The sequence below is a fragment of the Brachybacterium tyrofermentans genome (assembly GCF_039526165.1).
Lineage (GTDB): Bacteria > Actinomycetota > Actinomycetes > Actinomycetales > Dermabacteraceae > Brachybacterium > Brachybacterium tyrofermentans.
In genome coordinates this window covers 57,672-145,762 of the sequence record NZ_BAAAIR010000003.1, presented here as the reverse complement: position 1 = coordinate 145,762, position 88,091 = coordinate 57,672, and the positions used below count along the sequence as shown (strand labels likewise).

Genomic DNA, 88,091 nt, shown 5'->3' with positions numbered 1-88,091 from the left:
CCGTTCTACGTCAACGACGCGACGCTCCCCATCACCACGAACCGGGAAGAGCCACATAAAGCCATTCACAGATGCCGGGACGGCCTTCAGAAGGAATGAGACCGGTGTGTGCAAGAACTCGGTGCGGGAATGACACCCGTGCGAGGTCCGGCGGCCGCGTAGTGCTCGAGGGGATATGGGAGTCTTGGCTCATGGATACCGAGGCGATGGCGGCTCGCAAGAAAGTGCTCCGCACCACAGTGCGGGCACGGCGCACACGAATCTACGGCGGCTCCGAGGGCGCTCAGCGGCGCGCGCAGGAGTCGCACCAGCTCCTCGCCCACGCGGCGCCCCTGATCGAGCGGGTGCGCGCCGCGCTGGAGAGCGGCGCCGGGGCGGACCGGTCCGGTGACCCTTCCAGCACTCTGCTCGTGGCCGCCTATCACCCCACGCCCAGCGAGGCCGATGTGATGCCCCTGGCCCGACGGCTCGCCGATCTCGGCGCCCAGCTGATCTTCCCCGTCGCCGCGGGCCACGAGCTCGACTGGGTGTCTTGGGATGGGACGTCCCCTTTCGTCGACTCCCCCGGCCGCGGCTTCGGCAAGGAGCCCACCGGCCAGCACCATGGACCCGATGCTCTCGCGCACGCGCATCTGGTGCTCGCACCGGCGGTAGCGGTGGATCGTGCGGGGACCCGGATCGGCCACGGCGCCGGCTACTACGATCGCGCTCTGTCCAGGATCTCCTCCCGGACCGAGGTCGTCGCGGTCGTGCATCCCGACGAGGTGCTCGACGCCGGCACGCTCCCCCGGGGCGAGCACGACGTCCCGATCCCGGCCGCGCTCACCGCCGCAGGCCTCGTCTGCCTGGTCACGATCGATGGTCCCGGAGCCCCGGGATCGATCCAGGGGTCGTAGACTCCTCACGGTCGCGTCGTCCGCGGCCCTGTTGAGAGAACATTCCGGAGGACTCCGCGTGCCCACCTATGTCTACGCCTGCAAGAGCTGCGGTCATCGGTTCGAGCAGTACCAGAGCTTCAGCGAGGATTCGCTGGTGACCTGCCCCGAGTGCACGCAGGACGCCCTGCGCAAGGTCTTCGACTCGGTCGGCATCGTCTTCAAGGGCCCTGGCTTCTACTCCACGGACTCCGCATCGTCCTCCGCCGCCTCCGTGGCCTCGGGTTCGAGCAGCTCCTCGAGCGAGTCGAGCTCCTCCAGCGAGTCGAGCTCCTCGACGTCCGCTGCGAGCTCCACCTCGGGCAGCTCCTCCAGCAGCGGCTCCTCGACCTCTGCGCCCGCAGCGGCGGCCTCCGCCTCCTGACACCGAGCTGACGACGGCCCGACACCGGCCCGACACCGACACCGACACCGACACGTCGAGGCCAGTTCTTCGGGAATCATCCGGCGTGACCGAGGCCTGGGACCGCCCGGATCCTGGCGAGGCGTGCCCTCGGAATCTGACGGCTCGATCCCGGGGAGCGCAGCGGTCCGTGACCTCTCCTCCCCAGAGTCAGCTCGTCCACCGCGAGCCCGCCCGGTGAGATCCTGCCGGCGCGCCGACCTAGCGTCGTCCGCATGCTCACCTGGATCCGCGCCCAGCTCCCGCCCCTGCGACGCTCGGTGCGTCGCCGCCGCCGAACTCTTGCCGTGCTCGTCGCCGCACTCCTGATCGCTGCCCTCGCCCCTGCCCTGCTCCCCCCGTCCGTCCGCGGGAGCACCGTCGTCGTCACCGCTGTCGACCTCCCCGCCGGCACGGAGCTGTCCGAGCACCAGCTGCGCGAGGTGCGGATCGCGGCGGATCTGGTGCCGACCGGGGCGCCGACCTCCCCGGAGGACGTGGTGGGCCGGGAGACCGCGCTGCCCCTGCCTGCCGGTGCACCAGTGCTTCCCGGGGCGCTCACGGGCGGGGGCCCGACGGAGCTGCCCGACGGGTTCGTCCTGATGGCCGTCCCGGTCCCCGCGGTCCTCATCCCCCGGCTGGAACCAGGTGCCGAGATCGAGATCCTCAGCTCGGGCCCGGGGACCGCGTCACCCGAGCGCATCGCGGCGCGGGTGGTCGAGCTCCCGTCCGCGCAGCCCGCCGGCTCCTCGATCGTGCCCCCGGGAGGAAGCGTCTCGACGGACGTCCTGGTCGCTGTGGAGCGGACACGGTCAGGAGACCTCGCCCACTCCCTCCACGAAGGATGGATGAGCATCTCCCTGATCGGTTAGAGTCCCGATGGACCATGTCGACGGTCCGTCTCCCTCCCCTCCTCAGTAAGGATGTCCCATGAAGGGCTTCAAGGACTTCGTCATGCAGGGCAACGTCATCGACCTCGCGGTCGGTGTCGTGATCGGCTCCGCGTTCACCGCGCTCATCGGCGCGTTCGTGGAAAACCTGATCCAGCCGATCATCAACGTCTTCGGCGGCGGCAACGTCAACGGCCTCGCCTTCAAGATCACCAACGACGCGACCCTGGTCGACATCGGCGCGATCCTCTCCGCGATCATCGCGTTCCTGATCACCGCGGCCGTCGTCTACTTCGTCTTCGTGCTGCCGATCTCGCACGCCCGCAAGATCGACCGTCGTCGTCGTGGGCTCCCCGAGGAGGAGGAGACCGCGATCTCCGAGGACATCGCCCTCCTCACCGAGATCCGCGACGCCCTGGTCGTGCAGCGCGGCGGCACCACCCCGCCCCAGGCCTGAACGATATGACCGGTGCTCACGCACCGCACCACCTCGACGCGGGGCGGGACCGAGAGGTCCCGCCCCGCGTCGGTCGTGTCGAGCCCGATCCTCCGCTCGTCGCCGAGGGCACGACGGATGACCCGACGCTGGAGACGATCATCGACACCGTGATCGACTGGTTCGGACACCACGGCCGCGATCTCCCCTGGCGCCACGACGGCACCACCCCCTGGGCCGTGCTCGTCTCCGAGGTGATGCTGCAGCAGACCCCGGTGGTCCGCGTCCTGCCGCGCTGGACCGACTGGATGCAGCGCTGGCCGACTCCCGCAGATCTCGCGGACGCGCCGACCGCAGAGGTCCTGCGCGCGTGGGACCGCCTCGGCTACCCCCGTCGGGCGCTGCGACTGCAGGAGTGCGCGCAGATGATCGTGCGTGAGCACGGTGGCGTGGTGCCTCGCGGGATCGAGGCGCTGCGGGCGCTGCCCGGCATCGGCGAATACACGGCTGCGGCGGTGACCGCCTTCGCCCACCGTGAGCGCGCAGTCGTCGTGGACACCAACATCCGGCGGGTGCTCGCACGCAGCGTGCAGGGACTCGCCCTCCCCGCCCCGTCCTACTCCGCCGCCGAACGCGCGCTGGCCACCAGGAGCCTTCCCCCGCAGCCTCCTCGATCCGTCGCCTGGAACCAGGCCGTGATGGAGCTCGGGGCGCTCGTGTGCACGGCACGGTCTCCGCGGTGCGCGCAGTGCCCGCTGGCCGAGGCCGGGTGCGCATGGGTGGCCGCGGGCAGCCCGGCGGCGCCCGAGGGGTCCCGTCGTCGCCAGGCCTTCGAGGGCACCGATCGACAGCTTCGGGGACAGATCATGGCTGTGCTGCGACGCGACGGGGAGGCGACGCACGCGGCGCTGCTCACCCTGGACGCCGCAGATCCTGAGCGGGTCGCCCGATGCGAGGCCTCGCTCGTGGCCGACGGGCTGGCCGTGCGCTCGGCAGGACGGCTCAGGCTCCCCTGAGGCGCCCGGGTGCTCGCCGGCCAGTAGTCCAGATGCTCGTGTCGGTCAGTCGCCCGCGAGCAATGCCTTGATCATGCGGGTGTTGCCGAGGGTGTTGGGCTTGACCCGTGCCAGGTCGAGGAACTCCGCGATGCCCTCGTCAGGTGATCGCAGAAGCTGGTTGTAGATCTCCGGGTCCACGACGTCGGCCATGACCTCGAACCCGTGCCGCGTGAAGAACTCGACCTCGAAGGTGAGGCAGAAGACCCGGCTCAGGCCCAGCTGCAGAGCGCGGTCGAGCAGCGCATCCAGCAGGCGGTGACCCAGCCCCGTGCCCCGTTGAGCATCGCTCACCGCGAGCGTCCGGACCTCGGCGAGGTCCTCCCACATCACGTGGAGGGCACCGCAGCCCACGACCGTGCCCTCATCATCGACGGCGACCAGGAACTCCTGGACGGCCTCGTAGTAGGAGACCAGGTCCTTCCCGAGCAGGATCCCCGTGTGGGTCATCGGCTCGACCAGCCGATTGATCCCGCGGACGTCAGCAGGCAGCGCCGGGCGGATGGTGAGGGTCATGCGGGACTGTCCTGACTCTGTGCGGGAATGCTTTCGGACTCGGTGAGGAGCAGGTCCTCCGCGGTGGAGCTCGGCTCCTCAGCTGCGCCTGCCTGCTCGGAGTGGCCAGGATCCGCGGGGTGGCCAGGAGACGCCGCACGGTCAGCATCAGCCGTGTGCGCGCTACCAGCCGCTTCCTCGGCGCCAGCAGTGCCGTCCGTGTCGGCAGTGTGGTCGGCGTCAGCAGTGCCATCCGTGCCAGCAGCGTGGTCGGCGCCAGCAATGTGGTCGGATGCAGCGGCGTCGCCGGCCCCTGCCGCGTCACCGGCGTTCCTGTCCGCCCGCCGGTCCAGCGCCTTGTGCACGGCGTTGATCACGCGCTCCACGACGAGGGCGAGCACCACGGCTGCCACCAGCGCTGCGGTGATCGCCAGCAGATGGTGCTCACCGAACCAGGCGCCCGCCACCGCACCGATGGCGCAGGAGTAGACCGCCCACACGAAGGTGGACAGCAACGACCGGGGCCAGAACTCCTTGTGCGGGTAGCGGACCGCTCCGGCGACCAGGTTCACCGCGGTGCGGCCGAAGGGGATGTAGCGAGCGGTCATGAGGAAGACGAGAGCTCGTCGTTCCAGGCCCGTCTCGGCGGCGACGACGGCCCGTCGTCCCTTGCCCTCCCGCAGGAATTTGAACCGCTGCCACCCGATCTTCCGACCCAGGAAGTAGCCGAGGTTGTCCCCCGTCCAGGCCCCCATCCAGGCCGCGAGGCCGATCAGGATGATGTAGGGGCGGCCGGAGGACGACCAGAGCGAGGAGAGCGAGACGATCGTCGACTCGCTGGGGATCGTCGGGAAGAAGCCGTCGAACGCCGCGAAGCCGTAGACGAGGAGGTAGATCCACCAGGCGTCGGCGACGACCATGATCCAGTCCTCGACCTGGCCGGTCAGGGACAGCATCCAGTCGACGAATCCGCCCATGCGATCTGCCCCTCCGGTTGCTCGGTCCTGGTGACGGCCTCAGCACCGTCTCGGTCGCGCCGCCCTGCGACGGGCTCCGCCGCGGGCGGAGCCCGTCGAGCGGTACATGCTGCGGCGGGCGCCTGCGCCCCCGCCGCGACCTGGAGAGGCCGGCCCCGTCCGAGAGGACCGGGCCGGCCTCGCACCGGTCAGGAGGCGCTGGCCTCCGCGTTGTCCGTGTCCGAGTTCGCCGTCCCGTCAGGACGGGACACCTCCTCGGCACGGGCCTTGGTCACCGACGCCACGTCGACCAGCTCGGTGATCGACTCGAGAACACCGTTCTCGTCACGACGGTTGAAGGTCAGCTCGCCGAGGAGACCCTCGCCCTCCGCGTCGACGACGATCGTGTCGCCCACGTGGACCTGGCCGAAGAGGATCTTCTCCGAGAGGACGTCCTCGATGTCGCGCTGGATCGTGCGGCGCAGGGGCCGCGCTCCGAGGACCGGATCGTAGCCCTTCTCGGCGAGCAGCTTCTTGGCCCCGTCGGTGAGCTCGATGGTCATGTCCTTCTCCGCCAGTCGCACGGCGAGCTTCGCGACCATCAGGTCGACGATCTGCACGATCTCGTCCTGCGACAGCTGCGGGAACACGACCACGTCATCGACGCGGTTGAGGAACTCGGGCTTGAAGTGCTGCTTGAGCTCCTCGTGGACCTTGGACTTCATACGCTCGTAATCGGTGTTCAGATCGCCGCCCGCGGTGAAGCCCATGGAGACGCCCTTGGCGATGTCCCGGGTACCGAGGTTGGTGGTCATGATGATCACGGTGTTCTTGAAGTCGACCACGCGACCCTGGGAATCCGTGAGCCGGCCGTCCTCGAGGATCTGCAGCAGCGAGTTGAAGATGTCCACATGGGCCTTCTCCACCTCGTCGAACAGCACCACGGAGAAGGGCTTGCGACGCACCTTCTCGGTGAGCTGGCCGCCCTCGTCGTAGCCGACGTACCCGGGAGGCGAGCCGAACAGGCGCGAGGCCGTGTGCTTCTCGCCGAACTCCGACATGTCGAGCTGGATGAGCGACTCGTCGTCACCGAACAGGAACTCCGCGAGCGCCTTCGCGAGCTCGGTCTTCCCGACGCCGGTGGAGCCGGCGAAGATGAACGAGCCACCGGGACGCTTGGGGTCCTTGAGCCCGGCACGGGTGCGGCGGATCGCCTGGGACAGCGCCCGGATCGCCTCGTGCTGACCGATGACGCGCTTGTGCAGCTCGTCCTCCATGTTGAGCAGACGCGAGGATTCCTCCTCGGTGAGCTTCACGATCGGGATGCCGGTCGAGGCGGCGAGCACCTCGGCGATGACCTCCTCGGAGACCGTGGTCACCGCGTCGGTCTCACCGTGGCGCCAGGCCTTCTCCTTCTCCTCGCGCTGCGTCTTGAGCTGCTGCTCCTCATCACGCAGGGAGGCGGCGAGCTCGAAGTCCTGCCCGTCGATCGCCTCCTCCTTCTTCGTGCGCGCGGTCTCGATGCGGGCGTCGAACTCCTTGAGCTCGGGCGGCGCGGTGAGACGACGGATGCGCAGGCGTGCACCGGCCTCGTCGATCAGGTCGATCGCCTTGTCCGGCAGGAAGCGGTCGTTGACGTAGCGATCGGCGAGGTTCGCGGCAGCCACGAGCGCGGCATCGGTGATGGTCACCCGGTGATGCGCCTCGTACTTGTCGCGCAGACCCTTGAGGATCTCGACGGTCAGCGCGACCGAGGGCTGATCCACCTGGATCGGCTGGAAGCGGCGCTCGAGGGCCGCGTCCTTCTCGATGTGCTTGCGGTACTCCTCGAGGGTGGTCGCCCCGATGGTCTGCAGCTCGCCGCGGGCGAGCATCGGCTTGAGGATGCTGGCGGCATCGATCGCGCCCTCCGCGGCACCGGCACCCACGAGGGTGTGGATCTCGTCGATGAACAGGATGATGTCGCCGCGGGTGCGGATCTCCTTGAGCACCTTCTTCAGGCGCTCCTCGAAATCACCGCGGTAGCGGGAACCCGCGACCAGCGACCCGAGGTCGAGCGTGTAGAGCTGCTTGTCCTTGAGCGTCTCGGGGACGTCCCCGGCGGTGATCGCCTGGGCCAGGCCCTCGACGACCGCCGTCTTGCCGACGCCCGGCTCGCCGATCAGCACAGGGTTGTTCTTGGTGCGGCGCGAGAGCACCTGCATCACTCGCTCGGCTTCCTTGTCCCGCCCGATGACCGGGTCGAGCTTGCCCTCGCGGGCAGCCTGGGTGAGGTTGCGGCCGAACTGGTCCAGCACGAGCGAACCGGCAGGCTGACCCTCGGACGGGCCGCCGGCCGTGGCCGGCTCCTTGCCCTGGTAGCCCGAGAGACGCTCGATGACCTCCTGGCGCACAGCCGACGGCTCGGCCTTGAGGCGGGAGAGGACCTTGACGGCCGTGCCCTCGCCCTCGCGCAGCAGGCCCAGCAGGATGTGCTCGGTGCCGATGTAGTTGTGACCCAGCTGCAGCGCCTCGCGCAGGCTCAGCTCGAGCACCTTCTTCGCGCGGGGCGTGAAGGGGATGTGGCCGCTCGGGGTCTGGTTGCCCTCGCCGATGATGTCGCGAACCTGCTCGCGCACCGCATCGAGGGTGACGCCGAGGGCTTCGAGCGCCTTGGCGCCCACTCCTTCGGCCTCGTGGATCAGCCCGAGCAGGATGTGCTCGGTGCCGATGTAGTTGTGATTGAGCAGCCGTGCCTCGTCCTGCGCCAGGACGACGACGCGGCGGGCGCGATCGGTGAAGCGTTCGAACATGGTCCTCCCCCGTCCGGTGGTGGTGATGGATCGAGACTACGCGGGTTCTGCGCGGAAGCCCCGCCTGTTCGCCGCTGGCGTGATGCACGGCCGACCCCGTGCCGGCACGGTCCGTCCCCGCTCCTGTGATCGTGCCCTTTTCGCCTCCCGCCGCCCTGCCAGCCGCGCCCAGCCCCGAGCACGGGCCCGGGGAGGGGCGACTGCGCGGTACCTGCCCCGCGCGGCACCGCGGTCGACTAGCATCGATCACGTCGTGACCGGCACGTACGCCGGTCCAGCGAGGAGTAGGACGCGATGCCAGCACCGCATGCCGTGACGGACCGGGCCATCGATGCGATCAAGCAGATGATCATCGACGGCGAACTCGGCCCCGCGGACCGTCTGCCCCCGGAGAAGGAGCTCGCCGATCGCATCGGCGTGAGCCGCAACTCCCTGCGCGAGGCCGTCAAGGCGCTCTCGGTGATCCGCGTGCTCGACGTGCGCCAGGGGGACGGCACCTACGTCACCTCGCTCGCACCGAGCGTGCTCGTGGAGTCCCTGGGGTTCATCCTCGACCTGCACCAGGGGTCCGGGGAGGGACAGATCCTCGAGGTGCGTCGGCTGCTCGAGCCGACGGCCGTCGAGCAGGCCTGCCCGCATCTGAGCGAGCACGACTTCGAGCGCCTCGAGCAGCTCATGGTCGACCTGTCCGACCACTCCTCGGTCGAGGAGCTGGTGCAGGCGGACATCGACTTCCATCAGCTCATCACCAGTCGCTGCCCCAACGCCTATCTCACCTCGATGCTCGAGGGCCTCGCGAGCGCGACCGCCCGGGCCCGGGTCTGGAGAGGGCTCACGGAGGATGCCGCCGTGGAGTCCACGCTCGCCGAGCACCGCCGCATCCTCGACGCCCTGAAGGCCGGGCGCGGAGACCTCGCGCGGGTGCATGCCGCCGCACACATCGGCGGCGTCGAGAGCTGGATCCAGAAGGGCGCCACGGTCGCCTGACCGACGTCGCGCCCGCCGCGGTGCCGCGCCCGCCGCAGCACCGGAGCCGCCGCGAGCGCCAGCACGTTCGCCAGCACCGTCGTCCGGGTGCAGATGCAGGCCTGGGGCCGGGTGAGGAACCGGGTCTGGGTCAGGGGCTGAGACTGGGCCAGGGCCGGTCGTCGGCCGCTCGCCGGTAGACGCGCTCCGCTGTGCCGTGCAGGACCAGCTCGCGGTCCGCATCCGGCAGCTCCGCCAGCAGCGCCAGCAGATCGCCCGTGCCGGATCCGAGATCGAAGGGCACGGGGGCGATCGGCCAGTCGCTGCCGAACATCAGCCGCTCCGGCCCGAAGAGGTCCAGAGCCAGGTCGACAGCGGCGCGGAGATCCTCGACAGCGGCGTATCCCTGACCGCTCGTGGACAGGCCCGAGAGCTTCGCGACCGTCGTCGCGCGCCCGGCGAAGCCCCGGAGGGCCTGCTCCCAGCGTGCCATCTCCGGCGCGTCCCCGAGCGGCGGCTTGCCGAGGTGATCGAGCACCACCACCAGGTCGTCTACCTCGCCGGCGAGGCGCTTCGCCTGGTCGAGATGCCGGGGGAAGGCGTCCGGGACATCCAGCGGCAGCCCGCGGCCGGCCAGGAGCGCCAGACTCTCCCGCACCTCGGGCCGGTCGAGGAACCCGGGATCGGGGTCGTCGTGGACCAGATGGCGCACCCCGACCACACGGCGCATCGCCGCGGCGTCGTCCAGCAGCGCCGCCGTACGCACGGGATCGGCGAGCGGCAGCCAGGCGACGACGTCGACCTGGTCCACGCTCCCCGGCAGCGACTCGATGCGCTCTGCGGAGACCTGCATCGCCCGGGTGTCCTCGAGCGTGTCGTCGGCCTGCACCAGCACGACGCGGGTGGTGCCGAGCGCCGCATGCTGCGGGGCGACCTCGTCCCACCTGGCGTCGCGGCGCAGCGCCTCCGGCGCCCCCTCGAGCCATCCGTACCCGCCGCCGGAGCGGTCCCACAGGTGCAGATGGGTGTCGGTCAGGTGGGTGACGGGCAGGAGGGAGTCTGCGGTACCGCGATCCGTGAGGCGGCGGTCGGGGCTGCTGGCATCGCCACGGCTCTCGCCGGCCTCGCGGGCCCCCGTCGCCTCACGCACCGATCTGCTCCCACAGCTCCTCGGGGATGACCTGGTCGATGCGCTCGATGTTCTGGCGCACCTGGTCCGCCGTGCGCATGCCCAGCACGACCGAGGAGATCGCGGGGTGCCGCAGCGGGTAGCGGATCGCCAGGTCCGGCAGCTCGACCCCATGCTCCTGGGCGAGCCCGGCCAGTTCACGTGCTCGCTGCAGGAGGTCCTCGGGGGCGTCGCCGTACTCGTACTTCGCCGTATCGGGCACCACGGGGCGCGAGAGGATCCCGGAGTTGAACACCGAGACCGCCACGACCTCGACACCGTGCTCGAGGCATGCGGGCAGCAGCTCGGCGGCGGCCGGCTGCTCGAGCAGCGTGTAGCGGCCAGACATCATGACCACATCGATCAGGCCGGTGCGCACCGCGCGCGTGAGCACGTCGGCATCCTTGGAGCCGACGCCGATGCGGCTGATGAGCCCCTCGTCGCGCATCGCGACGAGGGCGGCGAGCGCCTCGTCCATCGAGTGCTCCTGGGGGGCCTCCTCGGGGTCGTGGAGGTAGAGGATGTCCACCCGGTCCAGGCCAAGACGTTCGAGCGATTCGGCATGGCTGCGGCGGATGCCCTCCTCGGTCATGTCCCACTCGCGCACGACGTCGTTCGGCACGGCGAACTCGTTGTCCATGTCGTCACCGTCACCGGGCCCGGGGACCAGCAGGCGGCCCACCTTCGTCGAGACCAGGTACTCCTCGCGGGGGTACGGCGCGAGCAGGGCCCCGAGGCGCCGTTCGCTGGTGCCGACCCCGTAGTGGGGCGCCGTGTCGTACATGCGGATGCCGCCCTCCCAGGCAGCCTCGACGGCGCCGCGGGCCTCCTCCTGCGTGGTGACGCGGAAGATGTTCCCGAGCTGGGCGGCACCGAAGCCGAGCTCCGGCAGGCGGGCTGGTCCGGGACGTCGGTGGCGGGCGGACTCGACGGGATCGGGAGTTGCGGACTCCATGGGTTTCACTCCTCGAAGGTGGGGATCGGCGGGCTGCTCTGCGTGCCGGGGGCCCGATCGAACCACAGTTCGATCACCGGCAGCAGGACGTCCGGCCGACGGATGGGCAGGGTCATCGTCAGCACGTCCGGTCCCAGACCTGCCGGGGTCATGTTCATGGCCTGCTGGTCGGGGTCGATCGTGCTCAGGGCGACCTCGGACCCATCATGCAGGAACCGTGCGAAACGCACCTCTCCCGACAGGCCGGGCAGGTGGAGGTGCTGCATCGGCCAGGTCGTCAGGTGCACGTACAGCCGGTCCCCGCGCTGTGTGAGCACGGTTCCCTGCGGCGCGACCAGGCCATCGGCAGGGCCCGCGCCATGGACCGACGCGGCATGCAGGTCCATCCACTCCCCGATCCGGCGCAGGATCTCCCGGTCGGCCGACGAGACGGCGCCCCGACCATCGGGCCCGACGTTCAGCAGCAGGTTCCCGGCCTTGGCCACGGAGTCCACGAGCATCCGCACCAGCAGGTCCGGGCTCTTGTGGTCGTGGTTGTCGCGGTCGTATCCCCAGGATCCGTTGGTGGTCTGGCAGGCCTCCCAGCGCACGGGGTCGCCGTTCGCCGTGGTCATCGGGGCGGCCGGCTGGTACTGCTCGGGCGTGACGAGGTCGCCGGGGATGCCGAGCCGGTCGTTGACCACGCAGGTGGGCTGCAGCTCGCGCACCATCGCCAGCAGATTCTCGGCATCCCAGTCCTCGGGCCCCTTGCCGTCGCGCTCAAGGTTCGTGAAGTCGAAGAACAGGTAGTCGATCCGCCCGTAGTTCGTGAGCAGCTCGCGCACCTGGGCATGGAGGTACCCGCGATAGCGGCCCATGTCCCGAACGGAGTTCAGCGCCTCGACGTCCTCCCGGTCGCGCAGCGGATGGCTGACATCGATCGTGAAATCGGGATGCGCCCAATCGAGCAGCGAGTGGTAGAACCCGACGTGGAGGCCTTCGGCGCGCAGCGCGTCGACGAACTCGCGCACCAGATCGCGGCCGCAGACGTCCGGCGCCGAGTAGTCCGTGTGCACCGTCTCGAACAGGCAGAAGCCCTCGTGGTGCTTGGTGGTGAGCACGGCGTAGCGCATGCCGGCCTCACGGGCCCGGCGGGCGATGTCCGGGGCGTCGAACCGATCGGGATCGAAGAACTCCGCATAGCGGCTGTAGTCCTCGAGGGTGCGGTGCTCGCGTGTCATCGACCATTCGTGCCGCGCCGGGATCGCGTAGAGACCGAAATGGACGAAGAGCCCGAACCGAGCGTCGTCGAACCAGGCGTGGGGGTCATGCGGGGACGGAAGCGGCGGTGACGGATCAGGCGACGACGACATGAGCCGGATCCTTCCAGACCGCGCCCTCCGGGAACAGGTGATCACGGATGGACGCCGCGTGCATGCTGGCGCTGGAGCCCGCCTCCGTCGGTGCCTGGTAGGCACCGTCACGGATGACGACGGGGGCCTCGAAGTGCTCGTGCAGGTGATGCACGTACTCGATGAACCGGTCCGATCGCGGTCCAGCCACCGCTGCGGTGTCGAAGAAGGCGTAGTGCTGGACCAGCTCGCACAGCCCGACACCGCCGGCGTGCGGGCACACGGGGATGTCGAACTTCGCGGCGAGGAGGAGGATCGCGATGTTCTCGTTGACCCCTCCCACCCGTGCGGCGTCGAGCTGGAGCACATCGATCGAACCGGCCTGCAGCAGCTGCTTGGCGATGATCCGGTTCTGCATCTGCTCCCCCGTGGCGACCCGCAACGGGGCGACGGCGGCGCGGATGGAGGCGTGGGCGAGCACGTCGTCGGGGCTGGTGGGCTCCTCGATCCAGGCGGGATCGTAGGGCGCGAGCTGTTCGAGCCAGGTGATGGCGTCGGCCACGTCCCAGCGCTGGTTGGCATCCATCGCGATGGGGTAGCCCTCCCCCATCGTCTCCCGGGCGATCCGCATGCGGCGGGCGTCGTCCTCGACATCGGCCCCGACCTTGAGCTTGACCATTGCGAAGCCCTCGTCGCGGGCCTCGCGCAGCAGCCGGACGAGCTTCTCGTCGCTGTAGCCGAGCCATCCGGGCGTGGTGGTGTAGGCCGGGACGCCCCGTGCCTGGAGCTGGGCGATTCGATCAGCCTTCCCCGGCTCGGCGCGACGCAGGATCTCGAGGGCCTCGGCGCGGGTCAGGGCATCGGTGAGGTACCGGAAGTCGACGAGGTCGACGATCTGCTCGGGGCTCAGCTCTGCCAGCAGCAGCCACAGCGGCCTGCCCTCCCGGCGGGCTCTCAGGTCCCATGCCGCGTTGACCAGAGCGCCGATAGCCATGTGCATGACGCCCTTCTCCGGGCCCAGCCAGCGCAGCTGCGAGTCACCGACCAGGTCCCGGGAGAAGTCACCGAGATGGGCGAGCAGCTCGTCGACGTCGCGCCCCACGACATGTCCGGCGAGCGCCTCGATGGCCGCGCACTGCACGTCGTTGCCACGGCCGATGGTGAAGACCAGGCCGTAGCCGACGTCGCCGTCGCTCGTGCGCAGCTCGGCATAGGCGGCCGAGTAGTCGGGATCCGGGTTCATGGCGTCGGAGCCATCGAGCTCCCGCGAGGTGGGGAAACGGACATCGCTCACGCGCAGGTCGCTAATGGTGGACACAGAGGCTCCTCGAGATCGGGTCGGCGATGTGTCGGCGGGTGCACCGAACAGCAGCACCACGGCGACCGAATCATCCGATGATTAGCTCCAGGTTACGGATCAATATCGGCGCACGCAAGACGGATGGAGCCTATTCTCCTCCGTACTAGTGCCTGATCGGCCGCTTCGACACCCTGCTCGCCCACGAACATCCGAGGGCTTCTTGACAGACCTCCGATCTGTCATGAAGATAAACCCCATCTCCTCGACGACGAGGTCATGGAAGGACCCTGATGGTCATCACCGCACCCGAGACGCACGCACCCCGTGCTGCCGCCGACATGCCACCCCGGCGGATCAAGGATCCACGGTCGGATCGTGTCCTCAACGTCATCCTGCTGGTTCTGCTCAGCCTGTTCACCCTGACGATCGTGTACCCGTTCGTTTATATCGTCAGCGCCTCGCTGTCCGATCCCCAGGCGGTCTCCTCGGGCGAGATGTGGCTGTGGCCGATCGGATTCAGCACCGACGCCTACCAGGCCGTGCTCGACTACCCGGACATCACCCGAGGGTTCCTGAACTCCCTGCTCTATTCGGGGTCCTCGATGCTCATCGGGACCGCCGTCACCATCTCCGGCGGATACGCGCTCTCGCGTGCCGACCTGTGGGGGCGCAACCCGATCACCTTCGTCTTCATCCTGACGATGATGTTCTCCGGCGGCATGATCCCCAGCTACCTCGTGGTGCGGGATCTCGGGATGCTCAACACCGTGTGGGCGATGATCCTGCCCGGCGCCGTGAGCGTCTGGCAGCTCATCGTGACACGCACGTTCTTCCAGACGACGATCCCGAACGAGCTGCTGGAGTGCTCCCGGATCGACGGAGCGAGCGACATGCGCTTCTTCGCGCAGATCGCACTGCCCCTGTCCAAGCCGATCATCGCCGTCAATCTCCTGCTCTACGGCGTCGCGACCTGGAATTCCTATTTCAACGCCCTGATCTACCTCACGGACGACTCGTTGTACCCGCTGCAGCTGGTCATGCGGAACGTTCTGCTGGGCAATTCCTTCGACCCGTCCCGTGTCCCCGGCATCAGCGCCGAGCAGGTCCTCGAGATGCAGCAGCTGGCCGCACAGCTGAAGTACGCCCTGATCATCATCGCCTCCATCCCCCCGCTCATCGCCTACCCGTTCGTGCAGAAGCACTTCGTCAAGGGCATGATGATCGGCTCCCTGAAGGGCTGACCGCACCATGACCGACACCGAACAGGGAAACTTCGTCGACCAGCTGCGGTTCGACGATGAGCCCGGCGCCTCGAAGAAGACCCTCGTCCTCCCCGGCCAGCGCAAGGTTCCGCTCTCCCGGCGCCTCCGCAGCAACTGGCAGCTGTACCTGCTGCTCCTGCCCGCCCTGATCTGGGTGGCGATCTTCGCCTACTGGCCCATGTATGGGATCCAGATCGCGTTCCGCAACTACACGCCCGTCGGCGGTCTCACCGGTTCCGAGTGGGTTGGTCTCGACCACATCGAACGCTTCGTCACCAGCTACAACTTCAGCAAGCTCCTGGGCAACACCCTCATCCTCGCCTTCTACGAGCTGCTGGCCGGCATCCCGATCCCCATCATGCTGGCCCTCGCGCTGAACGCCGTCCGTCAGAAGTACTTCTCGCGCGTGGTGCAGCTGATCACCTACGCGCCGAACTTCATCTCCGTGGTCGTCGTCGTCGGAATCCTCGTCATGCTCCTGGACCCGCAGTCGGGCATCCTTCCCCATGCGCTCTCGCTCGTGGGGATCGACGCCCCGGCCTTCCTGACCGACCCCAGCTGGTTCCGGCACACGTACGTGTGGTCCGGCGTCTGGCAGACAGCGGGCTTCAGCGCCATCATCTACCTCGCCGCACTGTCCTCGGTGCCTCCCGAGCTGCACGAGGCGGCGAAGGTCGACGGAGCCTCCCATCTGCGCAGGATCTGGCACATCGATCTCCCGGCGATCCTGCCCATCGCCGTGGTGCTCATGATCCTCTCGGTGGGCAGCATCATGAGCGTCGGTTTCGAGAAGGTGCTGCTCATGCAGAACCAGCTCAACCTCACGACCTCCCAGGTGATCGACACCTATGTCTACGAGGTCGGTCTGAACAGCCCGATCCCCCAGTACAGCTATGCCACGGCGATCGGCCTGTTCCGCAGTGTGATCGGCCTGATCCTGCTGGTCGCCGTGAACTACCTGTCCCGCCGCATCACACGCACCGGCCTGTTCTGATCTCCCGCTGACGAGCGTCCGATCCCCGATACGACGACACGCCCCGCACCTGCTGCCGAGCTCCGGCTCGGAGGCACTTCCCGTCCCCGCCGGGGACACGCTCGAGGAGGAGCACACGATGAAGGACAGCACCACGAAGACAGTGAACCGACGAGGTTTCCTCGGTCGTGCAGGAGCCATCGGCGCCACGGCAGTGGCCCTCCCGACCGCGCTGGCCGCCTGCGGCGACAAGAGCGGCGCCGCCGATGAGGAGATCGTCGGCGGGGCGGACTACGAACAGGGCAGCGCCGAGCTCGCGGTCCAGCTCGGCGACGAGGTCGAGGGCATCAACTACCCGCCCGACTATCAGGGGCCCAGAGCTCGGGTGCTCGAGCCCTTCGGCGACGGCGAGACCGAGTGCACGATGCTGGGCCGCACCATCCCGGACCTCGACTACGCCACGAACTATTACGCGCAGCACCTCGAGGAGACCACCGGGGTCAAGGTCGCCTACGAACCCGTGCCGCTCGGCGAGGACGGCGTGACCAAGGTGAACGCGATGCTCTCCGGGGGCGACCTGCCCCATGCGCTGATGACCGGGATGGGCCTGTTCTCCGCCTCCCAGGTCGCCGCCTACGGACAGCAGGGCATGTTCCTGCCCGTGGACAAGCTCATCGACGAGAACGCTCCCCACATCCGCGAGATGTTCGAGACGTTCCCGCAGATGCGCAGCCAGTTCACGGCTCCCGATGGCCGTATGTACGCGGTACCCACCATGAACGACTGCTACCACTGCAAGTCCGCCAATGTGCGGACCTGGTACAACACGACGTGGTTGGAGGGCGTGGGAGCCTCGGTGCCGGAGACTCTCGAGGAGTACGACGCCCTGATGACGGAGTGGGACTCCTACTCGGGGAAGCCGGAGAACTCCGTGCTCACCGTCACGGACGCCGACACGATGATGAACCTGTTCAACTTCTTCCTCGGCTCCTTCACGGAGGTCAGTTCCACGAACCTGCTGATGAGGAACGGCAAGGTCACCTGGTCCCCCACCGAGGACGCGTACCGGGACGGGATGATCTGGATCCAGGAGCAGTTCGCCAAGGGGCACTTCGCACCGGGGACCCTCTCCCTCACCCCGGAGAAGCTCAAGCAGCTCGGCGACGGCTCCGAAGGTCCGCGGTTCGGGGTGGTCTCCGGCGGATCCCAGGGATCGTGGACGGCCGCAGCCGATATGACCGATCCCGAGTCCGTGGCCCGCATCATGCAGCCCCTGCCGCCGATGGCCGGCCCCGGTGGCGTGCGCACCTGCGATTGGGATTGGTACCAGATCGGTTCGCCAAACTTCGTCATCACGACCTCCTGCCCCGACCCCGTCCAGATGATCCGCTGGGCGGACTATCAGTACGAGCTCGGTCTGACGGTCTCGATGGGCCGCGGTGAGCAGGGCGTCGGGTGGGATTACTCGGACAAGGGCTCCACCGGCATCGATGGCGAGCAGGCCGTGTACGAGGTCATCCCGGAGGGGGCCAATCTGACCAATCAGACGTGGTGGGAGTGGGGCCCCTCCTACAAGTCGATGTCGCAGCGGCACGGAGAAGCCGTGGAGGACGGCTCCTCCTCGATCGAGCCGTCGCTGTTCGACGCCGGAAAGGCGTACGAGCCGTATCGCATCAGCCAAGACCTCAAGGTGCCGATGCTGGCCTTCGACATGGAGCAGTCCGCCCAGGTCGGTGAGCTCGATACGAACCTTCAGCAGCATCTCAAGCAGAGCTTCGCCCAGATCGCCACCAGGAAGGCGGACTTCACCAAGGACGCCGACTGGACGGCCTACGTCGACCAGTTCTCGACGATCGGTGTCGACCAGCTGCTCAGCACCTACCAGGAGGCCCATGACGCGCAGTCCTGAGCGGACGCGCTCACGCACTGCGCGGTCTTCGACAGACCGGAGACGGGCGGTCCGGCTGCAGAACATCCGCAGCCGGGACGCCCGTCGTCTTCCGTACGGGGTGCACGATCGAAGCGTGTTCACCGCGCGCAGAGGGCGTCCACTGCTCGAATCGGGAGCCGGACGTCCCGATCGGCAGCGATCACCGGTTCGAGGACATCACGCGTCCGGTCGCTCCGTCGTCGCGCGATAGGCGATGGCAGAATCGGGCACGGGCGCGCCGGTCGCGTCGTGGACGGACGCCGCCTCGAGCACCGCGCCCTCCCCGCTGAGCTCGACCACGAGCACCGAGGCCCGCACGGTCTTCTCGAGCCGGTGGATGCGACGCACGCCGATGGTGCCCCCGGAGGCGAGCACGGTCCCGTCCTCCAGGAGGATCCGGTGGCCGGAGACCCGCTGCCCCTCCTCGAGACGCTCGACGAGCTCGACATGGTCGAAGTCCGTCTCCACCCCCAGATCGATGTGCACGGCGGAGCCGTCGGCCGTGAGCGTCCCGGGATGCGGGGAGCCGAAGCGCTGCTCGAGCGCCGCCGCGAACTCGCGCACCCGCGCGGCGTCGGCCGGATCGATGCGGCCGCGGCGGTCCGGCGGGATGTTCAGGAGCAGGTTGGCGCCCAGCCCGATCGAGCGGTCGTGGATCGCCAGCAGATGGGACAGCGACTTGGGCTCCTCCCCCGGCTGCCAGAACCATCCCTTGCGCAGGGAGACATCGCATTCCGGCGGCAGGTAGACCGCCTCGCCGGTCTCCACGACGTCGTCGTCATAGTTGTTGAGATCCGTCGAGGTCGTCACGTACTCGACAGGGTCCGCGGCCAGGCCGTCCTCGTTGCCCACCCAGCGGATGGTCGCCGGGCCCATGTTGAAGATCATCGCCTGCGGCTGCAGCTCGGCGGCGAGCGCGCCGATGGCATCCCAGTCGTACTCGCGACCGGCGGAACCCGCTCCGTCGAACCACAGCTCGGACAGCTGCCCGTAGTTCGTGCACAGCTCCCGCAGCTGGGCGAGGTAGAACTCGTCGTAGGCGGCGGCGTCCTCGTACTGCGGGGCGTTGCGGTCCCAGGGCGAGGCATACAGGCCGAGCTTCACCCCGTAGCGGGCGCAGGCGTCGGCGACCTCGCGCACCACGTCCCCTCGGCCGTCCTTCCAGGGCGAGGACGCCACGGAGTAGTCGGTGGTGGCGGTGGGCCACAGGCAGAAGCCGTCGTGATGCTTAGCGGTGACCACCACGTACTTCGCGCCCAGCTCGTGCGCGGTCCGCACCCATTCATCGGCATCCAGCTCGCTCGGATCGAAGCTCTCCGGCGTCAGAGTGCCGTCGCTCCATTCCTTCCCCGCGAAGGTGTTGACCCCGACGTGGAAGAACACTCCCAGCCCGTCGCGCTGCCAGGTCAGCTGGGCGGGAGTCGGGGTGAGCGGTGCCCGGGCGGCCCGGGGAGCGGGCGGGAACATGGTCGGCGCGTCATCGCGCGGAGTGGATGCCATGGGACCAGTCAACCAAAGATCGGTCCTTTACGGGAAGACCGCTCCAAAACGGCTCGGATTTCGGTGCCCCGACTCCGGGAATCTCCCTTTATCCACTCTCAGACATCGGGTCTCTCCGGCGCGAGACGGTGGAACAGCTCACAGCTGCGCCCGCTACCCTCTCCTCCATGAGTCGATCCGGAGCGCCCGCGGGCCCGACGCATGTCCCTGCCTGGGTCATGCACATGAACGAGATGATCGAGCACGTCTACCTGGTGCTGCGGATCAACATCGTCTGGACCCTGCTCAGCCTGCTGGGCCTGATCGTGGCGGGCGTCGCGCCGGCCGGCGCCGCTGCGGGCGACGCTTTCATCGCCTCGCGGCACGGAGCCCCGGTGAAGGTGCTGCCTCTGATGTGGGAGAGCTACCGCCGCCAGTTCGTCAGCGCCAACCTCCGGATGCTGCCCCTCATGGTGGTCCAGCTCGGCTCGGCGTCGATGATCTGGATCGTGCTCGGCGGAGGCACCGCGAACTCGACGATGGCCGTCGTCCTGTCCGGGATCGCCGTCGTGAGCGCCGCCTGGTCCACCGTCAGCGTCGCCCTGCTGATGACGGTCCCGCGAGTCCGTCGTCAGGACCTCCTGGTGGCATGGCGGCTGGCGATCCTCCTCCCCGGGGCCCTGCCCCTGCGCTTCATCGGCCTGATCCTCCTGCTCGCCGTGTGGATCGTCGTGTGCACCGTCCTCTGGCCGGTCGCCCTCCTGGTGGGCATGGCCACCGGGATCGATATCGCCACGACCCTGCTGAGCCGACGGGTGGAGCTGCTGCTCGAGGACCTCGAGGCCTCCCGCACCGTCACCGTCTGACGCCTGTCGGAGTCGGCCGACGGGCGGCGGTGCGCCCGCCCACCCGGTCGACAAGGGATACGCTGGACGCCACGGCCGCCCCATCGCGCGCGAGAGATCACGCAGCGCTCCCCGGGTGCGCCTCCCGAGCTAGCTGGAACGGAGAACCATGGCAGACCTTGACGTCACCCGTGCGGATGCGGTGCTGATCGGCGGGGGGATCGCGAGCGCCACCCTCGCCGCGATGCTCACCGAGCTCGAGCCCGACTGGAACATCGAGGTGCTCGAGAAGCTCGACGGTCTCGGCCAGGAATCCAGCGACGGCTGGAACAACGCCGGCACCGGGCACAGCGCCCTCTGCGAGCTCAACTACACCCCGCAGGACGTCGACGGCTCGGTCAGCCCGGCCAAGGCGATCTCCATCAACGAGCAGTTCCAGGTCTCGCGCCAGTTCTGGGCGCACCTGGTGGAGACCGGCCGGATCGGCGATCCCTCGACCTTCATCCATGCCGTGCCGCACATGAGCTTCGTGCACGGGATGGAGAACGTGGACTACCTCCGTCGGCGCCACGAGGCGCTCTCGACGCACCCGCTGTTCGACCGCATGGACTTCACCACGGAGCACCGCCGGCTCTCCGAGTGGGCACCGCTGGTCACCGAGGGCCGCCCGGTCACCGAGACGGTCGCCGCCACCTACTCCCCCGACGGCACCGACGTCGACTTCGGGACCCTGACCACCCAGCTGCTGGACTACGCCGGAAGCCACGGCACCACCGTCTCCACCGGCTCCGAGGTCATCGACCTGCGCCGGATGGGCACGGACTGGGGCGTCATGGTCCGCTCCACGGCCGACGATTCGATCCGCGTCGTCCGCGCCCCGATGGTGTTCGTCGGAGCGGGCGGCGCCGCGCTCCCCCTGCTCCAGAAGTCCGGCATCGACGAGATCCGCGGCTTTGGCGGCTTCCCGATCTCCGGGCAGTGGCTGCGCTGCACCGACCCCTCCGTGATCGCACGGCACGACGCGAAGGTGTACGGCAAGGCCGCCGTCGGGGCGCCGCCGATGAGCGTCCCCCACCTCGACACCCGGTACGTGGACGGCCAGCGCTCGCTCATGTTCGGCCCCTACGCGGGCTGGTCGCCGAAGTTCCTCAAGTCCGGCAGCTACATGGACCTGTTCGAGTCCATCAAGCCGTCCAACATCACCCAGATGATGGCGGTCGCCCCGCCGAACCTCGACCTCATGGTCTACCTGGGCTCCCAGCTCGCCGCGACCCGCCATCAGCGGTTCGACGCCCTGCTGGAGTACATGCCCGACGCCCGCGAGGCCGACTGGGAGGAGGTCACCGCCGGGCAGCGCGTCCAGGTGATCGCTCCTGACGCCTCCAAGCACGGAGTCCTCCAGTTCGGCACTCAGCTGATCAGCGCCGCCGACGGCTCGATCGGCGGCATGCTGGGCGCCTCGCCCGGTGCGTCGACCGCCACGAGCATCATGCTGAACCTGCTCGGGAAGATGTTCCCGGAGCGGATCGAGCAGTGGCGCCCGACCATCACGAAGATGGTTCCCAGCTGGGGCACCCATCTGGCCGAGGATGCCGACGCCGCGCATCGTTCGCTGCAGGCCACGGCCGCATCACTGGGGCTCGAGCACCCCTGAGCCCACCGTCGGCGCCTCCCCGGGGCGCCGACGGGCCCTCGTCGCGGACGGACCGCGGCACGTCACCGTCGACCACCCACCCGGCAGGACCAGGAAGAAGGAACCCGGATGCGAATCTCCTTGATGACCACGTGCCTGGTGGACGTGATGGCACCGGACGTCGCCCGGGCCACCGTCACCCTGCTCGAGCGGCTCGGGCACCAGGTCGTCTTCGACAAGCGGCAGACCTGCTGCGGGCAGATGCACACCAACACCGGGTACTACTCCGAGGCCGCCCCGGTGGTGCGCAGCTTCGTGGACACCTTCGAGCCGTCCCTGGACAGCATCGATGCGATCGTCATGCCCTCGGGGTCCTGCGCCGGCTGCGTGCGCGAGCAGCACCAGCTCGTGGCACAGCACGAGGAGGACGCCGTGCTGGAGGAACGGGTGGCCGCCGTCTCGGCGAAGACCTACGAGCTCTCCGAGCTGCTCGTGGACGTGCTCAAGGTGACCGACGTCGGCGCCTACTTCCCGCACAGCGTCACCTACCACCCCACCTGCCATTCGATGCGCGTGCTCAAGGTCGGGGCGCGCCCGCTGAAGCTGCTCCGGGCGGTCGAGGGCATCGACATCCGCAACCTCCCCGAGTCCGACTCCTGCTGCGGCTTCGGCGGCACCTTCTCGGTGAAGAACGACGCGACCTCCGATGCGATGGTCACCGACAAAGCGGCCAACGTGGTCTCCACCAGCGCCGAGTTCGTGGTCGCCGGTGACGCCTCGTGCCTGATGAACATCGGCGGCAAGCTGCGCCGCACGAACAGCAACGCCACAGGACCGCAGGCCGTGCACCTCGTCCAGATCCTCGCCTCCACCCAGGAGGATCCCTTCATCCCATCCGAGACCATCCTGGGAAGGGCCTCATGAGCACCGTCGACCTCGGCATCCCGACGATCCGCCCCCAGTACGCCTCGCCGTCCTCGAACCTGCGCGGCACGCAGTCCTTCCCGGAGGCCGCGCGCGGTGAACTCGATGACGAGACGCTGCGCGGGAACCTCAGCCACGCCACCTCCACCATCCAGTCCAAGCGGGCGTCGGCGGTGCGCGAGGTGCGTGACTGGCAGAAGCTCCGCAACGCCGGCAGCGCCCTGAAGTGGCAGGTCACCGATCATCTCCCGGAGCTGCTGGAGCAGCTCGAGGAGTCCGTGACCGCTGCCGGCGGCGTGGTGCACTGGGCCCGTGACGGCGACGAGGCCGGAGAGATCGTGACCCGTCTCGCCCTCGAGCGCGGCGCCGAGGAGATCCTCAAGGTGAAGTCGATGGCGACCCAGGAGATCGCCCTGGACGAGACCCTCGAGCACGCCGGGATCCGCACCATCGAGTCGGACCTCGCCGAGCTCATCGTGCAGCTCGCCGGCGACACCCCCTCCCACATCCTCGTCCCCGCGATCCACCGCAACCGCGCCGAGATCCGCGAGATCTTCCTGCGGGCGATGCCGGACCTGGATCCGTCGATCACCGACGAGCCCGCGGAGCTGGCGGACGCGGCGCGTCGCTTCCTGCGCGAGAAGTTCCTGGACATGCCGGGATCGGTCGCGATCTCCGGGGCGAACTTCGCCGTCGCGGACACCGGAACCCTCGTGATCGTCGAGTCCGAGGGCAACGGCCGCATGTGCCTCACCCTGCCCAGGACCCTCATCTCCGTGGTCGGGATCGAGAAGATCATCCCGTCGTTCCAGGACCTCGAAGTGTTCCTGCAGCTGCTGCCGCGCTCCTCCACCGGGGAGCGGATGAACCCCTACACGACGCTGTTCACGGGAGTCACCCCGGGCGACGGCCCCGAGGAGTTCCATCTGGTGCTGCTGGACAACGGCCGCAGCGCCGTGCTCGAGGACCCGGAGGGCCGCAGCGCCCTGCACTGCATCCGCTGCTCGGCCTGCCTGAACGTGTGCCCGGTCTACACCCGGACCGGCGGCCATGCCTACGGCTCCACCTACCCCGGTCCGATCGGGGCGATCCTCTCGCCGCAGATGACGGGCATGCACGGGCCGGACGACCCCAACACCTCGCTCCCCTACGCCTCGAGCCTCTGCGGTGCCTGCTACGACGTGTGCCCCGTGAAGATCGACATCCCCAAGATCCTCGTGCACCTGCGCGCGGAGGAGGTTGACCAGCGCCGGGAGACCAAGGGCGAGTTCCGCGGCACCTGGGACGTGGCGATGAAGGGTGCCAGCACCCTGATGAGCTCCCCCGGCGCCTATGACAAGGCGGTGCGCGCCGCCGGCCCGCTCTCGAAGGTGCTGCGCGGCAAGAACATCGGGAAGGTTCCCGGGGCTGTCCCGCTGGTCCCGGGATGGACCGACCACCGGGACCTGCCCAAGCCCGGTCAGTCCTTCCGCAGCTGGTGGGACGCCCGCGAGAAGGACGACGACGCCCCCACCCGCGGCGAGGAGCAGGCATGAGCGACTGGACGGACCAGCGACCGGTCCACACTCCCGGGATGAGCGCCAAAGAGGAGATCCTCGCCCGCGTGCGCACCGCCCTCGCGGCCCCGCGCCGTGACGCCGTCACCGAGGCCGAGGACGTTCCCCGCGACTATCAGCGCGCCGACGCCAAGCAGGAGGTCTCCACCGACCGGGGCAAGGTGCGCGACGTGCTGGTGCAGCGCCTCGAGGACTACACCGCCGTCGTGCATCGCACCACGGCCGACGGGATCCCGGCGGCGATCGCCACCGCCCTCGGCTCCGCACGCCGCGTCATCGTGCCGCCGGGGCTGCCGGAGACCTGGACCGGGTCCGTGGACGCGACGGTGATCCAGGACGACGGCACCGCCTCCCCCCGGGACCTCGACGCGATCGACGCCGTCCTCACCGGCTGCCACACCGCGATCGCCCTCACCGGCACCATCGCGCTGCGCGCCGACGACCGCGGGGGACGACGGGCCATCACCCTGGTCCCCGATCACCACATCGTGGTCGTCGAGGACGAGCAGGTGGTGCTCGGGGTCCCCAAGGGCATCGAGCGCATGGGCACCGACCCCGGAGCACCCTGGACGATGATCTCCGGACCCAGCGCCACCAGCGACATCGAGCTCAGCCGCGTCGAGGGTGTCCACGGGCCACGTCGGCTCGACATCGTCCTCGTCGAGCCCGAGCCCGAGCCCGAGCCGGGGTCAGATTCCGGGCCCAAGCATCCGGCCGCGCCGGAGAGCAGAGAACGGCGCACCCAGCGCACCCCTTCCGATCAGGACCACCAGGAGAAGACCGCATGAGCGACCGCCTGCCCGCTGCAGACACCCAGACCTCCCCCACCGGCGACGTCAGCAGGGACCGCGGTGAGCTGTTCGTGCTGATCGCCGGCGACTACCGGGCCGAGATCTCGGCGCTCGGCGCCGTCGTCGAGGCCCTCACCGTCGGGGGCCGCGACCTGCTGGTGAGCAACCCCGAGCAGGGCCCCATACAGTTCTTCCGCGGAGCGGTCGTGGCACCCTGGCCCAACCGGATCGGCGACGGCGCCTACACCTGGGACGGCCAGCAGATCCAGACCGCGCTCACGGAGCCCGAGCGCGGCAATGCTCTCCACGGTCTGATCTCGTTCCAGGCCTTCACCCCGGTCGACGTCGCCGAGGACGCGATCACGCTGCGCACCGAGCTGTTCCCCTCCCCCGGGTATCCCTTCCACCTGGTGCTCACGGTCCACCACGCCGTGGACGCCGACGCCGGCCTGACCACGACCGTCTCGGCCCGGAACATCGGCCATCAGGATGCTCCGTACGGCGTCTGCCCCCACCCCTATCTGGTGGCCGGGACGGAACCCCTCGATGAGTGGACGCTGCAGGTCGAGGCGGGCACGGTGCTCACCGTCACCGAGGATCGCCTGCTCCCCACCGGCACCGAGCGCATCGCCCCCGGGAGCGACTTCGACTTCAGCCGTCCGCGCACGATCGGTCCGCTGTTCATCGATCACGCCTTCACGGATCTCGGGCGCGATGAGGACGGCATCACCACCGTGACCGTGACGGCCCCCGGAGGGACCGGCGTCGCGCTCACCGCGGGGACCGAGTGCGGCTGGCTGCAGGTGCACACCGGTGATCGTCCGGAGCCGGAGAACAATCGGCTCGGCCTCGCCGTGGAGCCGATGACCTGCCCGCCCGACGCCTTCCGCAGCGGCACCGACGTGGTGCGCCTGGCCCCGGGCGAGGACTTCTCCGCGAGCTGGTCGATCCGCGGCTGGTGAGCTGAGCCCGGCTCTGGCCAGGCCCAGTCCGAACCGACCCAGCTCTGTCCGGCCGATCCTTCCCGGCCTCGGCATGGCGAGAGCCCGTCACCTCGAAAGGTGACGGGCTCTCGTCATGCCGGGATGCACTCCCCGGGAGGCTGCTGCGCGATCAGTTCGCGTGGGCATCCTCGTACGCCGTGCGGATGGTGCCGGAGATCCGGCCACGGTCGGGAACCTCGTAGCCTGCCTCCCGCGCCCACTCGCGGATGCGTGCGGAATCGTTCGAGCCGCCGGAGCGACCGGACGCGGTCCCGCGGCTGCGACGACCGCCGACACGACGGGCCTTGCTGACCCAGGTGCCCAGCTCCTCGCGGAACTTCCGGGCGTTGTCCTCGGACAGATCGATCTCGTAGGCGACGCCGTCGGCGGCGAAGCTCACGGTCTCGGCGGCCTGACCGCCGTCGAGATCATCGACGAGCTCCACGTAAGTCTTCCGTGCCATAGGGGTACTCCCTCGCTGGTCTGCGTGTTTCTGAATCCACGAACTCTGGATGAGTTCGCGAGCGCCACCTAGTATCCATTGCGAAGGAGAGATTATCAATCTGTATCGCAGAATCACTTCCGCACGGTGATCCTATTCATCCGTCGGATGGAGTTCCCGAAAATCCTTCTCCGCCTGTCGCTGAGCTTCCCGCTCCTGCCGATCCGACCGCAGAATTGCCCGCATCACGAACCAGAACAGGAGTCCGACGCCCAGAGACGGCAGGAGAGATCCAGCTTCGAAGAAGAATCCGCTGTCCATCTCAGGCCTCCGGCTTCACGAGCGGGAACAGGATCGTCTCGCGGATTCCGAGGCCCGTCAGCGCCATGAGCAGGCGATCGACGCCCATTCCCATGCCGCCCGTCGGCGGGAGCGCGTACTCCATCGCCTCGAGGAAGTCCTCGTCCAGACGCATCGCCTCGTCGTCGCCCTGGGCGGCCAGACCCGCCTGCTGGGCGAAACGCTCACGCTGGATGACAGGATCCACGAGCTCGGAGTAGCCGGTGCCCAGCTCGAAACCGCGCACGTACAGATCCCACTTCTCGACGACACCGGGCGTCGTGCGGTGGGCACGGACCAGGGGGCTGGTCTCGACCGGGAAATCGCGCACGAAGGTGGGCTCGTACAGGTGGTCGCCCACGCGGTTCTCGAAGAGCTCCTCGACGAGCTTGCCGTGCCCGAACTTCGGATGATCGAGATCGAGGTCCAGGGACCGTGCTATCTCGCGCAGGCGCTCCGGCGTCGTCTCCGGGGTGATCTCCTCGCCGAGGGATTCGGAGAGCGATCCGTAGACCGTGATCTTCGCCCATTCCCCGCTGAAGTCGTATTCGGATCCATCCAGGAGCGTGACGACCTGCGAGCCGGTGGCGCGCTCGGCGGCTTCCTGAACAAGAGTCTGGGTGAGATCGCCGATGGAGTCGTAATCGCCGTATGCCTCATACGCCTCGAGCATCGCGAACTCGGGCGAATGCGTCGAATCCGCGCCTTCATTGCGGAAGTTGCGGTTGACCTCGAAGACCCGTTCCAGGCCGCCCACCGCCGCACGCTTCAGGTACAGCTCCGGGGCGATCCGCAGGAACAGATCGAGATCGAAGGCATTCATGTGGGTGACGAACGGGCGCGCCGCGGCGCCGGAGGGGATCACCTGGAGCATCGGGGTCTCGACCTCGACGAACTCCCGGGAGTGGAAGGACTCGCGCAGGGAGCGCATCACCTGGGCGCGCTGGCGCACGGTGTCCCGGGCCTGCTGGCGCACGATCAGGTCGACATAGCGGTGACGGACCCGCGACTCCTCGGAGAGGTCCGCGTGGAGCACGGGGAGGGGGCGCACCGCCTTCGCCGCCATCTGCCAGGTATCGGCGAACACGCTGAGCTCGCCACGACGGGAAGCTCCCACGCGACCGTGGAAGAACACGTGGTCGCCGAGGTCGACGTCCGCCTTGAGGTCGGCGAGGCGCTGCTCCCCGATCTCCGCGAGCGAGGCCATGATCTGCAGCCGCTGACCGGCGCCGTCCTGGATGGTCACGAAGGCGAGCTTGCCGGTGTTGCGCTGGAACACGACGCGACCGGCGACGCCCACGACGTCCTCGGTCTCCTGGCCCGCCTCCAGGTGCCCGTAGGCCTCCCTCACGGCGGCGACGGTGGTGGTGACGGGGACCGAGACCGGGTAGGCCTCCTCGCCCCGTTCGAGCAGGCGCTCCCGCTTTGACTTGCGGACCGCTACCTGGTCGGAGGTGTCCGTGGGGTCGAGGGCAGGTGCGTTCTCAGTCATGATCCGCATTCTCTCATCACTCCCCGTGGAAACGCTGGTCTCCTCAGGGAGCTGTCACCACCACCACAGCGGCATCCAGCAGACGGGTGCCCTCCACGCGCCCTGCGAGGGTCACGAGCACCTCACCGCGATGGTCGGCGTCGATCTCCTCGAGAGTGCTGGGATCCAGCGCGAGGGCATAGGCCCACTCGATCTCGGCACGATCGACGGCGGCCGCGAGAGCCTCTCGCAGGGCGGCGTTCGAGGGCGCGGCGTCCTGCGCCGAGGCCAGGGTGCGGGACAGGGCCAGCGCCTGCTCCCGCCCCTGATCGGTGAGGTAGACGTTGCGGCTGGACCGCGCAAGGCCGCTGTGCTCGCGCTGGATCTCGATCGGCTCGATCCGCACCGGGAGGTCGAGGTCGGCGACCAGCTGCTGGATGATCGCGACCTGCTGCGCGTCCTTGCGCCCGAAGACGGCCAGATCCGGCCGCGTGAGCTGCAGGAGCTTCGTGACCACGGTGACGACCCCGTCGAAGTGCCCCGGCCGGGCCGCGCCCTCGAGGATCGTGCCGGCGCGTCCGGCGGTCACCGAGACGGTGGGCGGCAGCACCGGGTACATCTCCTGGACCGACGGGGCGAAGACGAGGTCGACGAGCCCGTCGACGAGGGCGAGGTCCTGCTCGAGGACCCGCGGGTAGGCGTCGAAGTCCTCCCCGGGGCCGAACTGGAGCGGGTTGACGAAATCGGTGAGGATCACGTGATCGGCGATCTCCCGGGCACGGTCCACCAGCGCGAGGTGGCCCTCGTGCAGGGCGCCCATGGTGAACACGGCCGCGACGGTGCCGTCCAGCCTCGCGCGCGCCTCGCGCAGCTGCGCCTTGGTGGTGAGCAGTGCGGTGTCGCGATCCGGCGTCCGGCCGTCGGCCGATGCGAGGTGCTGACCGGCCCCCGGGGCAGGGTTCTGTCCGGCCTCCGGTGCGAGGTCCGGTCCGGCGGCCGACGCGGAATGCTCTCCGGCGCCCGGCGCGGCCTGTGGTGCGGTGCTCATGCGTCCTCCCTGGGCGGGTTCTCCTGGAGCAGCGCTCGGATCTGCTCCCGGCTGCCCTCCGGGATCTTCGCACGTGACAGGGCCGCGAGCGCGAGGGCGCGATAGGTGTCACCGGTATCACCGCGCACGCCGCGCTCCCCCGTCGCGTCGAGATCGTCGAGCGCCTCGAGATGCGCACCCACGGTCCCGGCGTCGCCCCGCATCACCGGTCCGGTGAGCGCCTTCGCCCCATGGCGCAGGGATTCCTCGAGCGCCGCCTCCAGCAGGGGCCGCAGATACGCGCCGGGATCCTCGACGCCGATCCGGCCGAGCGCCTCACGGGCCTGGTCCACGAGGACCACGAGATGGTTCGCCGCATGGGCGAGGGAGGCGTGGTACAGCGGCCGGTCCCCCTCCGCCAGCACCTCGACCTCCCCGCCGAGCTCGACGACGAGGGCCGCGGCGACCGGGAGGAAGGTCGCCGCGGAGGTGATCGCCATCGGGCAGCCGACGAGCCGGGCCAGATCTGTCCGGGTGCCGGTGAAGGTCATGGCGGGATGAATGGCGAGGGTCGCGCATCCAGCCTCGGCCAGGGGCGCCAGCACGTCGGTCCCGTAGCGGCCGGAAGTGTGCACGACCAGCTGCCCGCCCGGCGAGAGACCGGTGGCGGCGATCCCGGCGACGAGCGGTACGAGCTGGTCATCGGGCACGGCCAGCAGGAGCATCTCGCTGCGTTCGACGATCGCGGGCACGTCCAGCAGCGGGGCGCCGGGCAGCAGCTCCTCGGCCCGTTCGCGGGAGGCGTCCGAGACCGCGTAGACCCCGGTGATCGCGTGGCCCTCGGCGCGCAGGGCTGCGCCGAGCACGGCCCCGACGCGACCGGAGCCGATGATTCCGATGCCGAGCCGTGGTGCGTTCATCGATCCTCCAGGAGTTCATCAGGGGCGGGCGCTGCCGACTGGGTCGGTGCTGGCGACTGGGTGGGCGTCGCCGACAGCCGACCCAGAGCGGGCTGTGGCCACTGGTCACGATCGCGGTAGCGCCGCAGCGTCCGGGCATCGAGCGCCAGGGCACCGTGCAGAGCACGAGCGTCCTCGCGGGCGAGGCCGCTCAGGTCCAGGGAGGTGTCCCCCGCGATCCCCACCGACAGGTCGAGCACCCCGAGCCGTCGGGCGAGCGGGCCGTCCTGGAGGGTGAGCTCCTGGATGCGTTCACGCGGGATGATCTGCACGGTCCGCGCCAGCACCCCGCTGCGGTGGATCACGGCCCCGGGCAGCAGCACGGTGACCTCGGTGCGTCGAGCGATCCAGTACGGGCGGGCCGGCGTGCGCAGACCCTCGATATCTCGCGCCCTCGCCGTCATCAGGTGCTCGAGGGTTCCGAGGTCGTCGTCGGTCCCGAGCGGGGCGGCGAGGTGGCTGAGCGTGGCGCCCAGCTCCTCCGAGGTGCCGACGGGCAGGACGTGCTCGGCCCCGTTCTCGTCGGAGTCGTCGATCCCGGCCACGGTCACGGACACGGCGGTCCAGCCGGGGGTGCGCCACAGCAGCGGCCGGCGCAGCTGGAAGCGCTGCACGCGCCCCGAGGCGATGTTGTCGGTCCGCGTGTTGGCCAGGCCGCGACGCATCCGCAGCCCGCGGTCGGTGTCGCGGGAGACGAAGCCCCAGCCGGACTCGATCCGGCCGAAGATGTACTTCGGGATCGTGATCGCAGTGGGCGCCAGGGCGATGATCACGGCGAAGGACAGGCCGTCCTGCCAGATCGCGAGGCCGATCGCGACGAGGACGCCCACGATGCTCATCACGGTCCCGATGAGGAACCCGAGGTCCCGAAGGAGCGAGCGCAGGAGTCGCCCGGTGGGGATCTTCGCGATGAGCTCGCCGTCGGTGACGCCGTCGTAGAGGACGTTCTGGAACGTGCCCGTGCGGTCATGCCCGATGCCCTCGGACCCAGCTTCCTGCGATCCTGCGCCCTGGGGCCCGGTGCCCTGGGATCCGTTGCGCTCGATCCGCGAACCCTCGAACTGCGCACCGTCGATCCCCGCACCCTCGATCCAGGCTCCCTCGGTTCCGGCATCGTCCGCGGTGTCCCGGTCCGTCTTCTCGGAGCGGGACTCCGCGGCCCTGGCGGCGACCCCGAGGATCTGGCGGCGCAGCTGCTCGGCGTCCACGGACTTCACGTACTCGATGTCGAGGTACGACTCCCCGCCGCCCGCGACCTCGACCCGGACCTTCGCCAGTCCCAGCACGCGAGCCAGCAACGGCCGCTCGACGGAGACCGACTCGATGCGCGCCCGCGGTGCATATTCGCGGGACTTGCTGATCACGCCGGTGTGCAGGGAGACGCCCTCGTCGTCGACCGCGTAGGTCGTGAACCACCAGCTGATCGAGGAGAGCGCGATGGCGATCACCACGGCGGCCAGGATGACGCCGGCGCCGATGAGCGCCTTGGTGACCGAGAAGTCGTTGACGAGCCGTGCGATGTTCTGGGCGGAGACCACCGCGATGATGCCGACGACGATCTTCCAGCCGCTCACCAGCGGGGTGATCGGGTGGGTGCGGCGACGCGCGGCCGTGTCGGTGCCGGGCTCCACCGCGGTGCTGTCTGCGGCGCTGCCTTCCGCCGTGCTGTCCGCGGCGCCGTCTGCAGTGCTGCCCACGGCGGTGCCGCCGTGCCCGGTCTCGTTCTCGGCGTCGTCGGGCCCCGCGGAGGGGTGCTCGGACCCTGCGGTGGGGTGCTCGGTCGCACTCACAGCGCGGCCATGATCTCGAGGCCGCGCTCGGTCAGCATCGCCCGCAGGCGCTCGGCCTCCTGCTTGGGCAGACCGGGCAGCACGACGGTGGACCCGCCCGCGGCCGTGCTCACGGTGAGCTTCGCGAGGCCGTAGCGACGGTCCACCGGGCCCTCGTCGATCTTCACGGACTGCACGCGGCCGTACGGGATCGTGTGCACGGAGCGGAACATGATGCCGCTGGCGATCGTGAGATCCTCCTGCGCGTCGAGGTAGCCGATCGCGCGCACCCGTCGCGGAGTGAGCAGGAGGCTCTGCAGCAGGATGATCAGCGGCAGCACGCCGATCGGGGCGAGCCACCACAGGTCGGTCAGCACCGCCGCCACGATCGCGCCCGCGATCAGGAGCACCCAGATCACATATCCCACGATGCTCGCGACGTAGCGGGCGGGCACCAGCCGGGGCGAGACGGGGCGCAGCGCGCCGGTGCCGAGGAGACCGTCCGGGGTGTCGGGAAGCGTCGGCGCCGTGGGGACGACATGCATCGACGCCGTGGGGCGCTCAGTGGGGTCGGGAGCGGAAGTCATGGTCACCATCGTGTCACCTCGTGCGCGCCGCGCCATCCGACCTCCGGGGGAGGTTTCCGCTCCCGACAGTGTCCTGCCCCGCCGATCGTCGGGGTCCGGGGCCGACGTTCAGCCGATCCAGCAGGTTCAGCCGGGCTCAGCGCCCGAGCCCGGCGCTCTCTCCGGTGCTCTCGCCGCTGCCCTCGCCGTCGTCCGGAGGCAGCTGTCCCCAGCGCTCGACGACCACGCCGAGGATCCCGAGCGCGATCCCGACCACGGCGGCGGCGACGGTGGGGAGCACGGCTCCGAGCGGGTCCCCGTTCCCGGTGACGACCAGGAACAGGGCCTGCCCGGTGAAGATGCCGCCCACCACCGTGCCGGTGTAGGCACAGGCACGCGCCAGCAGCACGGTGCGGAAGGCCGTGGGGAGATCGATCTGATGGCGACGCGGGGCGAGGCTCGGATGCACCCGGCGCTCCTCGCTCTCGGCCATGTAGCGGCGCAGCGGGATCCCATAGGCCAGCAGCACCCCGCCGAGAGCGAGCATCACCACGGTGGTCAGCCAGCCCGCGATCGGCAGGGAATGGCCCCGCGCGGCGAGGGTTTCGAGCATCTGGGCACCGAACCCTGCACCGACCACGAGGATCAGCAGCAGGATCGGCAGATTGAGTGGCTTCATGGGCGACCGAACCCGGGGATCGTCGGGCCGGGCCGCAGGCCGTCGCGATCCTCGGCGTGCGCGAGGAGCTCGGCGATCGGACCGAGGCCCGGCATCTCGGCATCGGGCCGGGCGGCGTGCCACGGAGCGAGCACGAAGGCCCGTTCGTGGGCACGGGGATGCGGGAGCGTGAGCTCCTCGTCTGCGCTCACGCTCTCGCCATAGGTGATGACGTCGACGTCGAGCGTGCGGGGCCCCCACCGGACCAGGCGCTCACGATGCGCATCGCGCTCAGCGCGGTGCGCCGCCTCGAGCAGATCGAACGGCCCCAGGACGGTGCTCACGCCGATGGCGGAGTTCAGGAAGGCGCCCTGCCCGTCGGGCCCGCCGACAGGGGCGGTCTCCAGCACGGGGCCCGTCCAGCCGATCTCGATCCCGTCGGTCCGCCCGAGCAGGTCCAGGGCGCGGGCCAGATGCGATTCCCGGTCGCCGAGGTTCGTGCCCAGGGCGAGGACGGCCTCGACAGGGGCCGCGTCGCGGGTGATGGTGATCGCGACGTCGCCCACCGGCAGACCGACGGGGGCCGAGGGCTTGTGCACCCGCACCTCCACACGGCGCACGAGCGGGTGCCCGGTGTCGGTGAGGATCCGCTGCGCGATGCGCTCCGCGAGGGTCTCGACGAGGTCGTGGGAGCCGCTGCCGATCTCCTCGTGCACCGCGGCGGCCACCTCCGCGTAGTTCACGGTGCGCGAGAGCGCGTCGCGGCGGCCGGCCGGAGCGGTCGACAGATGGAGCGCGACGTCGACCACGAACTGCTGGCCGAGATCCTTCTCCTGGCTGAGCACGCCGTGCCGGCCCCAGGCCCGGATCCCGGTCACCTCGATGCGGTCGAGCTGATCGAGCGCGCGACCGGGGTGCGAGCTGCCCGGGAGGGACGGTTCAGGACCTGCGGTGGTGGTCATCGGCGGGCGCTCCTGCGCAGTCGGTCGCCGACGCGCACGGCGGCGAGGGTGGAGGGGACCTCGTGGACCCGGACCGCCCAGGCGCCATGCTCGGCGCTGTAGGCGCTGATCGCGGCCGTCGCGGCGTCGCGGTCCACGCCCAGCGAGCTCACGAAGCGCTTGCGGGAGGCCCCGATGAGGATCGGCAGCCCGTGGGAGGCCATCCCGTCCCAGTCGGCGAGGACGTCCCAGTTCTGGTCCCCGGTCTTGGAGAACCCGAGACCGGGATCCGCCACCAGGAAGCGGTCCTCGACGCCGGCTTCGCGCAGCGCGGTCAGCCGGTCCTCGAGCTCGATGGCGCTGTCTCGCGCCGCGTCCTCGTACACGGCCAGCTCGTTCATGACGTCGCTGTGGCCGCGCCAGTGCATCGCGATGAAGACCGGGGGCGTGCCGCGACCTGTGCGCAGCCGCGCCGCCTCGCTCCCCATGTCGACATCGGCCCGGCCGGCGGAGACGTCGTTGACGATGAGGGCTCCCGCCTCGACGCTGGCGGCGGCGACCGAGGACCGCATGGTGTCCACGCTGATCACGACGTTCTCCGCGGCCAGGGCGCGGACCACGGGGATCACCCGGCGCAGCTCCTCGTCCTCGTCGACCCTGGGCGCCCCCGGCCGGGTGGACTCGCCGCCGACGTCCACGATCGCGGCGCCCTGGGAGACCAGCAGCCTCCCGTGCGCGATCGCAGCGGCCAGGGTGAAGTGCTCCCCGCCGTCGGAGAAGGAATCAGGAGTGACGTTCAGGACGCCCATGACCAGGGTGTCCTCCCCGGCGAGACGCTCCGGGAGTCCCTCCGGGCGCTGGCGTGCCGCGGGGCTCATGGGGTCACGCCCGGTTGATGAGGCTCATGGCCTCGGCCCGGGTGCTGGAACTGTCGCGCAGCATGCCGCGCACCGCGCTCGTGACCGTGCGGGCGCCCTCGGCGCGCACGCCCCGCATCGACATGCACATGTGCTCCGCCTCGATCACCACGATCGCACCGGCCGCGCCCAGCTCGCTCATGAGGGCGTCGGCGATCTGGAAGGTGAGCCGTTCCTGCACCTGCGGCCGGCGGGCGTAGACGTTCACGAGCCGGGCGAGCTTGCTGAGCCCCGTCACCACGCCGCCGTCGGGGATGTACCCCACGTGCGCGGTGCCCACGAACGGCAGCAGATGGTGCTCGCACATCGAGTGGAAGCCGATGTCCCGCACCAGCACGAGCTCCTGGTGGTCGATGTCGAAAGTGGTCGACAGCGGCTCCCGGGCGTCCTGGTCGAGCCCTTCGAAGACCTCCGCATACATCCGCGCCACCCGGGCCGGGGTGTCCTGCAGGCCGTCCCGGTCCGGATCCTCGCCGATCCCGGCGAGGATCTCCCGGACCGCCGCCTCGACGCGGGGGTGATCGATGGTCATCTCAACGAGCCGTCCCGTCGCCCTCGGGGGCATCGTCGCGGCGGGAGGGCCCGTAGCCGGAGTTCCCGTCCTGGTCCCCGCTCGGACCGTAGCCGCCGGAGCCGTAGCCGCCGGATCCGCCGGGGCCGTAGCCACCGGGACCGGAGCCTCCGGGACCATAGCCTCCGCCGCCGCCGGGGAGGTCGCCATGCGGCGCACCCGGGATCGAGGGGCCGTCGTCACCGGGGTGCGGCAGCTCGGGGGCACCGGGGCTGAGGGGCTCGCCCGCGTCGTGGGACTCCGCCCCCGTCGCCGTGGTGCCGCTGCCCGCCTGCGGGGCCGCGAGCGCCGGGCGCTCCTGGCTGGACTGCCACACCTCGCGCAGCGGTCGCTTCGTGACGTCCGTGAAGATCGCGGCGAGCTCGTGCTCGTTCAGGGTCTCCTTCTCGAGGAGCTCCTCCACCAGGCGGTCGAGCACGTGGCGGTTCTCCACGATCACGGACCAGGCCTCGTCCAGGGCGGTGTCCAGCAGGCGGCGCACCTCCTGGTCGATGATGCTCGCAGTCTCGGCGCTGAAGCGGGGCGCCTGGCCCTGCTGCATGCCCACGAAGACCTCGTCCTGCTCGCCGGAGAGCGCGACCTGGCCGACGCTGTCGCTCATGCCGAGCTGCATGACCATCGCGCGGGCGATCTTGGTGGCGTTCTGCAGGTCCGAGCTGGGACCGGTGGTGACGTCGTGGAAGATGCTCTCCTCCACGGCGTAGCCGCCCATCGCGTAGGCCAGGCGGTCCAGCAGCTCGTTGCGCGACTGGTAGTTGCGGTCCTGGGTGGGGACCACCATCGTGTAGCCGCCGGCCCGGCCGCGCGGCAGGATCGTCACCTTGGTGACCGGCGCGGAGTTGTTCATCGCCGCAGCGACCAGGGCGTGACCGCCCTCGTGGTACGCGGTCATCTGGCGCTCACGCTCGGTCATCACCTTGGAGTAGCGCTGCGGCCCCATGGACACGCGGTCGATGGCCTCGTCCAGAGCGCGGTCGTCGATGATCTGGTTGCCGCTGCGGGCGGTCAGCAGCGCCGCCTCGTTGAGCACGTTGGCGAGGTCCGCACCGGACATCCCGATGGTGCGCTTGGCGACGGCCTCGAGGTCGACGTCGTGCGCGAGCGGCTTGCCCTTGGCGTGCACACCGAGGATGTGCAGGCGGCCCTTGAGGTCCGGGGCCTCCACACCGATCTGCCGGTCGAAACGGCCCGGGCGCAGCAGCGCGGGGTCGAGGATGTCGACGCGGTTGGTCGCGGCGATGAGGATGACGTTCTGGTTCTCGTCGAACCCATCCATCTCCACCAGCATCTGGTTCAGGGTCTGCTCGCGCTCGTCGTGCCCGCCGCCCATGCCGGCGCCGCGGTGACGGCCCACGGCGTCGATCTCGTCGATGAAGATGATCGCCGGGGCGTTCTCCTTCGCGGTGGAGAAGAGATCGCGCACGCGGCTCGCGCCGACGCCCACGAACATCTCCACGAAGTCGGAGCCGGAGATCGAGTAGAAGGGCACGTTCGCCTCACCGGCGACCGCCTTGGCCAGCAGGGTCTTACCCGTCCCGGGAGGCCCGTAGAGCAGCACGCCCTTGGGGATCTTCGCGCCCACCGCCTGGTACCGGCCCGGGTCCACGAGGAACTGCTTGATCTCGTCGAGCTCCTCGACGGCCTCCTCCGCGCCGGCGACGTCGGCGAAGGTGACCTGCGGGGCCTCCTTGTTGAAGAGCTTGGCCTTGGACTTGCCGAACTGCATGGCCTTGCCGCCGCCGCCCTGGGCGTTCATGATCAGGAACCAGAACAGGCCGATGAAGATCAGCAGGGGCAGGAACGAGAGCAGCAGCGTCGACCACCACGGGCTCGTGGCGATCTCGTCGGTGTAGCCCTTCTTCGGGTCGGCCTTCTGCACCGCCTCGACGACGTCGTCGCCGCGGGCGTCGACGTAGGAGAACTGGACCTGCTTGCCCTTGTCCTCCTCGCCGTCGACGAAGTTCTTCGTCAGCACCAGGTCCACCCGCTGCTGGTTGCCGTCGATGATCTTGGCCTGGTCGACGGTGCCGCCCTCGAGCAGCTCGAGACCCTGCTGGGTGTCGACCTGCTGATAGCCGTCGCGACCGAACAGGGAGAACAGGGCCATCCCCAGCAGCAGCGCCACCAGGATCCAGATCGCGACCCCGGTGAAGGGCCGACGCTTCTTGGACCTGCCGCCCTTCGCAGACTTCGCAGACTTCGCGGACTTGTCGGCCGCGGCGGCCTTGTTCTTGGTCTTGTTCTCGTTCTTGGAGGAGTCGTCCGCCATGTCAGTCCTCGTAGACCGAGCGCTTGAGCACGCCCACGTAGGGGAGGTTCCGGTAGGCCTCCGCGTAGTCGAGCCCGTAACCGATCACGAACTCGTTGGGGATGTCGAAGCCGACATACTTGACGTCGATCTCGACGCGGGCCGCCTCCGGCTTGCGCAGCAGGGCGGCGACCTCGACGCTCTTGGGGCCGCGCGAGCGCAGGTTCGACAGCAGCCACTTCAGGGTCAGGCCCGAGTCGATGATGTCCTCGACGATGAGCACATTGCGCCCGTCGATGTCCGCGGAGAGATCCTTGAGGATCCGCACGACGCCGGAGGACTTGGTGCCGGATCCATAGGAGGAGACCGCCATCCAGTCCATCTCGACGTCCAGGTCGATCGTGCGGGCGAGGTCGGCCATCACCATCACCGCGCCTTTGAGGACGCCCACCAGGATCGGGGGCTCGTCCGCGTAGTCAGCGGCGATCCGGCGTCCGAGCTCGGACACCTTCTCGCGGATCTGCTGTTCGTCCAGCAGGACCCGTTCGACATCGGGGTGGTGGTGCGTCTGAGGCACGCGGATCTCCTCCAGGGAACGTGGTGGGGTGCGTCCGCCGCGACTCACGGATCCATACGGCGCCACACCAACAGGCCGTCGCGGCGAGCGACCTCGATCCTACCCGGTACGGGTACCGAAGCCTGACCATGCCATGAGACCACCAGCGCATCGATCATGAGCACCTGGCGCCGCAGCAAGGACTTCGCGCCCGACGGGGCCCCGGCCGGCTCGGCGATCCGGCGCGCCCGACGGGAGACGTCCCGGAGGATCCGGGTACGCAGGGGCCCGGGGGCAGCGGTCAGCGCGTGCACGTCCAGCAGCAGCAGGTCCCGCTCCTCGCGCAGCTCGCCCCCGTCCCGGACCAGGGCATCCAGGAGAGCCGACGCCTCGGCATCGAGGTGGTCCGCATCCGGTCGCACCAGGTCCGCGGTACGGGCGAGGTTCTCGTCGATCTGCTCCCCGAGCACCTCCCGCAGCAGCGGCAGCGCCCGGTGCCGCACCCGGGCGCGCAGCATCGACTCATCGGCGTTCATCGGGTCCTCCCACCACTCCAGGTCGTGGAGGCGGCAGATCTCCTCGGTGTCGGCCCGGCGCAGCGCCGTGGTCTCGTCGCGGCCGCTGCCCAGGAAGGGCCGCAGCAGCGCGCCGCGGGAGCGCGGGATCCCCGCGAGGGCACGGGGGCCGGCGCCCCGTGCGAGCCCCATCAGCACCTGTTCGGCCTGGTCATCCAGCGTGTGAGCCATCAGCAGGGCCAAGCCGCCGCGATCCTCGAGGAGGGCGTCGAGCGCACTGTGCCGTGCCTCCCTGGCGGCCTTCTCGAGGCCTCCGCCCGCTGCGGGATCGACGTGGACCCGCAGCACGTGCGCGGCGACACCGAGCCGCTCGGCCTGGGCCTTCGCCCGCTCCGCGACCGAGGCCGAGGCCTCCTGCAGTCCGTGGTCGACGATCGCCGCCTCGGTCTCCAGGCCCATCCGTGACCCGACCCAGGCCGCCGTCGCCAGCAGCGCGAGCGAGTCCGCTCCCCCACTGAGCCCGACGAGGATCCGCGGGGACAGCTGACCGGCCGCGGTGTCGTCGGCCAGCTGCTCGAGCCGGCTCGCGAGCGCCACCTTGACGGAGGTCCGTGCGCGCGCCACGACGGGGGCGGGCCCGGCCATCAGAGGACCACGTCCATCAGACGACCGCTTCCCTCACAGGACCATTTCCCTCTGGAGACCTCCCGCATCAGGCGACCTTCACCATCTCGGCTGCGACGGCATCCACGGCCTCGCGGGCCGCGACGGCGTCCGCCCCGTCGAAGCCGTGCACCACGATCGAGTAGCCCGCCGTCCGACCGTCCGGCAGCACGACGACCCCGGCCAGGGTGGCGGCGCCTCCGAGATAGCCGGTCTTGCCCCGCACGAGACCGCGGGCGAGGTCCGTGTCATCGGCCGCGAAGCGCTCGGTGAGGGTCCCCGAGAGCCCGGCGATCGGGATGTCGAAGAGGATCTGCTGCAGTGCGGACTCCTCCCCGGAGGCGACGTGCGCGAGCACCGCGGAGAACAGGGCCGGCGGCACCTTGTCCTGCCGCGAGAGGCCGGAGCCGTCGTGGATCTCGAGCGCGGCGAGATCCTCCTCGCTCACGCCGATCTCCGCGGCGAGATCCCGGATCTCCGCCTCGACCGCGGCCGCAGCTCCCTGCGGGGTCGTCTCCTCGCCCCGCGCGTCGGCGACGAGATGCGCGAGCAGCTCCGCGGTCGTGTTGTCGGAGATCTGCAGGGTGTGGCGCACGATCTCCGAGAGGGGCGCCGAGTGCACCTCGACGCTCGGGGCCTCGTCCGCCGCCTGGGCGGTGGTGAGCTTCCCGGCGACCGGGAGCCCCTCCTCCTCGAGCAGCTCGGCGAAGCGGCGGGCCGCGTCACCGGCGGGATCCATGGATTTGGGTCCGTACTGCTGCCCGTCGAGCCACCCCTCGTCCAGGGCGAGCGTGGCCGTCGGCGTCACCCATCCGCCGGCGGCCCCGTTGTTCCCCCAGGCGGGATTGGCGCCGCCTGCGAGGTAGGAGTCGTCCAGGGCGAGGGAGACCTCGGTGCTGCCCTGCTCCGTCGCGAGCGCGACGGTCTTGACCGCGAGATCACGCAGGTCCTCCTCGCTGAGAGTCATGTCACCGCCTCCCTGGAGCGTGACGAGACCGTCCTCGACGGTGGCGCGGGTGGTGAGCACCTCGTCCCCGGTATAGAGGCGCAGCACGGCGGCGGCGGTCAGGAGCTTGATGGTCGAGGCCGGGGTCCGCGCGACATCGGCATCCCGAGCGGCGAGCACCTCCCCGGTATCGGCGTCGACCACGCTGAAGGCGAGCCCTCCGGCGACGACGGGATCCTCCGCATGCGATGCCATGCGTCTCTCCAGGTCAGCAGCCTTTTCGAGGTCCGGCTCAGGGGCGACCTCCGGGCCCGGCGCGGCGGCCGGGATCCGCTCCCAGTCCTCGGCCTGCGCCTGCGGCCCGGCCTGCGGACCCTCCTGCGCGCCACGCACCGTGAGCACGCCCGGGAAGGCGTCGGTGAGATCCCCGATCAGGTAGAAGCTCCCGGGGACGACAGCGCACAGCACGATCGCCGTCGTGCGCCATATGCGCTCGGATACTGTTCCCACCATGACCCCACGATATGGTGTCCGGGTCAGAACCAGTGCCCACAGGGCCGGAGCAACGGAGCGGCTGTCGTGGAATTCGACGTAACCATCGAGATCCCTCGCGGGAACCGGAACAAGTACGAGGTGGACCACCACAACGGGCGTATCCGCCTGGACCGGATGCTGTTCACCGCCACTCGCTATCCCGATGACTACGGGTTCATCGAGGGCACTCTCGGAGAGGACGACGATCCCCTGGATTGTCTGGTCCTGCTCGAGGAGCCCACCTTCCCGGGCTGCCTGATCCGCTGTCGCGCGCTCGGCATGTTCCGCATGCGCGACGAGGCCGGCGGCGACGACAAGATCGTGGCGGTGCCTGTCGGTGACCGCCGTCAGGTCCGTCGTCAGGAGCTCACCGATGTCTCGGAGTTCCATCGGCTGGAGATCCAGCACTTCTTCGAGGTCTACAAGGATCTCGAGCCGGGGAAGAGCGTCGAGGGCGCTCACTGGGAGGGCCGCAGCGACGCGGAGGCGGAGATCCGCCGTTCCTACCAGCGTGCCGTCGGCACCGAGCACGAGAACGATTTCACGCAGGACGTGTGATCACCGGGCGGTCGCCCCGGTGTGACCGTCCTGTCCACGGACAGCAGGAGAGGGCCGGCCCCGCGGGGTCGGCCCTCTCTTGCTGGTCCTGCGGCCTGCTGCCCAGTGGCGCTCTCCCTCGAGGCGCTTTGCCCCGGTGCCCCCGGTGTCCCGGTGCCCTCAGGCTGCGAGCCTCAGCGGTCCAGGCGATCCGCCCGCGGGCCGGAGTCCGCGAGCTCGCCCTCGAGGGTCGGGGCCTGCGAGAAGATCTCCAGCATCGCGTCGACGACGGACTTCGAGACGGATCGCGCCCCGAAGCCACCGATGACGGCCCCCACGCCGAAGGGCAGGAGCCGACCCAGCCACAGCTTGCTGGAGCGCGCCACGACCCGCCGGCGCACGTACCGGGAGATCTGCTTGCTCACCAGACCGGGGAGGAAGCCGCCGCCGCCCCCGCCGAGCACGGCGTTCCACTGCAGTCCCTGCTTGCCCATCGCCTTGGCGATTATCTCGGTTCCCCGCTCACCGCTGAGCACGCCCATCAGCACCAGCCGGCGCGTGTGCTTGTCCGACATGTCCACGTCGTGGATCTCCGCGGCCGCGAGGGTCAGGAAGGCGCAGGCCTCGGCGAAGGAGACGCCCTCGCCGACGGTCAGCCCGAGAGCTGCCGCCGTACCCAGTCCGGGCAATGCGGCGACGCCGCCGATCCCCGCCCCGGTCAGGGTCATCAGGCCCGCGAAGCGCCCGGTGGCCCGCTCCAGGAGCTGTCGCGGCGTGTCCTCGGGGTGCTTCGCACGCAGCCGCCGCACATAGCTGTGCGCCAGGGGCGTCTGCACCTTCAGCGCGGCGTCGATCACCGAGAGCCAGCGCTCGTCGAGCTCCTCGCGGAGCTCACCGCTGTCATCCTGATCGATCTCCGGCGTGTTCTGGTCGCTCTTGCTCACCATCGGCTCCGTTCGTCTCGTGTCGTGAACAGGGCCAAGCTACCGCCCTCGGCTGGCAGGATGCCGACGACGGGCGGTGCGATCGACCGACGACAGGCAGTGCGATCAGCCGACGACGACCTGGCCCGCGGCGAGCTGGGTGATCTCGCCACGCAGGTCGAGCAGGCGCACAGCCTCGCTGAGGTCCTCGTAGTGCGGCGTGTAGCCCGCATCGATGAAGGAGCGCGGCACCATCAGGTCGTGGCACAGGGTGCCTGCCAGATGGTCGGTCTCGTGCTGCAGGATGCGGGCGGGCCAGCCCTGGTGCTCCTCGTCGATCTCCCGCAGCTCACCACCGGGGAGCAGCTCGACGGCCCGCACCCGCACCCGCCGGGACCGGGGCACGATCGACTGCCAGCCGTCCACGGACAGGCATCCCTCCCAGGCATAGACGCGCTGCTCCCCCAGCAGCTCGACCTGCGGGTCCAGCAGGGCGCGCAGCGCGACGGGTGAGCGCTCCAGGGGATCCTCCTCGCCCTCCTCCTCCCTCTCGGACCGGTCCTCGATGACGTAGAGGGCGAGGGGCAGCCCCACCTGAGGTGCGGCCAGGCCCACGCCCGGCGCCTCGCGCATCGTGATCGTCATGGCGTCCACCAGCTCCAGCAGGAGGTCGGTGGCCAGGCGACCGTTTGCGGTCAGCGCAGGGCGTCGCAGCGCCGGATGGCCGGCTTGCACGATCCGCAGCGGATCGGTCTCCTTCTCGCGACGGTCGAGGATCTTCCGGGTCAGCTCAGTGGTATCCACCCGCCCAGTATCCCGCAGCTCCCGCCCGTCACCGTCGAGCTGCCCGGCCGGCGCTCGACCCTCCGCCCCTACCTATGCTCCGACCTGCACTCCGACCTGCAGCGCAGGCCTCGCCGAGAACGGGCGCCCGGCCGATGGCGACACCCCTGGACAGGGTTTTCCGAAACGATGAGACGTGGGATACACTCACCGAGCCGGTGCAAGGACGCACCTCCCCGCGAGGGGCGATCGAGACCGGTGACCATCACTTCACAACGGACCGTCCGGCACGTACCTGCCGGTGAAGGAGTACCACCATGGCAACAGTGACTTTCGACAACGCATCGCGCGTCTACCCGGGCCAAGAGGCCCCGGCCGTCAACAACCTGAACATCGAGATCGCCGACGGCGAGTTCCTCGTCCTCGTCGGCCCGTCGGGTTGCGGCAAGTCGACCTCGCTGCGCATGCTCGCCGGCCTCGAGGAGATCGACGCCGGCCGCATCCTCATCGGCGATCGTGACGTCACCGACGTCCCGCCGAAGGACCGCGACATCGCGATGGTGTTCCAGAACTACGCTCTGTACCCGCACATGACGGTGGCCGACAACATGGGCTTCGCCCTGAAGATCGCCGGCAACCCGAAGGCAGAGATCCGCAAGCGCGTCGAGGACGCCGCCGAGATCCTGGACCTCACCGAGTACCTCGACCGCAAGCCCAAGGCGCTCTCCGGTGGCCAGCGCCAGCGTGTCGCCATGGGTCGTGCGATCGTCCGCTCCCCCCAGGTGTTCCTCATGGATGAGCCGCTGTCGAACCTCGACGCGAAGCTCCGTGTGTCCACCCGTACGCAGATCGCCTCGCTGCAGCGTCGCCTCGGCGTCACCACGGTCTACGTGACCCACGACCAGACTGAGGCCATGACGATGGGCGACCGCGTGGCGGTCCTCGATCGCGGCGTGCTCCAGCAGATCGACTCCCCGCGTCGCATGTACGACCACCCGAACAACGTGTTCGTGGCAGGCTTCATCGGCTCCCCCGCCATGAACCTCTTCGACTCGAAGCTCACCGATCAGGGCGTCGAGTTCGGCGGCGCTGTGATCCCGGTCGACCGGGCCACCCTCTCCGCGACCGACGAGACCTCCGTCACCGTCGGCGTGCGCCCCGAGGATCTCGAGCTCGTCGGGGACGACCAGGGCATCGCCGTCGAGGTCGACCTCGTCGAGGAGCTCGGCGCGGACGCCTTCATCTACGGTCGCCGTGCAGGCAGCGAGGAGACGGCCAAGCCGTTCATCGCGCGTGTCGATGCCCGGAACCCCCCGCTGAAGGGCGACACCGTCTACTTCCGTCCGAGCGAGGGTCACATCCACCTCTTCGACGCGAAGAACGGTCAGCGCCTGGGCGACTGATCTCCCCGCAGCGCACTCGACACGGGCGTCCGGCTTCTGCCGGGCGCCCGTCGTCGTCCCCACGATTCCGGGAAGACGGCGTGAGGTTTCCGTAGTCCAGCGGTGAAAAAAGCGCGATGAGTGGGCACTGCGGCCCGGAACGGGAGACAATGGCGCCATGGCACCCCTGGAGATCACTGCGTCCCGGGCCGATCCCGAACTGCTGGACCTCCCCTGGGACCAGCCGCTGGAGGACTGGCCCGAGGAGATCCTCGCCGCCCTCCCCCGCGGCATCTCTCGTCACGTCGTGCGGTTCGTGCGGGTCTCCGGGCGCGTCCTCGCCCTCAAGGAGATCAACCACAACCTCGCCAAGCGCGAGTACGAGATGCTCCGGCTGCTGGGGCGCATCGGGGTGCCCTCCGTGGTGCCCTTCGCCGTGATCTCCGGGCGCACGACTCCCACCGGGGAGCCGCTGGACGCCATGCTCGTCACCCGGCACCTGCAGTTCTCGCTCCCCTATCGCGCCGTGTTCAGCCAGGTCTCGCGCGAGGACACCGCCCAGCGCCTGCTCGACGCGCTGGCCGTGCTGCTCGTGCATCTGCACATCGAAGGTTTCTACTGGGGGGACGTCTCCCTCTCCAACACCCTGTTCCGTCGCGACGCCGGCGCCTTCGCCGCCTACATCGTCGACGTCGAGACCGGCGCCCTGCACGAGCAGCTCACCGACGGTCAGCGGGCCTACGACCTGGACCTCGCGCGGACCAACATCATCGGCGAGCTGATGGACCTGCAGGCCGGCGACATGTTCGACCCCGAGGCCGATCCGGTCGAGGTGGGCGACGACCTGGTGCGCCGCTACGAGGAGCTGTGGGCGGCTCTCACCGAGCGCGAGCGGTTCTCGGCCGACGAGCGCTGGAGAGTCTCCGCACGGATCGAGAAGCTCAACCGCCTGGGCTTCGACGTGGGCGAGCTCGAGATCACCACCGACCTCGACGGCACCACCCTGTCGATCCTTCCCAAGGTCGTCGACGCCGGTCACCACGCCCGTCGGCTCATGCGCCTCACCGGCATCGACGCGCAGGAGAACCAGGCGCGCCGGCTCCTGAACGAGCTGGACCAGTACGGCGCGGCCACCGAGCAGCAGGCGGAAGAGGAGGAGTTCGTCGCGCACGAGTGGCTGCAGACGCAGTACGAACCCGTGGTCCGTGCGATTCCCCGCTCGATGCGCTCCAAGCTCGAGCCCCCGGAGTTCTTCCACGAGGTGCTCGAGCACAAGTGGTTCCTGTCCGAGAAGGCCGGGACCGACGTGAGCCTCGACGAGACCGTGCGGCACTACATCCTCAACGTGCTGATCCACCGGCCCGACGAGAAGTCGCTCATGACCACCGAGACCTCGGCGCTGCCGATCTTCGGCTCCTGACCAGTCCCTCCTGCGACGTGTCCGCGCCCTCCCCCACCCCCGCGCCCGTCCCTGCGCCCGCCTCTGAGCTCTCGAACCTCTCGTTCCGTGACCAGCTGAGGGTCGACCGCCTCCCGCTGCGCCTGCTGCAGATGATGGTGGGGCTGTCAGGTTTCGGGTTCTCCCTGGCGATGCTGCTGCGCTCCGGACTCGGCGGCGCCCCCTGGGACGTGCTCCACGCGGCGCTCGCCGACCGCGCGGGCCTGAGCGTGGGCACCCTCAGCATCGCCGTCAGCTTCGTCGTCCTGCTGCTGTGGATCCCGTTGCGGGAGCAGGTCGGGATCGGCACGATCGCCAATGCCGTCTGGGTCGGGGTGAGCATCGACCTCGGGATGCTCGTGCTGCCGGCCGCGCCCAACCTGACCGCAGGGATCCTGCTGGCGGTCACGGGCGTGGTGATCAACGGCGTCAGCGCCGCCGTGTACATCGGGGCGCAGCTCGGGCCCGGGGCGCGCGACGGCCTGATGACGGGGCTCTCGCGGCGACTGGGCCGGCCCGTCGGCCCGGTGCGGATCGTGCTCGAGATCCTCGTGCTCGGCACCGGATGGCTGCTCGGAGGGCCGGTGGGGGCGGGGACCTTCCTGTACGCCGTCGGGCTCGGTCCGGTGATCCAGCTGGCTCTGCCGTACGTGATCATGCCGGTGCGCGGCCTGCGCGGGTCCGAGCGCTCCGAGCGCGGGACGGCGCAGGGACGCACCGACCCGGATGTGCCCGCGGGCCCCGCCTGAGGAGCCACCCGTGGCCTGAGCGCACGACAGCACGATGACACGACAGCAGGGGCCGTCCCGGAGCGATCCGGGATGGGCCCTGCTGTCGTGGACTGCCTCGAAACGTCCGACGTGAGGGGTCAGGCTCGGCCGTGCGCCGCCCGCACCCCGGAGATCTCGTACAGGGCGATGGCCGCGGCCACCGAGGCGTTCAGCGACTCCGCGCGACCCGGCATCGGGATCGACACCACCTGGTCGCTGATCTCCCGGGCGAGACGCGAGAGGCCCTTGCCCTCGGCGCCGACCACCAGCACGGTGGGCTGGGTGCTGAGTTCGAGCCCGCGCGAGGTGACGTCGCCGTCCGCGTCGAGACCGAGCACGAACACGCCCTGCTCCTTGAGGGAGGTGAGCGTGCGGTTGAGGTTGGTGACCTGGGCGACCCGCACCCGACCGGCGGCGCCGGCGGCGACCTTCCAGACGCTCGCGGTCATCGAGGCGCTGCGTCGCTCGGGCAGGATCACGCCATGGGCGCCGAAGGCATCCGCGCAGCGCAGGACGGCCCCGAGGTTGCGAGGATCGGTGATGCCGTCCAGTGCGACCAGCAGCGGCGTCTCGAAGGCCTCTGCGGCGATCCCGAGGAGGTCGTCGACCTCGGCGTACTCGTACGCGGGCATGGTCAGGGCGACGCCCTGATGCACCGAGTGGTCCGTCATCCGGTCCAGGTCGGTGCGGGATGCCTCGGCGATCGGCAGCCCCTGCGCCGTGGCCAGGCGCATGATCTCGCGCACGCGCTCGTCGGAATCCATCCGCACCATCACCGTGAGCTGGGTCGCGGGGACCTTCTCCTCGAGCGCCTCCAGCACGGCGTTGCGCCCTGCCACCAGGTCGCTGCCCGGCGCCTTCCGGCCGCCCTTCGTGCTGAGCCCGCTGCGCCGTGCCTGGCCGCCGGATCCTGTGCCGCTTCCCGACGAGGCCGAGTACTTCTTGTGGTACGGCCTGTCCTCGGCGCGGGGCGTCGGCCCCTTGCCCTCGAGCGCTCGACGGCGCACGCCGCCGGATCCGACGGTCGCGCCCTTCTTGCCCTTGCGCATCGCGCCGCGACGCGAGCTGTTGCCTGCCATGGGTGTTCTCCTCAGTCCGTGGTCTCGAGAGTCCAGCGTGCGCCGCCCTGGCCGTCCTCGACGCGGATGCCTGCGGCGCTCAGTGCGTCCCGCAGGGCATCTGCCCGGGCCCAGTCCTTGTCGGCGCGGGCCGCTGCGCGAGCGGCCAGCTGGGTGGTGATCAGCGCATCCAGCGCGGCATGCTCCGCACCGTCGCCGCCGGTGGTGCTCGCCCAGTGCTCGGCGAGCGGGTCCAGGCCCAGCACGTCGAGCATGGCGCGCAGGCGGCCCAGCCCGGGGGCGACCTCCGCCGCTGCCGTGCCCGCGGCGAGCAGCGAGTTCAACGCCGCCTGCTCGTGGTGGACGACCGCGAGCGCCTCGGGCACCGCGAGGTCGTCGTCCATCGCCGCGACGAATGCCTCCGGAAGGGCGACGGCGGCGAGATCCGCATCGGGGCCGGCCAGCGGATCCTCGCCGAGCAGCTCCGCGGCGCGGCGGGCCGTGGCCGAGAAACGCTCCCAGACCACCTCGGCCTCGCGCATGGCCGTTCCGTTGTACTCGACCGATGCCCGGTAGTGGCCGCTCACCATGGCGTAGCGGACGGCGGCTGCGGGGTGGTCCGTCAACGCCTGAGCGGCGGTGACGAAGTTGTCCAGGCTCTTGCCCATCTTGAGCCCGTCCACGGTGAGGACTCCGGAGTGCATCCACTGCCGCGCGAAGCCGAAACCTGCGGCGTGGGACTGGGCCTGCTCGTTCTCGTGGTGCGGGAAGCGCAGGTCGAGGCCTCCGGCGTGGATGTCGAAGGTCTCCCCCAGGTACTTGCGGCTCATCGCCGAGCACTCGAGGTGCCAGCCCGGCCGGCCCCTCCCGAACGGCGTCTCCCAGGAGGCGGTGCCCGGCTCGGTGGCCTTCGCGGCCTTCCACAGGGCGAAGTCTCGAGGGTGCCGCTTGCCCGGCTCCATCTCCTCGCCGGCGTCCTGCATGTCCTCGATGCTCTGCCGGGTCAGCGAGCCGTAGGTGGGGTGGGAGGCGACGTCGAAGTACACCGAGCCCTCGCCGTCGGCGTAGGCGTGGCCGCGTTCGATGAGGAGATCCATGAGCTCGATCATCTCCGGCACATGCCCGGTGGCGCGCGGCTCGTAGGTGGGCCTGCGGTTCCCCAGTCGGTCCAGCACGTCCTGGAACTCACGCTCGAAGCGCAGCGACCAGGCCCACCAGTCGACATCCGCCTCGGCGGACTTCGCGAGGATCTTGTCCTCGATGTCGGTGACGTTGCGGATGTGGGTGACGTCGTACCCGCTGCGTTCCAGCCAGCGCACCAGCACATCGAAGGCGAGGAAGGTGCGCAGGTGCCCGAGGTGGGGCGCGCCCTGCGTCGTCGGACCGCAGACATACAACGACACCGCCCCCTCGCGCACCGGGGTGAACGGCGCAGTCAGGCGGGTGGCGGTGTCATGCAGGTGGAGAGTCACGCAGACCAGGGTACTGCCCAGGTCGCGGCTCCATGGCCTCCGGAGCCCCGGAGGATCGCAGGGATCACCCTGCGATNCGGAGCCCCGGAGGATCGCAGGGATCACCCTGCGATCCTCCGGCGGCGGGCTCACGCGAGACCTGGGAGGGGGTCCGGCTGTCCGCAGGATCCCCGGCGGATCACTCCGTGCGGGAGCTGACCTGCTTGCCGTAGAGCTCCTCGAAGGTGTCGTCGTAGGAGACGGCGTTGCTGCGGCGCTTGCCCTGGACGGCGTCAACGGCGGACTGGGCCGTCTCGATCGTGGTCTCCGGTGCCTTGATCTTCTTGAAGACCAGGAAGGCGACCAGACCGGCGATCGCCGAGATCAGGACGAACACGCCGGCGACGATGAGGAAGGAGGCCCAGTAGGGCAGCCCGAGGGCCTGGAGGCCGGTCGCCGCGGCGAACAGCAGCATCACCCAGGCCGAGAGGAGCAGGAACAGCAGCACCGCGGCGCAGGCGGCGATGATGCCCGCCTTGATCGCGATCCCGGTGATCTCCTTCTTGGCGATGTCGATCTCGTGATGGACAACGCCGAGGAGCTCGTCCCGGATGGACTGGACGAGTTCACCGATGGACCGCTGGGTGGGCGGTGTGCTCGGATCGTTCGTGGTGTTGATCATGGTCAGAGCCTAACGCAGGGTGTCGGGGATTCGTGTCCTCGGGGCGCGGAGCGCGCTCGGGACGGAGAGGGGGATCGTGCGGTCGCCGTCAGTCGACCGAGATCCGCTTGCGCTTCGTGGACTCGGGTCGGGGGCCGGCCGAGCTCGATCGTCGCACCACGATCGACGGGGCGACGGCGACGTCGCGCGCGGGTGTCTCCAGACCGGAGACCCGCTCGACCAGGAACTGCGCGGCAAGCGCACCGAGCCGGGAGGAGTTGGGGTCCACGCTCGTCAGTTGGGAGACGCCGGAGGAGGCCAGGGACGTGTTGCCGTAGCCGGCGACGGCGAGCTCCTCGGGCACCGAGATGCCGGCCTCGCGGGCCGCCGAGAGCAGCCCGACGGCCGTGACGTCGTTCGCGCAGGTGACCGCGGTGGGAACCTTGCTCCCTCGCAGCAGCATCGAGCCGGCCGTCTGCCCGACCTGCTCGGTGAAGTCGCCGGGCTCGATGCGGGCGCTCTCGCCGAGGCCGTGACGCTCCATCGCGGCGCGGAAGGCCTCGGAGCGCTCGCGGGCGACCTCCGCCCCGACTCCGCCGATATGGGCGATCTCGCGATGCCCCAGGCCGACCAGGTGGTCGACCAGCAGGCCCTGTCCGACCTCATCGTCGATGCGCACGGTGTCGAACCTGCCGATGAAGCTCTTCGAGCACCCGATGCCCACGAAGGGACGGCCCGCGGTCGCCTCGAGCACGGTGTCCATGTCGGCGAGGTCCGAGATCATCAGGAAGCCGTCGACGCCCAGGTCGACGAGGGACTCGATCGCGTCCGTATCCGCCGCCACCGGGTACTCGGGGATCCGGCGCCGGGTGGGGACCACCACGGCCGAGCGCCCGGTCGCCGCCAGCTCGATCCGGATCGCGCGCACCAGGTCCGAGATCCAGGTGTTGCGCATCGTGTTCACGAGGACGGCGACGACCCCGCGGTGGTCCGCCTCGTCGCTGAGCTCCTCGAGCGGGAAGTGGAGGCGCTCTGCGGTCTCCCGCACCTTGCTGGCCATCAGGGGCTTGATCTCCTCGGCGCCGCGCAGGGCCCGCAGCGCGACCGCACTGGAGATGCCGAGGGAGTCCGCGACATCTCGCAGGGTGCCGCGCTCCTGTCCTGACCGGGCCAGCTCGGCGGCGGTCTCGTCGACACCCTCGACGACCTGACCGCTGCGACCCCCCTCTCCGGGCGGAGTACCGGTGTCGGATCCGGGATCGATGGTCTCGTCGGACGAAGCGCTCGCATCACTGCTCATGGACCCATTGAACCGCATTTCCACCCTGGTCCGGGCACGACCTGGCCGGTGCGCACCTCACACCGTCCGCGGATCGGCCGACTCGGCTCCCGTTCAGCGGTTGCCCCCACCCAGGTCGTTCGGGGGTTATCCCCCACCCAGGACGTCGGAGGGCCCTCTAGGCCGCACCCGCCATCGCGAATACTGTCAGGACCATGGAAGACACCACTGCGCCCCCACCGGTGGCTCCGCGATCCCGGCTGCATGCCGCGGCGCTCGCCTCCGTGCTCCTGGGAGGCCTCCTGTTCCTCTCCTGGTTCTGGATCAGCCTGGTGCTGCTGTTCTCAGGTCTCAGCGCCCTGCCCGCCCTCGGGTCCGGGCTGCTGCTGATCATCCCCTGGCTCCTGATCATGCAGGGTGCGGTCCGGATCGAGCGGCGTCGCACCATCGCCGTGCACGGGATCTCCGTGATCCTGCCGTCCCGGCGTCGCTCGCGGCGCCCCGGCGTCGGAGGGTGGCTCCACGATCGGTGGCTCGAGCTCGGATCCGGTGCCTTCTGGCGCGGCGTGCTGCACCACCACGTCGCGATGTTCGTGGCGGGCCTGTTCTTCCTCCTCTTCGTGGCCCTGCTGTGGCTGGGATGGAGCGCCGGTGATATCGCGCTGCGCCACGGCCCGCTGCAGGTCGGAGCGATCGACCTCTCCCGCTGGATGCTGGGCGTCATCGCCGTGAGCCTCGTGCTGCTCTCCGTGCTCGCCCTGGTGCTCGGGGCGCTCGCGGATCGCGGACTGGCCCGGGTCCTCATCTCCGGCTCCGAGGATGATCTGCGCGAACAGGTCGCCGAGCTCGCCGAGCGTCGCCAGGGCGCGGTCGATGCAGCCGCCCAGGAGCGGCTGCGCATCGAGCGGGATCTCCACGACGGTGTGCAGCCACGTCTCGTCAGCCTCGCCATGACCCTCGGGATGGCGAAGCTGGCGATCCGCACGGATCCCGACCGCGCCGCCGACCTCGTGGGCCAGGCGCACGCCGAGTCGAAGGCTGTCATGACGGACCTGCGGCAGCTCGCCCGCGGCATCCACCCGGCCGTGCTGACCGACCGCGGGCTGGATGCGGCGCTCTCCGCCCTCGCCGCCCGCTCCCGGATCCCGGTGGAGCTGGAGGTCGAGCTCGCCGGAGCCGGGGCTCCCCGGCTGGACCGCGAGAGGGAGGCCGTCGCCTACTTCGTCGTCTCCGAGGCGCTCACCAACGTGGCCAAGCACTCCGGGGCATCCCGGGTCGGTGTCCGGGTCGTCCAGACCTCCACCTCGCTGCACGTGCGGATCGAGGATGACGGCCGGGGCGGGGCGACGGTGCGCCGCGACGGGTTCTCCACCGGTCTCGCCGGGCTCACCGACCGGGTCCGGGCGACGGGCGGGCGGCTCGAGGTGACCAGCCCTGCAGAGGGTGGCACCGTCCTGGACGCCAGGCTCCCCCTGCACTCCAGCGCTGTCAGCGACCTCCGCGAGGCGCGCATCAGCCGCACCACCGACATCGCCAGCACTGCCTCTCCGCCCTCAACGGCATCCCCCGCCGGACCCGAAACCCAGGAGGCCCTCCGATGAGGATCGTGATCGCCGACGACGCCGTGCTGCTGAGGGCGGGCGTGGAACGCCTGCTCACCGACGCCGGACACGAGGTGGTCGCCGCCGTCGGCGACGCCACCACCCTGCTCAGCGCGGTCTCCCATCACCAGCCCGATCTCGCGGTGATCGACGTGCGCATGCCGCCGACGTTCACCGACGAGGGGGTCCGGGCGGCGATGCTCATCCGCCAGCAGGACCCCGCCGTGGCCCTGCTGGTGCTCTCGCAGTACGTCGAGGAGCGCTACGCCTCGGACCTGATCGCCGACTCCCCGCACGGGCTGGGCTATGTGCTCAAGGACCGGGTCGCCGATGTCGACGACTTCCTCTCCGTGGTCACCGACGTCGGGAACGGGGGCACCTGGCTGGACCCCGAGGTGGTCCAGCAGATCTTCATCCGCTCCCGTCGCCGTCGCACCTTGGAGGGTCTGACGCCACGGGAGCGCGAGGTGCTCTCGCTGATGGCCCAGGGCCGGGCCAACCAGGCGATCGCCGACGCCCTGTTCGTCTCCGCCGGCAGCGTGGAGAAGCACATCTCCTCGCTGCTCACCAAGCTCGACCTTCCCCCCGTGGACGGGGAGAACCGACGCGTGATGGCCGTGCTGCGCTACCTGGAATCCGAGGACCATTCATGACCACCCTGCAGTCCGCATCCCGACCTCCGCATGGGCCCGGCGCTGCTCCTCGGCCCGATCCCGCACCAGGGCCCGGCTCTGCCGCTGGACCCGACTCCGCTCGCGGATCCGTGCTCGAGCCGGGTCGACGGCTGTCCCCGTCCCCGCAGGGCGACAGGTCCTGGCGTCTGCTGATCACGCTCCTCGGGGCGATCGTGCTGCTCCTGCTCCTGCTGGGGCTCACCGCGGTCTCGGTGTCGAGCTGGCTCACCACCCGCAGCTTCTCCGAGATTCCGGCGACGACCGGCCTCGGGACCCCCAGCGCGCTCGAGCTCACCAATGATCTCGGCGACGTGCACGTCCTGCGATCCGCGGACGTCGACGAGGTCACCCTGGCCTTCGTCGAGGAGGGCTCGACGACGCTGCCGGCGGACGGCGCGACGGCGCAGGCCTCCATCGACCGCACGGGCGGGGCCGATGCCCCGAGCATCGCCGTGCGCCAGCCCGGAGGGCCGGCCGTGATTCCCTGGGAGAACGACACGCGCGACCTTCTCCTGCTCGTCCCGAACGACCTCGACCTGTCTCTCGATCTCACGTCCACCGTGGGCGATGTCGACGCCACGGGGTCGTTCTCCTCCCTCGCGGTGGCCTCTGAGGTGGGCGACGTGCGCCTCGCCTCCGTGGCCGCCCCGGGCGGGCTGACCGTGACGAGCGACGTGGGCGATGTCGAGGTGGAGCTCGAGGGCCCCACCCCGGACGCGGTCGAGGTGACCACCTCAGTGGGCAACGCCGACCTGCTGCTGCCGGTGGATGCGAGCGGCGACGTGGCCGTGAGCTCCGAGCTGGGTGACGTCTACCTCACCGCACCGGGGACCACCCAGTGGTCCGTCACGGCGAGCACCGAGCTCGGCGAACGGAGTGTGGATCCGAGCTTCACCGCACGGACCGGGGACGAGGTGGGCACCCTCACGGTGACCTCCGAGCTCGGGAACGTGACCGTCTCCCGCTGACGTGACCAGCTCCCGCTGACTCCGTCCCGTCCTGTCCCGGACACCACGATCACGGGCGGGCGCCCCGGTCATGGACCGGGGCGCCCGCCCGTGATCGAGCTCCTGAGGCGAAGAGGTGGCTCAGGCCTTGCCGCCCAGCCCCTTCTGGATGAGGTCCATGACCGACGCATCGGCGAGGGTCTGGGTGTCGCCGACCTGACGGTTCTCGGCGACATCCCGCAGCAGGCGGCGCATGATCTTGCCGGAACGGGTCTTCGGCAGCTCGGAGACCAGGAGCACCTTCTTGGGCTTGGCGATCGGACCGATCTCCTTGCCCACGTGGGCACGGAGCATCTCGGGCACCTTGTCCTCGCCGCCGGCGGCGGAGATGACCTCATCGTTGCCCGAGCGCAGGATCACGAAGGCGACCGGTGCCTGCCCGGTGGTCTCGTCGTTCGCGCCGACCACGGCGGCCTCTGCCACCCACTCGTGGCTGACCAGGGCGGACTCGATCTCCATGGTCGACAGGCGATGGCCGGAGACGTTCATGACGTCGTCCACGCGACCCAGCAGCCAGATGTCTCCGTCCTCGTCGCGCTTGGCGCCGTCGCCGGCGAAGTAGGTCCCCTCGAAGCGCGACCAGTAGGTCTCCTTGAAGCGCTCCGGATCACCCCAGATACCGCGCAGCATGCCCGGCCACGGCTCGTTGAGCACGAGATAGCCGCCATCACCGTTCGCGACCGACTTCCCCGATTCGTCGACGACGTCGGCGCTGATGCCGGGCAGCGCGACCTGCGCCGAGCCCGGCTTGGTCGAGGTGATGCCCGGCAGCGGGGAGATCATGATGCCGCCGGTCTCCGTCTGCCACCAGGTGTCGACGATCGGGCAGCTGTCCCCGCCGATCACGCGGCGATACCACATCCATGCCTCGGGGTTGATCGCCTCTCCGACGCTGCCGAGCAGGCGCAGCGAGGACAGGTCGAACTTCGCCGGGATCTCCTCGCCCCACTTCATCGCGGTACGGATCGCCGTGGGCGAGGAGTAGAACTGCGTGACCTTGTACTTCTCGATGATCTCCCACCACCGGCCCTGGTGGGGGCTGTCCGGGGTGCCCTCGTAGATCACCTGGGTGGTGCGGTTGGCCATAGGCCCGTAGACCACGTAGGTATGGCCGGTGACCCAGCCAACGTCCGCCGTGCACCAGTAGACGTCCGAGGACGGCTTGAGGTCGAAGACGGCACGGTGGGTGTAGGCGGCCTGCGTGAGGTACCCGCCGGTCGTGTGGATGATGCCCTTGGGCTTCCCGGTGGTGCCGGAGGTATAGAGGATGAACAGCGGGTGCTCGGCCTCGACCCAGACGGGCTCGTGCTGGGCGGAGGCGCTCTCGCGGGCTTCGTGCCACCAGACGTCGCGACCCTCGGTCCACTCGACGTCGCCACCGGTGCGACGGACCACGAGGACCTTCTCGACGCTGTCGCCGCCTCCGGCGAGCGCCTCGTCGACCGCGGGCTTCAGCGGCAGCTGCTTCCCGCGGCGGTTCTGGCCGTCGGCGGTGATGACGACCCGTGCCTCGGCATCCTCGATGCGTGAGCGCAGCGCGTCGGCGCTGAAGCCTCCGAAGACGAGGGAGTGGGGGGCACCGATGCGGGCGCAGGCCAGCATCGCGAAGGTCGCCTCGGGGATCATCGGCAGATAGATGGCGACGCGGTCGCCGGTCTTCACCCCGAGGTCCGTCAGGACGTTCGCCATCTTGCTGATCTCGTCCTTGACCTCGGCGTAGGTGAAGGTCGCATCGGAGCCGTCCTCGTACTCGGCGTACAGGGCGACCTGCTCGCCGTGGCCGGACTCCACATGGCGGTCCACGCAGTTGTAGGCCGCGTTCAGGGTGCCATCGGCGAACCACTTCGCGAACGGCGGATCGGTCCAGTCGAGGGTCTCGGTGAAGGGGGTCTTCCAGCTGAGCAGGCTCGCCCGCGCCCTCCAGAAGGCCAGCCGGTCCCGCTCGGCCTCCTCGTAGAGAGAAGGGCGACCGACCGCGTTCTGGACGAACTCGGAGGAGGGGGAGAACGTACGGGTCTCCTGGGAGAGGTTCTCGATCCCGGTGGCGGCGTCGTCAGTCATGAGTACTCCTGGTTCACGGGCCCCGGGGCCGCCGGGGCGTATCGGACGCGCCAACCGTATCGCAGGAGACCCACGTCACGGGCACCGTCCACCGCGTGGACGTCTGACGTCTGATGCCTGGCGTCCACCACCAGACGCCAGACACCAACCGTCAGACTCCGGACGCCCAGGGCGCCCCGGACGCCCGGAGTCACACCGCGGGATGGATCTCCAGGTGCTGCCCGTCCGGATCGGTGACGTGCACGCTGCGCACCGCCCCACCTTCGACCACTCGCGCGGGATATCCGCTCTTCGTGAGCCGGGCGGCGAGCTCCCCGAGATCCTCGGTGGTCGTGAAGCCGAGGTGGACGAGCGGGATCCGCAGATCTGGATGGGCCGAGTCCCTTCCGGGCCTGGAGGCCGACTCCCCCTCGGCCGGGGCGTGCAGGCCGATCCCGCCGGAACCCGGGTTCACGAGGGCCCGGTAGGACGGACTGCCCGCGTCGGCCGGGACGAAGCCGAGGGCACCGAAGAACTCGACATCACGATCCCGCTGGGCCCCTTCGGCACTGGCTCGGACGGCGACCACCGACAGGCGGGCGCCCGCTCCAGCGCCGTCATGGGCGACGTAGCCGTAGTGGTCCTCCTGATCCTCGTTCAGGCCGATCGCCTCGCCATGGGGCCCGGTGATGTTCCCCTGGCGCCCATAGGCCTCGTCCCAGACCGTCACCTCGAGCCCCGCCTCGCGCAGCTGCTCGGCTGCGGCGTCGGCGGAGCGCACGACCATGCTGAGCTGAGTCTCCCTGGCCGGGGAGAGCGTCGCCGAGGTCGACGCAGCATGGACCATGGCGTGACCGCCGCCGCCGGCGACGAGCTCGGCGTACTGATCGCTCGGCGAGGTCAGCAGCGGGGCCATCCCCAGCGTGCACAGGAAGTCGATGAGCGCACGAGGGTCGGCCGTGAACCGCAGCGGGAAGACGGTGAAGGCGGCTAAGGCGCCAGGGTCCGTGGTGATCCGGTGCACAGGAACGGGATGCTCGGTCATATCGATCTCCTCAGGCGTCGTCGCGCGGGGTGGTGGAGGGGGTGAGGTACTGCGTCAGCGCGGTCTCGACGAGGGCGCTGAGGCTGGTGGACTCATCGATCGCGCGGTGCTTGACCGCGACCACGAGGTCCTTGGGCAGGTACACGTTGAACTGCACTTTGGGCGAACCGGCGGGAACCTTCGAACCTTCTGTCATTCTCACATGCTAGCAATCTAGTTATCCAAGTCAAGGGTCGGCAGACCTCTGGATCACAGGCCAACAGCGCCCGGGTCATGGGCTGGCAGACCCCTTGGCCATAAGCCGGGCAGATGGGCGGCGATGCAGGCACTCGGACTACCGTGGGATCCCATGGCCCCCGATACCGTTGCCGCCCAGCCATCGCTACTGGAGCCGACCCGTCTGGGCGGGCTCGATCTCCGCAATCGGATCTGGCTGGCCCCCATGTGCCAGTACATGGTCAAGTCCGAGGACGGCGTGCCCACGGACTGGCATCTGATGCATCTCGGGGCGCGCGCCGCCGGCGGATTCGGACTCCTCATCACCGAGGCGACGGCCGTCTCCCCCGACGGCCGCATCAGTCCCCAGGACACCGGGCTGTGGAACGACGAGCAGGCCGAGGCCTGGTCCCGCATCACCGGCTTCTGCCGGCAGCAGGGGGCGAAGATCGCGGTCCAGCTCGGGCACGCCGGGCGCAAGGCCTCGACCTGGCCGGCGCTCCCCCAGTTCGCGGGCCGGCGCGGCACCATCCCCGAGTTCGCCTCCGGGTGGCGCGCCGTCAGCCCCACTCCTGACCCCTTCCCCGGCCTCGACGCCCCGGAGGCCCTCACCCGCGAGCAGATCGGCGGGGTGGTCGAGGACTTCGTCGCCGCCACCCATCGGGCCGAGCAGGCCGGATTCGACGCCGTCGAGCTCCACTTCGCCCACGGGTACCTGGTCCATGAGTTCCTCTCCCCGCTCGTGAACACCCGGGACGACGGGTACGGGGGCGACGGCCCCGGCCGGAGACGTCTCGCCCTCGAGATCGCGGCCGCGGTGCGCGAGCAGTGGCCTGCCGAGAAGCCGCTGATCGTCCGGATCAGTGCGACCGACTGGATCGACGGCGGCTGGGGCATCGAGCAGTCCATCGACCTCGCCCGCAGCCTCGAGATGGTCGGCGTGGACGCCCTGCACGTCTCCACCGGGGGCGCCGTGATCGCCGATATCGCCGTCGGCCCTGAGTACCAGGTCGGCTTCGCCCGCACCCTGCGCGAGGCCGTCTCCATGCCGGTCGCGGCCGTCGGGCTCCTCACCGACCCTGCCGCCGCCCAGGACGTCCTGGACCGCGGCGACGCGGATTTCGTGGCGATCGGGCGGGCCGCCCTGCGAGAAGCCGGGTGGCCGCAACGCGCCGCCCATGAGCTCGGCGTCCGGGACGGAACCCTCTATCCCGGCGCCTATCGCCGCGGATCCTGGTGAGCTCGGCGAGCGGATTCGTGGTGGGATCCGAGGTGATGGTCGCAGTGGGAATCATGAAGGAGGAGGTGGCTCGGTGAAGATGCTCCCGGTCTCGGCGACCCTGCGTGCACGGGTCGCCCTGGCGCCGCGCTCGGTGGTGCTCATCGACAAGTTCGGCGAGCTCACGGCGCAGGAGCTGCTCGCGCAGGCGCAGCTGCATCGGCATCGTCCTGGCTCGGCGCTGCCGGGACGCGGCCATTCGCCGTGGAACCTGCTGCCGGCCCACGCTCCTCTGCGACAGATCATGGTCACCGTGCTCGCCAGCGATGCCCCGCTCGAGCTGCGGTCGAGCGGGACCCCCGAGCGCCTCTCTCCACGGCGCCGAGGCCCGCTCTCTCCGTCGCAGTTCCTCACCCTGCTGGATCTCGGCCGACGGATCGGCCTGCGGCCGGGTCGCCGGGTGGCCAGCGCCGCTCCCGGGGTGCACGGCCATGGACTGCTGGTGGCCCTCGGGGCTCTCGCCCTCGGCTGCCCTCTGCTGGACCTGTCCCATCGTCCCGCCGCCGAGCGGGTGGATCTGCTGCACCAGCACCCCGTGGATCTGCTCGCCGGCGCCCCCGTGCATCTTGTCGACCTCATGCTCGCCGACCGCGAGCTCGGCGGGAACCGGCCGGTCCGCATCGAGCGCGTGATCTCCGGATCCGATGTCCTCTCCCCGCAGCTGCGGGCCGATCTCGCCCGTCACTTCGGCGCCCGGGTGCACGACATCTACGGCACGGCGGAGACGGGCCCGCTCGCCGTCGACGGCCGCCCGCTGCGCGGCATCCGTCTGCGCGAGCGCGACGGGGAGCTGCTGGCCCGCACACCGTTCACCGCGGGACGCACATACCTCACCGATCGGGGCGGCATCGACGCCGACGGCACCGTCCGGGTCACGGGCCGCGCCGAAGGCGTTCTGACCCAGGGCGGCATGGTGCACGACCCGATCGCGGTGGTGCGCCTGCTGCGCACCCACCCCGGAGTCACCGCGGTCCAGCTGCGAGTCGTGCACGATGCGGAGCTCGGACCGCGCACCGTCGCCGAGGTGACGCTCGCAGCGGGGATGGCTGCGGATGCTGCGCCGCTCCCGGAGGAGCTGCGTGCTCTCGTCCGTGACCATCTCGGCGCGGCGTCGGTGCCGCGCGAGGTGCGGTTCAGCAGTCCGGGACGCTGACAGGCACCGCGGTGACCGCGAGGCCGCCCATCGCGGTCTCCTTGTAGCGCTCGTTCATATCCTTGCCGGTCTGGCGCATGGTCTCGATGACCGTGTCCAGGGAGACGAAGTGCTCCCCGGTGCCGCGCAGTGCGAACCGCGCCGCGGTGATCGCCTTGACCGCGGCCATGGCATTGCGCTCGATGCAGGGGACCTGCACCAGCCCGCCCACGGGATCGCAGGTCAGGCCGAGGTTGTGCTCCATCGCGATCTCGGCGGCGTTCTCGACCTGGGCGGGCTTTCCACCCATCGCCTCGCACAGGGCCGCGGCGGCCATCGAGCAGGCCGAGCCGACCTCGCCCTGACAGCCGACCTCCGCGCCGGAGATCGAGGCGTGCTCCTTGTACAGCGAGCCGATCGCTCCGGCGCTGAGCAGGAAGCGCACGGCGATCTCGTCGGGGTCCACCCCCTCGATGTAGGTGGTCGCGAAGAACAGCACCGCCGGGATGATGCCCGCGGCGCCGTTGGTGGGCGCGGTGACGACGCGGCCGCCGGCGGCGTTCTCCTCGTTCACCGCGAGGGCGGCGAGGGACACCCACTCGAAGGCGTTCATCGGCAGGCGCACGGGGTCCTCGGCGCTGAGCGAGTCGAACCAGGAGGCGGCGCGGCGCTTGACCTCGAGGCCGCCGGGGAGGGTTCCGCTGGTGGCGGTGCCCCGCCGGATGCAGTCGTCCATGGACTGCCAGATGGTGAGCAGACCCGCTCGGATCTCCTCATCGCTGCGCCACTGGCGCTCACGCTGGAGCATCGCCTCGGAGACCGAGATGCCCTGCTCCTCGCACGCCCGGAGCAGCTCGTCACCGGTGGTGAAGATGGCGCTGCCCTCGCCCTCGGCGGCGACCTCGGCGATCGAGCGGTCCATATCGGCCTCGTCGACCACGAAGCCGCCTCCGACGGAGAACATCGGCCGACGCACGAGCTCCTCGCCCTCGCCGTCGAGGGCCGAGAACGTCATCCCGTTGGAGTGCTGGGGAAGGAAGGTCAGCGGGTGGAGCACGATGGCGGAGGGTCGCAGATCCACCGCGAGCCGTCCGCCCAGGAGCAGACCGCCCTCGGCCTCGATCTGGGCGACCCGCTCCCGCCCGACGATCGGATCGACGCTCTCGGGATCAGAGCCCTCCAGGCCCATGACCACGGCGTCCAGGGTGCCGTGCCCCGTGGCGGTGGCGGCGAGCGACCCGTACAGGTGCACCTCCACCTGGGCGACCCGCGGTCCGATCTGTTCGTCCTCGAGCACCTCGCGGGCGAACTGGGCCGCCGCGCGCATCGGACCGACCGTGTGCGAGCTCGAGGGTCCGATACCGATCTTGAACAGGTCGAACGTGCTGATGCTCACCGTCCGCCTCCTCGACGCGGGCTGCGGGACGGGGCACCGGAGCTGCCTCGCGCGCCACCCTTCCCGGGGCCGCCCTTGCCGCCCTTGCCACCCTTGCCACCCGCAGCGCCACCGGCGCCGCCCTTGCCCCCGCGGCCACCTGCCTGGCCACCGCGTTCACCGGCGCCGTCCCGTCCCGCGCCACCACGGCCCCGGCCACGGTCCTGCGCGTCCCGCCCGGCGGCCTCGGCAGTGCGCTGGCCGCGACGGCCGCCGACCGTGCGTCCCCCTCCGGAGCGCGGCCCGCCCTGGCGGGGCTCCTCCGCTCCGGCGTCCCCACGGACACCCCGGGTCCTGGAGCCGGCGCCACCGGCGCTGCCACCACGTCCGACAGCCGTGCGCCCTCCGGCGGCGCGGCCACCGGCGGCGCGGCCTCCGCGACCACCACGACCGCCGCCACGCGGGCTCTCGGTCTCGGGCTCCTCCTCCCAGGAGGCGCGACGCTCCTCGTTCGCCCGTCGCTCCTCGGCACGACGGGCATCTGCTCCGCCGGTGCGCTGGATGTCGAGCTTGCGTGGCGCACCCTTGTACTTCACCTGCGCCGGATCCTCCGCCGGGGTCCCGGCCGGTGCCTGCCCGCCGAGCTGCTCGAGCGCGGGCTCCTCAGCACTGGCGACGTCCGCCCACGTGGCCTCCACACTGGCTCCCGCGACGATGCTGCGGGTCTTGGCGACCTGGTGCGGCAGGGCGAGGGTGACGACGACACCGGTGGCCCCGGCGCGGGCGGTGCGGCCCGAGCGGTGCACGTACTCCTTGAGGTCGTCGGACGGGTCGACGTGCACGACCATCGTCACATCGTCGATGTGGAGGCCTCGTGCGGCGACGTCGGTCGCCACGAGCACGGGGTAGGCGCCCTCGCGGAAGCCTGCCAGCACGTTGATGCGCAGGCCCTGCTGCTTGTTGCCGTGCAGAGCGGCAGCCCGCACACCGACCTCGAGCAGCTCCTGGGCGACGCGCTCGGCGCCGAGCTGGGTGCGGGTGAACATCAGGGTGCGGCCCTCGCGGGCGCCGAGCTGCGCGGTCACGGACCGCTTGGCCGACGGCTCGATCGCGAGCACGTGGTGATCCATCGTGGTCACGGCGGCGGTCACCGGGGTCGTCTCGTGGCTCACCGGGTCCACCAGGAAGCTGTCGACGATCTCCTCGACCTGGCCATCGAGCGTGGCGGAGAACAGCATCTTCTGGGTGCCCATCGGGATGGCGGCGAGGATGTCGCGCACATCGGGCAGGAAGCCGAGGTCGGCCATGTGGTCCGCCTCGTCGACGACCGTGCTCTCGACGAGGTCGAGCTGGAGGGCACCGCGCTCGGCGAGATCGATCAGGCGCCCCGGGGTCGCGACGACGATCCCGACGCCGCGGTTGATGGCGTCGGCCTGCTTCTCGATGTTCATCCCGCCGGCGACGAGCTGCGCCTTCATGCCGACTGCGCGGGCGAAGGGGTGGATCGTGTCGACGACCTGGACGGCGAGCTCGCGCGTGGGGACCAGCACGACGCCCAGGGGGCGCTTGCGGTGCATCTTGCGGCCCCGGAAGCGAGAGGCCATCGCCAGGGTGAAGGCGAGGGTCTTGCCCGAGCCGGTCTCTGCGCGTGCCAGGACGTCGCGTCCTGCCAGGGCATCCGGCAGGATCGCTGACTGGATCTCGAAGGCCCGCTCGAGTCCCTGATCGGCGAGGACGCCGATCAGTTCATCGGGCAGAGCCATGTCCTCGAAACGTTCCCCGCTGTGGGCGGAACGACGACGGGCCTTGGGCATGGTGATCCTCCTGACGATACGAACACCGCCATCATCCCGCATGTGCCGACCGTGGGAGACTGGAAGGACGATGTTGCGCACACTCATGACTTCGAAGATCCACCGAGCCACCGTCACGCAGGCAGACCTGCACTACGTGGGCTCGGTGACGATCGACCCCGTTCTCACCGAGGCGGCCGGCCTGGTCGAGAACGAGCAGGTCACGATCGTGGACATCACCAATGGTCACCGCCTCACCACCTACGTGATCGAGGGTGAGCGCGGCAGCGGCGTGATCGGCATCAACGGCGCCGCCGCCCACCTCGTGGCCCCCGGTGACCTCGTGATCCTCATGGCGTACGGCCAGCTCGACGAGACCGAGATCTCCTCCCACCGGCCCCGGGTGGTCCATGTGGACGAGAGCAACCGCATCGTCGCGATCGGCGACGACGGCGCGCAGCCCGTCCCGGGGATGCCGGACCAGCTCTGCGGCCGCGAGTCGCACGGCATGCGCTGAGCCGGCCCCACGGCAGCCCGCCCGGGCGCTTCGCCCCGGCCCCCCGCCCGGGCACCTCGCCATCGCCCGTCCGCCCGGCCCGCGGCAACCGGTGGACACGGGAAGCCCCTTTCCCGCTCGACGTCTAGGATCTCCCCCGTGAACACCGCCCAGCCCCCTCCCCTGCTGTGACCGGGGTCCTGGCCGGGTTCTTCATCGTCTGGTCCCTCATCGCCGTGGGCTGGGTGGCGGGCCGCACGGGCGTCCTCGGGCCCCACGGCCGCTATGTGCTGAACCGGGCGACCTTCTTCATCGCCTCCCCCGCCCTGGTCCTCGTGGGCCTGCTGAGCTCGGACCTTCGCGAGATCTTCTCCGTGCCGATGGCCGTGGCAGGCATCTCCGGGCTGGCCACCGGCGGTCTGCTGATCCTCGGCGTACGGCTGTTCACGAAGCGCCGGGGCACCGAGCTGGTCGTCGCGGCGATCAGCGGCTCCGTGGTCAACGGCGCGAACATGGGCTTCCCCATCGCCGCCTACGTGCTCGGAGACATCTCCCACGCCCTGCCCGTGATCCTCTTCCAGCAGGCGGTCTACAACCCGCTGTACCTGTTCGTGCTCCACCAGATCACGGAGAAGGAATCGCTCGGCCCCAAGGGCGTGGCCCGCAGCATCGGCGCGAACCCCACGATCATCGCCGCCGCGGTGGGCATGGTGCTCGCGGTGCTCGGCGTGAAGATCCCGGGCGTCGTGCTCGAACCGATCCAGTCCCTCGCGGACATGGCCATCCCCGCGATGCTGCTCGCCTACGGGCTGTCCCTGCACGGCTCCCGGCCCCTCGCGAAGGACGACGGCTATCGCGGTCTGATCGCCGTCTCCTCGAGCGCGAAGCTGCTCGTGATGCCCCTCATCGCCCTCGGCATCGGCCTGCTGTTCGGGCTGTCCGGGCACTCTCTCTACGAGGTCGTGGTGATGGCCGCGCTGCCGACGGCGCAGAACGTCTATGTCGCCGCCGCTCGCTACCGGGCCGCGGAGAACCTCGCACGGGACACCGTGCTGATCACGACGATCGGAACGGTCGTGGTGCTGCTCCTGATCTCCGGCCTGCTCGGCGTCTGACCGCCGAAGGGCACTCAGAACGGGGACGGGCCCGGGGTGCCGGGCGCGAGCTCCTGGTCGAGGAACAGGCTCGCCGCACCGATCGCCCCGCCGTCGTCGCCGAGCCGCGAGTTCTCCAGCACGGCGCGATCCTCGATCAACCAGTCCGCCAGGGCTTCCCGCACCCGCGCCGTGCCCACGGAGCTCAGAGCGGGCCAGGTCGGTCCGCCGATGATGATCCGGCGCGGGTCATGGATGCCCGCCAGGAGACGCACCGCGGCCCCCAGGGCGATGCCGTGATCGGCGATGACGCCTCGCGCCGCGTCCGAACCGTCCTCCGCCGCCTGCGAGAGGGCCGTGAGCGCGGCGGTCATGTCGTCGCCGGCAGGCAGAGGGACACCGAGGGAGCGCGCGCGACCCACCAGGACATGGGCGTCGGTATAGAGGCTGAGGCAGCCGGCGCGGCCGCAGGAGCAGATCTCCCCCGCCCGCCCGATCGGCAGGTGCCCGACCTCCCCGGCCTGGGTGCTCCCGCCCCGATGCACCCTCCCATTGGCGCTGATCGCCGAGCCGACGCCGTGGCCGACATAGAGGTACAGGACGGTCTGCGAGGCGTCGAGGTGCCGCGACCAGATCTCACCGGTGAGGGCGGCGTTGGTGTCCTTGTCGAGCATCGCCGGGAGTCCCGTCGCCGCGCTCAGCGCGTCGACCACCGGGACATCGCGCCAGCCGGGCATCCACGGCGGATCGCGCAGGATGCCGGCCTCAGCGTCGAGACCGGCCGGGGCCGCGATGCCGATCCCGAGCAGCCGGCGGCCGGCGGGCAGGGCCTCCTGGGCCTCGGACCGCTCGTGCCGCTCGGCGGGGTCCTCGACGGGCTCCGACGGCCGTGCCCCGAGGGATCGGGTCAGGGCCCCGATCGCGTCGGCGATGCGGGCGATGTCGGCCTGAGGATCCTCCGTCGGCGGCTCGAGGGTCGCCCTGGCCACGGGACGGGCTGCGAGATCGCAGACCACGACGGTGATGTGGGCGGGATCCAGGTGCACACCGATCGCGAGACGTGCATCGGCGACCACCCGCAGCAGCGTGTGCGGCTTGCCGGGACCGGAGATCCGCCGCCCGGCCTGCTCGATCAGCCCGTCCCCCAGCAGACGGCGCGTGATCAGCGAGACCGCCTGCCGGGAGAGATGACTGCGCCGGACCACGTCGGACTGCCCGATGCCCTCCGGGGCGCTGCGGATCGTCTGCAGCACCAGCTTCTCGTTGAACTCGCCGATATCCGTCATCGAAGATCCGCGCATCCCACCCCTCCTCGCCCTGCCCGCCGTGTGCCTGTCGCAGGGTATCGCTTAAGCGGTTATTGCATAAGTCCATCGGTGTGAGTAACCTACCTCACAGGAACAGCGTGGTCAGTGCGCCGAGGTCGGCGCGCCCACGAAGGCACCGATGCCTGGCGTTCCGTTCCACCGCTCCGATGGCGGCGCGGTGAGTACCCGAAGGGAGAGCGATGAGCGCGAGCGAAGCCATTGCCACGGACACACCGCGGGCCGGTTCATCCGGCGCCGGCCCCGTCGCAGACCGCACTGCGCGAAGTGGGCCCAGCGCCCGGAACGGCACCGGCGGCAAAGCCGCCAAGAGGAAGCTCACGGGGCGCGAGAAGCGCAATCTCCGAGTGGGGCTGCTCTTCATCTCCCCGTGGATCATCGGGGTCGCTGTCTTCGTCATCTATCCGCTGATCTACTCCTTCGTGATCAGCCTGACGCAGTACTCGGGGATGCAGACTCCGACATTCATCGGGTTCCAGAACTACATCGCCGCGTTCGCCGATCCGATGGTGCACACCTCGGTGGGCAACACCGTCTACTACATGCTGCTGGCGGTGCCGATCGGTCTGATCGTGGCCCTGCTGCTGGCAATGGCGATGAACCGCAACGTGCGCGAGGTCGCGATCTACCGCACCCTGCTGTACCTGCCCTCGCTGATCCCGATGTTCGCGATGTCGTTCATCTTCATCGTGTTCGTGAACCCCCAGTTCGGCATCGTGAACCAGTTCCTGGGCCTGTTCGGCATGCCGGACACCAACCTGCTGGGCGAGCCGCGCTACGCGAAGATCGTGATGATCGTGATGGCCCAGCTGGGCGCAGGCAACGCCGCGCTCATCTATCTGGCGGGCCTGCGGAACATTCCCGAGACGCTCTACGAAGCAGCACGCATCGACGGCGCGGGCAAGTTCCGCCAGTTCTTCTCGATCACCGTTCCGCTGCTGACTCCCACGATCCTGTTCAACCTGATCACGGGCGTCTCCGGCGCGATGATGGTGTTCACCGAGGCGTTCATCATGACCAACGGCGGCCCGGACAACTCGACGCTGTTCTACATGCTGTACCTGTACCGCAACGCCTTCTCGTACGGGCAGCTCGGCTTCGCCTCCGCATTGGCCGTGCTGCTGTTCCTGTTCGGCATGGTGCTGGCCGGACTCATCTACTGGCTCTCGCGCCGGTTCGTGAACTACGACGTGTCGGCCGGCTGAGGAGCAGAACACAGACATGGCTATCAATACTCTCGAGACCGGGACGCAGAATCTCGGTCAGTCCCCCAAGCTCAAGTCGCGGTCCGACTACGGCCGCAACGCGGACGGCTCCCGGCAGAGCCCGGTGGGCGCCTGGATCTCGCGCCTCGTGATGCTCCTCGTGCTCATCCTGTTCTCGCTCCCGCTGTACTGGATGCTCATCTCCGCGCTGAAGACGCCCGAGGAGCTCGCACAGTTCCCGCCCACCCTGTTCCCCACCGAGTTCCGGTGGCAGAACTTCTCCGACGCCGTCACCGTGATGCCGTTCTGGACGTTCTTCCGGAACACCGCGATCATCACGATCAGCGTGGTGGTCTTCAGCGTGATCTCGAATTTCATCGTGGCGTACGGCTTCGCCTGCATCGAGTGGCCCGGGCGGAACAAGGTGTTCTTCATCGTGCTGGCCACCCTGTTCCTGCCCTTCCCCGTCACCCTGATCCCGATGTTCGACATGTGGGCGGGCCTCGGCTTCGTGAACACCTGGGTGCCGTTGATCGCGCCGGCACTGTTCGCCGGCGGGTTCTTCACCTTCCTCCTGCGACAGTTCATGCTGCAGACGCCGAAGGACATGATGGACGCGGCACGTGTCGACGGCGCCAGCGAATGGTCCATCGCCTGGCGGATCGTGTTCCCCACTGCGCGTCCCGCGGTCACGGTGATCGCGATCTTCGCGGCGGTCGGCACATGGAACGACTTCATGGGCCCCCTGATCTACCTCCAGGACACGAGCAAGCAGACGCTGTCGATCGGTATGCAGGTGTTCCGCTCCGTGAATGCTCAGGACATCCAGTTCAACCTGCTCATGGCCGCCTCGTTCCTGGTGCTGCTGCCGCTGGTCATCCTGTTCTTCATGTTCCAGCGCTACTTCATCAGCGGTATCACCCTCGGAGGATTCAAGTGATCGATCGACGAACACTTCTGCGTGCCCTCGGGGCTGGTGCGAGCGTCACCGTCGCCGGCGGTTCCATCGTCAGCTGCACGAATCGCCCCGTGGGTGAGAACCGCGACCCGGACACCGTCAAGGTGTGGGGCATCTGGGCGTCCGACGCCGAGAAGGAGGCGAAGATCGTCGAGGCCTTCAGCGAGAAGCACCCCGACATCAAGATCCAGATCGCCCAGGTGCCGTCGAACGGTCAGGGCGACGCCTCCAGCGTCATCACCGCGGTGCGCGGTCGCACCGGCCCGGATGTCTATTTCATGGACCGCTTCAACGGGGCGCAGTTCGCCTCGCTCGGCCTGCTCGAGCCGATCGACGATCTCATCGAGGAGTACGAGGGCGTCAGCCCTGAGGAATTCATGTCGGGATGGGTCAAGTTCGCCACCGACGAGCTGTTCTACGACGGCAATTACTACGGGCTGCCGATGGACACGGACACCCGCGGTCTCTACGTCAACCTGGACCAGGCGCACGAAGCCGGGATCGACCCGGCTCTGCTGGACCCGAAGAACGGGCCGATGTCCTACGACCAGATGTGGGAGATCAACGATCAGTTCAGCGTTCAGGACGAACGCGGCACCTATGAGAAGGTCACCTGGATCCCCTGGGACGACCAGGCCTCGCTCCTCATGTGGGCCATGGCCAACGATGTGCCGTTCTTCTCCAACGAGTCGTGCCATACGCTGCTGGACTCCCCCGAGATGCTCGCCGTGGCGACGATGTACGAGGGATGGGTCGAGAAGCTGGACTTCCCCCGGCTGGACGCGTTCAAGGCCACCTACCAGCCGCCGAACGCCCCGCCCACCCAGACCTCGTTCTTCTCGGACCGTCAGCTGTTCCAGATCAGCGGTCCGTGGGGCGTGCAGGGTCAGGCCGACTACAAACCGGACATGAACTACGGCGTCACCCATCTGCCCGTCCCGAACGAGGGCGATGACCCGTTCACCTGGGCCGGCGGCTTCGCACTGGTGATGCCCAAGGGAGCGAGCATGTCCAAGGCCTCGTGGGAATTCTTCAAGTTCTACGCCGGGTACGAGGGCCAGAAGATCCTGATGCCGCAGATCAGCCGTATCCCCACGAACATCGAGACCGTCAAGGACCCCGAGGGCTGGAACCGCGACATCTCCTTCTTCGTGGAGCTGATGGGCGTGGCCAAGTCCCGCCCGCCGCTGCCGGTGGGCACCAAGCTGTGGGACGCGATGCTCACGATGCAGGACAGCCTCAACCAGAGCTCCGACACACCGGAGAACCTGGTCAAGGAGGCCCAGGCGTACGTGGACCCGACGATGCAGCAGTTCTGCCCGGTCTCCCTGCCCGAGGGCTTCGGGGAACCGGACCCGAACTTCGGCGTCGAGGACGTCGAGAAGGCCAAGCAGGCGAAGGACGCCTGATCTCCTTACCGGCACGTCCAGGAGCGGAGCGGAAGTCACTGCACTTCCGCCCCGCTCCTGTGGTGTCCTCACCCATGCCCAGTCGCGGTACGGCGTCGCTGACGCGTCGGCCCGGCCCCATCCACCGACATCTCCCCAACGGCCCCATCCTCGGAGGTATTCAATGATCGATCGTCGAACCCTCATCCGTGCCCTCGGCGCCGGCGCGAGCGTGACCATCGCCGGCGGCTCGATCGTCAGCTGCACGAACCGTCCCGTCGGCGACGAACGCGATCCGAACTCCGTGGTGCTCTGGGGACTCGGTGCAGCGGATGCTGACAAGGAGGCAAAGGTCCTCGAGGCATTCTCCGAGCAGAACCCGGACGTGAAGGTCAAGGTCTCCCAGGTGCCGTCGAACGGTGAGGGCGATGCCTCGAGCGTCATCACCGCGATCCGTGGCAGAACAGGGCCCGACCTGTACTGGATGGACCGCTTCAACGCTCCTCAGTTCGCCTCCCTCGGGCTCCTCGAGCCCATCGACGACCTCATCGAGGAGCACGAGGGCGTCAGCCCCGAGGAGTTCATGTCCGGGTGGATCAATTTCGCCACCGACGAGCTCCGGTACGACGGCCAGTACTACGGGCTGCCGACCTCCACGGACACCCGCGCCATGTACGTGAACATGGATCTGGTCGACGAGGCGGGTCTCGACCCCGCCCTGTTCGACCCGGACAACGGCCCCATGACCTACGACCAGCTGTGGGAGGTCAACGACTCCTTCAACGTGCAGGACGAGCGGGGAACGTACGAACGCGTCACGTGGATCCCCTGGGACGATCAGGCGAAGATGATCATGTGGGCGATGGCCGCCGGCGTCCCCTTCTACGACGACCAGAGCGGCCATGTGCTGCTGGACTCCCCGGAGATGCTGGCCGTCGCGAAGATGTATGCCGGCTGGATCGATCGACTGGACTTCCCGCGCATGGATGCGTTCAAGGCGACCTACCAGCCGCCGAACGCCCCGCCCGCGCAGACCTCCTTCTTCTCGGACCGCCAGCTGCTCCAGATCACGAACCCCGGCGCCGTGCGGAGCCTCGCGGACTACAAGCCGGATATGAACTACGCGGTGACCCACCTCCCCGTGCCCGCCGACGGCGATGATCCGTTCAGCTGGTCCGGTGGCTTCGCCCTGGCGATGCCCAAAGGCTCGAGCATGTCGAAGCCTGCCTGGGAGCTGCTGAAGTTCTACGCAGGGTACGAAGGCCAGAAGATCCTCATGCCGCCGCTCACCGGCATCCCGACGAATCTCGAGACCATCGCGGATCCGGAGGGATGGGACCCGAGGATCGAGTTCTTCGTCGAGCTTCTGGACGTCACGAGGTCCCGGCCTCCCCTGCCGGTCGGGACGAAGCTGTGGGATGCCATGGAGACCATGCAAGGCAGCCTGACCCAGGCTTCGGACACCCCGGAGAACCTGGTGAAGGAGGCGCAGCATTACGTGGATCCCACGATGCAGCAGTTCGTCCCCTTCTCGCTCCCCGAAGGCTTCGGTGACAAGGACCCCAACCTGAAGCTGCCTCAGGGCTGATCGCGCGCCCCACCGGGCCCTTCCTGCACCCTCGTGGTGACCGCACTCAGGTCACCACGAGGGCGCGGTACCATGAACGCGTGGCACGACGGCTTCTGCTTATGCAGCCGCGTCGGACAAGGCCCGCGCCCGCCCCGCGCTCCTGAGCGCGCTGGTGTGCCTGTGCGGGCACCGACGCGGCTCCCCTCGCCTGCGCGAGGGTTTTTTCATGTCACGCACCACCTGACGGCATCTGCCGCACCGATCCTCCGGAGGACGATTCACCCATGAGCGAGGCCCCGTACCGCTACACCGCCGCCGTGGCGGACGAGATCGAACGCCGCTGGCAGCAGCGGTGGGACGAGGACGGCACCTTCTACGCCGACAATCCCGTCGGCGAGCTGCGCGGCGAGGTCGAGTCCCTCGAGCAGGCCGTGTCCGCGTCGGCCGCCGGGTCCGCGGAGTCCGCCGAGAAGATGTACATCATGGACATGTTCCCCTACCCCTCCGGGGCGGGGCTGCACGTGGGCCACCCGCTGGGTTACATCGCGACCGACGTCGTCGCCCGCCACCAGCGGATGATGGGCAAGAACGTGCTGTACACGATGGGCTACGACGCCTTCGGGCTGCCGGCCGAGCAGTACGCCGTCCAGACCGGCACCCACCCGCGCACCACCACCGAGTCGAACGTCGCGAACATGCGCCGTCAGCTGCATCGGCTGGGACTCTCCCACGACTCCCGCCGGTCGCTGGCCACCACCGATCCGGAGTTCGTGAAGTGGACGCAGTGGATCTTCCTTCGCATCTTCGACTCCTGGTACGACCCCGAGGCGCCGAACGCCGACGGTGTCACGGGGAAGGCCCGCCCCATCGCCGAGCTGCGCGATGAGCTGCGCTCAGGGGCTGTGGACCCCTTCGCGCTGGCCGACCGCCAGGGCATCGACCTGCCCGAGGCATGGGCCGGCCGCTCCCCCGCCGACGTCACCGCCGCCTCCGACGCCGAGATCTCGCAGCTGGCCGATGCCTTCCGCCTGACCTACATCTCCGAGACCCCGGTGAACTGGTGCCCCGGCCTGGGCACCGTGCTGGCCAACGAGGAGGTCACCGCCGAGGGCCGCTCCGAGCGCGGCAACTTCCCGGTGTTCACCCGGCGCCTGCGCCAGTGGAACATGCGCATCACCGCCTTCGCGGACCGCCTGATCGATGACCTGGACCGGGTGGACTGGCCCGAGTCGATCCGTTCGATGCAGCGCAACTGGATCGGTCGCAGCCACGGGGCACAGATCACCTTCCCCGCCGTCGGCCTCGCGGTGGATCCGGGCGCCACCTTCGACGTCTTCACCACCCGCGCGGACACCCTGTTCGGGGCCACGTTCTGCGTGCTCTCCCCCGAGCACGGGCTGCTGCAGGACCCGTCGGCCCTGCCCGCCGCCTGGCCCGAGGGCACCAAGGCGTCGTGGACCGGCGGAGCGGCCACCCCGCGCGAGGCCGTCGACGCCTACCGTGCCCGCGCCGCCGCACTGGGCGAGGACGAGCGCACGGCGGACGACCGGGAGAAGACCGGTGTGTTCACCGGTCTCATCGCGACGAACCCGATGGACGGCCGCGAGCTGCCTGTCTTCACCGCGGACTATGTGCTGACCGGCTACGGCACCGGCGCGATCATGGCCGTGCCCGCGGAGGACGTGCGCGACCATGCCTTCGCCACGACGTTCGACCTGCCCGTCATCCGCACCGTGCAGCCGCCCGCCGACTTCGAGGGCGGCGCCTGGACCGGCGAGGGCGAGAAGATCAACTCCACCAACGCCGATCTGGACCTCAACGGCCTGGACAAGGACGAGGCGAAGACCCGCGCGACGCAGTACGCGAGCGACAAGGGCTTCGGCCGGGCCCGCACCACCTACCGCCTGCGGGACTGGCTGTTCTCCCGCCAGCGCTACTGGGGCGAGCCCTTCCCGGTGGTCTACGACCCCGAGAACCCCGAGGTGCCGATCCCGCTGCCGGAATCGATGCTGCCGCTGGATCTCCCCGAGGTCGCCGACTTCTCCCCCAAGACCTTCGACCCCCAGGACGCGGACACCGAGCCGCAGACCCCACTGTCGCGCGCGACGGAGTGGGCCACGGTCGAGCTGGACCTGGGCGAGGGGCTGAAGACCTATCACCGCGAGACCAACACGATGCCGCAGTGGGCCGGGTCCTCCTGGTACCACCTGCGCTACATCGACCCCACCGAGCACGACGTCCTGGTGCGCCGCGAGAACGAGGCGTACTGGCTGGGCGCCCGTGAGGACGGCGGCGTGGGCGGCGTCGACCTGTACGTCGGCGGCGTCGAGCACGCTGTGCTGCACCTGCTGTACGCGCGCTTCTGGCACAAGGTGCTCTTCGACCGCGGTGACGTCTCCAGCCAGGAGCCGTTCCACCGCCTGTTCAACCAGGGCTACATCCAGGCCTACGCCTACACCGACTCCCGCGGCGTGTACGTCCCGGCCGAGGAGGTCGTCGCCGAGGCCGACGGCACCTTCACGTACCAGGGCGAGAGCGTCGCCCAGGAGTACGGGAAGATGGGCAAGTCGCTGAAGAACGCGGTCGCGCCCGACGACATGTACGAGGAGTACGGCGCGGACACACTGCGTGTCTACGAGATGTCGATGGGTCCGCTGGACCTCTCGCGTCCCTGGGAGACCCGGGCCGTGGTCGGCTCGCAGCGGTTCCTGCAGCGGCTGTGGCGCTTGGTGGTCGACGAGGAGTCCGGCGACCTCACGGTCTCGAACGAGCCCGCGGCCCTCGCCACCAAGCAGGCCACGCACCGTGCCATCGACGGGGTCAGCCGCGACATGGCCCAGATGCACTTCAACACGGCCATCGCCAAGCTCATCGAGCTGGTGAACCACCTGACCAAGGTCGGGACCGCGCCGCGCGAGGCCGTCGAGCCGCTGGTGCTGATGGTCTCGCCGCTCGCCCCGCACCTGGCGGAGGAGCTGTGGTCCCGCCTGGGCCATGAGGAGTCCATCTCGCGCGTCGCCTACCCGGTGGCGGATCCGGAGCTGGTCAAGGCCGACATGGTCACCTGCGTCATCCAGGTCAAGGGCAAGGTGCGCCACAAGATCGAGGTCGACCCGGAGATCTCCGAGGCCGATCTGGAGGCTCGCGTGATGGCGGAGCAGCGAGTGCAGGAGGTCCTCGAGGGTCAGACCGTCCGCAAGGTCATCGTGCGCGCCCCGAAGATCGTGAACATCGTGGTCTGATCGCGCCGTCTCCGCACGCTGCAGCGGCCTCGGGACCACGGTGTCCCGGGGCCGCTGCGTCGTTCCTGCCGGGGGCCCGCTCCGCCCGGGTGGACCCAGTTCGGCCGAGGTCGGCCGAGGTCGACCCAGGTCGACCTCTCCTCCACAGTGCCAGGTCATCCACAATGCCGGTCCGCACCTCGCGGGCGGCCGACCTCGCTGGCTACGGTCGCCGCATGGAAACCATCTGGGGATGCGACACCGTGCACATGGACGAGATCGCGGAGCAGGTCGCCGAGAAGGCGGAACAGCTGATCGAGCTGTTCCGCCTCCTGCGAGGCGCCTCCGACACGGTCGAGTGGATCGGTCCGGATGCGGAGGCCCACCGGGCACGGACCCACACCGTGACCACTGCGGGCACCGACCTGTGCGGAATCCTGCGGGATCTGTCGCGACGGCTGGAGGAGGAGTCCACCCAGCAGACGACGGCCTCCCAGGTCGACTCCGACACCAACCCGCTCGTGGCGGTGCGAGCGGACATCACCGACCTGCTGCCCGCCCCGCTCCGGGACAAGGTCGCGGGCGCGAACCCCTTCGCCGGGGGTGGCTCCGGCGACAAGCCCGCCCCCACCTCCAGGTGGGGCCTGCCCCTCAGCCCGGAGTTCAGCCCGTTCCCCGAGCTGGATCCGGGTTTCCGCGATCCCGACGCGACCTGGGGCGTGCCCACCGTCCCCGGCGTCACCCCGTTCCCTGAGATCGACCCCGGCTTCCGTGCGCCCCTCGGCGACCCGATCGGGTTCCCCGGGATCACGGGACCCCTCGGCATGCCCGCGCTCGGCGAGCCGTTCGCACGTCAGGAGCCCTACAGCCGGCCGGAGCTTCCCGACGGAGAGGAGTACGACCTCTCGCCGAGAGCCCTCGAGAACGGTGAGACCGTGCGCCAGGAAGCGCTCAGCTACGTGCCGGGAGCCTCCCAGGCCCAGCATCTGATGGGGCTCCACGAGCAGAAGGGGAACTTCCTGGACGGGGCTGAGCAGGTGCTCGAGGACCACGGCTACGACGCCCTCCTCCCCGCCGTGGACCTCGCCCGGGTCGGCCAGTCAGGGACCTCCCTGCTGATCGGCGAGAACTCGACGATCGGCCAGGCGGCGGAGGGGCTCGACATGATGGTGGCCAACGCCGGCCAGACCACCGTCGAGGTGAGCGACGCCGTGGGCAACGGTGATCTCGAGGGCGCGATACGAGCCGGCGAGCGCGGCGTCTACCGCAACTACGAGGGGCTCGCGACCGTCGCGACCGCCTCACCGATGTGGAAGATCCCCGAGGTCGGCGGCGACATGGCAGGTTCTGCCGCCGACGCGATCGAGCCGTTCAGCCCGGCCGCTGCGGAACCGCTCCGCTCTCTGGAATCGACCTCCCACGACATCGGCGACCACGTCAACGGGTTCAAGGACGCGATGCTGGACTCCGAGAACTGGTATGACGCCCGCCGCCGTGCCCTTCCCCTGCCCTGGGACCCGAAGTGATCCGTCAGGTGTCCTGCCGGTCCGAGCCGGCCTCCGCCGTCCCGGGCTCCTGGGAGACAGCACCGTCCGGACCTGCGGCGCCCGCACCTGCACCGTCAGGAGCAGAACCCTCCTGAGCAGCACTGCCAGACACTGCGGTGTCCGTGTCGTCGAGGACCCTCAGCGCGAGGCCGGAGCCGTCCTGGCTGGCCCCCACGGAGACCGTCTGCCCGTCGTGCACCTCGCCCTTGAGGATGAGTCGCGCGAGGCCGTCGCCGATCTCCTTCTGGACGAGTCGCTTCAGCGGCCGGGCCCCGTACATCGGATCGAAGCCTTCGGCGGCCAGCCACCGCGTCGCGGCCTCGTCCACCTCGAGCTCGATCCGACGGTCCTCCAGGCGGGCGGCGACGTCCGCGATCTGCAGGGTCACGATCCGCGAGAGCTGCTCACGGTCGAGGGCGTCGAACATGACCACGTCGTCCAGGCGATTGAGGAACTCGGGCTTGAAGGAGGCGCGCACCACCTGCATCACCCGCTCGTGCTTGTCCCTCTCCTCGAGGGTCTGGTCCTGCAGCACATGCGCACCGAGGTTCGAGGTGAGGATGAGGATCGTGGAGCGGAAATCGACGGTGCGGCCCTGCCCATCGGTGAGTCGCCCATCGTCGAGCACCTGCAGGAGCACGTCGAACACATCGGGGTGCGCCTTCTCGATCTCGTCGAGCAGCACCACCGAGTACGGCCTGCGCCGCACGGCCTCGGTGAGCTGGCCGCCCTCGTCGTAGCCCACATAACCCGGAGGAGCACCCACCAGTCGCGAGACGGTGTGCTTCTCCCCGTACTCCGACATGTCGATGCGCACCATCGCCCGCTCGTCGTCGAAGAGGAAGTCGGCGAGAGCCTTGGCGAGCTCGGTCTTGCCCACGCCCGTCGGGCCCAGGAACAGGAACGACCCCGTCGGGCGGTTCGGATCCGCGATCCCGGCCCGCGACCGGCGCACCGCATCGGAGACCTCCGCGACCGCGCTCTGCTGCCCGATCAGGCGCTCGCCGATCAGCTCCTCCATCTCCAGCAGCTTCTGGCTCTCGGCCTGCAGCAGACGGCCGGCCGGGATCCCCGTCCAGCTGCCCACCACATCGGCGATGTCATCGGGCCCGACGTGGTCCGAGACCAGCGGACGGTCGCCCTCGAGCCCACCGGCCGCCTCGTTCTCCTCGGCGTCCACCAGCTGCATCTTCAGCTCGGGGATGTCGCCGTACAGGATCTTGGACGCCGCCGTGAGATCGCCCTCGCGCTGGGCCCGGTCGGCCTGCATACGCAGCTTCTCCAGCCGAGCCTTCAGATCACCGACCAGGTTCAGCCCCGCCTTCTCCCGCTCCCAACGTGCCGAGAGCGCCGTCATCTGCTCGGAGCGGTCCGCGAGCTGGGAGCGCACCGACTCCAGCTGGGCGATGCTGCCCGGGTCCTCGCTGCCGGCCAGTGCCAGCTCCTCCATCTTCAGGCGATCCACCTGGCGATGCAGGATGTCCAGCTGCTCCGGGGAGGAGTCCAGCTCCATGCGCTGGCGCGACGCGGCCTCGTCGACCAGGTCGATCGCCTTGTCGGGCAGCTGACGGCCGGAGATGTACCGGGAGGACAGCGTCGCGGCGGCCACCAGCGCGGCATCCGTGATGGACACCTTGTGGTGCGCCTCGTACTTGTCCTTGAGCCCGCGCAGGATCGTGATGGTGTCCTCGACGCTGGGCTCACCGACGTACACCTGCTGGAACCTGCGCTCGAGCGCGGGATCCTTCTCGATGTTCTCGCGGTACTCGTCCAGCGTGGTCGCGCCGACCATCCGCAGCTCACCCCGGGCGAGCATCGGCTTGAGCATGTTGCCCGCGTCCATCGAGCCGTCGCCGCTGCCGCCGGCGCCGACGACGGTGTGCAGCTCATCGATGAAGGTGATGACCTGACCGTTGCTGGTGCGGATCTCGTCGAGCACCGCCTTCATGCGCTCCTCGAACTCGCCGCGGTACTTCGAGCCCGCGACCATCGAGGACAGGTCCAGCGAGATCAGGCGCTTGCCGCGGAGCGAATCGGGGACGTCCCCGGCGACGATGCGCTGGGCGAGGCCCTCGACGACGGACGTCTTGCCGACCCCGGGCTCGCCGATCAGCACGGGGTTGTTCTTGGTGCGCCGGGAGAGCACCTGCACCACTCGCCGGATCTCGGCGTCGCGGCCGATCACCGGGTCCAGCCGGCCCTCCTCGGCCTGCTCGGTGAGGTCCACGCCGAACTTCTCGAGGCTCTTGAAGGTGCCCTCGGGGTTCTGGGAGTCCATCTGGTTCATGTGCTCATCTCCTGGGGTCAGTCGGGATACGGCATCGCGAAGGGCCACCGGCGTCGCGCCGACGGCGGAGAGCAGCCGGGAGGCCGCGTCCTTGCCGAGCGCGATGCCGATCATCAGGTGCTCGGTGGACAGATAGGTCCGGTGCTGGGCATCGGCCTCGCGCCGCGCCGCATCCAGGGCGTCGTAGCCGGTGCCGACGAAGGTGGGCGATCCCGAGGCGCCGCTGCCGCTGACCTGCGGGAGGCCCAGCACGGCCTGCTCGGCGCGCCGGGCGACGTCCTGCGGATCCGCGCCGACCTCGGTGAGCACGGCACGCCCGATGCCGTCCTGCTGGGTCGCCAGCACCCACAGCAGGTGCATGGAGCTGATCTGGGGATTGCCGAGCTCGACGGCCTTCTCCGCGGCCGCGGTGACGGCCTCCTGCGATCGGGTGGTGAACTGGAACTCCACGGTGCTCCTTCCCTGGGTCTGAACGGTGCCTCGAGGGGTGCAACGACCCCAGGGTTGAGTCTATTCCGCTCAACTCTGAAATCTCTCGTCGAACCGCCGCGTCCGTGCACCTCGAGATGCACCCCGTGATGCACTCCTTGATGCACTCCGTGATGCACCTCGTCGTCGGAGGCGAGGACGCGATCCCTTGTTGTCCACAACCGCCCCACGGACGGGTCGCGGTCCGGGATCATGGTCTCCGACACCTGTAGCATCGCACCCGATACGGGTCATGCCGCGTGTGGGGGAACAGACGCGAGCGCTGGCCCCTGTCCGCCATCAGTTCCCCGTCTCTGCCGCCGAAACCGAGGACCTCATGACCCAGCCCCCGAACCCGCCGCAGGACGGCCAGTTCATGCCCAACGGACGTCCTCGTCCCGGCGCGACCTCCTCCGCGCCCGGCTCGCCGTCCTTCCAGTCCCAGCCTCGCTTCGTCGACTACGGCAACCCGCGCTCCTATGACACCTCCATGCGGCCGGCCTCCGGGCTCACCGCTGCCCGCTACGCGCCGGCGCAGATCCAGCGACCCGATCAGGCTCAGCCGCAGTCCGCCTGGTCCACCCAGATGCGCCGGGTGCAGGAGGTCTCGCAGCACGCCACCAAGGTTCCGGCCGTCAGCCTCCTGGTCTGGCTCGCCGTCGTGGTCCTGGGCATCGCCCTGCTCCTGGTGCTGGGCTACTTCTTCCTGAAGTTCGTCACGGAGTCGAGCGCGAACCCCGTGTGGTGGCCGGTGACGGCCTTCATCGCCCTGTTCTCCCTGCTGGTGATCGCCCTGGTGATGTTCCTGGCGGACCGATGGGACCCGCAGCCCTTCCCCCTGCTGGTCGTCGCCGTGCTGTGGGGCGCGGCGATCGCCGCCTTCGCGAGCTACTGGATCAACACCTTCAACAGCTCCCTGACCTACTGGGTCACCGGCAGCGAGGCCGCGGTCGCCTTCGTGGGCCCGGTGATCAGCGCGCCCCTGGTCGAGGAGACCACCAAGGGCCTGGGGCTGCTACTGCTCATGATCCTGGCCCGCCGGTACTTCAACGGCCCGCTGGACGGCATGATCTACGGCGCCCTCATCGGCGGCGGCTTCGCCTTCACCGAGAACATCCTCTACTACAGCCGAGGCCTCGAGTCCGACGGCGGCTTCGGGGTGCTGATCCTGTTCATCATGCGCGGCGTGCTGAACATCTTCGGCCATGCGATCTACACCTCGGCGACCGGAGTCATCGTCGGCTTCGTGGCGCGCAAGTGGGGCACCGTCATGGGCTTCCTCGTGTTCATCCCCGCGCTGATCCCGGGCATGCTCCTGCACGCGATGTGGAACTTCTCCGCGGGCCTGGGCAACTCCTTGCTGTTCCTCGGCGTCATGTTCGCCGCGGAAGCCGTGCTGTCCTTCCTCTGGCTGGTCTTCATCGGCGTGCTGGTCTGGGACGAGTCCCGACTGACCCGTATTCGACTGGGCGACTACGCGAACCAGGGCTGGCTCACCCACGAGGAGGTCGACATGCTCGCCACCTGGAAGGGCCGGCGCGAGGGCAAGCTGTGGGCGGCGCAGATCGGGGCGAAGCCCGTGATGAAGAGGTTCATCCGCGAGAGCTCGGACCTCGCGTCGATCCGTCAGCGCCTGCTGGCCGACGGGTCGAACCCGAAGGTCGTCGGCATCGAGGCGCGGCTGCTCAGCCGCCTGACGAGCAACCGCCAGGAGCTGCTGTCGCACTCCTCCTGAACGGTGCACGGCGGGTGATCAGTCCAGCTGCGATCTCTCCAGCGTGACCCTGCCACCCGCGGGGGTGCACGACAGATGCGCACGACGAACAGGACGGCCCGGGGCAGAAGCCCCGGGCCGTCCGACGTCCTCCAGCGCTCAGCGTGGTGGCTCCTCGTCCCGTCCCCGCAGGCGGTCCAGCGCTCGGCGCTCGCGCTTCGTGGGGCGTCCGGTGCCGCGGTCCCTGCGCGGCGGGGCGGCCGCCAGCTGCGGCGGCGGCTCCGGGCTGTGGTCCTCGTAGGCGGTCCGTGCGATCGGGGCACCGACCCGTTTGACGAGGATCTTCGTGACGATGACGATCTTCTCCCGGCCGGGCGAGCGGATCCTCAGCTCATCCCCCACCGCGATGCGCTGGGCGGCCTTGGTGGGCTCACCGTTGCGGCGCACATGCCCGCCACGGCAGGCGGCCGTGGCGGCCGAGCGGGTGGGCATCAGCCGAGCGCTCCACAGCCACACGTCCAGACGCACGGACTGCGGACCGACGGCCTGCTCGAGCCCGGTCGACGGATCGCGCCCGGTCGACGGCGCGCTCATGCGGCGGCGGGCTCACGCACGAGGGGCCACGGATCGTGCGCCTCCAGCTGCGCCGCCAGGGCGAGCAGCAGGCCGTCGTCGCCGGGACGCGTCGCGCCGAGCTGCACCCCGAAGGGCAGCACGATCCCGTCGATCTCCTCACGATGAAGCGGCACCGAGATCGCGGCGTTCCCGATCATGTTCCAGGTGCTGGTCCACGGGGTGAAGGCGCATTGGGCGTCGAAGTCCGCCCCGCCGTCGGCCAGCTGCAGATCCTCCGGATGCGCGGGCGGGCCGGAGAGGGAGGGAGTGATCACGACGTCGAAGGGAGCGAACTGCTCCCCCGTGCGCCGTGCGATCGACTGCACGCCCTGGAGGGCGGCGGCGAGTTCGACGCCGCTGTAGGAACGTCCTCGCTCCCGCAGCCAGCGGGTGAGCTCCAGGAGCTTGCCCTCCTGCTCCGGGTCGAGCGGGATCGTCGCCGCGCCGACGGTCCACAGCGGCATGAACGACGTCCATTCCTGCGGAGTGAACGGCGCACCGATCGGCGTCGCCTCATGTCCGAGCCCGTGCAGCAGGTCGATCGCACGGTCCAGACCACGCAGCGCCGCCGGATGCACCTCCGTCTCCGCCGCGAGCGGCTCACGGAGCACGCCGATGCGCAGCGGGCCCGGGGCGCGCCCCGCCGTCTCGAGGTAGCTCGCGACGCGGGAGGGTGCCGTGAGGAAGTCGCCGGGGCGCGGGCCGGCCAGCAGGTCGAGGCCGGCGGCGACGTCCCGCACGCTGCGGGCCAGCATCCCGTCGGTCGTCAGGCCCATGCCCTCGCTCGAGTACGGGCCGGGCGAGACCAGGCCGCGGGTCGGCTTGATGCCCACGATGCCGCAGCACGCGGCGGGGATCCGCACCGATCCCCCACCGTCGGAGCCGTGCGCGATCGGCACGATGCCGCTGGCCACCGCGGCGGCGGCGCCCCCGCTGGAGCCGCCTGCCGTGCGGCGCACGTCCCAGGGGGTGCGGGCCGGCGCCCCGGTCGCAGGCTCGGTGTAGCAGGGCATGCCGAACTCGGGCGTGCTGGTCTTGCCGATGGTGAGGGTGCCGGCATCGAGGATCTTCTGTGCGACGCCGTCGGTGACGCTCGCGATGTTCCCGGCGAGCGCGGCGCTGCCCGCCTCGAAGGGCTGGCCGGCGACCTGGGTGAGGTCCTTGATCGGCAGCGGCACGCCCAGCAGCGGGACGCGGTGCGCGAGCTCATCGAGCGCTCCGGTGCGCCGCGGCTCCGCGAGCTGCTCGGACACGGCCTGGGCCTGCTCGCGGGTGAGGTCCTCCAGCACGTGCGCGAAGGCGCCGACCACCCCACCCGTGCCGCGGGCGGCCTCGAGGGTGCTCTCGGCGAGCTCGCGGGGATCGATCTCCCCGTTGCGGATCGCGGCTCCTGTCTCCAGCGCTCCGAGGGCGTCGGCCCCGCGGGACGGGGTCATCGGGCCGCCTCGTCCTCGTCGGCGCGATCGCCGGCCGCGTTCTCCGAGCCGTGCCCGTCGCGACCGAGGTCGGTGCGCACCTTCTCGAGGATCCGGTCGGTCGCGTCGGTGATCTGCTCCCAGGCGAGGTCGAAGTCGCTCTCGTCGCCCCACCAGGGATCGCGGATCCCGGTGTCGTCGACCGGCTCCGGGGCGAAGTCCCGCACCATGTGCAGACGGCCGTCGAGCTCGTCGCCGCCGAGGCGCCGCAGAGGGCCCACGTGGTCATGATCCAGCGCCAGCACGAGGTCGGCGTGCTCCAGATCCTGTGCGCTCAGGTGCCGTGCGCGGTGGGCGGAGGGATCGATGCCGTGGCGGCGCAGCAGCTCTCCGGCTCGCCGGTCGATCGGGTTGCCGACCTCCTCGCGGGTGGTGCCCACCGAGGAGACCTCCACTGCGTCGCCGAGGCCCGCCTGCTGGACGGCCTCGCGCAGGGCGTATTCGGCCATCGGCGAGCGGCAGATGTTCCCGGTGCACACGGTGAGGATGCGGTAGGTCATCGGGGGTCGTCCTCCTGAGGGGTCGCGGAGTCCTCGAGCAGATCCGAGAACTCGGGATGGCGGTCGATCCAGCCGCGGGCGAACCAGCAGGTCGCGGTCACCCGGTAGCCGCGCTCTCGGACGTCCTCGAGCGCGAAGCGCACCAGGGCCGAGCCGACGCCGCGGCCGCCGTGCTCGGGGGACACGACCGTGGAGCGCAGATCACGCACGACCCCTCCCCCGCCCGGCCCACCGGGCGCGCCCGGCCCTTCCGGACCAGTCGGCTCGTCGCCGTAGGCGAGGACGCCCACCAGCGCGTCGCCCGCCAGCGCCTCGAAGCGGTCTCTGTCGTCATCGTGGACCAGGCGTACCGCGCCTGGTCCGGCGGAGGTCTCATCCATGCAGTTCACGGTACACTGCCGCTCATGCCCGCGCCCCTGATCTGGCACATCACCGAGCTGCCCGCCTGGGAGGCGGCCGCTCGGTCGGGTTCGTACACCCAAGCGACCCGTGGCCGCGACCTGAGCGAGATCGGGTACATCCACGCCTCCTGGCCCGAGCAGGTCTCCGTGGTCGCCAAACGGGTGTATCCCGACCGCCCCGCGAACCTGGTGATCCTCGAGATCGATGTGGGTCAGGTGGAGGCCTCCGGGGTCGCCGTGGACATCGAGGCCGACGACGACGGCAAGGGCCGCGGCTACCCCCACATCAAGGGTCCGCTGCCGGTCAGCGCCGTGCTGCGGCTGCGACGCACCAAGTGGATCGGCCGCGAATTCGTCGTCGTCGCGTGAGCGCTCGGGCCGGCGCCTCCGGGTGCCTGGCGCGCGGCGTGGCAATCTCCGACCCGCAGACGTAGCATCGGGCATGGCCAGATCCTCACCGTCCGCCCGGTACCTCGACATCCACCCGGTCGATCCGCAGCAGCGCCTCATCGACCAGGCCGTCGACGTGCTGAAGGACGGGGGCCTCATCGCCTATCCCACCGACTCCTGCTACGCGCTGGGGTGCTCGCTGGGCGCCGCCGAGGGCCTCGAGCGGATCCGCCGCATCCGCCAGGTCGACAAGAATCATCACTTCACCCTGGTGTGTGCGGACTTCGCGCAGCTGGGTCAGTTCGTCATCGTCTCGAACCCGACGTTCCGCCTGGTGAAGAACGCGACGCCGGGCCCGTACACCTTCATCCTGCCGGCGACGAAGGAGGTGCCCCGACGGATGGCGCATCCCAAGAAGCACACCGTCGGCGTCAGAATCCCGGATCACCGGGTCGCCCATGCGCTGGTGGAGGCGCTCGGGGAGCCGATCGTCTCCTCGACCCTGCTGCTGCCGGGTCAGGAGGATCCGCCGTCGGAGGGCTGGGTCGTGCAGGACCTGCTGGGGGATCAGGTGGACGTGATCATCGATTCCGGTGAGGTGGGCATCGAACCGACCACTGTCGTGGACCTCTCCGGCAGTGACCTCGAGATCGCGCGGGAGGGCGCCGGGGACATCGGCCGCTTCTGACGGCGGCCCGCTCGTCAGTCAGCGGCTCGCGATGGACCCGTGGTCCGGGACCTCGTGCTGAGCACCCCGGAGAAGATCAGGATGCCCAGGGCGTACAGCGGCATCATCCACAGCGCATAGCGCAGGGTCAGGGCGTCGGCGAGGGCACCGACGATCGGCGGGGTCACGAAGAAGCCCAGGCGGGCGAACCAGCCGACGACGGTGATGCCCACACCGGGCGGGACTCCCGGCATGTCGTCGGCCGCGCGATAGGCCGCGGGGAAGAGCGTGGCCACTCCCCAGCCGGCGGCGGCGAAACCGATCATCGCGGTGATCGGGCTGGGCACCAGCAGGGCGAAGGACATGCCCACGGCCGCGATCAGCGCCCCGAGCCGAGCGGTGGTGCGGTCCCCCAGCCGATCCACGACGACGTCGCCGGTGAAGCGGCCGATCGTCTGCGCGCCCTGGAGGGCCACGAAGGCCATGCCGGCGACGAACGGGGTGACCGTGAAGGTCGAATCCATGAACAGCGCGCCCCAGGTGCTGCCGGCGTCCTCGGTGGATCCGGCGAACACCAGGACCATGCCCAGGGCGCACACCAGGCCCAGCGCCCGCAGGCTCATCCCGGCGATCCGGAAGCCGGAGGGTGCCACGTCCGCGGGGACCTCCGCACCGGAGGCGGCCGACGGGGCGGCGACCGGGGTGCGCTCGGTGGTGTCGTGCCCGGGGAGCATGAAGCGCAGCGACGTCGCAGCCAGGATGCCGAAGACGACGAGGCCGATGACTCCCTGCACCCACAGCGGCAGCCCGAGCTGGGCGCTGGCCGCACCCAGCAGCCCGCCGGCGACAGCGCCCAGCGACCACCAGCCGTGATAGCTGTTCATGATCGAGCGCCGGTAGCGGCGCTCCACGCGCATGCCGTGGGCGTTCATGGAGATGTCGGTGATGGAATCGGCCGCCATGGCGAACATGAGCGAGACGGCGAGCCAGAGCCACGAGCCGGAGACGTAGACGGCCAGGTGCGTGGTCGACGCGATGATCTGGGCGATGACGGCCACCCGCGCGGACCCGAAGCGGGACATCAGGGCTGCCGCTCCGAGCCCGGCGATCAGACCGCCGATGGGCCCGATGCCGATGGCGAGCCCGAAGGCGGTCTTCGTGAGCCCGATGCTCTCGACGAGCTCCGGGTACCGGGGCACGATCGCGCAGAACGAGGCACCGTTGAGGAAGAAGAGCAGGGAGACTGCCCAGCGTGCCCGACGGGCGTCGGCGGTGACCGAGGAGAGCGCCGCAGCGGACGAGGAGGAGTGAACGTTCACGGGGCACCATTGTCCGGGAGTCGCCCGCAGAAGCCAACCCGGTTCGCGACGGCCCGGTCACCGGTTCGTGGCCGGGGCCCACGTACGCTTGCGGCATGTCGATACATATCGGTGCCTCGCCCGACCAGATCGCCCCCTATGTCCTCATGCCCGGTGATCCCTACCGTGCCCGCTGGATCGCCGAGACCTTCCTCGAGGATCCCGTCCAGTACAACGATGTGCGCGGGATGCTCGGGTACACCGGCACCTACGCCGGCGTCCGCATCTCCGCCCAGGGCTCCGGTATGGGCCAGCCGTCGATGGCCATCTACGCCCAGGAGCTCTTCGACGACTACGACGTCCAGGCCATCGTGCGGGTAGGGACCTGCGGCGGGCTCTCCGAGAAGGTCTCGGTGCGCGACGTGATCCTCGGGACTGCCGCATCGACCGATTCCGCGATGAACGTGCCGCGGTTCCGGCAGGTCTCCTATGCCCCGGCCGCCGATTTCGAGCTGCTGAGGATCGCGGCCGACGTCGCCGAGGAGAAGATGCTGCCGGTGATCGCCGGCGGGCTGTACTCCGCGGACCAGTTCTACAACCCCGACCCCACCATCACCGCGACGCTCGCCGAGTACGGCGTGCTCGGTGTGGAGATGGAGGCCGCCGCCCTCTACACGCTCGCCGCGCAGTTCTCGCGCCGGGCACTGGCCGTCTGCACCGTCTCCGACCATCTCGTGACCGGCGAGGAGACCAGCTCGCAGGAGCGCCAGGAGACCTTCGAGGACATGATCGTCGTGGCGCTGGAGTCGATCGTCCGGCTCGACGGCACCCACCGGTCCTGATGCCGCGCCGGCTCGGTCGGCACTGATCCGCAGGCCGGGTGGCGTACGCGCCGCCCGGCCCGGCACAGACTCGCGCCACCTGGCCCGCCCGAGACCCGAGCCGCCCCGCCCGCCGGAGGCCCGCGTCTCCCTACCCAGCGGAGGAGTGCGCGTTTCGGCCAGTCCCGGAAATGACTCGTGCCCGGCCGCTGTGAAGCGCCGGGCACGAGGAATGCATGGAGGAGCTGGGCTCAGGTGAGGAAGCGCGGCACCAGGTCGAAGGTGCCGAACAGTGCGAGCAGGCACATGCCCAGCCCGACCAGGAAGGTCACCGTGGTGAACAGGCTCATCACGTAGAGGCCTGCGGCGAACAGGACGAACAGGACGACGAACAGCACGATGCTGAGCACCAGGTTGTTGCCGTTCGAGGTCTGGTTGCTCTCGGAACGCTCTGCCTTCTCGGCCATGATCTCGGCCTGGTCGGCGTGCGCGGCCTGCTGGTTGTTCATGGTGGTTCTTCCTCCGTGTCACCCGATTGCTCCGCGCGGCCCGAGGGCGCGAACGGTCACCGCCATCTTAGACCAGCGCGGGCTCCGATGCCGACGCCGCGCGATGGCTGATCGCCGTGAGCAGGCTCTCGAAGATGGCAGCGCCGTCCGTGCCATCGATCTCGGGGTGCCATTGCACCGCGAGCACGCTGGATCCGGACTCGGCCTCGACCGCGAGCGGGAGCCCGCTGTCGTGGCGGGCCACGATCCGCAGATCCCCGGCGACACCGCGCACACCCTGGTGGTGGAAGGCGGTGACCTCCGCGCGGGTGCCCAGCGCCACGGCCAGGTCGCTCGCGGCGTCGATGCCGACCTCGACCCGGGTGGGGCTCTCCCCGGTGAAGGGGTGGGCCGGGAGGTCGACGGGCAGGTGGCGGTGCAGCTCGCCGCCCTCCGCGATGACGATGATCTGCAGACCGCGGCAGATGCCCAGCACGGGAACGTCCGCACGGCGGGCGGCACGGTAGAGGGCGGTCTCGAAGGCGTCTCGCTCCGGGTCC

The 88,091-nt window shown here is 69.8% G+C and carries 78 protein-coding genes (1 of these 78 only partly in view); 36 read left to right on the top strand and 42 right to left on the bottom strand.

Annotated elements, in window-relative coordinates; genetic code table 11:
- The first annotated feature begins 191 nt into the window (after window positions 1-191).
- The 5 genes from ABD093_RS00705 (at window position 192) to ABD093_RS00685 (ending at window position 3,659) form a co-directional block, all read left to right on the top strand.
- Entirely contained in the window at window positions 192-896 is a 705-nt protein-coding gene (locus ABD093_RS00705) for a 5-formyltetrahydrofolate cyclo-ligase (RefSeq protein ID WP_343921921.1), read from the top strand.
- A gap of 58 nt (window positions 897-954) precedes the next feature.
- A complete protein-coding gene (locus tag ABD093_RS00700) occupies window positions 955-1,299 on the top strand; it encodes an FmdB family zinc ribbon protein (RefSeq protein ID WP_343921920.1) in 345 nt (114 codons plus the stop codon).
- Window positions 1,300-1,553: 254 nt separating this feature from the next.
- Complete coding sequence (locus tag ABD093_RS00695) at window positions 1,554-2,189, top strand: SAF domain-containing protein (RefSeq protein ID WP_343921919.1); 636 nt, start codon at window positions 1,554-1,556, stop codon at window positions 2,187-2,189.
- A 58-nt stretch (window positions 2,190-2,247) separates the two neighbouring features.
- Complete coding sequence (gene mscL, locus ABD093_RS00690; RefSeq protein ID WP_343921918.1) at window positions 2,248-2,664, top strand: large conductance mechanosensitive channel protein MscL; 417 nt, start codon at window positions 2,248-2,250, stop codon at window positions 2,662-2,664.
- A gap of 5 nt (window positions 2,665-2,669) precedes the next feature.
- The gene (locus ABD093_RS00685; RefSeq protein ID WP_343921917.1) at window positions 2,670-3,659 is read left to right on the top strand and encodes an HhH-GPD family protein; all 990 of its coding nucleotides are present in this window, start codon (window positions 2,670-2,672) and stop codon (window positions 3,657-3,659) included.
- Between the two features lie 45 nt (window positions 3,660-3,704).
- Here the strand turns inward: ABD093_RS00685 and ABD093_RS00680 are convergent, their stop codons facing one another.
- The 3 genes from ABD093_RS00680 to ABD093_RS00670 form a co-directional block, all read right to left on the bottom strand.
- Window positions 3,705-4,214, bottom strand: a complete 510-nt coding sequence (locus ABD093_RS00680) for an amino-acid N-acetyltransferase (RefSeq protein WP_343921916.1) — start codon at window positions 4,212-4,214, stop codon at window positions 3,705-3,707.
- Window positions 4,211-5,170 (bottom strand): DedA family protein, encoded by a 960-nt coding sequence (locus tag ABD093_RS00675; RefSeq protein ID WP_226850467.1) that lies wholly within the window; start codon window positions 5,168-5,170, stop codon window positions 4,211-4,213. Before ABD093_RS00675 ends, ABD093_RS00680 begins: the two co-directional genes overlap by 4 nt.
- 188 nt (window positions 5,171-5,358) lie before the next feature.
- The gene (locus ABD093_RS00670; RefSeq protein WP_343921915.1) at window positions 5,359-7,941 is read right to left on the bottom strand and encodes an ATP-dependent Clp protease ATP-binding subunit; all 2,583 of its coding nucleotides are present in this window, start codon (window positions 7,939-7,941) and stop codon (window positions 5,359-5,361) included.
- A 294-nt stretch (window positions 7,942-8,235) separates the two neighbouring features.
- Here ABD093_RS00670 and ABD093_RS00665 point away from each other — a divergent pair, with 294 nt between their 5' ends.
- Window positions 8,236-8,928, top strand: coding sequence for a FadR/GntR family transcriptional regulator (locus ABD093_RS00665; protein WP_343921914.1), 693 nt, complete (start codon window positions 8,236-8,238; stop codon window positions 8,926-8,928).
- A 130-nt stretch (window positions 8,929-9,058) separates the two neighbouring features.
- On the opposite strand, the gene ABD093_RS00660 is transcribed toward ABD093_RS00665, so the two are convergent.
- From ABD093_RS00660 to ABD093_RS00645, 4 genes are read right to left on the bottom strand one after another with little or no spacing between them, the layout of a single operon-like run.
- Entirely contained in the window at window positions 9,059-10,057 is a 999-nt protein-coding gene (locus ABD093_RS00660; RefSeq protein ID WP_343921913.1) for an amidohydrolase family protein, read from the bottom strand.
- On the bottom strand, window positions 10,050-11,030 hold the full coding sequence (locus ABD093_RS00655) for an aldo/keto reductase (protein WP_343921912.1): 981 nt from the start codon (window positions 11,028-11,030) through the stop codon (window positions 10,050-10,052). Before ABD093_RS00655 ends, ABD093_RS00660 begins: the two co-directional genes overlap by 8 nt.
- A gap of 5 nt (window positions 11,031-11,035) precedes the next feature.
- Window positions 11,036-12,382, bottom strand: a complete 1,347-nt coding sequence (locus ABD093_RS00650; protein WP_343921911.1) for an alpha-L-fucosidase — start codon at window positions 12,380-12,382, stop codon at window positions 11,036-11,038.
- On the bottom strand, window positions 12,366-13,679 hold the full coding sequence (locus ABD093_RS00645; protein ID WP_343921910.1) for an enolase C-terminal domain-like protein: 1,314 nt from the start codon (window positions 13,677-13,679) through the stop codon (window positions 12,366-12,368). Before ABD093_RS00645 ends, ABD093_RS00650 begins: the two co-directional genes overlap by 17 nt.
- A 272-nt stretch (window positions 13,680-13,951) precedes the next feature.
- Between ABD093_RS00645 and ABD093_RS00640 the strand changes: the two genes are divergently transcribed.
- The 3 genes from ABD093_RS00640 to ABD093_RS00630 all read left to right on the top strand — a co-directional run bounded on the left by ABD093_RS00640 (window position 13,952) and on the right by ABD093_RS00630 (window position 17,805).
- Window positions 13,952-14,902: a carbohydrate ABC transporter permease gene (locus ABD093_RS00640; RefSeq protein ID WP_343921909.1), complete on the top strand. Its 951-nt coding sequence runs from the start codon at window positions 13,952-13,954 to the stop codon at window positions 14,900-14,902.
- A 7-nt stretch (window positions 14,903-14,909) separates the two neighbouring features.
- Entirely contained in the window at window positions 14,910-15,917 is a 1,008-nt protein-coding gene (locus tag ABD093_RS00635) for an ABC transporter permease (RefSeq protein WP_343921908.1), read from the top strand.
- Between the two features lie 118 nt (window positions 15,918-16,035).
- Complete coding sequence (locus tag ABD093_RS00630) at window positions 16,036-17,805, top strand: type 2 periplasmic-binding domain-containing protein (protein ID WP_343921907.1); 1,770 nt, start codon at window positions 16,036-16,038, stop codon at window positions 17,803-17,805.
- Between the two features lie 198 nt (window positions 17,806-18,003).
- Here ABD093_RS00630 and ABD093_RS00625 read toward each other — a convergent pair whose 3' ends face one another.
- On the bottom strand, window positions 18,004-19,326 hold the full coding sequence (locus tag ABD093_RS00625; protein ID WP_343921906.1) for an alpha-L-fucosidase: 1,323 nt from the start codon (window positions 19,324-19,326) through the stop codon (window positions 18,004-18,006).
- Between the two features lie 167 nt (window positions 19,327-19,493).
- On the opposite strand from ABD093_RS00625, the gene ABD093_RS00620 reads away from it, so the two are divergent.
- From ABD093_RS00620 to ABD093_RS00595, 6 genes are all read left to right on the top strand, one after another.
- A complete protein-coding gene (locus ABD093_RS00620; protein ID WP_343921905.1) occupies window positions 19,494-20,171 on the top strand; it encodes a DUF624 domain-containing protein in 678 nt (225 codons plus the stop codon).
- Between the two features lie 148 nt (window positions 20,172-20,319).
- Entirely contained in the window at window positions 20,320-21,804 is a 1,485-nt protein-coding gene (locus ABD093_RS00615; RefSeq protein ID WP_343921904.1) for a malate:quinone oxidoreductase, read from the top strand.
- Window positions 21,805-21,912: 108 nt separating this feature from the next.
- Entirely contained in the window at window positions 21,913-22,707 is a 795-nt protein-coding gene (locus ABD093_RS00610; RefSeq protein WP_343921903.1) for a (Fe-S)-binding protein, read from the top strand.
- A complete protein-coding gene (locus ABD093_RS00605) occupies window positions 22,704-24,242 on the top strand; it encodes a lactate utilization protein B (protein WP_193118167.1) in 1,539 nt (512 codons plus the stop codon). Before ABD093_RS00610 ends, ABD093_RS00605 begins: the two co-directional genes overlap by 4 nt.
- A complete protein-coding gene (locus tag ABD093_RS00600) occupies window positions 24,239-25,051 on the top strand; it encodes a LutC/YkgG family protein (protein WP_343921902.1) in 813 nt (270 codons plus the stop codon). The genes ABD093_RS00605 and ABD093_RS00600 overlap by 4 nt, the downstream gene beginning before the upstream one ends.
- Window positions 25,048-26,016 carry an aldose 1-epimerase family protein gene (locus ABD093_RS00595; protein ID WP_343921901.1) on the top strand — a complete coding sequence of 323 codons (969 nt, stop codon included), beginning with the start codon at window positions 25,048-25,050 and terminating at the stop codon, window positions 26,014-26,016. Before ABD093_RS00600 ends, ABD093_RS00595 begins: the two co-directional genes overlap by 4 nt.
- 151 nt (window positions 26,017-26,167) lie before the next feature.
- On the opposite strand, the gene ABD093_RS00590 is transcribed toward ABD093_RS00595, so the two are convergent.
- The 14 genes from ABD093_RS00590 to ABD093_RS00525 all read right to left on the bottom strand — a co-directional run bounded on the left by ABD093_RS00590 (window position 26,168) and on the right by ABD093_RS00525 (window position 41,138).
- On the bottom strand, window positions 26,168-26,500 hold the full coding sequence (locus ABD093_RS00590; RefSeq protein WP_193118170.1) for a histone-like nucleoid-structuring protein Lsr2: 333 nt from the start codon (window positions 26,498-26,500) through the stop codon (window positions 26,168-26,170).
- Between the two features lie 301 nt (window positions 26,501-26,801).
- Complete coding sequence (lysS, locus tag ABD093_RS00585; RefSeq protein ID WP_193118171.1) at window positions 26,802-28,310, bottom strand: lysine--tRNA ligase; 1,509 nt, start codon at window positions 28,308-28,310, stop codon at window positions 26,802-26,804.
- Between the two features lie 43 nt (window positions 28,311-28,353).
- The gene (gene panC, locus ABD093_RS00580) at window positions 28,354-29,337 is read right to left on the bottom strand and encodes a pantoate--beta-alanine ligase (RefSeq protein ID WP_193118172.1); all 984 of its coding nucleotides are present in this window, start codon (window positions 29,335-29,337) and stop codon (window positions 28,354-28,356) included.
- A complete protein-coding gene (locus ABD093_RS00575) occupies window positions 29,334-30,236 on the bottom strand; it encodes a Rossmann-like and DUF2520 domain-containing protein (RefSeq protein ID WP_193118173.1) in 903 nt (300 codons plus the stop codon). Before ABD093_RS00575 ends, panC begins: the two co-directional genes overlap by 4 nt.
- On the bottom strand, window positions 30,233-32,065 hold the full coding sequence (locus ABD093_RS00570; protein ID WP_319021616.1) for a PH domain-containing protein: 1,833 nt from the start codon (window positions 32,063-32,065) through the stop codon (window positions 30,233-30,235). The genes ABD093_RS00575 and ABD093_RS00570 overlap by 4 nt, the downstream gene beginning before the upstream one ends.
- A complete protein-coding gene (locus ABD093_RS00565; protein WP_193118174.1) occupies window positions 32,062-32,631 on the bottom strand; it encodes a PH domain-containing protein in 570 nt (189 codons plus the stop codon). Before ABD093_RS00565 ends, ABD093_RS00570 begins: the two co-directional genes overlap by 4 nt.
- A 136-nt stretch (window positions 32,632-32,767) precedes the next feature.
- Entirely contained in the window at window positions 32,768-33,289 is a 522-nt protein-coding gene (locus tag ABD093_RS00560) for a DUF3180 domain-containing protein (protein WP_193118175.1), read from the bottom strand.
- Window positions 33,286-34,230: a 2-amino-4-hydroxy-6-hydroxymethyldihydropteridine diphosphokinase gene (gene folK / locus ABD093_RS00555; protein ID WP_193118176.1), complete on the bottom strand. Its 945-nt coding sequence runs from the start codon at window positions 34,228-34,230 to the stop codon at window positions 33,286-33,288. The genes ABD093_RS00560 and folK overlap by 4 nt, the downstream gene beginning before the upstream one ends.
- Window positions 34,227-35,087: a dihydropteroate synthase gene (gene folP, locus ABD093_RS00550; RefSeq protein ID WP_193118177.1), complete on the bottom strand. Its 861-nt coding sequence runs from the start codon at window positions 35,085-35,087 to the stop codon at window positions 34,227-34,229. Before folP ends, folK begins: the two co-directional genes overlap by 4 nt.
- A gap of 4 nt (window positions 35,088-35,091) precedes the next feature.
- Window positions 35,092-35,658: a GTP cyclohydrolase I FolE gene (folE, locus tag ABD093_RS00545; RefSeq protein ID WP_193118178.1), complete on the bottom strand. Its 567-nt coding sequence runs from the start codon at window positions 35,656-35,658 to the stop codon at window positions 35,092-35,094.
- 1 nt (window position 35,659) lies between these two features.
- Window positions 35,660-37,966 carry an ATP-dependent zinc metalloprotease FtsH gene (gene ftsH / locus ABD093_RS00540; protein WP_343921900.1) on the bottom strand — a complete coding sequence of 769 codons (2,307 nt, stop codon included), beginning with the start codon at window positions 37,964-37,966 and terminating at the stop codon, window positions 35,660-35,662.
- Window position 37,967: 1 nt separating this feature from the next.
- A complete protein-coding gene (gene hpt, locus ABD093_RS00535; protein WP_193118179.1) occupies window positions 37,968-38,522 on the bottom strand; it encodes a hypoxanthine phosphoribosyltransferase in 555 nt (184 codons plus the stop codon).
- 44 nt (window positions 38,523-38,566) lie between these two features.
- Window positions 38,567-39,661, bottom strand: a complete 1,095-nt coding sequence (gene tilS / locus ABD093_RS00530) for a tRNA lysidine(34) synthetase TilS (RefSeq protein ID WP_193118180.1) — start codon at window positions 39,659-39,661, stop codon at window positions 38,567-38,569.
- Window positions 39,662-39,728: 67 nt separating this feature from the next.
- Window positions 39,729-41,138, bottom strand: coding sequence for a D-alanyl-D-alanine carboxypeptidase/D-alanyl-D-alanine-endopeptidase (locus ABD093_RS00525; RefSeq protein ID WP_193118181.1), 1,410 nt, complete (start codon window positions 41,136-41,138; stop codon window positions 39,729-39,731).
- Window positions 41,139-41,204: 66 nt separating this feature from the next.
- Between ABD093_RS00525 and ABD093_RS00520 the strand changes: the two genes are divergently transcribed.
- A complete protein-coding gene (locus tag ABD093_RS00520) occupies window positions 41,205-41,717 on the top strand; it encodes an inorganic diphosphatase (protein ID WP_193118182.1) in 513 nt (170 codons plus the stop codon).
- A 173-nt stretch (window positions 41,718-41,890) separates the two neighbouring features.
- Here ABD093_RS00520 and ABD093_RS00515 read toward each other — a convergent pair whose 3' ends face one another.
- Together ABD093_RS00515 and ABD093_RS00510 are read right to left on the bottom strand one after the other, a co-directional pair.
- A complete protein-coding gene (locus tag ABD093_RS00515; RefSeq protein ID WP_343921899.1) occupies window positions 41,891-42,640 on the bottom strand; it encodes a hypothetical protein in 750 nt (249 codons plus the stop codon).
- A 105-nt stretch (window positions 42,641-42,745) separates the two neighbouring features.
- On the bottom strand, window positions 42,746-43,423 hold the full coding sequence (locus tag ABD093_RS00510; protein ID WP_193118184.1) for a peptide deformylase: 678 nt from the start codon (window positions 43,421-43,423) through the stop codon (window positions 42,746-42,748).
- A 296-nt stretch (window positions 43,424-43,719) separates the two neighbouring features.
- Between ABD093_RS00510 and ABD093_RS00505 the strand changes: the two genes are divergently transcribed.
- The 3 genes from ABD093_RS00505 (at window position 43,720) to yczE (ending at window position 46,971) form a co-directional block, all read left to right on the top strand.
- Entirely contained in the window at window positions 43,720-44,805 is a 1,086-nt protein-coding gene (locus ABD093_RS00505) for an ABC transporter ATP-binding protein (RefSeq protein ID WP_193118185.1), read from the top strand.
- Between the two features lie 157 nt (window positions 44,806-44,962).
- Window positions 44,963-46,204 carry a DUF4032 domain-containing protein gene (locus ABD093_RS00500; protein WP_193118186.1) on the top strand — a complete coding sequence of 414 codons (1,242 nt, stop codon included), beginning with the start codon at window positions 44,963-44,965 and terminating at the stop codon, window positions 46,202-46,204.
- Window positions 46,205-46,221: 17 nt separating this feature from the next.
- Window positions 46,222-46,971 carry a membrane protein YczE gene (gene yczE / locus ABD093_RS00495; RefSeq protein WP_319021617.1) on the top strand — a complete coding sequence of 250 codons (750 nt, stop codon included), beginning with the start codon at window positions 46,222-46,224 and terminating at the stop codon, window positions 46,969-46,971.
- A gap of 119 nt (window positions 46,972-47,090) precedes the next feature.
- On the opposite strand, the gene rlmB is transcribed toward yczE, so the two are convergent.
- The 4 genes from rlmB to ABD093_RS00475 all read right to left on the bottom strand — a co-directional run bounded on the left by rlmB (window position 47,091) and on the right by ABD093_RS00475 (window position 51,462).
- Window positions 47,091-48,071 (bottom strand): 23S rRNA (guanosine(2251)-2'-O)-methyltransferase RlmB, encoded by a 981-nt coding sequence (gene rlmB / locus ABD093_RS00490; protein ID WP_193118187.1) that lies wholly within the window; start codon window positions 48,069-48,071, stop codon window positions 47,091-47,093.
- 11 nt (window positions 48,072-48,082) lie between these two features.
- Window positions 48,083-49,522, bottom strand: a complete 1,440-nt coding sequence (cysS, locus tag ABD093_RS00485; RefSeq protein WP_193118188.1) for a cysteine--tRNA ligase — start codon at window positions 49,520-49,522, stop codon at window positions 48,083-48,085.
- 178 nt (window positions 49,523-49,700) lie between these two features.
- Window positions 49,701-50,183 (bottom strand): phage holin family protein, encoded by a 483-nt coding sequence (locus ABD093_RS00480; protein WP_193118189.1) that lies wholly within the window; start codon window positions 50,181-50,183, stop codon window positions 49,701-49,703.
- Window positions 50,184-50,271: 88 nt separating this feature from the next.
- Window positions 50,272-51,462: a LacI family DNA-binding transcriptional regulator gene (locus ABD093_RS00475; RefSeq protein ID WP_343921898.1), complete on the bottom strand. Its 1,191-nt coding sequence runs from the start codon at window positions 51,460-51,462 to the stop codon at window positions 50,272-50,274.
- A gap of 194 nt (window positions 51,463-51,656) precedes the next feature.
- On the opposite strand from ABD093_RS00475, the gene ABD093_RS00470 reads away from it, so the two are divergent.
- The 3 genes from ABD093_RS00470 to ABD093_RS00460 are packed head-to-tail and all read left to right on the top strand — an operon-like array spanning window position 51,657 to window position 54,684.
- The gene (locus ABD093_RS00470; RefSeq protein ID WP_343921897.1) at window positions 51,657-53,042 is read left to right on the top strand and encodes a sensor histidine kinase; all 1,386 of its coding nucleotides are present in this window, start codon (window positions 51,657-51,659) and stop codon (window positions 53,040-53,042) included.
- Window positions 53,039-53,695 carry a response regulator gene (locus ABD093_RS00465; protein ID WP_193118192.1) on the top strand — a complete coding sequence of 219 codons (657 nt, stop codon included), beginning with the start codon at window positions 53,039-53,041 and terminating at the stop codon, window positions 53,693-53,695. The genes ABD093_RS00470 and ABD093_RS00465 overlap by 4 nt, the downstream gene beginning before the upstream one ends.
- Window positions 53,692-54,684: a DUF4097 family beta strand repeat-containing protein gene (locus ABD093_RS00460; RefSeq protein WP_193118193.1), complete on the top strand. Its 993-nt coding sequence runs from the start codon at window positions 53,692-53,694 to the stop codon at window positions 54,682-54,684. The genes ABD093_RS00465 and ABD093_RS00460 overlap by 4 nt, the downstream gene beginning before the upstream one ends.
- 120 nt (window positions 54,685-54,804) lie before the next feature.
- Here the strand turns inward: ABD093_RS00460 and acs are convergent, their stop codons facing one another.
- From acs to ABD093_RS00445, 3 genes are all read right to left on the bottom strand, one after another.
- Window positions 54,805-56,784, bottom strand: a complete 1,980-nt coding sequence (gene acs / locus ABD093_RS00455) for an acetate--CoA ligase (protein ID WP_193118194.1) — start codon at window positions 56,782-56,784, stop codon at window positions 54,805-54,807.
- Window positions 56,785-56,974: 190 nt separating this feature from the next.
- Window positions 56,975-57,808 (bottom strand): hypothetical protein, encoded by an 834-nt coding sequence (locus tag ABD093_RS00450; RefSeq protein ID WP_343921896.1) that lies wholly within the window; start codon window positions 57,806-57,808, stop codon window positions 56,975-56,977.
- Between the two features lie 10 nt (window positions 57,809-57,818).
- The gene (locus ABD093_RS00445; RefSeq protein ID WP_343921895.1) at window positions 57,819-58,004 is read right to left on the bottom strand and encodes a ribbon-helix-helix domain-containing protein; all 186 of its coding nucleotides are present in this window, start codon (window positions 58,002-58,004) and stop codon (window positions 57,819-57,821) included.
- Between the two features lie 153 nt (window positions 58,005-58,157).
- Between ABD093_RS00445 and ABD093_RS00440 the strand changes: the two genes are divergently transcribed.
- Window positions 58,158-59,264, top strand: a complete 1,107-nt coding sequence (locus ABD093_RS00440; RefSeq protein ID WP_343921894.1) for an NADH:flavin oxidoreductase/NADH oxidase — start codon at window positions 58,158-58,160, stop codon at window positions 59,262-59,264.
- A 79-nt stretch (window positions 59,265-59,343) separates the two neighbouring features.
- A complete protein-coding gene (locus ABD093_RS00435) occupies window positions 59,344-60,456 on the top strand; it encodes an AMP-binding protein (RefSeq protein ID WP_343921923.1) in 1,113 nt (370 codons plus the stop codon).
- Here the strand turns inward: ABD093_RS00435 and ABD093_RS00430 are convergent.
- Together ABD093_RS00430 and ABD093_RS00425 are read right to left on the bottom strand one after the other, a co-directional pair.
- Window positions 60,437-61,831: an L-serine ammonia-lyase gene (locus ABD093_RS00430; RefSeq protein ID WP_343921893.1), complete on the bottom strand. Its 1,395-nt coding sequence runs from the start codon at window positions 61,829-61,831 to the stop codon at window positions 60,437-60,439. The genes ABD093_RS00435 and ABD093_RS00430 overlap by 20 nt on opposite strands.
- Window positions 61,828-63,624 carry a DEAD/DEAH box helicase gene (locus tag ABD093_RS00425; RefSeq protein ID WP_193118199.1) on the bottom strand — a complete coding sequence of 599 codons (1,797 nt, stop codon included), beginning with the start codon at window positions 63,622-63,624 and terminating at the stop codon, window positions 61,828-61,830. The genes ABD093_RS00430 and ABD093_RS00425 overlap by 4 nt, the downstream gene beginning before the upstream one ends.
- Before the next feature lie 70 nt (window positions 63,625-63,694).
- Between ABD093_RS00425 and panD the strand changes: the two genes are divergently transcribed.
- Complete coding sequence (panD, locus tag ABD093_RS00420; protein ID WP_193118200.1) at window positions 63,695-64,120, top strand: aspartate 1-decarboxylase; 426 nt, start codon at window positions 63,695-63,697, stop codon at window positions 64,118-64,120.
- Window positions 64,121-64,287: 167 nt separating this feature from the next.
- Entirely contained in the window at window positions 64,288-65,214 is a 927-nt protein-coding gene (locus ABD093_RS00415) for an AEC family transporter (protein ID WP_193118201.1), read from the top strand.
- A gap of 14 nt (window positions 65,215-65,228) precedes the next feature.
- On the opposite strand, the gene ABD093_RS00410 is transcribed toward ABD093_RS00415, so the two are convergent.
- Window positions 65,229-66,494: an ROK family transcriptional regulator gene (locus tag ABD093_RS00410; protein WP_193118202.1), complete on the bottom strand. Its 1,266-nt coding sequence runs from the start codon at window positions 66,492-66,494 to the stop codon at window positions 65,229-65,231.
- Between the two features lie 206 nt (window positions 66,495-66,700).
- On the opposite strand from ABD093_RS00410, the gene ABD093_RS00405 reads away from it, so the two are divergent.
- The 6 genes from ABD093_RS00405 to ABD093_RS00380 all read left to right on the top strand — a co-directional run bounded on the left by ABD093_RS00405 (window position 66,701) and on the right by ABD093_RS00380 (window position 76,386).
- Entirely contained in the window at window positions 66,701-67,723 is a 1,023-nt protein-coding gene (locus ABD093_RS00405; protein WP_343921892.1) for a carbohydrate ABC transporter permease, read from the top strand.
- Between the two features lie 16 nt (window positions 67,724-67,739).
- Complete coding sequence (locus tag ABD093_RS00400) at window positions 67,740-68,663, top strand: carbohydrate ABC transporter permease (RefSeq protein ID WP_114305344.1); 924 nt, start codon at window positions 67,740-67,742, stop codon at window positions 68,661-68,663.
- Window positions 68,660-70,090: an extracellular solute-binding protein gene (locus tag ABD093_RS00395; protein ID WP_114305346.1), complete on the top strand. Its 1,431-nt coding sequence runs from the start codon at window positions 68,660-68,662 to the stop codon at window positions 70,088-70,090. Before ABD093_RS00400 ends, ABD093_RS00395 begins: the two co-directional genes overlap by 4 nt.
- Window positions 70,091-70,253: 163 nt before the next feature.
- Complete coding sequence (locus ABD093_RS00390) at window positions 70,254-71,657, top strand: extracellular solute-binding protein (protein ID WP_343921891.1); 1,404 nt, start codon at window positions 70,254-70,256, stop codon at window positions 71,655-71,657.
- Window positions 71,658-71,923: 266 nt separating this feature from the next.
- On the top strand, window positions 71,924-74,881 hold the full coding sequence (leuS, locus tag ABD093_RS00385; RefSeq protein WP_343921890.1) for a leucine--tRNA ligase: 2,958 nt from the start codon (window positions 71,924-71,926) through the stop codon (window positions 74,879-74,881).
- A 215-nt stretch (window positions 74,882-75,096) separates the two neighbouring features.
- Window positions 75,097-76,386 (top strand): hypothetical protein, encoded by a 1,290-nt coding sequence (locus ABD093_RS00380; RefSeq protein ID WP_193118644.1) that lies wholly within the window; start codon window positions 75,097-75,099, stop codon window positions 76,384-76,386.
- A gap of 4 nt (window positions 76,387-76,390) precedes the next feature.
- Here ABD093_RS00380 and ABD093_RS00375 read toward each other — a convergent pair whose 3' ends face one another.
- Entirely contained in the window at window positions 76,391-79,144 is a 2,754-nt protein-coding gene (locus tag ABD093_RS00375; RefSeq protein ID WP_193118643.1) for an ATP-dependent Clp protease ATP-binding subunit, read from the bottom strand.
- A 355-nt stretch (window positions 79,145-79,499) separates the two neighbouring features.
- Between ABD093_RS00375 and ABD093_RS00370 the strand changes: the two genes are divergently transcribed.
- Window positions 79,500-80,897, top strand: coding sequence for a PrsW family intramembrane metalloprotease (locus tag ABD093_RS00370; protein ID WP_193118642.1), 1,398 nt, complete (start codon window positions 79,500-79,502; stop codon window positions 80,895-80,897).
- Between the two features lie 138 nt (window positions 80,898-81,035).
- On the opposite strand, the gene ABD093_RS00365 is transcribed toward ABD093_RS00370, so the two are convergent.
- From ABD093_RS00365 to ABD093_RS00350, 4 genes are read right to left on the bottom strand one after another with little or no spacing between them, the layout of a single operon-like run.
- Window positions 81,036-81,470: an RNA-binding S4 domain-containing protein gene (locus ABD093_RS00365; protein ID WP_193118641.1), complete on the bottom strand. Its 435-nt coding sequence runs from the start codon at window positions 81,468-81,470 to the stop codon at window positions 81,036-81,038.
- Window positions 81,467-82,927 (bottom strand): amidase, encoded by a 1,461-nt coding sequence (locus tag ABD093_RS00360; RefSeq protein WP_193118640.1) that lies wholly within the window; start codon window positions 82,925-82,927, stop codon window positions 81,467-81,469. Before ABD093_RS00360 ends, ABD093_RS00365 begins: the two co-directional genes overlap by 4 nt.
- Window positions 82,924-83,466 (bottom strand): low molecular weight protein-tyrosine-phosphatase, encoded by a 543-nt coding sequence (locus ABD093_RS00355; protein WP_193118639.1) that lies wholly within the window; start codon window positions 83,464-83,466, stop codon window positions 82,924-82,926. Before ABD093_RS00355 ends, ABD093_RS00360 begins: the two co-directional genes overlap by 4 nt.
- Window positions 83,463-83,846, bottom strand: coding sequence for a GNAT family N-acetyltransferase (locus ABD093_RS00350; RefSeq protein WP_193118638.1), 384 nt, complete (start codon window positions 83,844-83,846; stop codon window positions 83,463-83,465). Before ABD093_RS00350 ends, ABD093_RS00355 begins: the two co-directional genes overlap by 4 nt.
- A 24-nt stretch (window positions 83,847-83,870) precedes the next feature.
- Between ABD093_RS00350 and ABD093_RS00345 the strand changes: the two genes are divergently transcribed.
- Both ABD093_RS00345 and ABD093_RS00340 read left to right on the top strand, forming a co-directional pair.
- Window positions 83,871-84,236, top strand: a complete 366-nt coding sequence (locus ABD093_RS00345) for a DUF952 domain-containing protein (protein WP_193118637.1) — start codon at window positions 83,871-83,873, stop codon at window positions 84,234-84,236.
- 73 nt (window positions 84,237-84,309) lie between these two features.
- Window positions 84,310-84,945, top strand: coding sequence for an L-threonylcarbamoyladenylate synthase (locus tag ABD093_RS00340; protein WP_193118636.1), 636 nt, complete (start codon window positions 84,310-84,312; stop codon window positions 84,943-84,945).
- A gap of 14 nt (window positions 84,946-84,959) precedes the next feature.
- Here the strand turns inward: ABD093_RS00340 and ABD093_RS00335 are convergent, their stop codons facing one another.
- Complete coding sequence (locus tag ABD093_RS00335) at window positions 84,960-86,243, bottom strand: MFS transporter (protein WP_193118635.1); 1,284 nt, start codon at window positions 86,241-86,243, stop codon at window positions 84,960-84,962.
- Between the two features lie 95 nt (window positions 86,244-86,338).
- Between ABD093_RS00335 and deoD the strand changes: the two genes are divergently transcribed.
- Window positions 86,339-87,064 (top strand): purine-nucleoside phosphorylase, encoded by a 726-nt coding sequence (deoD, locus tag ABD093_RS00330; protein ID WP_193118634.1) that lies wholly within the window; start codon window positions 86,339-86,341, stop codon window positions 87,062-87,064.
- Window positions 87,065-87,294: 230 nt separating this feature from the next.
- On the opposite strand, the gene ABD093_RS00325 is transcribed toward deoD, so the two are convergent.
- Both ABD093_RS00325 and ABD093_RS00320 read right to left on the bottom strand, forming a co-directional pair.
- On the bottom strand, window positions 87,295-87,552 hold the full coding sequence (locus tag ABD093_RS00325; RefSeq protein WP_343921889.1) for a hypothetical protein: 258 nt from the start codon (window positions 87,550-87,552) through the stop codon (window positions 87,295-87,297).
- Between the two features lie 67 nt (window positions 87,553-87,619).
- Window positions 87,620-88,091: the 3' portion of a gamma-glutamyl-gamma-aminobutyrate hydrolase family protein gene (locus tag ABD093_RS00320; protein WP_343921888.1), read on the bottom strand. The gene runs 275 nt beyond the window's last position; only the last 472 of its 747 coding nucleotides appear in the window; its start codon lies off the right edge, out of view; it ends in the stop codon at window positions 87,620-87,622.

Coding starts and splice junctions, on each gene's coding strand:
- ABD093_RS00705 (WP_343921921.1), top strand. CDS start 192: ATGGATACCGAGGCGATGGCGGCTCGCAAGAAAGTGCTCCGCACCACA.
- ABD093_RS00695 (WP_343921919.1), top strand. CDS start 1,554: ATGCTCACCTGGATCCGCGCCCAGCTCCCGCCCCTGCGACGCTCGGTG.
- mscL (WP_343921918.1), top strand. CDS start 2,248: ATGAAGGGCTTCAAGGACTTCGTCATGCAGGGCAACGTCATCGACCTC.
- ABD093_RS00685 (WP_343921917.1), top strand. CDS start 2,670: ATGACCGGTGCTCACGCACCGCACCACCTCGACGCGGGGCGGGACCGA.
- ABD093_RS00680 (WP_343921916.1), bottom strand. CDS start 4,214: ATGACCCTCACCATCCGCCCGGCGCTGCCTGCTGACGTCCGCGGGATC.
- ABD093_RS00675 (WP_226850467.1), bottom strand. CDS start 5,170: ATGGGCGGATTCGTCGACTGGATGCTGTCCCTGACCGGCCAGGTCGAG.
- ABD093_RS00670 (WP_343921915.1), bottom strand. CDS start 7,941: ATGTTCGAACGCTTCACCGATCGCGCCCGCCGCGTCGTCGTCCTGGCG.
- ABD093_RS00665 (WP_343921914.1), top strand. CDS start 8,236: ATGCCAGCACCGCATGCCGTGACGGACCGGGCCATCGATGCGATCAAG.
- ABD093_RS00655 (WP_343921912.1), bottom strand. CDS start 11,030: ATGGAGTCCGCAACTCCCGATCCCGTCGAGTCCGCCCGCCACCGACGT.
- ABD093_RS00650 (WP_343921911.1), bottom strand. CDS start 12,382: ATGTCGTCGTCGCCTGATCCGTCACCGCCGCTTCCGTCCCCGCATGAC.
- ABD093_RS00640 (WP_343921909.1), top strand. CDS start 13,952: ATGGTCATCACCGCACCCGAGACGCACGCACCCCGTGCTGCCGCCGAC.
- ABD093_RS00635 (WP_343921908.1), top strand. CDS start 14,910: ATGACCGACACCGAACAGGGAAACTTCGTCGACCAGCTGCGGTTCGAC.
- ABD093_RS00630 (WP_343921907.1), top strand. CDS start 16,036: ATGAAGGACAGCACCACGAAGACAGTGAACCGACGAGGTTTCCTCGGT.
- ABD093_RS00625 (WP_343921906.1), bottom strand. CDS start 19,326: ATGGCATCCACTCCGCGCGATGACGCGCCGACCATGTTCCCGCCCGCT.
- ABD093_RS00620 (WP_343921905.1), top strand. CDS start 19,494: ATGAGTCGATCCGGAGCGCCCGCGGGCCCGACGCATGTCCCTGCCTGG.
- ABD093_RS00615 (WP_343921904.1), top strand. CDS start 20,320: ATGGCAGACCTTGACGTCACCCGTGCGGATGCGGTGCTGATCGGCGGG.
- ABD093_RS00610 (WP_343921903.1), top strand. CDS start 21,913: ATGCGAATCTCCTTGATGACCACGTGCCTGGTGGACGTGATGGCACCG.
- ABD093_RS00605 (WP_193118167.1), top strand. CDS start 22,704: ATGAGCACCGTCGACCTCGGCATCCCGACGATCCGCCCCCAGTACGCC.
- ABD093_RS00600 (WP_343921902.1), top strand. CDS start 24,239: ATGAGCGACTGGACGGACCAGCGACCGGTCCACACTCCCGGGATGAGC.
- ABD093_RS00595 (WP_343921901.1), top strand. CDS start 25,048: ATGAGCGACCGCCTGCCCGCTGCAGACACCCAGACCTCCCCCACCGGC.
- ABD093_RS00590 (WP_193118170.1), bottom strand. CDS start 26,500: ATGGCACGGAAGACTTACGTGGAGCTCGTCGATGATCTCGACGGCGGT.
- lysS (WP_193118171.1), bottom strand. CDS start 28,310: ATGACTGAGAACGCACCTGCCCTCGACCCCACGGACACCTCCGACCAG.
- panC (WP_193118172.1), bottom strand. CDS start 29,337: ATGAGCACCGCACCACAGGCCGCGCCGGGCGCCGGAGAGCATTCCGCG.
- ABD093_RS00575 (WP_193118173.1), bottom strand. CDS start 30,236: ATGAACGCACCACGGCTCGGCATCGGAATCATCGGCTCCGGTCGCGTC.
- ABD093_RS00565 (WP_193118174.1), bottom strand. CDS start 32,631: ATGACTTCCGCTCCCGACCCCACTGAGCGCCCCACGGCGTCGATGCAT.
- ABD093_RS00560 (WP_193118175.1), bottom strand. CDS start 33,289: ATGAAGCCACTCAATCTGCCGATCCTGCTGCTGATCCTCGTGGTCGGT.
- folK (WP_193118176.1), bottom strand. CDS start 34,230: ATGACCACCACCGCAGGTCCTGAACCGTCCCTCCCGGGCAGCTCGCAC.
- folP (WP_193118177.1), bottom strand. CDS start 35,087: ATGAGCCCCGCGGCACGCCAGCGCCCGGAGGGACTCCCGGAGCGTCTC.
- folE (WP_193118178.1), bottom strand. CDS start 35,658: ATGACCATCGATCACCCCCGCGTCGAGGCGGCGGTCCGGGAGATCCTC.
- ftsH (WP_343921900.1), bottom strand. CDS start 37,966: ATGGCGGACGACTCCTCCAAGAACGAGAACAAGACCAAGAACAAGGCC.
- tilS (WP_193118180.1), bottom strand. CDS start 39,661: ATGGCCGGGCCCGCCCCCGTCGTGGCGCGCGCACGGACCTCCGTCAAG.
- ABD093_RS00525 (WP_193118181.1), bottom strand. CDS start 41,138: ATGGTGGGAACAGTATCCGAGCGCATATGGCGCACGACGGCGATCGTG.
- ABD093_RS00505 (WP_193118185.1), top strand. CDS start 43,720: ATGGCAACAGTGACTTTCGACAACGCATCGCGCGTCTACCCGGGCCAA.
- ABD093_RS00500 (WP_193118186.1), top strand. CDS start 44,963: ATGGCACCCCTGGAGATCACTGCGTCCCGGGCCGATCCCGAACTGCTG.
- rlmB (WP_193118187.1), bottom strand. CDS start 48,071: ATGGCAGGCAACAGCTCGCGTCGCGGCGCGATGCGCAAGGGCAAGAAG.
- ABD093_RS00480 (WP_193118189.1), bottom strand. CDS start 50,183: ATGATCAACACCACGAACGATCCGAGCACACCGCCCACCCAGCGGTCC.
- ABD093_RS00475 (WP_343921898.1), bottom strand. CDS start 51,462: ATGAGCAGTGATGCGAGCGCTTCGTCCGACGAGACCATCGATCCCGGA.
- ABD093_RS00470 (WP_343921897.1), top strand. CDS start 51,657: ATGGAAGACACCACTGCGCCCCCACCGGTGGCTCCGCGATCCCGGCTG.
- ABD093_RS00465 (WP_193118192.1), top strand. CDS start 53,039: ATGAGGATCGTGATCGCCGACGACGCCGTGCTGCTGAGGGCGGGCGTG.
- ABD093_RS00460 (WP_193118193.1), top strand. CDS start 53,692: ATGACCACCCTGCAGTCCGCATCCCGACCTCCGCATGGGCCCGGCGCT.
- acs (WP_193118194.1), bottom strand. CDS start 56,784: ATGACTGACGACGCCGCCACCGGGATCGAGAACCTCTCCCAGGAGACC.
- ABD093_RS00450 (WP_343921896.1), bottom strand. CDS start 57,808: ATGACCGAGCATCCCGTTCCTGTGCACCGGATCACCACGGACCCTGGC.
- ABD093_RS00445 (WP_343921895.1), bottom strand. CDS start 58,004: ATGACAGAAGGTTCGAAGGTTCCCGCCGGTTCGCCCAAAGTGCAGTTC.
- ABD093_RS00440 (WP_343921894.1), top strand. CDS start 58,158: ATGGCCCCCGATACCGTTGCCGCCCAGCCATCGCTACTGGAGCCGACC.
- ABD093_RS00435 (WP_343921923.1), top strand. CDS start 59,344: ATGCTCCCGGTCTCGGCGACCCTGCGTGCACGGGTCGCCCTGGCGCCG.
- ABD093_RS00425 (WP_193118199.1), bottom strand. CDS start 63,624: ATGCCCAAGGCCCGTCGTCGTTCCGCCCACAGCGGGGAACGTTTCGAG.
- panD (WP_193118200.1), top strand. CDS start 63,695: ATGTTGCGCACACTCATGACTTCGAAGATCCACCGAGCCACCGTCACG.
- ABD093_RS00410 (WP_193118202.1), bottom strand. CDS start 66,494: ATGCGCGGATCTTCGATGACGGATATCGGCGAGTTCAACGAGAAGCTG.
- ABD093_RS00405 (WP_343921892.1), top strand. CDS start 66,701: ATGAGCGCGAGCGAAGCCATTGCCACGGACACACCGCGGGCCGGTTCA.
- ABD093_RS00400 (WP_114305344.1), top strand. CDS start 67,740: ATGGCTATCAATACTCTCGAGACCGGGACGCAGAATCTCGGTCAGTCC.
- ABD093_RS00390 (WP_343921891.1), top strand. CDS start 70,254: ATGATCGATCGTCGAACCCTCATCCGTGCCCTCGGCGCCGGCGCGAGC.
- leuS (WP_343921890.1), top strand. CDS start 71,924: ATGAGCGAGGCCCCGTACCGCTACACCGCCGCCGTGGCGGACGAGATC.
- ABD093_RS00380 (WP_193118644.1), top strand. CDS start 75,097: ATGGAAACCATCTGGGGATGCGACACCGTGCACATGGACGAGATCGCG.
- ABD093_RS00370 (WP_193118642.1), top strand. CDS start 79,500: ATGACCCAGCCCCCGAACCCGCCGCAGGACGGCCAGTTCATGCCCAAC.
- ABD093_RS00365 (WP_193118641.1), bottom strand. CDS start 81,470: ATGAGCGCGCCGTCGACCGGGCGCGATCCGTCGACCGGGCTCGAGCAG.
- ABD093_RS00360 (WP_193118640.1), bottom strand. CDS start 82,927: ATGACCCCGTCCCGCGGGGCCGACGCCCTCGGAGCGCTGGAGACAGGA.
- ABD093_RS00355 (WP_193118639.1), bottom strand. CDS start 83,466: ATGACCTACCGCATCCTCACCGTGTGCACCGGGAACATCTGCCGCTCG.
- ABD093_RS00350 (WP_193118638.1), bottom strand. CDS start 83,846: ATGGATGAGACCTCCGCCGGACCAGGCGCGGTACGCCTGGTCCACGAT.
- ABD093_RS00345 (WP_193118637.1), top strand. CDS start 83,871: ATGCCCGCGCCCCTGATCTGGCACATCACCGAGCTGCCCGCCTGGGAG.
- ABD093_RS00340 (WP_193118636.1), top strand. CDS start 84,310: ATGGCCAGATCCTCACCGTCCGCCCGGTACCTCGACATCCACCCGGTC.
- deoD (WP_193118634.1), top strand. CDS start 86,339: ATGTCGATACATATCGGTGCCTCGCCCGACCAGATCGCCCCCTATGTC.
- ABD093_RS00325 (WP_343921889.1), bottom strand. CDS start 87,552: ATGAACAACCAGCAGGCCGCGCACGCCGACCAGGCCGAGATCATGGCC.